At 44.3% G+C, this 115,343-nt stretch carries 116 protein-coding genes, 3 pseudogenes, 3 riboswitches and 1 other annotated feature (1 of these 123 running past the window's edge); of the genes and pseudogenes, 97 read left to right on the top strand and 22 right to left on the bottom strand.

Translation table 11 applies throughout. The features are described from left to right. Positions 1 to 47 precede the first annotated feature (47 nt). The 4 genes from MHH52_RS20405 (at position 48) to lipB (ending at position 4,330) form a co-directional block, all read left to right on the top strand. Entirely contained in the window at positions 48 to 1,079 is a 1,032-nt protein-coding gene (locus MHH52_RS20405; protein WP_313639802.1) for a thiamine pyrophosphate-dependent dehydrogenase E1 component subunit alpha, read from the top strand. A 3-nt stretch (positions 1,080 to 1,082) separates the two neighbouring features. Further along, positions 1,083 to 2,069 (top strand): alpha-ketoacid dehydrogenase subunit beta, encoded by a 987-nt coding sequence (locus MHH52_RS20400; protein ID WP_340004229.1) that lies wholly within the window; start codon positions 1,083 to 1,085, stop codon positions 2,067 to 2,069. Positions 2,070 to 2,184: 115 nt separating this feature from the next. Beyond that, positions 2,185 to 3,555, top strand: a complete 1,371-nt coding sequence (locus MHH52_RS20395) for a dihydrolipoamide acetyltransferase family protein (protein ID WP_340004228.1) — start codon at positions 2,185 to 2,187, stop codon at positions 3,553 to 3,555. Positions 3,556 to 3,610: 55 nt separating this feature from the next. Further along, positions 3,611 to 4,330 (top strand): lipoyl(octanoyl) transferase LipB, encoded by a 720-nt coding sequence (gene lipB, locus MHH52_RS20390; protein ID WP_340004227.1) that lies wholly within the window; start codon positions 3,611 to 3,613, stop codon positions 4,328 to 4,330. 72 nt (positions 4,331 to 4,402) lie between these two features. Here lipB and prli42 read toward each other — a convergent pair whose 3' ends face one another. Further along, positions 4,403 to 4,504, bottom strand: coding sequence for a stressosome-associated protein Prli42 (gene prli42, locus MHH52_RS20385; RefSeq protein WP_094872112.1), 102 nt, complete (start codon positions 4,502 to 4,504; stop codon positions 4,403 to 4,405). Positions 4,505 to 4,598: 94 nt separating this feature from the next. Between prli42 and MHH52_RS20380 the strand changes: the two genes are divergently transcribed. Further along, the gene (locus MHH52_RS20380; RefSeq protein WP_340004226.1) at positions 4,599 to 5,726 is read left to right on the top strand and encodes a tripeptidase T; all 1,128 of its coding nucleotides are present in this window, start codon (positions 4,599 to 4,601) and stop codon (positions 5,724 to 5,726) included. Positions 5,727 to 5,821: 95 nt separating this feature from the next. Here MHH52_RS20380 and MHH52_RS20375 read toward each other — a convergent pair whose 3' ends face one another. Beyond that, positions 5,822 to 5,995, bottom strand: coding sequence for a hypothetical protein (locus tag MHH52_RS20375; protein ID WP_156113162.1), 174 nt, complete (start codon positions 5,993 to 5,995; stop codon positions 5,822 to 5,824). 77 nt (positions 5,996 to 6,072) lie between these two features. Between MHH52_RS20375 and MHH52_RS20370 the strand changes: the two genes are divergently transcribed. The 9 genes from MHH52_RS20370 to MHH52_RS20330 all read left to right on the top strand — a co-directional run bounded on the left by MHH52_RS20370 (position 6,073) and on the right by MHH52_RS20330 (position 14,340). Next, the gene (locus MHH52_RS20370; RefSeq protein WP_340004225.1) at positions 6,073 to 6,645 is read left to right on the top strand and encodes an NUDIX hydrolase; all 573 of its coding nucleotides are present in this window, start codon (positions 6,073 to 6,075) and stop codon (positions 6,643 to 6,645) included. Continuing rightward, on the top strand, positions 6,636 to 7,835 hold the full coding sequence (locus MHH52_RS20365) for an endonuclease Q family protein (protein ID WP_340004224.1): 1,200 nt from the start codon (positions 6,636 to 6,638) through the stop codon (positions 7,833 to 7,835). Before MHH52_RS20370 ends, MHH52_RS20365 begins: the two co-directional genes overlap by 10 nt. An 81-nt stretch (positions 7,836 to 7,916) precedes the next feature. Beyond that, complete coding sequence (spoIIM, locus tag MHH52_RS20360) at positions 7,917 to 8,567, top strand: stage II sporulation protein M (protein WP_340004223.1); 651 nt, start codon at positions 7,917 to 7,919, stop codon at positions 8,565 to 8,567. Positions 8,568 to 8,656: 89 nt separating this feature from the next. After that, positions 8,657 to 9,121: a Fur family transcriptional regulator gene (locus MHH52_RS20355; RefSeq protein ID WP_313639811.1), complete on the top strand. Its 465-nt coding sequence runs from the start codon at positions 8,657 to 8,659 to the stop codon at positions 9,119 to 9,121. Positions 9,122 to 9,283: 162 nt separating this feature from the next. After that, positions 9,284 to 9,517, top strand: coding sequence for a DUF4227 family protein (locus tag MHH52_RS20350; protein ID WP_313639812.1), 234 nt, complete (start codon positions 9,284 to 9,286; stop codon positions 9,515 to 9,517). 159 nt (positions 9,518 to 9,676) lie between these two features. Further along, positions 9,677 to 10,570, top strand: coding sequence for a site-specific tyrosine recombinase XerD (xerD, locus tag MHH52_RS20345; protein ID WP_340004222.1), 894 nt, complete (start codon positions 9,677 to 9,679; stop codon positions 10,568 to 10,570). Between the two features lie 229 nt (positions 10,571 to 10,799). Beyond that, positions 10,800 to 11,978 carry a phosphopentomutase gene (gene deoB, locus MHH52_RS20340; protein WP_340004221.1) on the top strand — a complete coding sequence of 393 codons (1,179 nt, stop codon included), beginning with the start codon at positions 10,800 to 10,802 and terminating at the stop codon, positions 11,976 to 11,978. 44 nt (positions 11,979 to 12,022) lie between these two features. Beyond that, positions 12,023 to 12,847 (top strand): purine-nucleoside phosphorylase, encoded by an 825-nt coding sequence (locus MHH52_RS20335; protein ID WP_340004220.1) that lies wholly within the window; start codon positions 12,023 to 12,025, stop codon positions 12,845 to 12,847. Between the two features lie 161 nt (positions 12,848 to 13,008). Further along, on the top strand, positions 13,009 to 14,340 hold the full coding sequence (locus MHH52_RS20330) for a pyrimidine-nucleoside phosphorylase (protein ID WP_340004219.1): 1,332 nt from the start codon (positions 13,009 to 13,011) through the stop codon (positions 14,338 to 14,340). 104 nt (positions 14,341 to 14,444) lie between these two features. Here the strand turns inward: MHH52_RS20330 and MHH52_RS20325 are convergent, their stop codons facing one another. Further along, positions 14,445 to 15,458 (bottom strand): serine hydrolase, encoded by a 1,014-nt coding sequence (locus MHH52_RS20325; RefSeq protein WP_340004218.1) that lies wholly within the window; start codon positions 15,456 to 15,458, stop codon positions 14,445 to 14,447. 374 nt (positions 15,459 to 15,832) lie between these two features. Here MHH52_RS20325 and MHH52_RS20320 point away from each other — a divergent pair, with 374 nt between their 5' ends. The 12 genes and pseudogenes from MHH52_RS20320 (at position 15,833) to MHH52_RS20265 (ending at position 28,475) form a co-directional block, all read left to right on the top strand. Beyond that, complete coding sequence (locus MHH52_RS20320) at positions 15,833 to 16,969, top strand: D-alanyl-D-alanine carboxypeptidase family protein (RefSeq protein WP_340009751.1); 1,137 nt, start codon at positions 15,833 to 15,835, stop codon at positions 16,967 to 16,969. A 175-nt stretch (positions 16,970 to 17,144) separates the two neighbouring features. After that, positions 17,145 to 17,498 carry an anti-sigma F factor antagonist gene (spoIIAA, locus tag MHH52_RS20315; protein WP_042129729.1) on the top strand — a complete coding sequence of 118 codons (354 nt, stop codon included), beginning with the start codon at positions 17,145 to 17,147 and terminating at the stop codon, positions 17,496 to 17,498. After that, on the top strand, positions 17,495 to 17,950 hold the full coding sequence (spoIIAB, locus tag MHH52_RS20310) for an anti-sigma F factor (RefSeq protein ID WP_042129726.1): 456 nt from the start codon (positions 17,495 to 17,497) through the stop codon (positions 17,948 to 17,950). Before spoIIAA ends, spoIIAB begins: the two co-directional genes overlap by 4 nt. Before the next feature lie 11 nt (positions 17,951 to 17,961). Beyond that, entirely contained in the window at positions 17,962 to 18,717 is a 756-nt protein-coding gene (gene sigF / locus MHH52_RS20305) for an RNA polymerase sporulation sigma factor SigF (protein WP_042129724.1), read from the top strand. 97 nt (positions 18,718 to 18,814) lie between these two features. Further along, complete coding sequence (locus tag MHH52_RS20300; RefSeq protein WP_340004217.1) at positions 18,815 to 21,148, top strand: PAS domain S-box protein; 2,334 nt, start codon at positions 18,815 to 18,817, stop codon at positions 21,146 to 21,148. A gap of 40 nt (positions 21,149 to 21,188) precedes the next feature. Continuing rightward, positions 21,189 to 21,851, top strand: a complete 663-nt coding sequence (locus MHH52_RS20295) for a response regulator transcription factor (RefSeq protein WP_340004216.1) — start codon at positions 21,189 to 21,191, stop codon at positions 21,849 to 21,851. Positions 21,852 to 22,152: 301 nt separating this feature from the next. Beyond that, positions 22,153 to 23,751, top strand: a complete 1,599-nt coding sequence (locus tag MHH52_RS20290; RefSeq protein WP_340004215.1) for a methyl-accepting chemotaxis protein — start codon at positions 22,153 to 22,155, stop codon at positions 23,749 to 23,751. 41 nt (positions 23,752 to 23,792) lie between these two features. After that, complete coding sequence (cheB, locus tag MHH52_RS20285; RefSeq protein WP_340004214.1) at positions 23,793 to 24,872, top strand: chemotaxis-specific protein-glutamate methyltransferase CheB; 1,080 nt, start codon at positions 23,793 to 23,795, stop codon at positions 24,870 to 24,872. Between the two features lie 187 nt (positions 24,873 to 25,059). Continuing rightward, complete coding sequence (locus tag MHH52_RS20280; RefSeq protein ID WP_340004213.1) at positions 25,060 to 25,497, top strand: NADAR domain-containing protein; 438 nt, start codon at positions 25,060 to 25,062, stop codon at positions 25,495 to 25,497. A gap of 179 nt (positions 25,498 to 25,676) precedes the next feature. Then, positions 25,677 to 26,239: pseudogene (locus tag MHH52_RS20275) on the top strand (ATP-binding cassette domain-containing protein). Continuing rightward, positions 26,229 to 28,193, top strand: a complete 1,965-nt coding sequence (locus MHH52_RS20270; protein WP_340004212.1) for an ABC transporter permease — start codon at positions 26,229 to 26,231, stop codon at positions 28,191 to 28,193. Before MHH52_RS20275 ends, MHH52_RS20270 begins: the two are co-directional and overlap by 11 nt. Before the next feature lie 60 nt (positions 28,194 to 28,253). Further along, the gene (locus tag MHH52_RS20265; protein ID WP_340004211.1) at positions 28,254 to 28,475 is read left to right on the top strand and encodes a hypothetical protein; all 222 of its coding nucleotides are present in this window, start codon (positions 28,254 to 28,256) and stop codon (positions 28,473 to 28,475) included. A 77-nt stretch (positions 28,476 to 28,552) separates the two neighbouring features. On the opposite strand, the gene MHH52_RS20260 is transcribed toward MHH52_RS20265, so the two are convergent. Next, the gene (locus MHH52_RS20260) at positions 28,553 to 29,560 is read right to left on the bottom strand and encodes an ABC transporter substrate-binding protein (RefSeq protein WP_340004210.1); all 1,008 of its coding nucleotides are present in this window, start codon (positions 29,558 to 29,560) and stop codon (positions 28,553 to 28,555) included. A gap of 213 nt (positions 29,561 to 29,773) precedes the next feature. On the opposite strand from MHH52_RS20260, the gene MHH52_RS20255 reads away from it, so the two are divergent. The 5 genes from MHH52_RS20255 to MHH52_RS20235 all read left to right on the top strand — a co-directional run bounded on the left by MHH52_RS20255 (position 29,774) and on the right by MHH52_RS20235 (position 35,030). After that, a complete protein-coding gene (locus tag MHH52_RS20255) occupies positions 29,774 to 30,832 on the top strand; it encodes an iron ABC transporter permease (protein ID WP_340004209.1) in 1,059 nt (352 codons plus the stop codon). Beyond that, positions 30,832 to 31,869 carry an iron ABC transporter permease gene (locus tag MHH52_RS20250; protein WP_340004208.1) on the top strand — a complete coding sequence of 346 codons (1,038 nt, stop codon included), beginning with the start codon at positions 30,832 to 30,834 and terminating at the stop codon, positions 31,867 to 31,869. The genes MHH52_RS20255 and MHH52_RS20250 overlap by 1 nt, the downstream gene beginning before the upstream one ends. Positions 31,870 to 31,912: 43 nt before the next feature. After that, positions 31,913 to 33,628 carry an ABC transporter ATP-binding protein gene (locus tag MHH52_RS20245; protein WP_340004207.1) on the top strand — a complete coding sequence of 572 codons (1,716 nt, stop codon included), beginning with the start codon at positions 31,913 to 31,915 and terminating at the stop codon, positions 33,626 to 33,628. A 42-nt stretch (positions 33,629 to 33,670) separates the two neighbouring features. Continuing rightward, positions 33,671 to 34,711: an NAD(P)/FAD-dependent oxidoreductase gene (locus tag MHH52_RS20240; protein WP_340004206.1), complete on the top strand. Its 1,041-nt coding sequence runs from the start codon at positions 33,671 to 33,673 to the stop codon at positions 34,709 to 34,711. Between the two features lie 82 nt (positions 34,712 to 34,793). Then, positions 34,794 to 35,030, top strand: coding sequence for a hypothetical protein (locus tag MHH52_RS20235; protein WP_340004205.1), 237 nt, complete (start codon positions 34,794 to 34,796; stop codon positions 35,028 to 35,030). Between the two features lie 328 nt (positions 35,031 to 35,358). Here the strand turns inward: MHH52_RS20235 and MHH52_RS20230 are convergent, their stop codons facing one another. The 3 genes from MHH52_RS20230 to MHH52_RS20220 all read right to left on the bottom strand — a co-directional run bounded on the left by MHH52_RS20230 (position 35,359) and on the right by MHH52_RS20220 (position 38,279). Beyond that, a complete protein-coding gene (locus MHH52_RS20230; protein WP_340004204.1) occupies positions 35,359 to 35,472 on the bottom strand; it encodes a spore germination protein in 114 nt (37 codons plus the stop codon). Positions 35,473 to 35,692: 220 nt separating this feature from the next. Continuing rightward, positions 35,693 to 36,715, bottom strand: coding sequence for an ABC transporter substrate-binding protein (locus MHH52_RS20225; protein ID WP_340004203.1), 1,023 nt, complete (start codon positions 36,713 to 36,715; stop codon positions 35,693 to 35,695). Positions 36,716 to 36,818: 103 nt separating this feature from the next. After that, a complete protein-coding gene (locus MHH52_RS20220) occupies positions 36,819 to 38,279 on the bottom strand; it encodes an AraC family transcriptional regulator (protein WP_340004202.1) in 1,461 nt (486 codons plus the stop codon). Positions 38,280 to 38,551: 272 nt separating this feature from the next. Between MHH52_RS20220 and MHH52_RS20215 the strand changes: the two genes are divergently transcribed. The 5 genes from MHH52_RS20215 (at position 38,552) to MHH52_RS20195 (ending at position 43,096) form a co-directional block, all read left to right on the top strand. After that, on the top strand, positions 38,552 to 38,911 hold the full coding sequence (locus MHH52_RS20215; RefSeq protein ID WP_313640764.1) for a (2Fe-2S) ferredoxin domain-containing protein: 360 nt from the start codon (positions 38,552 to 38,554) through the stop codon (positions 38,909 to 38,911). 220 nt (positions 38,912 to 39,131) lie between these two features. Then, entirely contained in the window at positions 39,132 to 39,950 is an 819-nt protein-coding gene (locus MHH52_RS20210; protein WP_340004201.1) for a GNAT family N-acetyltransferase, read from the top strand. A 71-nt stretch (positions 39,951 to 40,021) separates the two neighbouring features. Next, on the top strand, positions 40,022 to 41,176 hold the full coding sequence (locus tag MHH52_RS20205) for an AI-2E family transporter (protein ID WP_340004200.1): 1,155 nt from the start codon (positions 40,022 to 40,024) through the stop codon (positions 41,174 to 41,176). 19 nt (positions 41,177 to 41,195) lie between these two features. Beyond that, the gene (locus MHH52_RS20200) at positions 41,196 to 42,668 is read left to right on the top strand and encodes a carboxylesterase/lipase family protein (protein WP_340004199.1); all 1,473 of its coding nucleotides are present in this window, start codon (positions 41,196 to 41,198) and stop codon (positions 42,666 to 42,668) included. Between the two features lie 23 nt (positions 42,669 to 42,691). Then, on the top strand, positions 42,692 to 43,096 hold the full coding sequence (locus MHH52_RS20195; protein WP_340004198.1) for a VOC family protein: 405 nt from the start codon (positions 42,692 to 42,694) through the stop codon (positions 43,094 to 43,096). Positions 43,097 to 43,148: 52 nt separating this feature from the next. Here the strand turns inward: MHH52_RS20195 and MHH52_RS20190 are convergent, their stop codons facing one another. After that, positions 43,149 to 44,651 carry an N-acetylmuramoyl-L-alanine amidase family protein gene (locus tag MHH52_RS20190; protein ID WP_340009749.1) on the bottom strand — a complete coding sequence of 501 codons (1,503 nt, stop codon included), beginning with the start codon at positions 44,649 to 44,651 and terminating at the stop codon, positions 43,149 to 43,151. Between the two features lie 218 nt (positions 44,652 to 44,869). Next, positions 44,870 to 46,060, bottom strand: coding sequence for a substrate-binding domain-containing protein (locus tag MHH52_RS20185; protein WP_340004197.1), 1,191 nt, complete (start codon positions 46,058 to 46,060; stop codon positions 44,870 to 44,872). 208 nt (positions 46,061 to 46,268) lie between these two features. Further along, positions 46,269 to 46,417, top strand: a riboswitch (FMN riboswitch). A 126-nt stretch (positions 46,418 to 46,543) separates the two neighbouring features. Between MHH52_RS20185 and MHH52_RS20180 the strand changes: the two genes are divergently transcribed. Further along, positions 46,544 to 47,503 carry a DMT family transporter gene (locus MHH52_RS20180; RefSeq protein ID WP_340004196.1) on the top strand — a complete coding sequence of 320 codons (960 nt, stop codon included), beginning with the start codon at positions 46,544 to 46,546 and terminating at the stop codon, positions 47,501 to 47,503. A gap of 37 nt (positions 47,504 to 47,540) precedes the next feature. After that, the gene (locus MHH52_RS20175; protein ID WP_340004195.1) at positions 47,541 to 48,080 is read left to right on the top strand and encodes a glycosyl hydrolase 53 family protein; all 540 of its coding nucleotides are present in this window, start codon (positions 47,541 to 47,543) and stop codon (positions 48,078 to 48,080) included. A gap of 351 nt (positions 48,081 to 48,431) precedes the next feature. Here MHH52_RS20175 and MHH52_RS20170 read toward each other — a convergent pair. Next, positions 48,432 to 48,684: pseudogene (locus MHH52_RS20170) on the bottom strand (glycosyl hydrolase 53 family protein). 236 nt (positions 48,685 to 48,920) lie between these two features. Between MHH52_RS20170 and MHH52_RS20165 the strand changes: the two are divergent. From MHH52_RS20165 to MHH52_RS20145, 5 genes are all read left to right on the top strand, one after another. After that, positions 48,921 to 49,577 (top strand): stage V sporulation protein AA, encoded by a 657-nt coding sequence (locus tag MHH52_RS20165; protein ID WP_313641687.1) that lies wholly within the window; start codon positions 48,921 to 48,923, stop codon positions 49,575 to 49,577. 2 nt (positions 49,578 to 49,579) lie between these two features. Next, positions 49,580 to 50,005 carry a stage V sporulation protein AB gene (locus tag MHH52_RS20160; RefSeq protein WP_340004194.1) on the top strand — a complete coding sequence of 142 codons (426 nt, stop codon included), beginning with the start codon at positions 49,580 to 49,582 and terminating at the stop codon, positions 50,003 to 50,005. A 16-nt stretch (positions 50,006 to 50,021) separates the two neighbouring features. Continuing rightward, on the top strand, positions 50,022 to 52,100 hold the full coding sequence (locus tag MHH52_RS20155) for a spore germination protein (RefSeq protein ID WP_340004193.1): 2,079 nt from the start codon (positions 50,022 to 50,024) through the stop codon (positions 52,098 to 52,100). Between the two features lie 126 nt (positions 52,101 to 52,226). After that, the gene (gene lysA / locus MHH52_RS20150; RefSeq protein WP_340004192.1) at positions 52,227 to 53,561 is read left to right on the top strand and encodes a diaminopimelate decarboxylase; all 1,335 of its coding nucleotides are present in this window, start codon (positions 52,227 to 52,229) and stop codon (positions 53,559 to 53,561) included. A gap of 144 nt (positions 53,562 to 53,705) precedes the next feature. Further along, positions 53,706 to 54,137 carry a peptidylprolyl isomerase gene (locus MHH52_RS20145; protein ID WP_313641683.1) on the top strand — a complete coding sequence of 144 codons (432 nt, stop codon included), beginning with the start codon at positions 53,706 to 53,708 and terminating at the stop codon, positions 54,135 to 54,137. A 157-nt stretch (positions 54,138 to 54,294) separates the two neighbouring features. Here MHH52_RS20145 and MHH52_RS20140 read toward each other — a convergent pair whose 3' ends face one another. Continuing rightward, complete coding sequence (locus tag MHH52_RS20140) at positions 54,295 to 55,053, bottom strand: TIGR02206 family membrane protein (protein WP_340004191.1); 759 nt, start codon at positions 55,051 to 55,053, stop codon at positions 54,295 to 54,297. A gap of 280 nt (positions 55,054 to 55,333) precedes the next feature. Between MHH52_RS20140 and MHH52_RS20135 the strand changes: the two genes are divergently transcribed. After that, positions 55,334 to 58,762, top strand: coding sequence for a collagen binding domain-containing protein (locus MHH52_RS20135; protein ID WP_340004190.1), 3,429 nt, complete (start codon positions 55,334 to 55,336; stop codon positions 58,760 to 58,762). 52 nt (positions 58,763 to 58,814) lie between these two features. Here the strand turns inward: MHH52_RS20135 and MHH52_RS20130 are convergent. Together MHH52_RS20130 and MHH52_RS20125 are read right to left on the bottom strand one after the other, a co-directional pair. After that, positions 58,815 to 58,968 (bottom strand): annotated as a pseudogene (locus MHH52_RS20130) (ATP-binding protein); the annotation flags it as partial. After that, positions 58,922 to 59,083 carry a hypothetical protein gene (locus MHH52_RS20125; protein WP_340004189.1) on the bottom strand — a complete coding sequence of 54 codons (162 nt, stop codon included), beginning with the start codon at positions 59,081 to 59,083 and terminating at the stop codon, positions 58,922 to 58,924. The gene MHH52_RS20125 and the pseudogene MHH52_RS20130, both read right to left, overlap by 47 nt. A 174-nt stretch (positions 59,084 to 59,257) precedes the next feature. On the opposite strand from MHH52_RS20125, the gene mscL reads away from it, so the two are divergent. The 21 genes from mscL to MHH52_RS20020 all read left to right on the top strand — a co-directional run bounded on the left by mscL (position 59,258) and on the right by MHH52_RS20020 (position 78,816). Further along, a complete protein-coding gene (gene mscL, locus MHH52_RS20120; RefSeq protein ID WP_339319809.1) occupies positions 59,258 to 59,662 on the top strand; it encodes a large-conductance mechanosensitive channel protein MscL in 405 nt (134 codons plus the stop codon). Positions 59,663 to 60,185: 523 nt separating this feature from the next. Next, positions 60,186 to 60,361: riboswitch (FMN riboswitch) on the top strand. Positions 60,362 to 60,578: 217 nt separating this feature from the next. Continuing rightward, complete coding sequence (ribD, locus tag MHH52_RS20115; RefSeq protein ID WP_340004188.1) at positions 60,579 to 61,679, top strand: bifunctional diaminohydroxyphosphoribosylaminopyrimidine deaminase/5-amino-6-(5-phosphoribosylamino)uracil reductase RibD; 1,101 nt, start codon at positions 60,579 to 60,581, stop codon at positions 61,677 to 61,679. A gap of 80 nt (positions 61,680 to 61,759) precedes the next feature. After that, positions 61,760 to 62,428: a riboflavin synthase gene (locus MHH52_RS20110; RefSeq protein WP_340004187.1), complete on the top strand. Its 669-nt coding sequence runs from the start codon at positions 61,760 to 61,762 to the stop codon at positions 62,426 to 62,428. Positions 62,429 to 62,490: 62 nt separating this feature from the next. Further along, the gene (locus tag MHH52_RS20105; RefSeq protein WP_340004186.1) at positions 62,491 to 63,744 is read left to right on the top strand and encodes a bifunctional 3,4-dihydroxy-2-butanone-4-phosphate synthase/GTP cyclohydrolase II; all 1,254 of its coding nucleotides are present in this window, start codon (positions 62,491 to 62,493) and stop codon (positions 63,742 to 63,744) included. Positions 63,745 to 63,781: 37 nt separating this feature from the next. Continuing rightward, positions 63,782 to 64,249 carry a 6,7-dimethyl-8-ribityllumazine synthase gene (gene ribE, locus MHH52_RS20100; RefSeq protein ID WP_313641614.1) on the top strand — a complete coding sequence of 156 codons (468 nt, stop codon included), beginning with the start codon at positions 63,782 to 63,784 and terminating at the stop codon, positions 64,247 to 64,249. 135 nt (positions 64,250 to 64,384) lie between these two features. After that, positions 64,385 to 65,176, top strand: coding sequence for a segregation/condensation protein A (locus tag MHH52_RS20095; RefSeq protein ID WP_313641604.1), 792 nt, complete (start codon positions 64,385 to 64,387; stop codon positions 65,174 to 65,176). Beyond that, positions 65,145 to 65,747 carry an SMC-Scp complex subunit ScpB gene (scpB, locus tag MHH52_RS20090; RefSeq protein WP_313641603.1) on the top strand — a complete coding sequence of 201 codons (603 nt, stop codon included), beginning with the start codon at positions 65,145 to 65,147 and terminating at the stop codon, positions 65,745 to 65,747. The genes MHH52_RS20095 and scpB overlap by 32 nt, the downstream gene beginning before the upstream one ends. A gap of 185 nt (positions 65,748 to 65,932) precedes the next feature. Further along, positions 65,933 to 66,646 carry a DUF2953 domain-containing protein gene (locus MHH52_RS20085; RefSeq protein ID WP_340004185.1) on the top strand — a complete coding sequence of 238 codons (714 nt, stop codon included), beginning with the start codon at positions 65,933 to 65,935 and terminating at the stop codon, positions 66,644 to 66,646. Between the two features lie 84 nt (positions 66,647 to 66,730). Beyond that, on the top strand, positions 66,731 to 67,228 hold the full coding sequence (ytfJ, locus tag MHH52_RS20080; protein WP_340004184.1) for a GerW family sporulation protein: 498 nt from the start codon (positions 66,731 to 66,733) through the stop codon (positions 67,226 to 67,228). 263 nt (positions 67,229 to 67,491) lie between these two features. Beyond that, positions 67,492 to 68,691, top strand: a complete 1,200-nt coding sequence (locus tag MHH52_RS20075; RefSeq protein ID WP_340004183.1) for a D-alanyl-D-alanine carboxypeptidase family protein — start codon at positions 67,492 to 67,494, stop codon at positions 68,689 to 68,691. A gap of 36 nt (positions 68,692 to 68,727) precedes the next feature. After that, a complete protein-coding gene (locus tag MHH52_RS20070; protein WP_313639159.1) occupies positions 68,728 to 69,393 on the top strand; it encodes a nucleoside recognition domain-containing protein in 666 nt (221 codons plus the stop codon). A gap of 7 nt (positions 69,394 to 69,400) precedes the next feature. Then, on the top strand, positions 69,401 to 69,934 hold the full coding sequence (locus MHH52_RS20065; RefSeq protein WP_340004182.1) for a spore maturation protein: 534 nt from the start codon (positions 69,401 to 69,403) through the stop codon (positions 69,932 to 69,934). A 66-nt stretch (positions 69,935 to 70,000) separates the two neighbouring features. After that, positions 70,001 to 70,345, top strand: a complete 345-nt coding sequence (locus tag MHH52_RS20060; protein ID WP_340004181.1) for an N-acetylmuramoyl-L-alanine amidase — start codon at positions 70,001 to 70,003, stop codon at positions 70,343 to 70,345. A gap of 20 nt (positions 70,346 to 70,365) precedes the next feature. Further along, complete coding sequence (locus MHH52_RS20055; protein WP_042129634.1) at positions 70,366 to 71,124, top strand: pseudouridine synthase; 759 nt, start codon at positions 70,366 to 70,368, stop codon at positions 71,122 to 71,124. Between the two features lie 120 nt (positions 71,125 to 71,244). Continuing rightward, positions 71,245 to 71,766, top strand: a complete 522-nt coding sequence (locus MHH52_RS20050; protein ID WP_313639166.1) for a redoxin domain-containing protein — start codon at positions 71,245 to 71,247, stop codon at positions 71,764 to 71,766. Further along, the gene (locus MHH52_RS20045; RefSeq protein WP_340004180.1) at positions 71,766 to 73,451 is read left to right on the top strand and encodes a cytochrome c biogenesis protein ResB; all 1,686 of its coding nucleotides are present in this window, start codon (positions 71,766 to 71,768) and stop codon (positions 73,449 to 73,451) included. Before MHH52_RS20050 ends, MHH52_RS20045 begins: the two co-directional genes overlap by 1 nt. Next, positions 73,448 to 74,710 (top strand): cytochrome c biogenesis protein CcsA, encoded by a 1,263-nt coding sequence (gene ccsA / locus MHH52_RS20040; RefSeq protein ID WP_340004179.1) that lies wholly within the window; start codon positions 73,448 to 73,450, stop codon positions 74,708 to 74,710. Before MHH52_RS20045 ends, ccsA begins: the two co-directional genes overlap by 4 nt. A gap of 77 nt (positions 74,711 to 74,787) precedes the next feature. After that, positions 74,788 to 75,504: a response regulator transcription factor gene (locus MHH52_RS20035; RefSeq protein WP_036676174.1), complete on the top strand. Its 717-nt coding sequence runs from the start codon at positions 74,788 to 74,790 to the stop codon at positions 75,502 to 75,504. Beyond that, the gene (locus tag MHH52_RS20030) at positions 75,505 to 76,941 is read left to right on the top strand and encodes an ATP-binding protein (protein WP_340004178.1); all 1,437 of its coding nucleotides are present in this window, start codon (positions 75,505 to 75,507) and stop codon (positions 76,939 to 76,941) included. Between the two features lie 118 nt (positions 76,942 to 77,059). Continuing rightward, positions 77,060 to 78,553, top strand: coding sequence for a glycerol kinase GlpK (glpK, locus tag MHH52_RS20025; RefSeq protein ID WP_340004177.1), 1,494 nt, complete (start codon positions 77,060 to 77,062; stop codon positions 78,551 to 78,553). 14 nt (positions 78,554 to 78,567) lie between these two features. Then, entirely contained in the window at positions 78,568 to 78,816 is a 249-nt protein-coding gene (locus MHH52_RS20020) for a DNA-binding protein (RefSeq protein WP_340004176.1), read from the top strand. Positions 78,817 to 78,893: 77 nt separating this feature from the next. On the opposite strand, the gene MHH52_RS20015 is transcribed toward MHH52_RS20020, so the two are convergent. The 6 genes from MHH52_RS20015 to MHH52_RS19990 form a co-directional block, all read right to left on the bottom strand. Beyond that, positions 78,894 to 79,886: a ketoacyl-ACP synthase III gene (locus tag MHH52_RS20015; RefSeq protein WP_340004175.1), complete on the bottom strand. Its 993-nt coding sequence runs from the start codon at positions 79,884 to 79,886 to the stop codon at positions 78,894 to 78,896. Between the two features lie 155 nt (positions 79,887 to 80,041). After that, positions 80,042 to 80,392, bottom strand: a complete 351-nt coding sequence (locus MHH52_RS20010) for a hypothetical protein (RefSeq protein ID WP_313639175.1) — start codon at positions 80,390 to 80,392, stop codon at positions 80,042 to 80,044. 196 nt (positions 80,393 to 80,588) lie between these two features. After that, positions 80,589 to 80,957: a carboxymuconolactone decarboxylase family protein gene (locus MHH52_RS20005; RefSeq protein WP_340004174.1), complete on the bottom strand. Its 369-nt coding sequence runs from the start codon at positions 80,955 to 80,957 to the stop codon at positions 80,589 to 80,591. Positions 80,958 to 80,966: 9 nt separating this feature from the next. Beyond that, positions 80,967 to 82,610, bottom strand: a complete 1,644-nt coding sequence (locus MHH52_RS20000; RefSeq protein WP_340009747.1) for a thiamine pyrophosphate-binding protein — start codon at positions 82,608 to 82,610, stop codon at positions 80,967 to 80,969. A 114-nt stretch (positions 82,611 to 82,724) separates the two neighbouring features. Further along, positions 82,725 to 82,819, bottom strand: a riboswitch (cyclic di-GMP riboswitch). A 189-nt stretch (positions 82,820 to 83,008) separates the two neighbouring features. After that, positions 83,009 to 84,259 (bottom strand): HAMP domain-containing methyl-accepting chemotaxis protein, encoded by a 1,251-nt coding sequence (locus MHH52_RS19995; protein WP_340004173.1) that lies wholly within the window; start codon positions 84,257 to 84,259, stop codon positions 83,009 to 83,011. Between the two features lie 123 nt (positions 84,260 to 84,382). Continuing rightward, positions 84,383 to 85,339, bottom strand: a complete 957-nt coding sequence (locus tag MHH52_RS19990; RefSeq protein ID WP_340004172.1) for a WYL domain-containing protein — start codon at positions 85,337 to 85,339, stop codon at positions 84,383 to 84,385. A gap of 174 nt (positions 85,340 to 85,513) precedes the next feature. On the opposite strand from MHH52_RS19990, the gene MHH52_RS19985 reads away from it, so the two are divergent. Then, a complete protein-coding gene (locus MHH52_RS19985; RefSeq protein ID WP_340004171.1) occupies positions 85,514 to 86,347 on the top strand; it encodes an SDR family NAD(P)-dependent oxidoreductase in 834 nt (277 codons plus the stop codon). 72 nt (positions 86,348 to 86,419) lie between these two features. Here the strand turns inward: MHH52_RS19985 and serA are convergent, their stop codons facing one another. Both serA and MHH52_RS19975 read right to left on the bottom strand, forming a co-directional pair. Further along, positions 86,420 to 88,012 carry a phosphoglycerate dehydrogenase gene (gene serA / locus MHH52_RS19980; RefSeq protein ID WP_340004170.1) on the bottom strand — a complete coding sequence of 531 codons (1,593 nt, stop codon included), beginning with the start codon at positions 88,010 to 88,012 and terminating at the stop codon, positions 86,420 to 86,422. 246 nt (positions 88,013 to 88,258) lie between these two features. Next, positions 88,259 to 88,489: a binding site (T-box leader), on the bottom strand. Positions 88,490 to 88,599: 110 nt separating this feature from the next. After that, positions 88,600 to 89,511 carry a hypothetical protein gene (locus MHH52_RS19975; protein WP_340004169.1) on the bottom strand — a complete coding sequence of 304 codons (912 nt, stop codon included), beginning with the start codon at positions 89,509 to 89,511 and terminating at the stop codon, positions 88,600 to 88,602. Between the two features lie 115 nt (positions 89,512 to 89,626). Between MHH52_RS19975 and MHH52_RS19970 the strand changes: the two genes are divergently transcribed. From MHH52_RS19970 to MHH52_RS19960, 3 genes are read left to right on the top strand one after another with little or no spacing between them, the layout of a single operon-like run. Further along, positions 89,627 to 90,220 carry a CPBP family intramembrane glutamic endopeptidase gene (locus MHH52_RS19970; RefSeq protein ID WP_340004168.1) on the top strand — a complete coding sequence of 198 codons (594 nt, stop codon included), beginning with the start codon at positions 89,627 to 89,629 and terminating at the stop codon, positions 90,218 to 90,220. Next, positions 90,217 to 90,585: a hypothetical protein gene (locus MHH52_RS19965; RefSeq protein ID WP_340004167.1), complete on the top strand. Its 369-nt coding sequence runs from the start codon at positions 90,217 to 90,219 to the stop codon at positions 90,583 to 90,585. Before MHH52_RS19970 ends, MHH52_RS19965 begins: the two co-directional genes overlap by 4 nt. Then, positions 90,579 to 91,421: a metallophosphoesterase gene (locus MHH52_RS19960; protein ID WP_340004166.1), complete on the top strand. Its 843-nt coding sequence runs from the start codon at positions 90,579 to 90,581 to the stop codon at positions 91,419 to 91,421. The genes MHH52_RS19965 and MHH52_RS19960 overlap by 7 nt, the downstream gene beginning before the upstream one ends. A gap of 95 nt (positions 91,422 to 91,516) precedes the next feature. On the opposite strand, the gene MHH52_RS19955 is transcribed toward MHH52_RS19960, so the two are convergent. Continuing rightward, positions 91,517 to 92,413: a polysaccharide deacetylase family protein gene (locus tag MHH52_RS19955; RefSeq protein ID WP_340009746.1), complete on the bottom strand. Its 897-nt coding sequence runs from the start codon at positions 92,411 to 92,413 to the stop codon at positions 91,517 to 91,519. Between the two features lie 94 nt (positions 92,414 to 92,507). Between MHH52_RS19955 and MHH52_RS19950 the strand changes: the two genes are divergently transcribed. The 28 genes from MHH52_RS19950 to MHH52_RS19815 all read left to right on the top strand — a co-directional run. Next, positions 92,508 to 92,879 carry a hypothetical protein gene (locus MHH52_RS19950; RefSeq protein WP_340004165.1) on the top strand — a complete coding sequence of 124 codons (372 nt, stop codon included), beginning with the start codon at positions 92,508 to 92,510 and terminating at the stop codon, positions 92,877 to 92,879. A gap of 264 nt (positions 92,880 to 93,143) precedes the next feature. Continuing rightward, the gene (locus MHH52_RS19945) at positions 93,144 to 93,758 is read left to right on the top strand and encodes a genetic competence negative regulator (protein WP_313639187.1); all 615 of its coding nucleotides are present in this window, start codon (positions 93,144 to 93,146) and stop codon (positions 93,756 to 93,758) included. Positions 93,759 to 93,907: 149 nt separating this feature from the next. Then, on the top strand, positions 93,908 to 94,603 hold the full coding sequence (gene prsW, locus MHH52_RS19940; RefSeq protein ID WP_313639188.1) for a glutamic-type intramembrane protease PrsW: 696 nt from the start codon (positions 93,908 to 93,910) through the stop codon (positions 94,601 to 94,603). Positions 94,604 to 94,947: 344 nt separating this feature from the next. Then, entirely contained in the window at positions 94,948 to 96,306 is a 1,359-nt protein-coding gene (ypeB, locus tag MHH52_RS19935; RefSeq protein ID WP_340004164.1) for a germination protein YpeB, read from the top strand. A 139-nt stretch (positions 96,307 to 96,445) separates the two neighbouring features. Continuing rightward, a complete protein-coding gene (locus MHH52_RS19930) occupies positions 96,446 to 97,099 on the top strand; it encodes a flagellar brake domain-containing protein (RefSeq protein ID WP_340004163.1) in 654 nt (217 codons plus the stop codon). 207 nt (positions 97,100 to 97,306) lie between these two features. Beyond that, positions 97,307 to 98,017 carry a (d)CMP kinase gene (gene cmk, locus MHH52_RS19925; RefSeq protein ID WP_340004162.1) on the top strand — a complete coding sequence of 237 codons (711 nt, stop codon included), beginning with the start codon at positions 97,307 to 97,309 and terminating at the stop codon, positions 98,015 to 98,017. Beyond that, a complete protein-coding gene (locus tag MHH52_RS19920; RefSeq protein ID WP_340004161.1) occupies positions 98,014 to 98,601 on the top strand; it encodes a lysophospholipid acyltransferase family protein in 588 nt (195 codons plus the stop codon). The genes cmk and MHH52_RS19920 overlap by 4 nt, the downstream gene beginning before the upstream one ends. Positions 98,602 to 98,776: 175 nt before the next feature. Then, the gene (gene rpsA, locus MHH52_RS19915; RefSeq protein WP_313639193.1) at positions 98,777 to 100,099 is read left to right on the top strand and encodes a 30S ribosomal protein S1; all 1,323 of its coding nucleotides are present in this window, start codon (positions 98,777 to 98,779) and stop codon (positions 100,097 to 100,099) included. Positions 100,100 to 100,267: 168 nt separating this feature from the next. Further along, complete coding sequence (der, locus tag MHH52_RS19910; RefSeq protein WP_283908310.1) at positions 100,268 to 101,593, top strand: ribosome biogenesis GTPase Der; 1,326 nt, start codon at positions 100,268 to 100,270, stop codon at positions 101,591 to 101,593. 12 nt (positions 101,594 to 101,605) lie between these two features. Beyond that, positions 101,606 to 102,223, top strand: coding sequence for a glycerol-3-phosphate 1-O-acyltransferase PlsY (gene plsY, locus MHH52_RS19905; protein WP_340004160.1), 618 nt, complete (start codon positions 101,606 to 101,608; stop codon positions 102,221 to 102,223). Then, the gene (locus MHH52_RS19900; protein ID WP_340004159.1) at positions 102,216 to 103,256 is read left to right on the top strand and encodes an NAD(P)H-dependent glycerol-3-phosphate dehydrogenase; all 1,041 of its coding nucleotides are present in this window, start codon (positions 102,216 to 102,218) and stop codon (positions 103,254 to 103,256) included. Before plsY ends, MHH52_RS19900 begins: the two co-directional genes overlap by 8 nt. A 66-nt stretch (positions 103,257 to 103,322) precedes the next feature. Further along, on the top strand, positions 103,323 to 103,598 hold the full coding sequence (locus MHH52_RS19895; protein WP_038572437.1) for a stage VI sporulation protein F: 276 nt from the start codon (positions 103,323 to 103,325) through the stop codon (positions 103,596 to 103,598). A gap of 200 nt (positions 103,599 to 103,798) precedes the next feature. Further along, positions 103,799 to 103,978: a DUF2768 family protein gene (locus tag MHH52_RS19890; protein WP_313639196.1), complete on the top strand. Its 180-nt coding sequence runs from the start codon at positions 103,799 to 103,801 to the stop codon at positions 103,976 to 103,978. Positions 103,979 to 104,012: 34 nt separating this feature from the next. Next, entirely contained in the window at positions 104,013 to 104,381 is a 369-nt protein-coding gene (locus MHH52_RS19885) for a 2Fe-2S iron-sulfur cluster-binding protein (RefSeq protein ID WP_313639197.1), read from the top strand. A 30-nt stretch (positions 104,382 to 104,411) separates the two neighbouring features. Continuing rightward, positions 104,412 to 105,158 (top strand): hypothetical protein, encoded by a 747-nt coding sequence (locus MHH52_RS19880; protein WP_340004158.1) that lies wholly within the window; start codon positions 104,412 to 104,414, stop codon positions 105,156 to 105,158. A gap of 431 nt (positions 105,159 to 105,589) precedes the next feature. Further along, a complete protein-coding gene (spoIVA, locus tag MHH52_RS19875; RefSeq protein WP_340004157.1) occupies positions 105,590 to 107,068 on the top strand; it encodes a stage IV sporulation protein A in 1,479 nt (492 codons plus the stop codon). A 377-nt stretch (positions 107,069 to 107,445) separates the two neighbouring features. Next, positions 107,446 to 107,718, top strand: a complete 273-nt coding sequence (locus MHH52_RS19870) for an HU family DNA-binding protein (RefSeq protein WP_036676223.1) — start codon at positions 107,446 to 107,448, stop codon at positions 107,716 to 107,718. Between the two features lie 117 nt (positions 107,719 to 107,835). Then, entirely contained in the window at positions 107,836 to 108,084 is a 249-nt protein-coding gene (mtrB, locus tag MHH52_RS19865; RefSeq protein ID WP_313639199.1) for a trp RNA-binding attenuation protein MtrB, read from the top strand. A 94-nt stretch (positions 108,085 to 108,178) separates the two neighbouring features. Then, a complete protein-coding gene (locus tag MHH52_RS19860; RefSeq protein ID WP_313639200.1) occupies positions 108,179 to 108,721 on the top strand; it encodes a hypothetical protein in 543 nt (180 codons plus the stop codon). Between the two features lie 69 nt (positions 108,722 to 108,790). Continuing rightward, positions 108,791 to 109,705, top strand: coding sequence for a heptaprenyl diphosphate synthase component 1 (locus tag MHH52_RS19855; protein ID WP_340004156.1), 915 nt, complete (start codon positions 108,791 to 108,793; stop codon positions 109,703 to 109,705). A gap of 3 nt (positions 109,706 to 109,708) precedes the next feature. Then, entirely contained in the window at positions 109,709 to 110,461 is a 753-nt protein-coding gene (locus tag MHH52_RS19850) for a demethylmenaquinone methyltransferase (RefSeq protein WP_340004155.1), read from the top strand. Beyond that, entirely contained in the window at positions 110,454 to 111,329 is an 876-nt protein-coding gene (locus MHH52_RS19845) for a UbiA-like polyprenyltransferase (protein ID WP_313639203.1), read from the top strand. The genes MHH52_RS19850 and MHH52_RS19845 overlap by 8 nt, the downstream gene beginning before the upstream one ends. Next, positions 111,326 to 111,928: a flavin prenyltransferase UbiX gene (locus MHH52_RS19840; protein WP_313639204.1), complete on the top strand. Its 603-nt coding sequence runs from the start codon at positions 111,326 to 111,328 to the stop codon at positions 111,926 to 111,928. Before MHH52_RS19845 ends, MHH52_RS19840 begins: the two co-directional genes overlap by 4 nt. Before the next feature lie 4 nt (positions 111,929 to 111,932). After that, a complete protein-coding gene (locus MHH52_RS19835; protein WP_340004154.1) occupies positions 111,933 to 112,793 on the top strand; it encodes a menaquinone biosynthesis protein in 861 nt (286 codons plus the stop codon). Beyond that, on the top strand, positions 112,790 to 113,758 hold the full coding sequence (locus MHH52_RS19830) for a polyprenyl synthetase family protein (protein WP_340004153.1): 969 nt from the start codon (positions 112,790 to 112,792) through the stop codon (positions 113,756 to 113,758). The genes MHH52_RS19835 and MHH52_RS19830 overlap by 4 nt, the downstream gene beginning before the upstream one ends. A 99-nt stretch (positions 113,759 to 113,857) precedes the next feature. Next, on the top strand, positions 113,858 to 114,301 hold the full coding sequence (gene ndk, locus MHH52_RS19825; RefSeq protein WP_340004152.1) for a nucleoside-diphosphate kinase: 444 nt from the start codon (positions 113,858 to 113,860) through the stop codon (positions 114,299 to 114,301). 27 nt (positions 114,302 to 114,328) lie between these two features. After that, positions 114,329 to 115,132, top strand: a complete 804-nt coding sequence (locus tag MHH52_RS19820; RefSeq protein ID WP_340004151.1) for a protein-glutamate O-methyltransferase CheR — start codon at positions 114,329 to 114,331, stop codon at positions 115,130 to 115,132. Between the two features lie 105 nt (positions 115,133 to 115,237). Further along, a protein-coding gene (locus tag MHH52_RS19815; protein WP_170880309.1) for a hypothetical protein crosses the window boundary here: on the top strand, positions 115,238 to 115,343 show its 5' portion. It continues 56 nt past the right edge of the window; the window shows 106 of its 162 coding nt (coding positions 1–106); the start codon lies at positions 115,238 to 115,240; its stop codon lies beyond the right edge, outside the window.

The following is a 115,343-nucleotide window of genomic DNA, read 5'->3' as shown; positions in this document are numbered from 1 at the left end:
TTAAATCCTGTAAGACTCAGGCTTTATGAATAAGGAGGTATCTCTTTATGGAATCCCAAGATACTGTAGAAACGATTAACAGACATAAGCAGCTTGGACTAAGTGACGGCCAAGTCATCGATATGTACAGATATATGCTGCTCGCACGTAAATACGACGAGCGCAGTCTGCTGCTTCAGCGCGCTGGCAAGATTAACTTTCATGTCTCCGGCATTGGCCAGGAGGCGGGTCAGGTGGCAGCAGCATTTGCGCTGGACCGGCAGAATGATTATTTTTTACCTTATTACCGTGATTATGCTTTCGTACTCTCCGTGGGTATGACTACTCGTGAACTGATGCTGTCCGTGTTCGCAAAGGCAGAAGATCCAAACAGTGGTGGGCGGCAAATGCCAGGCCACTTTGGTAGTAAGCGTCTGCGTATTGTGACAGGATCAAGCCCTGTAACCACACAGGTCCCACATGCGGTTGGCTTTGCTTTGGCAGCTAAAATGCAGAAGAAGAAGTTCGTCTCTTTTGTAACCTTCGGGGAAGGCTCTAGCAACCAAGGCGATTTTCATGAAGCTTGTAACTTTGCCGGAGTGAATAAGCTACCGGTTATTATTATGTGTCAGAATAATCAGTACGCTATCTCTATTCCTGCTCACAAACAGCTTGGTGGTAAGGTCAGCGACCGTGCACTGGGTTATGGATTTCCAGGTGTGCGTGTAGATGGCAATGATCCGCTGGAAGTTTATCGTGTCGTTATGGAAGCACGGGAAAGAGCCCTTGCGGGTGAAGGCCCTACGCTAATCGAAGCAATGATGTACCGTTTGTCTCCACACTCTACTTCGGATAATGATCTGGCTTATCGGACCAAAGAAGAAGTTGATGAGAACTGGAAGAAGGACGGCGTAGCAGGATTCCGTAATTACCTGATCGGTCTGGGATTGTGGAGTGACGAACAAGAACAAGATCTTGTTGCTGAGTGCAATCTTGAGCTTAAAGCGGCTATCGAATATGCCGACAACGCTCCGTTCCCGAAACCGGAAGATACACTGCTGCATGTATACAGTGATTCCGACCTCAAAGGAGGAGCATAAAAGATGGCTATAATGGAATATATCGATGCCATTCGGCTCGCGATGAAGGAAGAAATGGAACGCGATGAATCCGTGTTCGTGCTTGGAGAAGACGTTGGTCTCAAAGGCGGAGTATTTACTACAACTAAAGGTCTGCAGGAGCAATTTGGGGAAGAGCGTGTACTGGATACACCGCTTGCGGAATCAGCTATAGCAGGTGTTGCGATCGGTGCAGCCATGTATGGTATGAAGCCGATTGCGGAAATGCAGTATTCTGATTTCATGCTTCCAGCAACGAATCAAATTATTAGCGAAGCGGCTAAGATCCGCTATCGTTCAAATAATGATTGGAATTGTCCGGTGGTCATTCGTGCTCCAATTGGAGGCGGTGTATTCGGCGGTCTGTATCATTCGCAGTGTCCGGAATCGATTTTCTTCGGTACACCTGGATTGAAGATTGTCGCACCATACTCTGCTTACGATGCTAAAGGACTACTGAAAGCAGCCGTACGTGATCCTGATCCGGTTCTATTCTTCGAGAATAAGAAGTGCTACAAGCTGATTAAGGAAGAAGTACCAGAGGACGATTACACGGTTCCTATTGGCGAAGCCAATCTGCTGCGCCAGGGAACGGACATTACGGTTATTGGCTATAGTCTGCCATTGCATTTTGCGATGCAGGCAGCAGAAGAATTGGAGCGCGAGGAAGGCATTACAGCTCATATTCTGGATCTACGCACCTTGCAACCTCTTGATCGTGAAGCGATCATAGCTGCTGCTCGTCAGACAGGAAAGGTACTGATTGTGCACGAGGACAATAAGACAGGCGGGATTGGCGGCGAAGTGGCGGCGATTATTGCTGAGCATTGTCTGTTCGAGCTCGACGCACCGATCTTCCGTCTTTGTGGTCCTGATGTTCCGGCGATGCCAATTAGCCCGCCAATGGAGAAGTTCTTCATGCTAAGCAAAGAAAAAGTGAAGGCGGAAATGCTTCGACTGGCGCAATATTAAAATAGTTGAGTGGACGCGAAGCTTCGTAAAACATAAGCCATTGCTTACGATGCAAGTTTTACTGCGAAGTATTTCTAAGAAGCGAAGCTTCGTAAAACTTTTAAGGAGTGAAAAGATGTCTGACAACCAAAAGTTGACTGACGTGATCATGCCGCAGCTGGCGGAATCGCTGGTATCGGCGACGATCGGCAAATGGCTGAAGAAACCGGGTGACCCGGTAGAACAATATGAACCATTATGCGAGCTTATTACAGATAAAGTAAATGCAGAATTGCCTTCAACTGTAGATGGAGTTATGGGTGAACTATTGGCGGAAGAAGGTCAGGTTGTCAATGTCGGCGAAGTCATTTGTCGTATTGCGGTGCCTGTGACTGTATCTGATGCTGCAAATGTGACTAACACTAGCACAAATGCATCTACTTCCTCTAACGATGTTGCAGGACAAAAGGCGACTTCAACTGCTGGTGATACGATGCGTGCTCGCTATTCTCCTGCCGTACAGACTTTGGCGGCTGAGCATAACATCGACCTCACTTTAGTTCCTGGTACTGGTATGGGGGGCCGGATTACCCGTAAAGATGTGCTAACCTTCCTCGAAAGTGGTGGAGCTACATCCGCAGCTTCGACTCCTGCTAGTCAGCCTGCTTCATTTGTGTCACAACCGCCTGCTCCACAGTTCGTTCAAGAAGAAGTGAAGAAAGCGGAAGAGCCTCTTCGCCATTCTGGTCTACATCTGAGCGAATCTCCGCGTATTCCTACAATTGAAGTAGAGGGTGGTCGAGGAAGCAGTTCTGAATACTTGATTGATGTAACACCAATCCGGAATACAATTGCTACAAGAATGCGCCAAAGTGTCTCGGAGATTCCGCATGCTTGGACAATGATCGAGGTGGACGTGACTAATCTGGTTGCGCTTCGCAATAAACATAAGGATGAGTTCAAGCGCAAGGAAGGCATCAATTTGACCTATCTCGCATTCTTGATGAAAGCTGTCGTGAGTGCGATCAAAGACTATCCAATCATGAACTCTGTATGGGCGGTCGACAAGATCATCGTGAAACGGGATATCAATATTTCTTTAGCCGTAGGAACAGAGGATTCTGTAATGACACCTGTCATCAAAAAAGCGGATCAGAAGAATGTCGCTGGTCTCGCACGTGAAATTGATGAATTGGCACTTAAGACACGTGAAGGGAAGCTTCGACTAGAAGATATGCAAGGCGGTACCTTCACGGTGAATAACACAGGTTCATTTGGCTCCATTCTTTCTTATCCAATTATCAACTATCCACAGGCAGCGATTCTAACGTTTGAATCTATTGTGAAGAGGCCTGTGGTCATTAACGATATGATAGGTGTAAGATCAATGGCTAATATTTGTCTGTCACTGGATCATCGGATTCTGGACGGAGTGATTTGTGGCCGTTTCTTGCAACGCGTCAAGGATAATATTGAAGGATATACACCGGATACTAAACTCTACTAAATAATGACGAGCCAAACTGTGCAGGCATGAGACTTGAAAAAGGGGACCTGATGGTATGAATAACACGGATTTTCGTAAGCTGCAGATTTCATATGACCCCATTATGGAGTATGGAAAGGCTTGGGATCTGCAAAAGGAAAGTGTGCACGCCATTGATGCTGGTGAGCAACCGGAACGATTGATTCTTTTGCAGCATCCGCCTACCTATACGATTGGTTCACAGAATCATCCCGAACATCTTCTTCTAGATGAAGAGCAGCTCAAAGAAAAAGGAATCGCGCTGTTTGAAATCGACCGGGGAGGAGATATTACATATCACGGACCGGGTCAGCTTGTAGGTTATCCGATTCTTATGCTCGGTGAAGAAGGCAAAGTAGATTTGCATGGGTACTTGCGCAGTCTGGAAGCAGTGATTATTGATTATTTGGCATCCTACGGAATTGTAGGTGAACGGAAGCCGGAGTACACAGGGGTATGGGTTGGCGACGAGAAGATCTGTGCCATTGGCGTCAAGTTTAACAAAAGCAAATTCCGAAGAGGATTTGTTACTAGCCATGGTTTTGCTTTTAACATTTCTGAAGGGATATCTGGACACGGATTTCAAGGAATTATTCCATGCGGTATCACTGAATTTGGAGTAACTTCCCTAGAAGAGTGTGCAGGTCGTCGTTTTGAACTTCAAGATGTGGCCAAAGAATTGGTACCATATTTTCTAAGACACTTTCCATATGAAGAGCAGGATGAGTCCTTCAACAGTATGGCTAAAGCTGATTAATGAACAAACAGGCAAGCCAAATAGCGGCAAGGGAATCCCTAGCCGCTATTATCAATGTTCCTTGTGTAGATATTAACCCGCAAGGAAAGGCTCGATAACCATAAAGAGCGTAGAGGCAATCATGGCGAACAACATGACGTAGATGAAGATTTTGAACCACTTATTACGTTGCATGAGTAACTCCTTTAGATTTAGTTTAAGTTAATAGCATAAAGATGGTCTTTCTGTACAACCATTGTAACGTATTCACGAAAGAGAGGGAAGTCCAGTGATTTCACAAGACAGATTGATTCAAGAATTTATGGAACTTGTCCAAGTTGATAGTGAAACAAGAAATGAACGGCAAATTGCCGATGTGCTCAAGAGCAAATTTAACGCTCTGGGATTAGAAGTTACCGAAGATGACTCCCAGGAAAGAACTGGACATGGAGCAGGTAATCTGTTCATTACCTGGCCAGCTGAGAATGGTGGAGCTGCACCAAAACTACTGTTCACTTGCCACATGGATACGGTTGTTCCTGGACAAAATATCAAGCCTACGCTCGGGGCAGATGGATGGATTACAAGTGACGGCACTACGATTCTCGGAGCAGATGACAAAGCAGGGCTCGCTGCACTGTTCGAAGCCATCCGAGTGATTCAGGAGCAAAAGCTGCCGCATGGTCAGATTCAATTCGTAATTACTGCGGGTGAAGAATCTGGATTGCTAGGCGCACGTTCGATGGATCCGAGCAACTTGGATGCAGACTTCGGTTTCGCGCTCGATTCCAATGGTGAAGTCGGAGCAATTGCAGTTGCGGCTCCTACGCAAGCTAAGATTACGATGCAAATCTTCGGGAAATCTGCTCATGCAGGCGTTAATCCAGAAGACGGCATCAGTGCGATTCAAGTAGCCAGCAAAGCGATTGCTGCGATGAAGCTTGGTCGAATCGATAATGAAACTACTGCGAATATCGGTAAATTCGCTGGAGGCGGCCCTACGAATGTGGTGTGTGATCACGTTCAACTGGATGCAGAAGCACGTAGTATTGTGCAGGAGAAGGTGGGCGATCAGATCGCTTCGATGCGTGAAGCACTGGAGACAACTGTCCGGGAATACGGTGCAGAATGCGAATTCCGCAGTGAAATTATTTATCCAGCGTTCAGCTTTAATGAACATGATCCAGTGGTACAGCTTGCACAGCGGGCTATTACCTCTATGGGACTTACACCGCGACTGTTCCACTCTGGTGGAGGAAGCGACGCTAACGTGTTCAATGGCCTAGATGTTCCGACCATTAACCTTGCTGTAGGTTACGAGCATATCCATACCACTAAGGAACGGATTAAAGCTGAGGACATTGTTAAAGTGGCTGAGCTTGTAGTAAATATTGTAAAAGAGAGCGTAAAGGGTTAACCTAAAGCTCTTTTAATTAAATTAAGGAGCTGCTTCCAAGTTGTAAAGCTTGGGAGCAGCTCCTTATATTTATAAGGGCATGTATGAATAAGAATTTACCCTGCTTTGGTTGGGATGATCTTGGATTGATCCTTTAGGGAGAGAATGTATGTAAGAGGCATATCGCGCCCATACTGCTCTATCCACCTAGTTAAGATGGCCTTGATTTCCTCCGGTTTACCTACCATTGTGACTGCGGATGAGCTTGTACGGCTGAAGATTTCGTTCATCTGAAATTCCTTCTTTCCCTTTAAGTTTGCTATAATACACCGTATGCAGAACAGAGATAAAGGAGACCAGAAATTTTATGGGAGACCAACATTTACACAGCAAACCGGAGCTTGACGAGGTAACGCTGTCTACACAGCCTATTTTTGATGGGAAAATCATATCTTTGCAAGTGGACACTGTGAGACTGCCCGATGGTAATACCGCTACACGTGAAGTTGTGAAACATCCAGGCGCCGTAGCAGTGCTTGCTCTGAACAACAATAAAATGCTTGTTGTGGAGCAATACCGTCAGCCTATGCAACGCACAGAGGTGGAGATTCCAGCCGGTAAGCTGGATAAAGGTGAAGATCCATTAGTTGCGGCTGGTCGTGAATTACAGGAAGAGACAGGTTTTCATAGCGGAGATCTGAAGTTACTTAAATCGTTCTACACTTCTCCCGGTTTTGCCGATGAGATTATTCATTTGTATGTTACTAATAATGCCGAGCCAGGGGACATGTCGCTTGACGAGGATGAATTCTTAGAGGTCTCGGAGCTTACCTTGGAGGAAGCATATCAATATATAGCTGACGGACGCATCGCGGACGCGAAGACGATGATGGCGGTGTACGCTTGGCATTTATACACGCTGACAGGCCAATGGAATTAACATCTGAACTGAAGAACTTCTATTGCGATTTGCATGTTCATATTGGACGAACGTCGGAAGGACAAGCTGTCAAAATTAGCGGCAGCCGCGAGCTCACCTTTGCTGGAATCGCCAAAGAAGCCGCAGAGCGCAAGGGACTGGAAATGATCGGTATTATCGATAGTCATTCGCCTGGTGTACTGCGCGATATTCAAGGTTCATTGGAATCTGGAGAGATGACGTTAGCCGAAGGTGGAGGGATCGCTTACCAGGGGACCACGATCATTATGGGAGCGGAGATTGAAATCCGTGAACCTGGGCGAAAAGAATGCCACGTACTCGCCTTCTTGCCGGACGTGGAACGCATGACCGACTTCAGTAATTGGATGAGCCGCCATATGCGGAATGTGAACCTTAGTTCCCAGCGCCTCTATGCACCGGCTAGGGAGCTTCAGGATGAGATTTATGGCCGAGGGGGCATTCTAATCCCCGCACATATTTTTACGCCTCACAAGGGCTTGTACGGCTGTTCTGCTGAACGGATGGCGGACATCTTTGATCTGGATCGCATAGCTGCGGTTGAGCTTGGGCTGAGTGCAGATTCGGAAATGGCTGGTTATCTCTCTGAGCTGGATGACTTCACGTTTCTAACGAACTCAGATGCTCATTCTCTGGGCAAACTAGGGCGCGAGTATAATGTAATGGAGTTGGCACGACCTTCGTTTGCCGAACTGCGGCTCGCACTTGAACGAAAGGAAGGGCGGAAGGTAACTGCTAATTTCGGACTTAACCCCCGGCTTGGCAAATACCACCGAACTTACTGCGGAGGCTGTGGCAGTATTATTGACGAAGCTTACGTCACTTCGGAGCGCTGCCAGTATTGTGGCAGTCTTAAATTGGTGAGGGGCGTATTCGACCGGATCCTAGATATCGCTGACCGCAAGACACCTATAGTACCTGCAAACCGTCCGCCCTATCACTATCAGGTTCCGCTTGAATTTATTCCAGGGCTTGGGAAGGTCAAGATGAACGCGTTACTGCAAGCTTTTGGCACCGAGATGAACATTTTACATGGTTGCGGTGAAGCGGAAATTGCTAGCGTAGTAGGAGCAGATTTGGCGTCTGTGATTGTCCAGGCTCGCTCAGGCATATTGGAACTATCAGCAGGCGGTGGGGGGACGTACGGTAAAGTCGTACAACCCAGAAAGTAGATTCATTGCACTAAGGACAAGTCATAACGCGGGGCGTTTTCTCATATGGTGTAACATGTAACCGGAAAGGGGAACGTCCCAATGCGTAATTTAAGGCTGATGATGAAGGAACAGACGCCTCTGTATATTTTTGTCGGCGTATTATTTCTGGTAGGTGTTGTATTTGGGGCTCTTATCGTTAGTGCGCTTACGATGGATCAGCAACAGGAGCTGGGGGATTATCTAGGGAATTTCTTTGTAACAGTTGATCAGCAGGGCCTACCAGCAGCACCTGATTCGTACTGGAGTATAGCTGCCTTGAATCTGAAATGGATCGGGCTGATCTGGATCCTTGGATTGTCAGTCATTGGGTTGCCGGGAATTTTGATTCTTGATTTTCTTAAAGGGGTATTAATCGGGTTTACGGTCGGTTGTCTAGTAAGTCAATATTCATGGCACGGGATGCTGTTCGCACTAGTTTCTGTGGCTCCGCACAATCTGGTACTTATCCCTGTATTGTTAGTGAGTAGCGCGGCAGCGATCGCCTTTTCCTTGCAGATGATTCGTAGCCGAGTGTTAGGACAACGCAGGACGCCAGTGACTCGACCTTTTACTATGTACACTATATTGTCACTTGTTATGTCACTGTTGATTCTGGGCATTTCTAGTTTTGAGACCTATGTCACGCCGATCATGATGCGCTGGGTTACGCCCTCACTTGTACAAGCGGTGACGACCTTGGGCTTGCAGTAAAAGCGTTTGACTTCTCAAAGCGACACCCCCTATAATGGAAGAAGTGGTTTGAAGACCGGTGAGGTAATTTTCCAAGGGGGAGGGAGACAATGGAAGCCCGGATAGACAAGATTAAGCAACAGTTACAATCCCAAGGATACAAGCTTACACCCCAACGGGAAGCGACCTTAAGAGTGCTGCTGGAGAATGAGGAAGATCATCTTAGTGCAGAAGACGTTTTTATGCTCGTGAAAGAGAAAGCTCCCGAGATCGGTCTTGCGACTGTATATCGTACCCTGGAACTGCTTAGCGAGCTTCATGTCGTAGAAAAGATTAACTTCGGTGACGGTGTCGCCCGTTATGATCTGCGAACTGATACTGCGAAGCACCATCATCATCATTTAATTTGTGTGCAATGCGGTAGTATGGATGAGATTCGCGAAGATTGGCTAGGTCCGCTTGAAGAGCGACTGGAGAAAGAATTTAATTTCACAGTGCTTGATCATAGACTTGATTTTCATGGGATATGCTATCGGTGTAGCGATAAGAATAATACAAACGGAAATCAGTCCTAAGTAATCTTATAATGAAAATTCACATCATAAGCTCTCCCCGGTTTTTTACCGGAGGGAGCTTTTTAAATGTGTCTATTGGAGCCATACATATCAGTCCATTTTGGTGCATAAGGTGAAGGACGAGCAGATCTTAATTGTATGTTAAAGGGAGGCGCCGTCCATATGATCGTTTCTGTGCCCAGAACAGTGCGCAAGCTGTATTTTATGATCATGTTTGTGGCTCTAAGCTATTTGCTCTACTATGCTATGAGCTGGCTTGGTGAATGGATCAGTCCGATAGAGAATTACGGAATTCCTGAAGGCACCGCTGTTCGGGCATTTGATCATGCCGATCGTGGTGATGATGGTCTGGATACAAGGCAACGCTTGCGTTTCTATTACTGGTACGGAGAATGAAAGCTCCGCGGGAAGCAGGAATAAGCGAGAAGAATGTCGAAGAAAGCTAATGTGGATTCATGCAGCGTATACTAATTGTACACATCTGCAGAAACCTCATGCTGAATGTGCTGCAGGAAGTCACTATGAGTAGCTGCGCCAGGACAGGAGCGTGAATTAATGAAGTCACACTTGCAGCCGTTTTTACATTATTTGTCCGAAGATAAAGGCTTGTCCCCGAACACACTGGAATCTTACGGTAGGGATGTATCGCAGTTTCTAGAGTTTGCTGAAGAGCGGGGGGCACAGCAGCCTGACGAGATCCGAAGATCTCATGTGATGTTATATCTAGGCTCATTACGCGGAGCGGGACGAGCAACAGCGACGTTGAACAGGAACGCAGTGTCCCTCCGTGCTTTTTTCCATTATTTGATGAAGGAACGTTTGATTGAGCAGGATCCAACACTGGACATGGAGACGATGAAGCCTGATAAGAAACCTCCTATGGTGCTTACAATTTCGGAAATTGAGCAGTTGCTGGCTGCGCCGGATGTGAGTACACCACAAGGAGTACGAGATAAGGCTATGCTGGAATTGCTCTATGCAACAGGTATTAAGGTCTCTGAATTAATCTCGCTTAACGTGGACGATGTGCATACGGATATGAAATTTGCGCGCTGTACAGGAACTTCTGGCAAGGAGCGAGTGGTTCCCATTGGAACCATTGCTGCTGAGAGTGTAGCAGCTTACACTTCTCTTATGAGGGACAAGCTGCTTCGTGATCATCAGGAGGAACCAGCCATGTTCCTGAATAGTCTAGGCGGGAGATTAACCCGGCAAGGCTTTTGGAAAATCATAAAAAAATACGCGCGGGAAGCAAACATTGAACAGGATATTACACCGCATACCCTTAGGCATTCCTTCGCAGCCCATCTACTGGAAGGCGGAGCAGATTTGCGTTCCGTACAACAAATGCTGGGCCATGCCGATATTTCGACGACTCAGATTTATAACGGTATTGCCCGTAAGAATATGAAGGAAGTATATGAGAGCCACCATCCTAGGGCTCGCTAATTCTGCTTCAAAGGTGCTTTTTGTGAGTAAGATAGTTATGATGGAATCATACTGAAAGGATAGACTGGGGAATGTTCCGCAGGTTATCCTTTAGCAGAAACGGATACCTGACATGCGGTACATTGTATCGCTAGTTTCGGAAGCTTATGTCTTCTGGAAGACGGTACAGCCGTTTCTTCTTGTTGGTACGAAAGAATAAACTATATTAAAAAAAGGAGTGAAGACAACAATGTCCTCATTTAAACGAATTGGTTTTATTGTTCTAGATAGTGTAGGTATCGGTGAAGCACCAGATGCTGCAAATTTCGGTGATGCTGGGTCGCATACGCTTGGTCATATATTGGATCGTGTTCCTGGATTGAAGCTGCCTAATCTACAGCAGCTCGGGTTAGCTAATATTGCTCCGCTGCCGCCGCTTGAACCTGTAGCTTCACCAACAGGGTACTACGGCAAAATGCAGGAAGTATCTGTAGGCAAGGATACAATGACCGGACACTGGGAGCTAATGGGGCTGAAGATTGAGGTTCCCTTCAATACGTATCCTGACGGCTTTCCAGCAGAATTGATTGAGAAGTTCGAAGCGGCAACTGGGCGTAAGGTGATCGGTAATAAACCTGCTTCCGGTACGGAGATTCTAGTTGAATACGGCGAAGAGCAAATGAAAACGGGGGCTTGGATTGTCTATACCTCCGCGGACAGTGTATTCCAGCTTGCTGCACATGAAGATATCATTCCACTCGAAGAGCTGTACAGCGCTTGTAAAATAGCCCGTGAGCTGACGATGGCTCCAGAGTTCTCGGTTGGTCGCGTCATTGCTCGTCCATATGTTGGAGAACCAGGGAATTTCGTTCGAACACCAAATCGGCATGACTATGCAGTGAAGCCGCCAGAACCAACAGTAATGAACGCACTTGCTGATATCGGCAAGGATGTTATCGCGGTTGGTAAGATCAACGATATTTTTACAGGTGAAGGTGTTACGGCTTCTTACCCAACGAAGAGTAATGAACATGGAATCGAAGTCACTATTGAGCAGCTTCGTCAACCGTTTAACGGCTTCCTGTTCACCAATCTGGTGGATTTTGACTCCCTATATGGACACCGTCGTGATCCGGAGGGATACGGCCGTGCACTGGAAGTATTCGATCAGGCGCTGCCTGAAATTCTATCTACGCTTGGTGAAGATGACCTGTTGATCATTTCTGCAGACCATGGCAATGATCCGATCCATAGTGGAACTGATCATACCCGTGAATATGTGCCGCTCTTAATCTATAGCCCACGGTTTAAACATCCGGAAAGTTTGGGCATTCGTGAGACCTTCTCTGATGTAGCAGCAACCATTGCCGATAACTTTGGTGCGAAGGCGCCACAGTATGGGACAAGCTTTTTAGCGAAACTGCAATAAAGGGATGTGGGTTGCTCCACAACATCAATGAAGGAGGATCATCCATGAGCACGTTAACTCAAAAAGAAATTCAAGAAGCAGCCATTTATATAAAAGACAAATGTCCAGTGGCTCCGGAAATTGGATTGATCCTTGGTTCAGGCCTAGGTGTGCTGGCAGACCTTATTACGGATGGAGTAAGCATCCCATATGATGAGATTCCTCACTTTCCGGTGTCTACTGTAGAAGGACATGAGGGTGAGCTATTGATTGGTATGATCGAAGGCCGCCGAGTCGTGATGATGAAGGGCCGCTTTCATATGTATGAGGGCTATGGACCGGAGGTAACGGCATTCCCTGTACGAGTTATGAAAGAGCTTGGTATATCCAGTTTACTAGTAACGAATGCTGCTGGTGGAGTGAACACAGATTTCAAGCCAGGCGACCTTATGCTTCTTACGGATCATCTTAATATGACTGGACGGAACCCTTTAATAGGACCTAATGATCCTGCACTTGGTGTGCGCTTCCCAGATATGTCGACCGCCTACAGTCGCCGCCTGATCCAGGTAGCAAAGGAAACGGCAGCTCAGCAGAATTTCGAGTTCAAAGAAGGCGTATATGCAGGTCTGTTGGGACCTTGCTACGAAACGTCTGCTGAAATCGTAATGCTTCGTACTCTAGGCGCGGATGCTGTAGGCATGTCTACTGTATCGGAGACCATTGTTGCTCGTCATGCGGGTATCGAGGTATTGGGCATCTCCTGTATTACTAACATGGCCGCGGGAATCCTGGATCAACCTCTCAATCATGAAGAGGTGATGGAAAATGCTGAACGAGTGCGTGAGTGTTTCCTGAAGCTGGTCTTAGGCTTTATTCCAAAAATGTAATTTCGGGTACTGCATTTTGAATTACTGGGAGGTCATATCTATGACACAAGTGATTAAACTTAAGCCATTGACGCATGAACAGGTAGTGAAGGTAGTTAATTTGACTAAACCAAAATATATCGGATTTGCTAGCGCAAATGTCCGTGAAATGCAGGTGTAAGATGAGAGCTGTCGACATTATTCAGAAAAAAAGAGATGGTGGAGAGCTGAGTCGTGAGGAGATATCCTTCCTAATTCAGGGCTACAGTAAAGGTGAAGTCCCTGATTATCAACTTTCCGCTTGGGCTATGGCGGTTTATTTTCAAGGTATGAATGCGCGGGAGACCGGGGATCTAACGATGGAAATGGCGATGTCCGGTGATCAAGTTGATCTTAGCCCAATCGCAGGCATTAAGGTTGATAAGCACTCCACAGGTGGAGTGGGAGATAAAACAACCGTGGTGCTTGCTCCCCTGGTAGCCTCTGCTGGAGTACCTGTGGCAAAGATGTCTGGACGCGGACTTGGGCATACAGGAGGCACACTCGATAAGCTGGAGTCGATCAGTGGCTTCTCTGTTGAGATGGATCGCGAGCGTTTCTTTGATCAAGTAGGGGAAATCGGAGCTGCCGTGATCGGCCAGTCGGGCAACATTACACCCGCAGACAAAAAGCTGTATGCCCTTCGGGATGTAACAGCGACTGTGGAGTCCATTCCACTAATTGCAAGCTCTGTAATGAGCAAGAAGATTGCGGCAGGAGCAGACGCCATCGTGCTGGATGTCAAAACCGGCAGCGGGGCTTTTATGAAGACGCTTGATGATTCTATTGCGCTTGCTCAAGCTATGGTTGACATCGGCACACATCTGGGTCGCAATACAGTTGCGATCATCAGTGATATGGACCAGCCACTCGGATACGGAATTGGCAACGCGCTCGAAATCAAGGAAGGAATCGAGACCTTAAAGGGTCACGGGCCGAAGGATCTGCAGGAGGTCTGCCTTATTCTGGGCAGCCAGATGCTTGTTCTTGGTGGCAAAGCCAAGGACGAAGCAGAGGCTCGCTCGATTCTTATGACACATATTGAAGATGGCACAGCGCTGGAGAAATTCAGACAGATTGTGAAGGCGCAAGGCGGAGATGTATCACAAATTGATTCTCCGGAGAAACTCCCTGCTGCAAAGCGGTTCATTGAAGTTAAAGCGAAGACCGGTGGGTTCATTGAGGGTATTCAGGCTGAGGAAATCGGCATAGCTGCTATGCTGCTTGGTGCTGGACGTGAAACCAAGGAATCTGTGATAGATTTGGCTGTGGGTATTCAACTTTCCAAAAAGGTCGGAGATGCTGTAGAGATCGGCGATACGCTTGCAGTATTGCATATCAACGATGCCAGTGACAAGAAGGTTGAGGAAGCTGAGGGCAAGGTGCTAGAAGCTTACCGTATCACTCCTGAACCGGTTCCTCCGCTACCACTGGTATTTGCGCTTGTTACGAAGGATGGGGTAACACGGTACTAGCCAAGGTAATATAATTATTGTCATGACGAAGTCCGGAAATAGACAGTAAAACAGCGATCCTCCTATTACGGGAGGATCGCTGTTTTGCGTTTTTGGAGGAGCATCTACAAATGTTTATCGATAACATTGAAAATCTGAGAAGCCCCGTTACTTGTATTACACATTACTACTACAGTCTCACCACTAGCCGGATAGATAGCCGATCGGAAGGAAACACCGGGATCGTAGCCCATAATGTGGAACTTGAACACTTTTCCTTCTCGGAGGGTGATCCATACACCATAACCATAATATCCTTCACGATCCACATGCATGTGGGGAGTAAGCAACAATGATGTGAGTACTGGACTCAAAAGTGTATGGTTCATTAGCCCGTTCCAGAATAGCTGCATGTCGGGAGCGCTTACGAAAGCTCCACCGTCAGCGCCTCCTTTTACCGGGATTGAATAGATGTTAGTTCTCCAGCTACCGTTCTCTTCCTCTATGTATCCGAGTGCACAGTTGGCAGGTAGGGCATCTAACGTAAAGTAACCGGATTGCTCCATTCCGCAAAGCTTAAAGATGCGAAGCTCCACATAATCGGAAAAGGACATTCCGCTCAATTCCTCGACCAATAACCCCAGTACGATATATCCGGTATTATTGTAATGGAAACGTTCACCAGGGGTCCACTTCATGGGGAGGTTTCGAAACATCGGTACAAAGTCTTCAAGCTGCCGTAAAGTGTACATAGGTCGTGTCTTCCACAGTTCTTCGAAATCATCCATGATCGTTTCATCAAAATAATCTGGAATCCCAGAGCTATGCGTAAGCAGCTGATGTATGGTAATTTCAGAACTAAAGAGGGGGAACTCTACCTTCTTCAGATAGTCTGATAATCTGCTTTCGAAAGAAATCAATCCCTGTTCGACCAGTTGGCAGATGGCAATTGCTGTAAATATTTTACACCCGGAAGCAATGCCGAACCGAGTATGAATATTGTTTGCTCGCTTATCTGACTTATTGGCATAACTGTAACAGCTGCTGGTGATTTCTTTATCATGTTGTTTTACCAGCACTATACCAGAGAAATTGTTCTGTTTAGCTTCTGCTTCAATACAATCTGCAAGGTGGTTCATCTGTATATTCACTCCTCTATAAGCCAGTTAGGTTCTTAAATAGCATTCGTTAAAAACTTTCATTTTCCTTTAAAGGGGCTTAAGTGAATACGAAAAAAATGGAAATACTTTAAATTTGAAATAATTTTTAATCTCCCCTATAATAAAAATGCTCTGCAAGTGCTGATGGGCTTTTTTTAATTGATAACATCATTACTGCTTGCGATAAATTATTGTGATTATTTACTTAAAAATGGAATAATTTTCACCCTTTCTGACGAAACTGAAACACAGTACCTGTGATATGAAGGTTAACGTTCAGGAGGGGAACCATTGTGAGAAAAATGCGTTTTGCTGTGCTTGTGCTCTGCATCGCTGTGTCGGTTCTAGGGCCGATGACAGGCGCTTATGCGGAGGAAAAAACCAAGGGCTCTGGCAGTAATGCTGCCGCTGTAGACCTCGCGCCGGGAGCGCGTTCCGCGATTTTGATGGACGCAGGCACCGGCACTGTTATTTATGAGAAGAACAGCCATGATAAGCTGCCTCCCGCAAGTATTACAAAGATTATGACGATGCTACTAACAGTGGAAGCGCTGGATGAAGGAAGGCTGCAACTGACCGATAAGGTGCGGACAAGTGAATATGCCGCATCGATGGGTGGATCGCAGATTTTTCTGGAGCCTGGTGAAGAAATGACGGTGGACGAGATGCTTAAAGGCATCGCTATGGCCTCCGGAAATGATGCTTCTGTGGCGATGGCGGAGAAAATAGCCGGTTCAGAGAGCGCTTTTGTCGATCTGATGAATAAACGTGCAGAGGAGCTGGGTCTAAAAGATACCCATTTTGCCAACTGCAACGGTCTTCCAGCCGCCAATCACTATTCCTCAGCTTACGATATTGCGGTCATTAGTCGGGAACTTTTGAAGCATGAACAAATTATCAAATATACCGGTTCCTATCAGGATTACTTACGTAAGGATTCAACCAAGCCGTTCTGGTTGGTGAATACGAACAAGCTGGTGCGTTTCTACACTGGTGCCGATGGACTGAAGACAGGTTACACTGCTGAGGCTAAATTTTGTTTGTCTGCTACAGCTGCAAGAGATGGCCTACGTGCTGTCGCTGTTGTGCTAGGCGAGCCGAACACGAAGACGCGCAACAGTGAAGTGTCAGGCATGTTCGATTACCTGTTCTCGCAATATAAAGTACACACGATCCACAAAGAAGGGGATGCCATCGGAACTCTTAAGATTGAGAAGGGCGTAAAGTCCGAGCTGCCGATAACGGCGAAAGAGACGTACAGTGTTCTTTTGAAAAAAGGTGTGACCCAAGAAGGCATTCGCCACGAACTAGTGCTGCCGGAAAGCGTGAAGGCTCCAGTGGCTGAAGGTCAATCCGTGGGCAAGCTGGTTGTCTACCAAGGAACCAATGTGATTAAGGAATATGAATTAAAAGCAGGGGAAGCAGTGCCGAAAGCAGGCTGGTGGAAGCTCTTTAAGCGCACAACTGGCTCAATGTTCGGCGTGGATTAAAAACAGTTTTTTTGTAGATTGCCCCCATGTACTCTGTAGATTCATAGGGGTTTTCTTCTAGTTTTGTCGTGAGGCAGGATTCCTGATTTGCCGCGTAGAAAACCTTGTCCTTGAAGGGAATATGTACTGTCTTTCAAGGTCAGTTTTCAAAGCAACGAAGAGGAGAGTGGCAAGCATGAATTCTCATGTGGAGATGGAGCATCACAGGGGTGTGTTGATTGTCCGTTTATCAGGGGAGCTGGATCATCACGCAGCCGATTTTGTAAGAATGGATATGGATGAAGCGATTATGCGTGGTCAGGTATCGCATTTGGTTCTTAGTCTTAAGCATCTGCAGTTTATGGACAGTTCAGGTCTAGGCGTGATTCTTGGAAGGTATAAACTGATCCACAGCAAAGGTGGAAAAATGGTTGTGTGTGATGCAACGGCACCTGTGAAGCGGCTTCTGGAAATGTCAGGCCTCTTCAAAATCATGCCCCTATATGACGACGAGAGCACTGCACTCTCGGATTTGGAGGTTGCGTTATGACTAATAGTAAGGCTGGTAACTTCATGAACGTGCAGTTCGCTGCACGCTCGGAGAACGAATCGTTCGCGCGTGTAGTTGTAGCGGCGTTCGTTTCCCGGCTTGATCCTACGATGGACGAGCTGAATGATCTGAAGACAGTCGTGTCGGAAGCGGTCACCAACTGTATTATTCATGGGTATGATAGTGATCCGGAAGGTATTGTGACCATTTCGGCATCACTGGACAACGAAACGGTACATCTAACCATTGAGGATCAGGGACGGGGCATTGAGGATTTGGAGCTGGCACAACAGCCGCTGTATACCTCTAAGCCAGAGCTGGAGCGGTCGGGCATGGGTTTTACTATTATGGAGAATTTCATGGATGAATTTGAAGTCACTAGTGAACCGGGACACGGTACTTCTATCTCAATGAAGAAAACCATCGTCTCGAAAAAAGCTTTATACAATTAGGGGTTGGAGCCATGGATGCAGAGTCAAAAAAAGCTCCGCCGACCTATTTGGACGATGCGGAGGTCAAACGTCTTATCGCGCTCAGTCAGGCCGGAGATAGTCTTGCCCGCGACACGCTTGTAAGCTGTAATATTCGACTGGTCTGGTCGGTGGTGCAGCGGTTTATGAACCGCGGGTATGAGCCTGACGATTTGTTCCAGATCGGTTGCATCGGACTGCTGAAGTCCGTTGATAAATTTGACCTCAGCTATGAGGTCAAGTTCTCCACCTATGCGGTGCCGATGATTATCGGTGAGATTCAGCGTTTCCTTCGTGACGATGGCACCTTGAAAGTCAGTCGTTCCCTTAAGGAAATGGCTAACAAGGTTCGCAAGATGAAGGATGAAATGTCTAAAACGCTTGACCGTCTGCCTACGATTGGTGAAGTTGCGGAAGCACTAGGGGTTACACCCGAAGAAGTGGTATTCGCTCAGGAAGCCAATAAACCGCCGACCTCTATCCATGAGACTGTGTTTGAGAACGATGGCGATCCGATCACGTTGATTGATCAAATCGCTGACGAATCACAGGAGCGTTGGTTCGATAAGCTGGCATTAAATGAAGCTATCGGAGGTCTCAGCGAACGTGAACGTCTGATCGTCTATCTTCGCTACTATCGTGATCAAACGCAGTCGGAGGTCGCCAGTCGTCTTGGGATCTCTCAAGTGCAGGTATCCCGGCTGGAGAAGAAAATATTGCAGAATATCCGTGAGCAGATTGCTCAGTAGGATAAAGTTATTCATGTAATGACGCTTGTAAAATAGCGAATTAGAACAAAAAGCCGCCCCGAAAAGGGGGGGCTTTTTATGTGGAGGTGATCTCAATATGCATTCGCTCGGTGACGAGAATGTGATCACATGGTCTATGGATAGGGAAGAAAATCTGCTGACGATGTCGAATGTTTTAGAGGAATGGGTAGGTTGCACAAGTAAGGCTATACCGCATAGTCCTGATTTTTTGCGGGAACTTGTGTATGTAGTGGATCTTAATCGATATGATGCCTACATGGAAAGATTAAATGCTGGTCATATCAGTAGTCTTGAGTATCGGATGCAAGGACCTACTGAAGGACTAAAGTGGGTTCAAAGTATCGGCACGCCAACTCTAAATAAGGAGAACAAGGTCTGCCGAATAGATGGAGTTATGCTGGACATTACTGAACAAAAAACGGTGCAAATTCAATTAGAAAGCACATTTTCTTTGTATCAACAGATGTTCTCTAACCTTGACGTGGCGATTTGGTCTTATGATTACGTAGCAAAGAAAGTGCTGTTTATATCGGATGCCGTTCTCAATATCACCGGTTATTCCGTTGAACAGGCGAAAGAGGATGATTTTTGGTTCCGTATTGCTCATAAGGAAGAAGACCCCTTGATTCAGGAGATCCTATCAACGGCTCGGCAGGGGATTCCAAAGCTTAGTGAATATCAAATCATCCACGCAAGTGGTGAGCCTCGATGGATACAGGTCAGAATCATACCCAGTCTGGATGAATCCCAAGCGGTGGTTCGGCTTGACGGAATCTTGGCAGATATCACGGAAAGAAAGTTGATGGATATTACATCAACAGTAGATGTAGAGAACAAGCTGGTGCAGCGTGAAGCAGAGTACAAACTTATTATTAATAACATGAAGGATATGATGGGTGTACTGGATCAGAAAGGGAATTTCATTGTAGCATCCCCCTCCTGTGAGACCCTAATCGGTATTCCTGTAGGCTTAATCAAGGACACTACCATACTAGAGTATATCGATCCAGATGAGCAAGAAATCTTGCGTGAACAGATATCAAATATTTTTCGGACAAAAGCAAGCAAGATGTTTTACAATCGTTTTATTCATTCAAAAGGTTATATCCTAAATTTAGAATGTCTTGCTACTCCCGTTCTAAGTGAGGATGGAGAAGTAGTGAGCATTGTGATTGTAGCAAGAGACATTACTAAGAGAGTCCAAATGGAAAGAGAATTAAGAGAAAGCGAAGAGTTCAATCAGCAGCTGATCGAGGTAACTGCTAGCTCAATTTTGTACAAAGGAAAAGTCGCATGCATCTCTATATTTAGAGATATAAGTGATCGGAAAAAAGCAGATGAGGACAGACAACATGCAGAGCAGATTATTCGTGAGAGTGAGGAAAGGTATTTTCGTTTGCAGATGAGTCTGGACCAGTTCTCACATGATCTTTTTGGTGTGATGAAGATTAGCCATATGGAACAGCGGTTAATTAGAGAAGTCAGAGATATACTGCAGGTAACCAATATTAATCTAATCGAAGTTGAATCTAACTATGATAAATTATGCGAAATTATTGAAACTGAGCAAGGGTATTCACTCAAGATCGGGGAGTTCCGAGGAAAAAGCTATTTACTATCGATTAACGAGAAGACCAGTTCATTGGAAATCAGTTCTATTCGTGTATGGCTTGAGACGATTACCCGTTATGTCAGTGTTCTCTTTGATCATTTTTTGCTTATCGAAGATTTAATTAAGGATCTTGAGCTAGCGGCTTCCAAGCAAGTGGCTCCTACATGGCTTCTCCGCTTTATGTTTAATTTATCAGAGAATGAGCGAAAACGGCTTGCTCAGGATTTACACGACTCAGCGCTTCAAGAACAGATTATCTGGTATCGTAAGCTGGATCTTCTTTTAGGTAATAAGTCTATCAATGAGGAACTTAGGGAACAGCTAGAACAGGTGGCAGAAGGTTTACTCGATGTTATCTATCAACTGCGGATTATTTGTAACGAGCTCAGACCCCCTGCACTAGTTAATGAGGGACTTATCTCTTCGCTGGAGACGTTATTTGAATTTACGCAACTACGTACCAACTATCAGATTTATTTCGAGTCAGAAGCATTCACACATAAGTTAGATGATGAAGTGCTTATAGGACTGTACCGTATTGTGCAAGAGCTTTTAGCTAATGCAGCGAAGCACTCTTTTGCGACAGAAGTCTACATCACCTTAGCTAGTGAAGGCAAACAGATTCATTTGAATTATGAAGATAACGGAATTGGAATGAGTCTTCTAGGAGAGAATTCGCTTGAAAGTATGGGTATTTATGGTATGAAGGAAAGGGTTCGAAGTATGGATGGGACGATAGCATTCCACTCGCCAGAGAAAAAGGGACTAGCGGTCAATATATCTATACCTGCAGATTAATCATGCGGCATAACAATTGGATAGAGGTGTAGTAGTAGGCATGATTCAAATATTGTTAGTGGATGACCATCCATCTGTTATGGAAGGGACTAGAATGATATTAGAACAAGAAGGAGATATGAAGGTTACTCTAGCCAATTCAGCCCACGAGGTGCTTGAAATGGTGAGTAGTCATTCTTTTGACGTAATGTTATTTGATCTTCATATCGCTGATGTGAATGGGATTGATTTGGCAAAACAAGTATTAACAATGAACGCGGATGCGATTATCTTAATCTATACCGGATACGAATTTACTAACAAATTTAACTTGATGATCGAATCGGGGATATTTGGGTTTATCTCAAAAACGACCAATAGAGAGCAGTTGATTACTGCGGTACGCTGTGCATTAAGAGGGGAAGTCATTTTACCGCAGACCTTAGTCAAGCAGTTGAGAAAAGTATCGTCTAAAGGATTAGAAATCAATGATGAACAAACAACCTCTATGATTAGCAAAAGGGAACATGAAATGCTGACAGAAATTGCAAAAGGAAAAAGTAACAAGGAAATAGCGGAGATTGTGCTTATGAGTCAGCGTTCTCTCGAATATAGCTTAACGAATTTATTCCAAAAGCTAAATGTGAAATCTAGAATTGAAGCGGCTATAACAGCTAAACGGTTGGGAATATTAAAGGAATCAGATTTTACTAATTCATTGTGAAAATACGTAACAATCCTATAGATCGAAATCCCGTTCACTGGATGGTGAGACGGGATTTTTTGTTTAAATATAAGAAAGTGTAAGTTTTACCAATACTTTATATCTTATATTTCTCGCATAAACGCTTACCGTCCTTATAGGGACGGTAAGCGTTTATGCTTGTGCGCTTTTTTGCGGGGGTACGCAATAATTTTGCGTGAGTACGCCATTTTTTTTCGGTTACCATATTCTGCTTACAGTTTATGATGAAATAGTTCCTAAGAATTACTAAAAATTGACTAGCGTAATGAGGTGCAGAAGGATGAAATGGTTTTATAATTTAAGAACAGCAGTGAAGTTAATCTCCGCATTTGTGTTGGTATCGGCCATATTATGCTTCGTAGGATTCTATGGAATAAGCAATTTGAGTAAGATGGATGAGTCCATCGTGGATATGTATAACAATCGCTTAACACCGATTGCATATCTCGGTGAAGCGAATGAACTCTTTTTAACGAATAGAATAAATATCCGAGATATAAACACGATGGCCAAAAACGAGGAAAAGAAAAAGGAGTACCGAGATAAAATACATAAGAATGTCCAAAGTATTGAAGACATCATGATTAAATATAACAAGACAGAGTTGAGAGAAGAAGAATTAGAGAAGATGAAGGATTATCCTGAGATCTGGCAACGCTATATCACAAGTGTGGATCATGCGATTGAAATAGATAAGATGAACATCAGTAATGAAGAATATACGAATTATTTGCTAACAGGAGATTTACAGCTGGCTACTTCAGAGATGACGAATTTCCTGCAAGGTCTAATTGACATCAACATGAAGCAGGCACAGGGATCCAGTGATTACGCAAATAAACTATATCAATCCTCTCGTTTGATTACCTTTAGTGTTACTATCATTGCACTTCTTATCAGTGTGGGTTTTGGTTATCTAATCTCGCAAATTATCGCCCGGCCTCTTAATCAAGTGATGCGCTTACTAGGCAAAGTAGCTAATGGAGACTTAAGCGAAACTTCGAATCTGGATTCCAAGGACGAGATCGGAAAACTCGCGAATTCCGTTAATGAAATGGTTCTGAACTTAAGGCGCACCGTTGGAGGCATTTTATCCTCTGCGGAAAGTGTCTCGGCTGCTGCGCAGCAAATCTCTGCAAGTACTGAGGAAGTAGCTAGTGGTAGTATGAGTCAAGCCACTGCAGCACAAACGATGAATGAGTTATTCCGTGAATTATCTGAAGCGATTAATTCAGTAGCTCAAAGTGCAGAGCATGCCTCAGAGCTGTCAGATCAGACTATGCGTATTGCTCAGGATGGAGGTGCAGTAGTTACCGACTCCATACAAGGAATGAGGCTGCTAAACAATCAAATGTCTAGTCTAGAAGAAGGCTCTGATAAAATTGGGCAGATTATTGCGGTCATTGATGATATTGCAAAACAGACAAATCTGCTGGCCCTAAATGCAGCAATAGAAGCTGCTCGTGCAGGTGAACAGGGCCGAGGTTTTGCCGTGGTTGCGGATGAAGTAAGGAAGTTAGCAGAGCGGAGCAGTGAGGCTACGAAACAAGTCACGAATATTATTAAAGAAATGCAGAAGAATACGCAGCATAGCGTGAAGGCTGTTGTAGAAGGTGTAGCTTTTTCACAAAAAAATGGGGACGCCTTTGATCATATTCTCTCTATGGTGAACGAAACCGCACATAAAGTAACAGAAATAGCTGCTGCGAGTGAAGAACAGGCCGCACAATCATCAGAGGTGATGTACTCGATCGAGAGCATATCGGCAGCGACGGAAGAAATGGCGGCAAGCAGTAGTGAAACAGCAACGACGGCTAATGCATTAGCACAGCTAGCGGAGGAACTGAATGCTCTCGTATCTATTTTTAAAGTTAAATAAACACTGGCGTGGGTATCATCATTGATTGGAGAGGAGAAGTAGTGCAAAAGTTAAAAGTGCTCGTTGTAGCTACTTCAGTAATGATGCGTAAACAGATCTCGAACCTTATTTCGGAGGATTCAACTATCGAGGTCATTGGAGCTGCTCGAAATGCATCCGAAGCGGTTAGTATGGTTCAAGAACTTAGGCCTGATGTTGTGACTATAGATATAGAAGTGCCGGAATTGAATAGTTTAGTAGCACTCTCAAGCATTATGTCACAGCGCCCAACACCCATCCTTATTCTGAGCTCAGGGACAAAAGATGGAATAACAGCAACCATCACAGGTCTACAGAATGGTGCAGTGGACTTCATATCCAAGCCAATCCAGTCCTATGGACCTGATTTATCCAAAATAAAAGACGAGCTAATATTCAAAATTAAACAAGCTGCCCAAATCCCATTGAGAACCCTCATCCTTAATAATATAACTGTCTCCAAAGTGGTTACAGGACAACAGGATGAAGAAAATTCTAAGACCGGATGTATGGAAGAATTGGATCAAATCGTGACAATAGGATGTGGAGTAGGTGGCCCGAAGGCGCTTGAGATCGTAATTAGCTCGCTCCCGGCGAACTTCCCATACCCCTTGCTAATCGTTCAGCATATGCCGGCCAAGTACACGGAAGTATTGGCAGAACGATTGAATCGGTTCTCAAGTGTACGGGTGGTTGAGGCGAAGGATGATCAGTTGGTACTCGGCGGAACGGCATATATCGCACCTGGTAATTGTCATATGACCGTAGTTCAGCAAGGGCAAGAATGTAGAATCAAACTTCACAAGAAAGCTCCAGTGAACGGGCAACGTCCATCCATTGATGTATTGTTCGATTCCATCTCTGGATTAAAGAGCCTGAAGCAGCATTTGATCCTGATGACCGGAGTGGGAAACGATGGCGCGAGAGGAATGCTCTCTGCTAAACAAGTAGGCGCCCAATCAACTATCGTAGAATCGCAAGAGACTTCTATTGTAAATGAAATGCCTGAAGCGGCGCTGGCGTTTGGGTGTGTGGATTATGAAGTGTCGTCACATTTGTTAGCCACGAAGATTATGGAGGTTACGGGGGAGTTGCGGCGGTAGGTGGGGGAAGAGTTTTTAGAGCCTTTTTTATAAAGGCTCTTTTTTTGTAGCTAAAATTACTGCTCCGATTATTACCAGTATACTTATGATAATCAGTTGTGACTTTACTATTATTGGAAGTCAGCTTATGATCCTTATAGAAGTTATTATTTTAAGGTTACATAATCTCTGAAAGGTATGATTAACTATGGCAATTAGATTTTATAAAGTTAATGATGAGTATGGATGTTTTTCGAATTTCTCAAAGCACGGATTTGAGTTAGATGGGAAGTATTGGCATACGAGCGAGCACTATTTTCAAGCTCAGAAGTTTGTTGGTAGTATCTATGAAGAAGAGATACGAGTAGTGGAATCACCTATGGATGCGGCAAACATGGGACGTGATCGGAATAAACCTTTAAGAGTAGATTGGGAACAGGTAAAGGATGAAGTGATGAAAAAAGCTGTCTTACAAAAATTTCTGACCCATCTTGATATTCGGGAGATTCTAATCTCTACATCACCTGAGGAAATCATTGAAGAAACAACCAACGATTATTATTGGGGGTGTGGTTCAAAAGGCACAGGGAAGAACATGCTTGGGAAAATTTTAATGGAGGTCCGTTCGACTCTTGAACTAGAATAGACTTGAACCCAAACACATGCGATCACATAGCCATGTGTTTTTTACTTCGTTCCCTCCAAACAACTTCTGTGAGCAATCTAACAAACGAACTCTCCACTTGCCTTTATAGTGTTTACAGGAATACCATAATTCCATTTAATGTTAATTCACTCCGAGCTATGAAGGGGGAAGGTGCGAGCATGCCCATTCTAGAAGTAGAGAATCTCTCTAAAGAATATAAAGGCAAGGGAAAAACGAATGTTTTTCAGGCGTTAAACGGGATAAGCCTGAGTGTGGACAGCGGGGAGTTTGTGGCGATTATGGGGCCTTCAGGGAGCGGAAAAACAACGCTTCTGAATATCCTTAGCGGAATCGACACGGATTATAGTGGGGTTGTGCGAATTGCAGAGACTAGTATAAGCGAGATGTCCAAGAACGAGCTTGCGTTTTTTCGCCGGCAGCGAATGGGGTTCGTTTTTCAGGATTACAATCTGCTGGATAGTCTGACCCTACGGGGAATTTGGATTCCAAATCCTCGAGTACGGTGATGAAAACCTTTGCCAAGCTGAACACTCTGAAAGGAGCGACGATTGTGATGGTCACGCATGATCCTTTTGCGGCCAGCTATTGTAATCGCGTGCTTTTTATCAAGGATGGGAAGGCTCTATTAGAGATTGCTAGAGAAAATAAAGAGCGCAGAGCATTTTTAGATATGATTCTGAAGAACCTGGCCTTTATTGGAGGGGGAGAAGATGACCTTTAGAAGAATGGCTTATCAGATCTTTAAGGCGAATCTTAGAAGATATTTGTTATTTTTTCTATGCAGCAGCTTTACGATCATGATCTTCTTCATCTTTTATTCGCTCTATACGAACCCTGATTTTAATGACCCTTATCAAGTGAATGGGATGGTATCAGGTAATTTATATGCTCCTTTTCTTGTTATGCGAGTGTTTGCTGTTCTGTTTATTCTGTATGCTCAAATGGCCTTTGTGAAATTCAGAAAAAGCGACTACGGGCTGTTAATGGTCCTGGGGATGACGAGTCACAATATCCGTAAAATAATTATTTTCGAAAATAGCATGATCGCTATAGCTTCGATTCTTATCGGTTTAGGTGCAGGAACGGTCTTCTCAGGTATTTTTTTCTTCTTCGTTTCGAAGTTTGTTGATATTGGGGACAGTGCTTTTACACTGACGATAGATAGTTATTTGCATACAATTATATTCTTCGCAGTCATATATATAGTAGTGATTGTAGTCAATCTATTGTTAACCTTGAGATACAACATGGTGCGTCTATTAAAAGAATCCAAAACCGCAGAACGCAGCCTGATTCATGGGAAAATCGCTGGGTTCATCGGAGTCGTACTTTTAGGAATCGCTGTTTATGATATGCTTAGTCATTACAGTTATACTAACGGCAATGCTATGTTAAGAAGTATCGGAATTAGTATAGTGGGAGTCTATTTCTTGATGTCTGGACTTGGGGGTTGGATGCAACTAATCCTATCGCGATCGACCGGATCTTATCATAAGCACCTACTGTTCACCTCCGATTTGAACTATACCCTTGGACGGTCTCGAATCGTGCTTTCTCTCATCACCTTCCTCGTCTTCATCACGATTTCTCTAAGTAGTATTATATTTTTTATAACCTGGGATTCTCAAAAGATTGCGGTTAAGAATAACCCGTATCATATCGCCTATACCGAAGTATTTGGGAAAAATAGCATTACACCAGAGGCACTCAACGAGATCACGTATCATGGAGCCACACCTCTGATTTCACACCAAGAACTGGAATATATCGATTTGTTTGATTTCAAAATATTCTCGGACCAGGGCATAAACTCTTTAACCGCCAGCGATTATCATGTAGAGAAAGGTCACTTTCTTAATCTTGCTTTAGTTGCTCAAGGAGAGGAGCTTAAGAATCAAAGACCAGAAATGCCAACTTTTGAAATGCAGCTTTCCTCCGGCAACCAAACGCTGCACTCACAAGGTTTCGTATTAAAAATGGTATTCAATCCTGTGCCGATTCTCATGAATGGACTTCATATCATTGTGAATAAAGATGATTATGCGGCTCTGAAAGCGGAGCATATGAATGCGATCGGGAATCTTCAGCTCCTTAATTTCAAGGATTGGAAGAAGACAGGAGAAATAGATGCTAAGTTAAATGCGGCTTTAGCCAAATATAACAAGGACAATACGGAGTCCTGGTATGGGGATGATCGGCATGATGCCAGTGCATTCTCCACCAAGTCTAGAATAAATGAATATTCACAGCTACAGGAGTCTGGCCGATTTGGAATTATCATATTTACGTTTGTAGGTCTACTATTTTTTATTGCTTCCGGTGTAGTGTTGCATTTCAGTATCTTGACGGATCTAGAGCGAGCGAAGATCAAATTCAGGAAGCTGAACAAGATTGGGATTACTTCTAAGGAAGCTGCCCAAATCATAGGTAAACCCTTTAAAGTACTGTTTTTTCTCCCTTATGTATTAGGTACAGCGCTAGCTACTTTTTATGTAGTTAGTTCTTCTAGGATTGAAATGTCTACAGCCCTGGCTCCCTTTGCTTTCTGTCTGTTAGTAGGCGGGGCGTATCTTGTGTTTCAAGTACTCTTTTATAATGTATATACCAAAATATACACTCGTAACATGCTGACTCATATCCAATTACTCGAAATTCCCTTACCAGAAGAAAAGTGATACCAATTTAATTCCAAATATGATAATCTAAACAAACGAAAAAACGTGGGGGGATTCCGTTTGAAGAGGGTTTTATCCAGAATTGCAGCGGCATTGTTGATCTTGACCCTAATTGCTATAGTCACTTGCTTCTATATTGGTGAATTCACCTATGCGTATTTATTGATTTTAGTACTATTTTTCGTATTTGCGGGTATGGGGCAGCTCTACAAGCTTAAGAATGATGAGTATATGTACAAAAAGTTAAATAAAACCGATCAGTATGAGGATTATACTAGATGATAACATTCATTACATTACCAAAACACCCCACTTTAGGCGATGCCTAATCAGTGGGGTGTTTCTTTGTGTACCTATTCTTATTTCTTACCGTTACGCTCAAGAATCATATCTACGAACAGATCGATTTGCGCAGTAATGGCAATAGGATCATAGCGGTAGAAGGTATCAAAATCGTTGTAAAACAGATGATCGTTCTTCGCGGCAGCAAGTCCGTTCCAGACTGGTGATTCTTTTAATTCCTTCAGCTTATCGCCTTTTTTATCAGGATCATAAGTAGTTAGGAACATGTAGTCAGCAGCATATTCTGGCAATAGCTCCATGGATAGCTGCAGTGTTTGGTTGTCATTGCTGTTCTTAGTAGGCATTTTCAGCTTAAGTGCATTATAAAGGGCTTGTCCACCACGGCCCGCATTGTTACCGAAGGTCCATAGCTCACCTTTGTCTGTCAGCTCATAGATTCCGAATGTATCATTTTCATTCACGACACCTTTAAGCTTTTCGCGGCCTTCAGCAGCCTTTTTCTCAAAGTCAGCAATGAATTGCTCGGCTTTGTCAGGCGCTCCTACAATATCTCCGAACAGTTTTACGGTTTCATAGATATTCGTAGCGGTTCCGTACGGAATGTGAATGGTTGGAGCAATTTTGGATAAAGCATCGTAGTTGTCATCGTACATAACGACTATTAGATCAGGTGTAAGTTCTAGAGCTTTCTCTGCGTTGACTGGAGCACCGACATCTTGTGTGTTTTTGAGTAGGTCTTTCAAGAAGGGATTGTCAAAAGTACTAGGTTCGACACCTACAATGTTAGCTCCAACGGATAGCAATTCGCCGCCATAATAATCTGTAACGATTCGCTGAGGTTTAACTGGAATTTGCACAGTACCTTTAGTAGTTTCATAGTTACGCGTTTCAGTAGCGGAAGCATCAGGAGCAGCCGTTGCTTCTGCAGTCGGGGCTGTTGTTGCTTCGGTTGTAGCTGTTGGTGTATTAGATGAAGCGTTGTTATTTCCCCCGCAGGCGGCCACAAATACGGACAATAACATTGTGAGTGCCAGGATGGGGAAGAGGGTCTTTCTTTTAAACATGGTAAACCTCCCTATGTATACGTGTTAACTAATAATAATGAGAATCATTATCAACATTATTTTCAATTTGAACTTTATCAAATCTAAGAATGCCTGTCAATGCAATAAATTAAATAGCACCAATTAAATCTATCTATTGCCAAACCTAAGAAATGTAATTTACAATAGTCTAATGATAATGAGAATCAATTTCATAGAAATAGGGTGGCATTCATGAATCAACAGATAACTACCAGGATAGGAGCCGATAAAGGAGTAGTTAAACGAGAATTTCGTTCACGTCCTTGGGCGGCAACATTAATCTTGGTTGGCGGTCTGGCGCTATTATTATTAGGTATAGCTGTTTCCGTCTCCTTCGGCGCAGCAGATATTAAGCTGTCTGTGGTGTGGTCAGCTGTGTTTCACTTCGATCCGGAGATCATGGATCATCAGATTATTAGAGAATTAAGATTACCTCGTGTACTTGGAGGGGCAATGATAGGGGCTAGCTTTGCAGTTGCAGGCGCCATTATGCAGGGGATGACGCGAAATCCATTGGCTGATTCAGGTCTGATGGGTATCAACTCAGGTGCAGGATTTGCGCTCGCACTGTGTTTTGCCTTTTTTCCAAATTTATCGTTTATGTATTTGATTCTATATTCTTTCGTGGGTGCCGGCGTAGGCGCGGGCGTCGTATACGGAATTGGATCACTTGCTAAGGGAGGATTAACTCCTGCTCGTTTAGTACTGGCGGGTGCTGCTTTTAGTGCACTTTTGTCGGCGCTGAGTGAAGGGGTAGCTTTATATTTTCACATCGGTCAAGATTTGGCTTTCTGGTACGCCGGAGGCTTGGCTGGGACGAAATGGATTCAACTCAAAATTATGTTCCCTTGGATAGGAGCTGCTTTAATTGGTGCAATGGTAATCTCTCGATCGATCACGATGCTCAGTTTAGGTGACGATGTTGCGAAAGGTCTAGGTCAGCGTATAGGGCTTGTGAAGTTGGCAGGCGCATTAATCGTATTGATTTTGGCCGGATCATCGGTTGCCGTAGTTGGTGCAGTTGGTTTCATTGGACTTATTATTCCGCATTTGACACGTTTTTTTGTGGGTGTAGATTACAGATGGATCATTCCTTGTTCAGCGATTCTTGGCAGTCTACTTGCTGTATTTGCAGATTTAACTGCGCGGATGATTAATCCACCTAATGAAACGCCACTTGGCGCTATTATTGCACTGATCGGTGTACCTTTCTTCCTTTATCTTGCACGTAAAGAAAGGAGGGAGCTGTAATGATGGAAAAGACTACATTCGGTTCCTTCGAAGCCGCCAAGAATAAACGGGGCTTAATTATAATGATTTCGTTAGTTGTACTGATAGTTATTGCTTTTATTATTAGTATGAATACAGGATACATACGTTTAACTCCTATGGAGTTGATTAATACATTGTTCGGTAAAGGAACCGATAAGCAGGAGTTAATCTTGTTTCAGTTTCGGTTACCACGTATTGTGATCTCCGTTCTAATTGGAGCAGGTCTGGCTGTATCCGGTGCTGTGATGCAGGGCGTCTTTCGCAATGCTTTGGCGGACCCTGGTATCTTAGGGATTAATGCTGGTGCAGGAATCATGGTTATGCTGTTAATTTCTTTTTACCCGACGGCAACCGCGGCTCCAGTGTATCTGCTGCCGATGGTAGCGTTCGTAGGTGCGGGGGTAACAGCTGCCTTAATCTATGCTCTAGCTTATAAGCGGCACCAAGGAATATCGCCTATGCGCCTACTGTTGACTGGTGTAGCTGTCGCAGCTGGGATGAGTGCAGCTATGATCGTGCTTACGCTAAGGCTTGATCCAGAAAAATACCAATTCGTCGCTACCTGGCTGGCAGGTAGCATTTGGGGAACAAGCTGGAAGTTTGTACTTTCTCTTCTACCGTGGATTCTTATTCTGGTGCCTTATGTCATCTATAAGGCAAGGGTGATGAACGTACTGAATCTAGGGGAGCAGACCGCTGTGGGACTTGGTGCCGCAGTAACGAAGGAACAATTTCGGCTTCTTGCGGCTGCAGTAGGGTTAGCAGCGGCGAGTGTCGCTGTCAGCGGCGGCATTGGTTTTGTGGGATTGGTCGGACCCCATTTGGCGAGACGGCTAGTTGGACCGAAGCATCAACTCATGCTTCCAACTTCGGCACTGCTTGGGTCACTGCTCGTTATTACAGCGGATACCATTGGACGATGGATCCTTCAGCCGTCTGAGATTCCTACGGGTATCGTTGTTGCTGTGATTGGAGCACCATACTTTTTGTATTTGTTAGCCCGTACGAAATCTTGATGAAAGTAGGCTGATCTCTCACCAGAAGGAGCGAATTCTTACCATGTTGCGTCGTTTTTTTGCTTACTATAGGCCCTATAAGGGATTGTTTATTCTTGATTTTTCCTGTGCTATTGCTGCTGCACTACTTGAACTGGTCTTTCCGCTGGCTGTTAACCGGGTAGTAGATGATCTTCTACCAACAGGCAATTGGAAATGGATACTATATTCTTGCCTTGGCTTGCTAGGAATTTATATCGTCAGTTCCTTTATGCATTTTGTCGTCACTTATTGGGGGCATAAGCTAGGGATCAATATCGAGTCGGATATGAGAAAAAAGCTGTTTGATCGAGTGCAGAAGCTTTCGTTCAATTTCTTTGATAATAACAAGACAGGCCATTTGGTCTCACGGATGACAAATGATCTGATGGACATCGGTGAGATTGCCCACCATGGACCGGAGGATCTTTTTATAGCAGTAATGACGCTGCTCGGTGTATTCGGCATCATGCTCAGTATCAATTGGCAATTAGCTATTCTGACGTTTGTTATCGTTCCGCTGATGATTTATTTATCCATGTACTTCAGCCGGAAAATGTCTAAAGCCTTCCACATCATGTTCGCGGACATTGCCGACTATAACGCACGCGTGGAGAATAATGTGAGTGGGATCCGCGTTGTGCAAGCTTTTGCTAACGAGAATCATGAAATTTCCCGCTTTGCGGTGAATAATGAGCGCTTCCGTATTACGAAGCTATTGACCTATCGGATTATGGCATGGAACTCATCCTTTAGCTTTATTTTAATGAAACTTGTCTCTCTATTCGTTCTACTCTGTGGAACATATTTTGTAATTCAGAAGCAAATGACTTACGGTGAATTCATTGCCTTTGTGATGTTGTCCAATGTCTTCTTAGGACCGTTGCAACAGATTAACTCGGTCATTGAGACATATCCAAAAGGTATTGCTGGTTTCAAGCGTTATCTCGAATTGCTGGAGACGGAACCGGATGTCGCTGATGCTAAAGACGCCAAGCCAGTTCATGAACTTACGGGGAATATTATCTTCAATGATGTGGCTTTCGCTTACAGCGATAAAGAAAAGGTTCTCCGCAATGTGAATCTATCGATTCCAGCAGGAGAAACCGTTGCTCTAGTCGGTCCATCCGGTGCGGGGAAAACAACGCTATGTAGTCTATTGCCTCGTTTCTATGATGTAAGTGGAGGTAACATTACCATTGATGGAATGGATATTCGCTCCATGACGCTTGAATCTCTTCGTTCCCATATCGGGATTGTACAACAAGATGTATTCCTGTTCGACGGAACCATCCGTGAGAATATCGCTTACGGGCGGTTGGGAGCCTCCGATGAAGAAATCTGGGAGGCAGCACGGCGCGCTCAACTGGAAGATCTGATCAAGTCCCCACCTGCTGGACTCGACACTATGATCGGGGAACGGGGCGTCAAGCTCTCCGGAGGTCAGAAGCAGCGGCTATCCATTGCCCGGATGTTCTTGAAGAATCCAACGATTCTTATTCTGGATGAAGCCACATCGGCCCTGGATACCGAGACGGAGTCTGCTATTCAGGAGGCACTTGCGGAGTTGTCACAAGGTCGTACGACGCTGGTTATTGCTCATCGGCTGGCAACGATCAAGAATGCCGATCGTATTGTTGTCGTTGCGGAAGGCGGTATCGCAGAACAAGGCAGACATGAAGAACTGTTACAGACTACCGGATTTTACAGTCGACTACATGAGGCTCAATTTGGGGCGTAAGCAGCTCAGGTCATCAATAGAATATACTTTTGGAGGGACATAATGAACAATCAACTGGAATTATACGATGTAACTATTATTGGCGGCGGACCTGCTGGGATGTATACAGCTTTTTATAGTGGAATGAGAGACCTCAAGACGAAGTTGATTGAAGCGAAGGATGAGCTCGGAGGAAGAATGCTTATTTATCCTGAAAAAATGATCTGGGACGTAGGTGGCGTAACGCCGACTCTCTGTCATCAGCTGATCGGGCAGCTCAAGGAGCAGGCTCAGACCTTTGAACCAACCATTGTGCTGGGGCAGCTAATCATGAAACAGGAGAGACAAGAAGACGGGACGTATATCTTAACCTCATCAACTGGCGAACAACACTGGACACGAACCGTCATTTTAGCAATTGGCTACGGAATTTTACAAATGGCTAAGCTCGAAATTGAAGGTGCAGACCGCTATGAAGTGACGAATCTTCATTATACCGTTCAGGAGCTAGAGCCATTCCGTGGCAAAAGAGTGCTGATCTCCGGTGGAGGTGACTCCGCAGTTGACTGGGCGAATGAACTGGAGTCCATCGCAGCAAGTGTAACGATTGTGCACCGTCGTGAACAGTTTGGTGGTCATGAGAAAAATATTGTACGGATGAAGGAATCTTCAGTCAATGTCCGCGTGCCCTATACAGTAAGCCAATTACACAGCAGTAATGGGGAAACGATAGATCAGGTGACGATCAACCACATAGAGACAGGTGAAACAGAGCAATTTGAAGTGGATGCAGTTATCGTAAACCATGGTCTTAAGAGCGATTTTGGACCGTTAAAAGAGTGGGGCCTTGATATGGGCGAATGGTGTGCGAATGTATCTGATAAGCTGGAGACCAATCTCCCAGGCATATTTGCAGCTGGTGACTTTGTCGATTATACGAGTAAGGTACGTTTAATTGCAGGTGCTTTCACGGATGCGGTTCTGGCGCTTAATAGTGCCAAGCTGTACATAGATCCAAATGCAGCTAAAGTTGCTTATGTGTCTTCTCACAATGAGCGGTTCAAGGAGAAGAATAAGGCGCTTGGTGTCGTTGACGACCATTAATAGCGGTAAATTCTCAAGGAATAGGTTTGATTTTAGTGTAGAGCGTATAGGGTTTCTTATCCATTTCGGGAAAATATAACGATTGAACGAGATCGGGAAAATCTTGAACAAGGAGCAGCAGGCTGTAAAGTGGGTGGCGGATTTCAATCAGAAGCTGGAAGCGAAGAAAGCGGAATTGGCCGATCTGATCACAGCTCACAAAAAGGTGGCCATAATCGAAATAGCTGGTAAAGAGCTATACCTTTATGGATCCTCTTATGGGCGAGGAGGGGAGATCCTATATAATGGATTAGGGCTACATGCTCCTGATCTTGTATAAGATGTAGCTTTTAAGGAAGGCTGGGCTTCCCTTTCTCTCGAAGCGCTGCCCGAGTATCAAGGAGAAGCTGATTATATATTCCAGGGCTTCAGCCGTGGTGTGGAGCAGGATAAGCTGGATATTCTGGACAGCGTCTTCTGGCAAAGCCTACCTGCTGTTAAGGCAGGTCAAATGCGCTGGACAAGCAGCTGGATGAGATTGTAGCGGTGCTGAAGTCTTTTCAATAAGTTAAACAATAAAGGGATGTCCGTTAAGCCGCTGTGGCTTCGGACATCCCTTTTTGGGCTGCACTTGCAAGCTAAGGAACACTAGAAGTTCCATTACTTGCTTAAAAAAGAATGATGAACAAAAAAATAGCGACGCACCCTTCTAGAAGATTTCCAGAAACATCGTCAGGACGCTCAATATTATATACTATCGGAAAAGGAGAAAAAGGGTTCATTATTTAGTTCGTCTAACAACACGGTACATTTGGATGAAGGAAAAGTATTTCTGATATATATATTACCTTATTTCTGTTTGTGTAATTTCGTAGTTATTAGAAGAACATGCTGAAGATGATGAGCCTTCAATCAGCAAAATGACAAATACCCCACTGCTCCAACATTGCTGAAGGCAGTAGGGTACTATAGTTAATAGATTTGGAGAACTCTCATCCCCGTTTATTTTGTAAGCCAATCGGCCAGCTCTTCGGTCTGGGTTAATACTGCGATAGGGTCATAGTACCAGGAACGTTCTTCTTTCCAAACATAGAGGTGTCCATTTTTGACAGCAGGAAGGTTGCCCCAGAATGAATCAGCCTTGTAATCAGCTTCTGTAAGGTTATTTGAGGTTAAGATAATATAATCTCCTGCATACTTAGCGAGTGCTTCTTTAGATATTTCCGCCCATTGTTTCTCCATAATCTCAGCGGCTACAGCTGTAGGAGGCTTACGACCTAGCGCCTGATAGATGGGCTGTTCACCTCTGCCAAAGTTATCGCCATAGACCCAGATGGATTTTCCACCGTCTTCCATGATGGAGAAGGTTGCATCTGCTGGGAGGACCTTGTCCACTTTTGCTTTAGCTTCGGCTATCCGTTTGTCATAATCTGCAAGCCAATTTTTTGCTTCTTGTTCCTTTCCAAGGAGTTCTCCGAAATAGGTTAATTCTGCATGAGCATCTTTTAGATCCCCGTAAGGCACAATGATGGTAGGAGCAATTTTGCTAAGCGTTTCATAGCTTTCTGCTTGTCCCGAAATAATCAAGTCAGGATTTAGTGCGATGATTTTTTCAGGTGACATTTTACCGTACGCTCCTGTGTCTGTAACACCGGTAAGAGCCTCCTTATAATACATATTTTCTAGGGTCAAGCCTGGAGCTCCGATAGGGATGGTATCAAGTGCTATTAGACTTCCCAAGTATTCCTCAGCGACAATTCGTTTAGGATGAACAGGGATTTCAACATCACCTTTTATGGTACTTACTGTCTTGACAGTAGGGGTTTCAACACTTTCTGCTTCTTGATTAGTTTCGGTTGGTGCTTGTGTTGCTGCTGTTGTATTGCTGGTGTTACTGGTACCACCTGTATTCTCCACCGTAGTATTGAAATTTCCACAAGCTGATATGACTAGAATTAACGTCAGCATGAGGGGAAATAGAAGCCAGTGATTCTGTTTCGTAGTATTCTTTTGTAGATTATGCAATTTGTTGTTCCTCCTATGGTAATTGATTATCATTCTCAATAAGAACTTTACAATCTTCACTGGTTATTTACTATGGACGAATATGATCTTTGCTTGTGCATATTTATGATGTCATCACACGTAGTAATTCTTGAAGTTGTGCTTGAGAAGACAGTGGATGAAATCCATAGAACATGTCACCCTTGTTCAGGATGTATACCCGATTTTTACGGACTGCATCTAACTGTTTCCAATCACGAGAACGCAGAAGGCGAGAGAGGCGTTTTCTTCCCTCAGAAGATGATGGGATGCTAGTGATAATAATATAGTCTGCAGGATAGGATCCGATTTCCTCAATAGATGATACTAGATACCCCGAATCCATTATTCCGTTCTCCATAATGATGGATGGTGGCTTGAATCCAAGATCTCCGTACAAAATCTGACAACCCCTACCGTAACTGCTACTGAAACAATACGCTGCTCGGGAACTAAGTTCCCAAACGATAGCCATCCCTCTTTCCGAACCTATCGAATGGTTCAGTTTCTTGTTGGCAGCATGGCAGAGCCCATCGTAATGACCTAACCATTCTTCTGCTCGCTGTCGCCGATTGACCACATCAGCGATCAAACCAAATTGCTCTCGCCAGCTCATTTGCATAAAGGGTAATTCAATGACCGGAGCAACTGGAGTCAGGATCTTATTCTCTGGAATATTGTAGCTGATAATGATATCTGGCTCTGCTGAAGCTATCGAATCAAATATGAGGGAAGAGCTACTTTCGTTCATCGTTAGTTGTTTGGAGGCTGGCACTTGCTCCAAGCTCCGATGCCAATCCGAATAAACACCGAGTTGAGGTATGATTTCTAGTACCCGTAGGATAGCTGTGTGATTGTAGTTCAAAGCTACAATTTTTTTGTTCTTGTTCTGATAGGCCGTAGGTGAAAGACCCACAAGCTGCTTGAATTTACGGCTCAGATAAGTCCCTTCTTCATAACCAACCTCATGCGCCAGAGTTGTTAGATTTGGGGAACTGGTGAGGATTCGTTGCTGTGCTCTGCGGATTCTTAACAGTGTAATATAAGCGCTGAAAGTTTGACCCATAATTTTACGAAAGGTACGTGAGAAGTGTTCAGGGCTTACCCCAGCTAACGTAGCCATCTGCTCCCGAGTGATATCTTCGTTGTAATGAGCTTCTATGTAATCAAACACATGTTCAAGCCAGCTTCCTGATGTCTCCTTTTTTGCAGCCAGTTCATGATGAAGATCCACGATGAATTGAGTGAATAATTGCTGGACCTTAAACGGTTTTCGATCATCGGGTTCTATCCAAGCACTGTAAAGCTCACCTGATAGTGCGATCAATTGTGTGGAGGCGTGGTGTAAGGAGGAGCGGCCATTTAGAAAATAATCCTCTTGACTACGGTTGGCCATTCTGGTGTACTCTATCCACTTCCCCTGTAACTGTTGCTCAGTCTCTAGCTTCAAATTTGAAGATGCTGCAAAGGTGATGATGCTTCCGGGTTTGAGGCTATGAGGTTCGCCATCTATCTCAAGCTGCCCCTTACCTTCCCAGACAATCATAATACAGGAATTCGTAGCTGGGCTGTTATCGGTTACGTAGTGGGAAAGACTTTTGGCTACTAATCTTAACAGGCATATAAAAAGGATGGGAATGATGTGGCATCCCGCCGGATTGGATGGGCATGGTAGAAATCGCTCCCTTTTTTCAGTGATAATCATTCTCAATTATAGTATACCAGTCTTTCTTTCTATTGACTATAATGGCTCTTATGATAGTGTTTAGAATAATCCGTTAACGGAATATTATTAGGCATGAAAGGAATGGGGATTTCATGACAACTTGGAATTTACAAGGAACCGTAAGTCATTTGTTGATATGTAATGGTAGCAGCTGCAAGAAACACAAAGGTGAAGAGGTAGCTGAAGCGATAGAAGATGAGATTGAAAAGCAAGGTGCACAGAGTCTTATACATACGACGGTAACCCGTTGTAATGGTAGATGTTCAGATTCCTGCGTCGTGATCGCATACCCTGAAGGCGTGTGGTATAAAGAGATCACACCTAAATCAGCGAAATCGCTAGTACGGAAGCATTTACAGGGCGAGAGACTTGAAGATCATCTACTGTACACATATGATGGGCAGCTGATTGCAGCAGATGACAAGGGAGCTAAAGGGAAGAAGAAGAAATAGCTGTTCGCTAATGAAGCTTCGCAGCAAGGGGAATTCATAGTAGAAATGATTGAAATACCGTCAAAGTGCTGGCGGTATTTTTTTATAATTCATACGTCACACTATACATCATCCGTATATTTCTAGGAGAACCGATTGTCTTTTAAGGATGACAACGTCATTTCTTTTTATGCAGGAGAGGATTATCATTGAATGAAAGGAAGATCTAGTGGGAATAGACTTGTTTAAGAGGTTTTCTGTTAATGATAGTGTTCTGGATCAGACGGATTTTGCAAAAGATGAGGTACAATATAATTTGATATATCGAATTAGTGAATATGAAGACGCTGTTAAGATTAAATCTGATGATGAGAAGCTGATTTTCACGCAATCTGCAGGGCACAACCCTTGGCTATGGATTTCACAGGAAATAGATCTGGAGCAAAGAAGAGAACTGATACAGAAGCTTGTCGAGTACGTGAAGGATCAAGAATTTCCAGGAGTGTCAGCAGAACCAGAAACGGCGCAATTGTTTGCGGAATCTTTTTGTGAATTTCATGAGCAACTTTTTCATACATATATGATGCTTGAGGCTTATCACTGCCTAGTGGTAAAGAAGTCCGCAAATGTAGGAGGATACTTACGGCTTGCGACTGAAGAATACAGTACTACGATCGCAGGATTCATGGCAGGCTTCTCAGAGGATGCTTTTGGCAGACCTGTTCAGCCTGTAACGATGTTGCCAATGGCCAAAGAGGCCGCTAGCTCAGGTAGGTTGTACCTATGGATCGATGATGATATCCCAGTCTCCATGGCTAACATCGCTCACCAGACTTCGAGACATGCTCGAATAAATGATGTGTATACTCCACGCACTCACCGAAAAAAAGGGTACGCCAGCGCAATCGTAGCAGAATTATGTTCACAATTGCTTCATGAAGAGGTAACACCAATGCTTTATGCCGATGCCAAAAACCGGGATTCCAACAAAGTATATCAATCGATTGGTTTTGTGGAGGCGGGCAGAATTGCAGATATCAAATTTGACTTGCGCCCCTAACGTTGACTATGCTATTAAAAAGTGAATATAATAACACTTCATATAAGGTGGCGCATGGGGGAGAGGGTACGATGGAGAGGCTGCAGGTTTGGCCGGAGAAGTTTAAAAAGTTTTTTCTGAACAATAAATTTGTGGTAACCTTACTCATTTTATTGTTAATTGGGATAACTGTTCTGGTGTTCTCAAAGATACCGTTTATTTTCACTCCTATATCTGTATTGCTACATACGGTAGCTGCACCATTGTTACTATCGGGTATCGCGTATTACTTGCTGAATCCGCTAGTAGACCGAATGGAAAAAAGATTCAGGATGAAACGTGTGTATGCAATCATCATTCTTTATCTGTTAATTGCGGGTATCATCACGCTGATTCTGGTAATGGTGATTCCAATTCTTCGTACGCAATTATCTGGTTTGATCGACGAATTTCCAAGGTATAGTGACTTGATCCAGGAACGATTTATGAATCTGACGGGTACTGAATTCTTTGGCCAAATTCAAGATAGTATAGGAACCAACCTAAGTGAGATAACCACTAAGATTACGGCTTGGGGCACTTCTTTTCTGAATAATGCTCTGACAGGCGTAGGCAGCTTCGTAGGAGCAGTTACGGAGATTGTGCTGGCGGTGGTAACGACGCCGTTTATTCTATTCTACTTGCTTCGTGATGGAAAAAGATTGCCGGATTACATTCTGAAATTCGTTCCTACCGCGATGCAGCCGCAGACTCGGATGGTGATGTCGGAAATGAACGCTCAGGTGTCCTCTTATATTCGAGGGCAAATTATAGTAAGCTGCTGCATTGGTGCGCTGCTTTATATTGGCTATTTGATTATTGGTCTGGAGTATTCACTTGTCCTTGCCATTGCTGCTGCTTGTACAGCAGTTGTTCCATATTTGGGCCCGGCAATTGCTATTACACCAGCCTTAGTTGTGGCCATGGTCACTTCCCCATTTATGCTGCTGAAGATGATCATCGTCTGGACGGCTGTACAGTTGATTGAAGGGAAGTTTATCTCTCCACAGATTATGGGCAAGTCGCTGAAGATTCATCCGATCACTATCATTTTTGTTATTATTTTCGCTGGTAAAATGTTCGGCGTTCTTGGCATCATCATTGCAGTTCCTGGTTATGCGGTACTCAAGGTGGTATTTACACATATCTTTCAATGGTTCCGGTTCCAGTCCGGATTGTATAAGCAGATTGAAGAGAATAAGGAATAATGTGGAAGGGTGAAATGTAATGGTAGGACCGATAGCAGTAACCTCTTACGGTGAGCTTCAAGGACGAGAGGAGGGTGGTGTGAACGTTTGGCGTGGAATCCCTTTTGCCGCTCCGCCAGTTGGAGAGCTTCGATTTCGTGCGCCGCAGCCACCAGAAGCTTGGAGCGGAATTAGAGATGCTTCTGAATTTGGTCCAGTTAGCCATCAGCCAGCGGATACGAGGGGTACGCGTTTCGGTGGCCTAACACCTCGTCATTCTGAGGATTGTTTATACTTAAATGTATGGTCACCTGCGTCCCTAGGCGAGTCACTTCCTGTAATGGTCTGGATTCACGGGGGTACATTTGTGACTGGTGCTGGAAGTCAGCCACAGTTTGATGGCACAAGCTTCGCGGAGCACGGTGATGTAGTCTTGGTGACGATTAATTATCGACTGGGACCGTTTGGATTCATGCATTTGTGTTCGCTTGGTGATGGATTTGCGTCTAATCAAGGCTTACTGGATCAAATTGCCGCGCTGGAATGGATAAAGCTCAATATTGCCGCCTTTGGAGGCGACCCGCAGCGAGTCACGGTATTCGGAGAATCAGCTGGCAGCATGAGTATCGCTGCACTTCTGGCTATGCCTGCTGCGAAGGGATTATTTGCTGGAGCAATCATGCAAAGTGGAGCTGCTCAAACGCTACCAAATCAGCAAGGAAAAGATATTGCAGTTGCATTACTTACTGAACTAGGTATTTCTCCTGATGGGGATACTAGCCTACTTATTACATTATCAGCAGAACAAATGATTGAAGCAGCCACAAGAATGACCATTAAATTAACAGGTGGATCAATTGGTATGTTATTTCAGCCTGTCATTGATGGGGATACGCTTCCTGTAGATCCTGCACAGGCTGTGGCAGCAGGATCGGCCCAGGGTATCCCATTGTTGATTGGAACCAATCGGGATGAGGGTAACTTGTTTTTTAGAGGAGAAATGCCTGGTGCAGACTTTGAGGAATCGCTCAAGGCGCTAGAGCAAATGATGGGAACTGGAAGTCTGGCGGAGATTTCCAGCCACTATTCTTCTACATGGGAGGGACAGGCGGAGATTCTAACGGATCTTTATTTCTGGGGTACCTCTATATCCTTAGCAGAGAGTCAATTGGCTTATGCACCTGTCTGGATGTATCGTTTTGATGGAACAGTCCCTGGCCATCCATTGTTAAACAAAGCTGTGCATGGTGCAGAAATTGTCTATGCCTTTAATAATCTGTTTCATGTATCTCGCCTGGGTGCGGAAATTACACCGGCGATGCAGAAATTGGCTGAAGGTATGCATGAGGCTTGGATTACCTTCGCTCATCGAGGAAACCCGGCTACATCTGAGCTGCAATGGCCGAAATATAATCTGGAAGAACGTGCTACGCTGATCTTTGATGAAGAGATGCATGTAACTCATGATCCCGATTCAGAGAAACGCAAGAGAATTGTCTCTATTCTAGTTTGAGAATGCTGAGGAGATGAACATACATGAAGGTCCAAGGATTTAATCATGTAACGGTAAATGTAAGTGATTTCTCGCGCTCATTGAATTTCTATACAGGAATTTTGGGCCTTCAGCTAATCCACAAAGGGAATACAGATGCCTATCTGGAATGGGGGAACGCTTGGATTTGCCTCATTGAAAAGCCAGAATATACTGAATCAACGGGTAGTGTTATTGGTATAGACCACATTGCCTTTAGTATAGCGGAAGAACATTTCGAGGAAGCTGTACAGGTACTCCATGCCCACGAAGTACGAATCATTAGGGGACCTGTTAAACGGGGAGTAGGCTGGACGGTCAACTTTCTCGACCCAGACGGGATACAGCTAGAGCTGCATACATCTAATCTAAGAGAACGAATGAGCGTTTGGAATAACAAACTTGAATAAAACAGGAAAGGGGAGCTTCTCAGCCAATATGGCTAATGAGCTCCCCTTTTTTCTATCGACCTAAATATTCCTTAATCCCTAAAACAACGGAATTAGCTACTTTATCCTGAAAGTCTGCGGTAAAGAGTAGTGCTTCATCCTTGGTATTACTTAAATAACCACACTCTAGTAAAATAGCAGGCATCTTGGTCTCTCTTGTGACATGGAGACTACTTTGACGAACCCCTCGGTCTGAAAGACCCGTAGCGGCTACGAGATATTTATGAACGGTTTGAGCAAACTGTAAACTCTCTTTTCGGGTGTAATAGGTCTCTGTGCCACTTGGGTTACTCTTGCTGCCCTCCGCAATACTATTCGCATGAATCGAGATGAACAGATCGGCTTTAACGTTGTTAGCTAGTTTAGATCTATCCTGTAGAGTGGGATATGTATCATCACTTCGGGTCAGCACGACCTCAAAATTAGGATCGTTCTTTAATAATTCAGCAATTTTCAGTGCAGTTGGCAACGTAAAATCCTTCTCAATGAGCTTATTCACACTTATGCTCCCCGGGTCTTTCCCGCCGTGCCCAGCATCAATGACGATCAGCTTCTTGCCAGTATTGCTAGTTGCAGGTGGCGGTGTTGTGACCGGTACTTCAGGTGAAGTGGTTGCAGGAGGCGTGGTGCTTGTCCCATTTAGATCGACTATAATAAGTCCATCGTTAGCATTTGTCACACTGTAGTTATTCGCGCTGTTCAGATCAATAACGATCCGGATCGTAGATGGGGTACTACTGAATAATGAATACCGAACTGCTGAGACATTAGGATATTCAGTAACGGTCAACTGTCCACTTTGGTTCTTTCCAATAGAGAGGTTCTGATGAAAGCTGTCTCCAAAGCTGGTGTTTGGTAAATCTACGACAATCCGGTCTTTGTCTGTCATAGTGAATACATTAGGTGTCAAACTGCCGTTCACTGCAATGATCAGTTTGTTATCGACGAAGCTAAGATTTGTGACTGCAGCCGTCGAGGTATTTCCGTCGGTTGCTGTGTTACCGTTTGATCCGTTATCAGAGGGTGCGGTTACAGATGTATCTGGAACTGTAATTTCTGGATCGCTTCCGCCAATCTCTGGTGCTGGAGAAGTTAAGTATACCGTTTTGGTTACATTATCCCAACCGACAGTAGTTCCTGTCTGTTCTCCAACAAATCTTAAAGGGACGAGGGTCGTGTTGCCACTGAGAAACGGAGGATTGTCCAGTTTTACCTGTTTCCCCGAAGCCTCTGCCATCGCATTATTCACGATAAGCTTTAATGTCGTTCCCTTTTGCTCAATGGTTGCAGTCTTGGTCACATTATCCCATTTCACGGTATAACCAAGCTGCTCCGTAACGAGGCGAAGTGGAACCATCACGCTTCCATTTACAATTTGAACCTGTGCTTCTTTTGAAATTTTAAGATCGTTGCCGTCTAGATTGATGTGTGTTTCTGCAGAGCCGGCATAACCAGTTCCTGGGTGAACCAGCACCAACAAAAGCAGCAGTAACGCCAAAAAACCAAACTTCTTCATCTGCAATCCCTACCATCCCCGTTTCTTGGTCTCTAGCAATTCTTACTTTTTCTTCCTTTGATGCAGTTTCAGCTTATATAAATCTTAAACGACAATAGTTTCCAAAAGTTGCGCTTTACTAGAGAGAAAAAAGGGGGGATTTCTCTAGATAAAATGAAAAGGAGCAGCTACACTCATAGATTCTAGGAGTGCTGCTGACCCTTTTAGATAAGACGATTTTATTTCAAAGAAGTATAACCGGTTTTCTCAACCAATTCCTGCCCCTGTGAAGATTGAAGCCAATCTAGGAATGGCTGGATATTAGGATTGTTATTTTGAGCGGTTACAGCATAAAATTCTGTGGCTAAAGGGTACTGTCCACTGCGAATACTCTCTTTGTCGGGCTTTACACCATCGATGGCTAGTAGTGCGATTTCCCCACTTTGATTCATTTCTGAGGCATAAAATAAGAAGCTGTAACCGAGTGCATTTTTATAATTGCGATAGCTGGAGGTTTGTTGAATGATTCCGCTCATAATATCCGCAATATCTTCTTGAGGCGGTGTCATGAGTGGAGTATCTCCCATAAACTTTTGAAGCATGGTCTGACTTCCGCTATCTTCTGGCCGTTGAAAAGCGCGAATTCGGTTATTAGGACCACCAACATCCTTCCAATTTGTGATCTTACCTGCGTAGATATCTTTAAGCTGAGCAGTAGATAGTCCGGTTACAGCATTTCGTTTATTCACAAAAAATACGAAAGCCTCGCGGCCGATGGGTGTGAGTTTCAGTTCGACACCTTTTCGCTTCGCATGTTTCTGCTGTGCAAGAGAAGGAGCAGCGACAAAAATAATATCGGTTTCACCTTCAATTAGTCTTTTGTAAGCTTCGGGTGTGCTACTGCAAATCACTTGACTCGTTTGAAAATTATACGGATTATAATTGCCCACAGGATAAGCAGATTGCACAAAAGCTGAATACAGTGGGTAGAGTGCGGTTGCACCATCTAATCTAGGCGGATCACTGTCGATATGAAAAGTAGTAGGTTCATCCAAATTAACTACTTTGGAATTCTCTGCAAAAGGCTCATACTGCTTCAGATTGACCTCCCGATCATCAACTGTGGCAATACTGCTGATGTAAGCTTCCTTAATCTCATGTCCAGCGGTAGCCAGCAGGCTAAGACCGACGATGGATAACAATACAACGTATCTTATTTTTCGGGATAAAACATTAAAAATTAGGAGTACAACATAGATGGCTATTACAATAGATAGAACCACTACAAGTGGTGTATAAAAAATAAGTCCTCCAGAAAGTGCAGTAAAGATAAACCCTATAAATCCTAAAAAAGCTATTCCTCCTACAGCAAAAAAGGAGAACAATAACTTTGTCCAGAATGACTCCTTCATCCAAAATGATTCTTTCATAACAGCCTCCTTGTATTTATTGTTAAAGTATGGAAAAATAACATAATTTCATTATACAGTAGCTTTTTGGATGAATCAGTAGAATAATGTCGAAAGAATATGTAATAAAAAGCTGTAATACATGAAAAATTTATGTATATTTTCATAAAGTACTGGACGAATGGCAAGAAGAGGTTTATTCTGAGGTTGTGAAAAAAACAACGGAATACAAGATTCTCGGGGTAGGGTGAAATTCCCAACCGGCGGTAATGTTCAAAGCGAACTGAGCCCGCGACTCACTTGTTCTGCTTGCAGAGAAGTGACTGATCTGGTGTGAATCCAGAGCCGACGGTAAAGTCCGGATGGGAGAGGATCATAAGATAAAGGCGCTAGGAGTCTATCCTGTACGTCTTTATTGATAATGCCCCCGAGTCGACCTTTTATGGTGATTCGGGGGTTTTTGGTCTCTTATCGAGGGTTTGTATCGACAAGGAGAATGGGATTATGAGTAATGTAAGTGCTTCATCATCAGCAAATAAGGTCAGCAGCACGTCCCCGATACGCAGTGGGTTTTGGCTCGTTGTGTTCGGTGCAGCACTATGGGGCGTTGATCCGCTCTTTCGTATTATCCTCTTGAAGTCGTTGACTTCGTCGCAAATTGTCCTTTTGGAGCATGTTGTGCTCTTCTTGGCAGCTTCACCGGTTCTATGGCGTCACCGTGCCGAGCTTAAAGGTGTCGGTCTACGCCAAATAGGCGCCCTGTTAATTGTATCATGGGGAGGTTCTGCTGGGGCAACCATCCTATTTACAATGGCTCTTTCCAGTGGAGATTTGAATGCAGTGCTATTGCTACAGAAGCTTCAGCCATTATTCGCTATCGGTCTCGCAGCCTTAATTCTTAAAGAACGTCTGCCCAAAAATTTTGGACTCCTCATTGGTGTGGCGCTGGTAGGAACTTATCTGTTGACCTTTGGCTGGAGTATTCCATTCGGACATGTGAACAACTTTATCGGCGTTAGCAGTCTGATGGCTTTAGGAGCTGCCGCATTGTGGGGTGGATCGACAGTAATGGGGCGTTATCTACTTGGGTCTATGAAATATGAGACAGTGACTTCCCTGCGATTTATATTAGCGCTACCTTTGCTCTTCGTTATCACCACACTAGAAGGAGCTCCTTGGCAGATTAATGGTGGATTTGGTGCATCTGCTGCCATAGCTATTAATTTGTTGCTGCAGGCTTTGCTACCAGGCCTACTCAGTATGCTAATGTATTACAAAGGGCTCAGCACTACCAAAGCTTCCTTCGCTACTTTGGCTGAACTAAGCTTCCCTATGACGGGAGTAATTATTAACTGGATCGTATTCCATCAGCTCGTCACCCTACCGCAAATTATCGGGTTCGCGTTGATCTGGACCGCTTTATTCTTTATATCGAGTCAACAATCCAAACCACAAACGCTCTGAACCGACTCTAATTGAATGAAACTAACTATATAAAGGGATGACTGGAATGCAGGTTCTTGGGGCTTTACAGTCCCAAAGCACGCAGCCCGATATGGTGCAGATCGGTAACGAGATTACGCCAGGCATGTTATGGGGAGAGGGCAAGGTGGATGGAGATTGTGATACTCCGGAGCAGTGGGAGCAGTTCACTATGCTAGTTAAAGCAGGTATATCGGGTGCAAAATCCGTCAATTCTGACTTGTCCATCATGATCCACATTGACCGCGGGGCTGATCATCCAGCAAGCCGTAACTTTTATGATCGGTTCTTAGAACATGGTGTCCATTTTGATGTTATCGGATTATCTTTCTACTCTTGGTGGCATGGTACTTTGGACGACTTGCAGCATAACCTGAACGAATTAGCGCTGCGTTATAACAAGGAAATCGTTGTGGTGGAAACAGTCTATCCGTGGACGTTGAATGCACCTGAGGGCTTTTCCGTAATTGTTAATGAGGAAACTCAGCTGCATGAAGGTTATCCAGCCACAGTAGAGGGTCAGGCTAAGTATATGAAGGATTTCATAAGCTTATATTGAGAATACACCTAACGGAAAAGGTATCGGCTTTTATTACTGGGAGCCCGATTGGATTCCTTCGCAAAAGGAATGGTCCGTTGGCCATGAGAACGCCAGGTCCAATTTAGCCTTGTTAAATTTTGAAGGTAAGAAACTGGATTCGCTCCATTTTTAAGAATCTCTGGGATAGAACAAGAAGACAGCCTATGGTTTAGCGCCATGGCTGTCTTCTTTTTTTAATTCAAAAAGGCATCCAATGCTATCGTTGGTTTTCCAGAAGAATCCCGAATTGATCAACGCGGCAAAATTACTCATGCTCACAGAAGCTTTTCCATCCTCCCACAGCATTCCATTATTCGTCTCATTCCCTACCTAAACCCATTCTGGAGTAACGCCATTCGATTTGAGTGTGTTCATTACATCATAGGTATGGTCATATACCGCTGTCTTTAGAGCTGTAAAGTACTTGCTGGTCCAGGCAGGTTTCTTCTGATTGCCAGGGTCTGCCCATGTATCACTGTAATGAAAGTCAATCATGATTCGAAAGCCCATGTTCTTTGAGAATTTGCAGTAGATCTTGCTTCACACCAGTATCATTATAAAAAGACCAATTATAGTATTCCATCTCCGATAGCCAGCCTACATCCGCCCCTTTTGCAAAAGTCGCAGCAGCCTCCGCGGGTTTGTTATTCACAAAGTTGAAACACATACTAAACACGAGAGACAGGCAAACGAACAACTTGCATTTCAGCATCTTTGGAAATTGATTCAGAGCTTCAAGAGTAAAATTAAGGCTTTACTCCCATACTACCGTTATCTTGCACCGGAGCTACTTCACCACAACCTTTAGGAGGACTGCGGATGAAACAACATTCTGCTCCCGCCATCTATATACAGCTTAAGAACCGTGTGTCGGTGCCCAAAGGTAAAGATATCACGCTGGGTGATATTGCTTTCTTGATTGCTGAGCCAGAGCTTAAGGAGTCATTGGAATCTATTCTGCTAAAAGAGCCGAAGCAAAGTGATGGTAACCTAATTTTGATCGATCTGCTTATGGTTATTCCTCTCATCCATGAGCTTCTTCCGGATGCAGTGATTGAGCCGATCGGTGAAGGTAGGACGATTGTGCAGATTGAGGGCCCGATGGAGAGAAAGAAGCCTTCAGTAGCGATGTTTGTATTAGTGTGGCTGCTGTTATTCTTTGGATCTGCGCTTACAATCATGAATTTCCATGCAGATGTAAACATGCTGGAGGTACAAATCCGAATTGTGGAGATGATAACCGGACATCGTGATGAGCATCCGATTGTTTTTCAGATTGCTTATTCAGTTGGAATCGGTTTTGGAATGGTCATTTTTTTCAACCATTTATTTAAGAAGAAGTGGAATGAGGAGCCTACACCGCTAGAAGTGGAAATGTACCTGTATCAGAAAAATATCGATCATTACGTCGTCAATGAGGAGTACAGCAAAATGAGGCGTCGTGGAGAAAAACAACCGGAGAACATGGAGGACTGAAGATGACAGCACCTTTATCTTTGGGACTTAATTTACTGCTGGGTATTGCGGGTGGGATCGCAGTTGGTGGCGGGGTGATCGCATTAATTGTTGTGCTCGATATGGTGCCCCGTCTGGCTCAATTAACCTCTTCCTACGATAAAGTACACTGGTACGAAGGTGCAATGGTAGGCGGATCATTGTTAGGTACGGTAAGTGATTTTTGGAATTGGAAAATATCCTCAGGTCCTTTGGTTGAACTTGGTATAGGACTTTTTGACGGGATTTTTGTCGGGATGCTCGCTGCAGCTTTGACCGAAGTATTAAATGTGCTGCCGATACTCGCGAAACGTTTGAATATGACACATTATCTATTCGGGCTGTTAATGGCGATGGTAAGCGGGAAGGTCGCGGGTTCTTTGTTCGACTGGTTTGTATACCGACAGTAAACGGGGGGTTATGTATATGAGCAAATATATTCACAGCGGTGATTCTGCGCCGGAGGAGGACCATCAGGAAGAAAATGCTGCGGCTGCCGCAGCAATGAAGAATACTGCAGCGGATCTAGTGGCAGATCACACAGAAGCTGATGGAGCTTCTATGACCAGTGTAAGTGCAGATTCTGCGGAAAATGCTCCTACAGATGAAACGAGTCAAGGGCAGCAGGATGCTGAAGCATCTGCGGAGCTAGGGACAGAAGTAGAGGGTGCAGAGACCTCGGCTCAGCCGGATTCAGGTCAACAGGATGCAGAAGCATCAGATGAGCTTGGTAATCAGGAGCAGGACGCGCCGAGTAAAGGATTTTTTGCCAGATTATTCGGCTTAGATTCTGACTCGGAATCCGAAGGTGAGGCGCAAGATCAGAATGCCCAACTAGCAGGCGGATCAGAGGCGGCAACAGAGACCGGGGAAGAATCTCAAGTCCAAGTGACACCAAAGTCCAAACCATCCAAGAAGCAAGCCCAGCAAGAGTCACAGGATAACACCAGCAAAAAGGGAACCAGTAAGCTGCAAAAGAAACGTGATAGCGAGCACTCCAACTCGTTAAAGGAATCCGTCATTTACTGGCAAGGAAATGATGAAATCTCAACTTCCCTGCAAGATACGAAACAAACACTGACTGAGGTAATGGGGCTGGGAACAAGCTTTGATGTAACGTTTAGACAGATGTCCTTTGGCGGACATAAGACAGCTCTACTCTGTTTAAGTGGATTTACTAATACAGATGTAACTGATGACATACTAAAACGTCTGACTTATCTCACATCTGAGAATCTGTCTACGGGTGTGCTATCAAGCTTCATGAATGAATACGTCCCTCACATACAGGTGGAAGAGGGTAATTCATTAAGTGAAAGTATCGAAAAGGTACTAGAAGGTTTGAGCGTGCTATTCATCGAAGGTGAGAACAAAGTTATCATCATGGATACTCGTTCTTACCCTAGTCGCAGTCCCGCCGAGCCTTCGATTGATCGGGTGGTGCGCGGTGCGCGCGACGGTTTTACAGAGACTCTACTGAGCAATATATCGCTTGTCAGAAGACGGGTTCGTGATCCAGGGTTGAAATATGAGTTATTTCGGGTTGGACGACGGACACAAACGGATGTCTGCGTGGCTTACATTGATGATATCGTTGATAAAACACAGGTTACGTCTATTATCGATAAAATCAATAGCATTGATATCGATGGCATTCCTCTGGCAGATAAACAATTGGAGGAGGCGATTGTCGGCGGTGGGTGGAATCCATATCCTATGGTGCGTTATTCTGAACGCCCTGACGTTGTTGCCTCCAATTTATTAGAAGGACGGGTAATACTGTTTGTAGATACCTCGCCTATTGTTATTGTTCTTCCGACTACATTTTTTGATCTATGTCAGCATGCAGAGGAGAATCGCCAGACTCCTTTTATGGGTACGTATTTGCGGTGGGTCCGATTCATCGGTATATTTGCGTCTATGTTCCTGCTGCCGCTATGGATGTTGCTTGTCATTCATCCTGAACTAAAGCCAGCTGTGCTGGATTTTATTGGCCCTCAGAAGACTGCCAGAATTCCATTACTCGCCCAATTTCTTATTGTGGAGCTTGGGGTTGATCTGCTGCGAATGGCCGCAGTACACACGCCAACCCCTTTAGGCTCAGCGATGGGTCTGATTGCAGCCATTTTGATTGGTGATATAGCGGTACAGAGCGGTTTGTTTGTAAACGAGGTAGTTCTGTATATGGCTGTAGCCTCCATCGGTATGTTTGCAACCCCGAGTTATGAGCTGGGTCTGGCGAATCGAATAGTCAGGCTTGTGTTATTAGTAGCCGTTGCGGCATTCCAAGTGCCAGGTTTCATGATTGGCACGACGCTACTTACGATTTTCCTGACGACTCATCGCTCCTATAACTCGTCATATATGTGGCCGTTTATACCTTTTAATGCAAAGGCTATGAGTGAAATTCTATTGCGCAAGCCAGTCTTAAGCTCGAAGACAAGGCCGTCTTTCAACAAAACTAGAGACAATACAAGAGTGCCGCCTTCTCAAAAGAATGATTAACAATCGTAGGAAAATACAAAACTACTGCAAATTAGTCCATTCAATGGAGTTCCCACTGTCTGTTATACTGAATACACTAAGACAGGGTGGAACCTTGATATTCCACAGAAATTGGAGGACTAAAGAATGTTTCTACACGGTACTACCCGAATTAACGATGCGGGGCATCTGGAGATCGGCGGATGTGATGTAACTGAATTGAAAGCGGAATATGGAACCCCGCTATATATATTGGACGAGCAATTGGTTAGACAACGTTGCCGGGAATATATGGATGCTTTTAAAGCCTCCGGCCTTGGTTTCCAAGTAGCTTACGCAAGCAAGGCGTTTTCAGTAATGGCAATGGTACGTTTGGCTGATGAGGAAGGTTTGTCACTTGATGTTGTATCTGATGGCGAACTTTATACAGCTTTGCAGGCTGGCTTTCCGGCAGAACGCATTCATTTTCATGGCAACAATAAGACGTCTGAAGAGATCGAAATGGCGATTGATGCCGGGATCGGCTGCTTTGTAGTCGATAATCTGGTAGAGCTTAATCTTTTGCAGTCGATTGCAGCACGTAAGGAAGTTAAGGTTAAAATCTTACTGCGTGTTACGCCTGGCGTTGAAGCACATACGCATGAATACACCGCAACTGGTCAGACGGATTCTAAATTTGGATTCGATATTGGTAATGGATCGGCCTATGAGGCAGTTAAAGCGGCAGTCAGCAAAAAGAATCTAATACTGCTTGGTGTGCATTCCCATATTGGTTCACAAATTTTTGAAACGGATGGGTTCCAGCTGGCTGTTGAGCGTGTAGCGACTTTTGCACGTAGTGTTAAAGAAGGTCTAGAAGTGGATTTCAGCGTAGTGAATTTGGGTGGAGGGTTCGGTATTCGTTATGTTGAGGGGGATACCCCGTTACATGTTTCTGAATATGTGGCTGCGATTACGGATGCAGTGAAGACTCACTTTGCTGGAATCTATAGTGCATTGCCTGAAATTTGGGTAGAGCCGGGCCGCAGTATTGTTGGAGATGCAGGAACTACACTTTACACTGTAGGATCTAACAAGGATATCCCTGGCGTGCGCAAGTACGTTGCGGTAGATGGCGGAATGACTGATAATCCACGTCCTGCGTTGTACCAGTCTAAATACGAGGCATTACTAGCAAATCGAGCTAATGATGAAGCTACAGAGACCGTCTCCATAGCTGGTAAATGCTGCGAGAGCGGAGATATGCTGATCTGGGATGTAGAGCTGCCGCAGGCTGAAAGCGGCGATCTGTTGGCTGTAGCCTGCACAGGCGCTTACAATTACTCCATGGCGAGCAACTATAACCGGCTTCGTCGTCCAGCTTTAGTGTTCGTTCAGAACGGACAAAGCGATCTTGTAGTGCGTCGTGAAAGCTATAATGATCTTATTGCCAACGATATTGTTCCTGAGCGTATCGCTAAACAAGCCGCTGTTGCCAAGTAACAACCGCTACTGTAAGTAGGGAATATTGGAGAGGCATAAAGAGCAAGTAGGAATTACTCCTGCTTGCTTTGCTTTGTGCGTGGTTTCATAGTAATATAATTGAGGTATTCTAATTTTGTTTATTTTGAAAGGGGTCATTTACATATGGCAAAGCAAGCGAAAATTACTCTTGAAAATGGCGGCGTTGTGCTGATTGACTTGTTCGATCAAGACGCACCTAACACTGTAGCTAACTTTGAAAAGCTAGTAAAAGAAGGTTTCTACAATGGATTGACATTCCACCGCGTTATTCCTGGTTTTGTAGCTCAAGGCGGATGTCCTAACGGAACTGGATCTGGCGGTCCAGGATACACAATCAACTGCGAGATCAACCCAAACAAACACGAGCGCGGAACACTTGCTATGGCACATGCGGGTAAGAACACAGGCGGAAGCCAGTTCTACATCTGCTACGCTCCGCAACCTCACTTGGATGGAGTACACACTGTATTCGGTAAAGTGGTAGAAGGTATGGATCTTGTTGATACTTTCAAAGGACGCGATAAAATGACTTCGGTAGAAATCATCGAAGCTTAAGATTAGGAATTTAAAAAGGCTAGTCTCCGGATTATCGGAGGCTGGCCTTTTTTGCAAATATAAGAAAGTATAAGTTTTACACAATACTTTATGTCTTATATTTCTCGCTTAAACGCTTCCCGTCCTTATAAGGACGCCAAAGGCGTTTATACTTGATTTAATAAGGAATACGGCTTATTCGTTTACGCCTCGATTTACGCCGCCCTGGCACCGAGAAGAATACCAAATACATGAGCAGAAACACAATGAAGGCAAACAACTCTTCAAAAAGTAGGTAGTAAGGATAAGGCCCAAAATAATCCAATACGGAATAAGTACTGGGCTTGTGAGATAGGAACATGTAGTTAGATCCTAGGATGTAATTGGCGATCCAGATACAAGCAGCCACAATGTTTAGGCCTAGCATGGTGAACAAGAGAGATTTCCAAGTCGGCTTATAGCCCTCAATCCAGGTCATATAAAGAGAAGCGAGAATAATACCACCATGAGCTATAAAAAACAGAAGAAATCGGAAATGAGGGAATGGATAGACCAGATTAGGTGTGAATAACGCAATGAATGCTCCACCAATTCCAGCAAAATAGAGAAAAGAATAAAGTGTTCGGCTGCGTGTAATCAGCATGATAACGGATAAAAGTAAAGTGATTCCGCATAGTTCGAGCGGTAGTGAGGTGCTGGATTGCCATACGTTCTGAGAGGTGTACCATATTTGAAGTCCCGCTTCTGAGAACACAAGAATAATAATCAGCAGCAAGCGAACACTTTGCCGAGTTCTCACATCAGTACGAATTTCGAATCTGAAACCGTAAAGCAGTAGACACACCAATGCGATGATAGACAGAGCAATCCAATGTGAAGGGGAGAACATAATGAAATCCTCGGTGCGCTGTCGATCAAAAAAAGATGAAAGATGCATGAACGAACCTCCTTCGTACATAAAAACATACCCCAAAAATAAATTTGTAAAAATTTGATATTTTATGTTTCTAGACATCCATAAAATGGTTATATATGTATGTGTTCTGTCAACTGCGCCATAAAAGGAAGGCTTTTCATTATATTAACATAAGATGGGGCGATGGGCGCGAAATTACATAAGAAGCATTCAAGCATGAACAGTGGCAGAAATTACGCTTCAAGAGGGGATTCAAACACAAAAAAAACAAATTGGAAAAGGAATTGGAGGCTTTTGGACCATGTTAAAGAAAAGAATAAGTGTGATGATCGTAATTCTGATGCTTGTATCGCAATATGCTTATGGCATCGGGTTTGCTCCACAAGTAAAAGCAGCAGCGATCGATAATGAGCGGAATATCATCACTAGTGTCTCAATGGCTGTATACGGTGCAGACGGGTTGACCGTCACGGATAGCGTCTATGAACAAGATGCTAATGTAACATTAGACTATACGTGGTCTCTTCCGAATGATCATCAGTACAAGCAAGGTGACACCTTTACCTTTCAGCTTCCAGAGCAGTTTCAGCTGTTTAATGATATTAACGGCTCGTTGGTCTCAGAGGATGGAGATGTAGGAACTTTTGCAGTTGAGCAGTTATCACACCAAGTAACTATGACCTTTAATGACTACATAGAAACGCATGATGACGTACAAGGAACGCTTCGGATCAATACTAAGTTTGATAAACAAAAAATCTCAGGAAGTACTGTTCAGCAAATTTTATTCCCGGTGAGCGGTGGCGTTCAGACAGTATCGGTAAATTTTAAACCGAGTGTCGGATCGACCATTGAGAAGAGGGGGATCCCTCAAGGCTTCAATGCAGATCGTATTTTGTGGTCTGTTGACGTTAACAAATCATTAAATGCCGTTGGGAATGCAGTCGTAACAGACCTTATACCAGCAGGCTTATCACTTAGTACTCCGGTCACTGTGAGTGTGTATCAACTGAGTATCCAGTTGGACGGTTCGGTGACGCAAGGTGCACTACTTGATACCAGTAAATATTCTACAGAGTTCAATGGAGGATCCTTAATTGTTCGGTTTAATGATCCTGCGATTACGAGTGCCTATCGTATTGAATACGCCACAGTTATTACTAACGAGCATCAGCTAAGCTTTACAAATACAGCGACTTTTACAGGAGATGGGCAAGTTCCTGTTAGTTCCTCTGCTACTGTTCAAGTAGAACGAGGAGGAAGCTTGAGCAAGTATTCCAGCGGGTATGACTGGAGCAAACAAATCATTTCCTGGGCAATCGAATATAACTATAATGAAAAAACGATTCCGCAAGGAAATGCTAAACTAACGGATTTATTTGATGATTCTCAAGCGTTAGTAGCGGATTCGTTAAAAGTGTACACGGTACAACTGGATTCAGCGGGTACGGCAACGATAGGCAATCTTATGACAAAGGATATTGATTACACTGTAGTTGCAGCGTCAGACGTGAATAAGACTGGGTTTATTTTGCAATTTAAACATGATGTATCCTCCCCCTATCGGATCGAATATAAGACCAAAGCTGTAAAGCGTGTGTTTGAAGATACAACTATTACTAATACAGTTACGGATAGTACCTACACCGAACAGGCTACTCGCTTAATACGGTCAGCCATTCTGTATAAGAACTTAACAGGTGTAGATTATCAGAATAACACGGTTGGATGGAAAGTCACACTGAACAGTGACAACTATCCGATGGGCCATGTTGAGATTACGGAATCGTTCCCATTTGGAGGACTAAGGTTCATCCCGGAATCGCTTGTAATTAGAAATTCGAACGGAAGTATATTAAAACCTGCAGATTATAGTTTAGAATACAATAGCCCTGTTCAGTCTAATAAAGGGTTCAAGGTGGTCTTTCATTCGCAGATTTTGGGTCTTTATACGATTAGTTATGCAACTGAGTTTAATAAGGATTGGATTTGGTCTAATACAGAAAATTTCAATAACAAGGTTCGGATGGATTGGATAGACACGTCCGAAGTTCCACGCACAACAGAAGCAGAAGGGCTATTCATTCCAAGAACTGAAGCAAAAAGTAATGGTTTGAAATTTGGTTCCTATAATGCTTCGACTAAAGAATTAGCATGGACGATAGGGGTCAACTATAATGGAAAAACGGTTGCAGAACCAGAGGTCGTGGATATTTTGAAATCTGGTCAAACGCTGGTTCCTAGTTCGCTGAAAGTGTACACCATGAATGTTGCACGAAATGGTGACCCAACGAAAGGTGTTGAGGTGAACAGTAGTAAATACACTTATAGTGTCAGTGGTAATAATGAGTTGAAGGTCTCTTTTACAGACGCCATTCGTTCCGCATATTTTATAGAATTTCATATAAGTCTTGATGGCCAAGTTATTGGCGCTACTATTGATAATAAAGCCAATCTCTATGATGGGACAAAAAAGGTTTCCAAGGATTTGAACGCTACTGTAAAGATGCCTTATGGAGACGAATATCTCTTGAAAAATGGTGCTCAGAATGGCGATAAAATCGATTGGAGCATTCAAATTAATCGTGGTCAGTCTACTGTGAAGAACGCTTTAATCAAGGATACTCCTAGTGCTAATCAAATTTTGCTGCAGGATTCATTCCATCTGTATCCTACAATCGTAGCTGAGAACGGGGATGTAACAAAAAGCGGACCTGAATTGATTCAGGGTATCGATTACAGCCTAGAAATAAAAACAGATGTAGACGGCAAGCAGTCGTTTGATTTAAGCTTCGCCAAGGAGATTAGTAAACCTTATATTCTCGACTATCAATCCCTGATTATGGCGAATACAGGAGACAAAGTTATTAATGCTGTTCGTTTCAGTGGTTATAATGTTATCGAAATAAATAAAGATTTTTCTAAAGAAATTATTGTCGGTGTGTCAAGTGGATCGGGATCAGGTAGCGGGGTTAGAGGCTCCTTGACGATCAAGAAGCTGGATGCAGAGGACAACTTGAAAACGCTGGAAGATGCGACATTTTCACTTTATCGTCTAAACGGCTCAGACCGGATATTTATTACCAGCGTAACCACAGATACCGCAGGTACAGCCACATTCAACAAATTATGGCTGGGGAACTACGTATTGATTGAGACGACAGCTCCAAGTGGCTATGTACTTGATTCTACTGAACATCCAGTGTCCATTCATTCTTCGTCAGCGAATCAACTAGTGATTACGAATCAAAAAGTAGTCAAGCCTACGCCTACTGCAACGTCAGAGCCAACTGTAACCCCAACAGCAACACCATCAGCATCGTTGGAACCAACTGTTACTCCGTCATCAGCTCCGACAGCCACAACCACACCAGAATCGACGGTAGCACCTACGCCTACGAGTTCGTTGGTGCCGGGAATAATCATCAATGATCCGCCTGTACCTGCTGGCCCTGGGAATACGACCGGTCTGGAGTCCGCGACATCAGTAGAGGAGGAAACGCCAGATCTAGTGATTACAGATGAAGATGTTCCTTTGGGAGACGTCGACATCGCTGATGAGGAAGTACCGAAAGGTACAGTGAACAACAGCACCTCAGGGGCTGCTCATCCTCAGCTTCCGAAGACGGGAGAGAGTAGCCCTGCGCCGCTCTACATGACAGGCATAGGATTAATAGCAATAGGCTTTATTCTGAACCGTGTGTTCAGACGGAAGGGAAACATAGAGTAAGTGAACTGACTAAGTTTGCTTCGGAATTGTAATGAGAAAGCACCCGGCGTGATTAATGTCGGGTGCTTTTGGCTGTAATGGTTCCACCGTGAAGCTCAGTTATGCTCTTCGTTATGGGCGAGCCCTAAACCACTACCGCCAGTTTCTCTGGATCGGGACTTATCTACTCGGCAAAAGCGTTTGAAAAGGTGGAGAAGATCTTCTTGATCCTGTCATCTGAATAGTCGCATATGAGGTGGCATGAACGGTGATTACAGCTATAATACATAGAGCACGGACGAGCTGCAGTTCTGGAATCCTTTCTTTTTTAAGAGTTGTCATGATAGAAATCTTCCTTTTTTGTAGTCTTTAATCCTTATTTAACAGGAGAGTTCTTAACAACGGTGACTGGTAAAAGTAAAGGTAAACTTAATAGTTTCTTAACATGTCTTAAGATTTGGGAGGCTACTATGCTATAATAATTTCAAATTCAATATGTTGGAGGAGAATTGAAAGATGTGGAAAGAGTTTAAAGCCTTTGCCCTGAAAGGTAATGTACTTGATTTAGCGATTGCTGTTGTTATTGGAGCAGCTTTTGGTAAGATTGTGACATCATTAGTAGCTGACATTATAATGCCGATCGTCGGTTTGTTAACAGGTGGTATAGATCTCAAGGAACGGGCTCTGAATGTCATGGTTATGGATAATAAATTATCTATCCCGTACGGTCTATTTTTACAGTCGGTAGTTGATTTCTTTATTATTTCCTTCTCAATCTTTATGGTGATCAAGCTTGCAAACAAATTTCAACGTAAAGAAGCAGTTAAAGTTGAAGTGGTCGAGACTCCTGCACCATCAGAGGATATCGTGCTGCTTACTGAAATTCGTGATTTGTTGAAACAACAAGAACGTGGTTTGTAATCCTGAAAAAACCCAAGAAGCGCCGGGAGATACTAGTCCTGGCGGTTCTTGGGTTCTTTTTTTTACGTAAGTGTAAGGATTGATCAAGGGTATAAGCTACAAGGTGTAGCTCAAAGATGCTGATGGTTGACTAACCAGTAACTATAACCGTTGAATAAACCTGCAAAAGTACATTTTTAAATGACACGAGGAAGGCTTAAGCATTAATTCCTGCAAATCAGCAGTTATTCTTGCTCCTGAAGAAGCCTTCGAGCCATAAGTGAGGATATACCTGAACTTTTGCAGTTTTTGGAACTAATGGAGAAGTTATCTGTACAAAAAGATGATCATTTGCAGGCTTTCTCTAGTCTAGCGAAAGGTATGGATGAATAAGAGATAATAACTTTGTTTCATCTTGTAATCACCATACATCTTAGAATTAAGTTACAAATTTTAAGTAAATATATTAAACGCACTTGCATTTCGATGGTGTAAGTGATAATTTTGTTAGTAAGGAAAACTTGAACCTCAATTAAATAAAGGATCAATCCTTCAGGGCAGGGTGTAATTCCCTACCGGCGGTGATGCTGTTGTAGAGTGCTTATTTATTAAGTTTATCTACTACACTTAGTCCGCTACCCGGCTCGCGTTGTTGACGCGAACGGTGGACCCGGTGAAATTCCGGGACCGACAGTATAGTCTGGATGGAAGAAGGAGAGGTTAACCGCTTGTCTGTAATAGACAGGTGGACTGCAGTGCTTTCATTTATTATGTGCGATATTTCACAAGTGCCGTCGTCTGACGGTTATTTACGCACACTTTTATTTGGACTGCCGATAAACTCTCGCATAACCCATCTTGAACTCCTCCTGGAGAATGAGATGGGTTTTTCTGTTTTTAAGCATCAGATAGACAGTAAGTGGATAAGGAGGACGAGATGGACAACATGAATGACGAGTTTTATATGTCGTTAGCGCTGGATATGGCAGAACGGGCCCAAGGACAGACAGGAATTAACCCTGTTGTTGGCTGCGTTGTTGTAAAGAATGGAGCTATGATTGGACTTGGAACTCATTTGCAGCGCGGAACAGGTCATGCTGAGGTGCATGCCTTGAATATGGCGGCCGGTCAGGCTCAGGGCAGCACTGCCTATGTCACGCTGGAACCATGCAGCCATTATGGTAAGACTCCGCCTTGCAGCCAAAGGCTGATCGACGAGGGTGTAGCCAGAGTTGTAGTTGCTTGTGAAGACCCTAACCCTCAAGTGGCGGGTCGCGGGGTTCAAATGCTGCGTGAGCATGGCATTGAAGTCGAGGTAGGGCTGCTGCGTGACCGTGCACTGCGGCTGAATGAGCGGTTTATCAAGTATATTTTGACAAAACAGCCTTTCGTTACGTTGAAGAGTGCTAGTACGCTTGATGGCAACTTAGCTACCAAATCTGGTGACAGTAAATGGATTTCGAATGGAGAAGCGCGGGAGATCGTACATACGCTGCGGCATCGGCATCAGGGAATTATGGTCGGTGTGAATACAGTGATTGCAGATAATCCTTCACTAACAACAAGAACGGAAGTGCCGGGTATTAATCCGGTACGGATTGTGATTGATTCTGGACTACGTATTCCTTTGGATTCGGCAGTTGTAAGTGACGGCCTAGCGCCTACTATTATCGTGACAACAGAAGCCGCAGACGCTACAAAAAAAGCAGCACTGCTAGAGGCAGGTGTCCAAATCGTTGTTAGCGGAGCAGGACCACGAGTGGAATTAAAGGCTGCTATGGTAACGCTCGGCGAGATGGAAATTGGATCAATTTTACTTGAAGGCGGAGGTACGCTAAATGGCGCGATGCTGGAGAGTGGGCTGGTTGATCGAGTGATTCTCTTCTTCGCTCCAAAGATTGTCGGCGGCGGTGCTGAAGCGAAAGGGACCTTCGTATTTCCTGGTGTAGAGCTGATGAAGGATGCGATTTCTCTGGAGGGATTGGAAGTAAAAGTGCTCGGAGATAATGTATGTATCAGCGGCACTCCGGTGCGCTAAAGCTTATGCTTCCGGAGCAAGTTTTGTTCGGAGAGATTGCGGAGATGTGTTACTCACACAAAACTCCTAGGAGGGAAAGCATGTTCACTGGATTAGTTGAGGAAGTTGGCACTTTGAGAAGTGTCTCCACCGGTGGAGAAATGATGGTGCTGAACATTGCCGCTTCGGTCATCATGGATGACCTGAAAATTGGTGATAGCGTGTCGGTTAACGGTGTCTGTCTTACAGCGACAACTTTAGGCGAGAACTATTTTTCAGTGGATGTCATGCCTCAGACCTATCGAAACAGTAACCTGAAGGAGCTACGTCCTGGCAGTCGGATGAATCTGGAGCGAGCAATGGCAGCCGGTGGTCGATTTGGAGGACATATTGTTCAGGGACATGTAGACGGAACAGGCGTCATCAAAAGCGTAAAGCGTGATCAGAATGCAGTCGTATATGAGATTGCGCCAGATCGCAAATCGCTGTTCAAATACATCATTCCTAAAGGATCGGTCACGATCGATGGCATTAGCTTAACGGTAGTAAAGACGACGGCTTCATCGATTGCTGTATCCATCATTCCGCATACGTTAGGGGAAACCGTGCTAACTTACAAGCGGGCAGGGGATAGTGTAAATATAGAGTGTGATGTCCTTGGCAAATATGTCGATCATCTTCTGCATTATGGCTCAGCTGCACAGGATGAAGAAAGTGATAGCAGTTCAGGGATTAGTCGTGATTTCTTGGCGGCGAACGGATTTGTTTAAATAAAGAGTAAGCTTACGAAGAAGGAAACAACGCTTCGTAAAGCTATTAGGAGGATAGAATCATGAGCGAACAATCGAAGAAGGAAAGTGTCTTGGACCCGATTGAAGAAGCTATATATGATTTAATGCGCGGCAAAGTCATCATCGTGGTGGATGATGAAGATCGTGAGAATGAAGGGGATTTTATAGCACTTGCCGAACGGGCAACACCAGAAGTCATAAATTTTATGATCACTGAGGGACGTGGTTTGGTCTGTCTACCAATTACCGCAGAGCGAGCGGAAGAGCTTGAACTTCAGGCCATGGTCAGCCACAATACGGATAATCATGGGACTGCTTTTACTGTGTCCGTTGACCATAAAGATACAACTACTGGTATATCTGCAGGGGAAAGATCCTTGACTGTAAAGGCTATGATTGACCCGAAAGCTAAGCCATCTGATTTCCGTAGACCTGGCCATATGTTCCCGCTGATCGCGAAAAAAGGCGGCGTACTGCGCCGTTCCGGACATACCGAGGCTGCTGTTGATTTAGCCCGTATGTGTGGTGCTTATCCAGCCAGTGTAATCTGCGAAATTATCAAGGAAGATGGCACGATGGCCCGGCTGCCTGATCTGGTTGAGATTGCAAAGAAGCATGATCTTAAGTTGATCAGTATCAAGGATCTAATTCACTACCGGAACGAAAAGGAACAACTCGTTAATCGCGAGGTGTCCGTGCGTCTGCCTACCGATTTCGGTGAGTTTCAGACGATTGCTTATACGAATGAAGTGGATGATAAAGAACATGTAGCTTTGGTGAAGGGCGATATTTCTGGTGATGAACCAGTGTTAGTACGTGTACATTCCGAATGCTTGACGGGAGACGTATTCCACTCCCATCGCTGCGATTGCGGCCCGCAATTTGAAGCGGCTCTTCGGCAGATCGAAGCTACCGGTAGAGGCGTGTTACTCTATATGCGTCAAGAAGGTAGAGGTATTGGTCTTATTAATAAGCTCCGAGCCTACAAGCTTCAAGAGGAAGGACTCGATACTGTAGATGCGAATCTAAAGCTCGGTTTTCCAGCAGATTTGCGTGATTACGGGATCGGTGCACAGATTCTGAAGGATTTAGGTGTACGCCAAATTCTCCTCCTAACAAACAACCCTCGGAAGATCAAAGGGTTGGAAGGTTATGGATTGGAAGTTGTTGAACGCGTACCGATACAAATGCCGGAGAATAAGGATAATACCAATTATCTCCATACAAAGCAGGCGAAGCTTGGGCATTTGTTGTCTTTTGATGACATCGAACAAAATGAGGATTCGAAAGTATAACCACACACAATAAAAAAACGAAGGGTAGATGATTGATATGCCGAAATATTTAGAAGGACATTTAGTTTCTGAGGGGTTAAAATACGGGGTCGTAGTAGGACGTTTTAATGAATTTATTACTAGCAAGCTTTTGACCGGTGCACTGGATGCATTTAAACGCCACGGTGTTGGCGATGAAGAGGTAGATGTAGCTTGGGTTCCAGGCGTGTTTGAAATTCCGTTGATCGCTCAAAAAATGGCTGAAAGCGGCAAATACGACGCGGTAGTTACTTTAGGAACAGTTATCCGTGGATCCACAACGCACTATGATTATGTATGTAATGAAGTCGCTAAAGGGGTAGCTGCGATCAATCTTAAAACCGGTGTGCCGACGATTTTTGGGGTAGTTACTACTGAGAATATTGAACAAGCCATTGAACGCTCAGGAACCAAAGCCGGAAATAAAGGCTGGGATGCTGCGACTGCTGCGATTGAAATGGCAAATCTTAACAAACTGTTTAAGTAAGACAGCTATTGACGAATCAGTCGAATTCGTGCTTATTTATAATATAAGAAGAAAGCATGGATTATAAGAGCCCTTTCTACTTGTGTAGCGTCCAATGGACGCTGCACTTTACTTTTTTTGGCGGGAGGATGCTTCGTGACTGTATTGTACAAGCTGGAAACGTTTGAAGGTCCGCTGGATCTGCTCTTGCATTTAATTGATAAGGCGGAAATCGACATCCAGGACATTCCGGTCGCCGAGATCACCGAACAGTATATGGAATACCTGCGAAGCATGCAGGAGCTTGAACTGGATATTACGAGTGAATTTCTCGTGATGGCCGCAACCCTATTATCTATAAAGAGCAAGCTATTGCTGCCCAAACCACCGGTCATTGAGATCGATGATTTTGAATATTACGAAGATGATGAATTTGATCCACGAGCTGAACTCGTTCAGCGACTGATTGAGTATCGTAAATTCAAGAGTATTGCTGTTCATTTAATGGATATGGAGAGCGAACGGAGCTTGATTTTTACGAAGGAGCCGGAGGATCTGGGTCCATTCGTGCCAGAAGAGATTGACCATACGCTAAAAGGACTACATACTTCCGACCTTATAGCTGCTTTCCGTAAAGCGCTAAGTAAGGCGGCAAGAAGGTCTTCTTACCAGCGGATCACCCGGGACGAAATATCGGTAAAAGATCGTATACGTGATGTATCGGATGCGCTGCAACGCAGAGGAAAGGGCGGAAAGCTCCACTTCTCAGCACTGCTTCACGATGAAATGGCGCGACACGAAATCGTAGTTACTTTTCTTGCGATTCTGGAACTAATGAAAATGAAGGCGATTTTTTGCTATCAAGAGAAATTGTTTGATGACATCGTAATGGAGTGGAGAGGAGGAGAACACTTCAATGGATTACAAAACGCTGAAATCGATTATTGAGGGCCTGTTGTTTCTATCAGGTGATGAAGGGATCTCCGTTCGGCAAGTCGCCGAGATTACGGAGCAGCGGCCAGAGCTTGCGGCTGGAGCATTAGAAGAACTGAAAGAGGATTATGTAACACAGGAGCGGGGATTGCAGGTAGTTCAAATTGCCGGGAATTATCGGCTGGCTACATTGCCTGATCATGCCCATTATTTTGAGCGCTTGGCTTACTCCCCATCCAGATCAACCTTGTCTCAGGCCGCATTAGAGACATTGGCGATCGTGGCATACCGTCAGCCAATTACACGGGTGGAGATCGAAGAGATTCGAGGCGTGAAATCCGAACGTGCAATTCATACGCTGAATAACAAGGACTTGATCCACGAGGTAGGTCGTGCGGAGGCCGTTGGGCGTCCAATCTTATACGGGACGACTAAATCATTCTTGGAGAGCTTTGGTCTCGCAAGTCTGAATGAGCTGCCTGAACCATCAAACTTCGAATCCACTGATAATTTGGAAGAGGAGACGCAGCTACTGTTCAACAAGCTGGATACTCAAATGACGTTCGAGGATATTGAGCAACCTTAGTTTTTTTGTTATTCCGCAATTATTTTTATTGATGGGACTGCCCTTAATCCATTCATATGGTTTAAGGGCAGTCCCTGTTTTTTTTGAAAAACTACATTTTTTAACCAAACCCCGAATTTTTTCCAGCTTAAATTGCCATACTAAACCAAAGGTTCCCATTATTAAGGTTTCTTGGAGGTAAATACGTGACTTTATGGCTTGGAATTCCCCTCGGTTTGTTGGTACTGGCAATGATCCTGGTTCTGTCTTCATCTATCGATTTCCGCTTCCGATGCTATAAACATGGAAAAAATGACCTGCTCGAGTTAGATGTTATCACTCTTTTTGGACTGATCAAACTCCACTATGAACTGCCCCGATTGGTCTTTAAGGGATTGGAGCGAGGCGTGTTGGGGAAGTTTAAAGAGACAGGTACAGCGACAACAGGTGTCGATACGGTAAAAGAAGAGCAATTCGATAAAGAAAGATTCGAGCACTGGCGGGAAAATATACAGCTAGCAGCGAAATCCACACGTGGATTGAAGGAATGGTTCAGGGACACCTTATCTCATGTCAAAATATCAAAGTTCGACTGGTCCACTGATTTCTCGCTTGGTGATGCAGCAGATACGGCCATAGCATCAGGAGCCGTCTGGGGACTGAAATGGAGTATCGTTGGATTTATTTCGCAGTGGGTCAAATTGAAACACAATCCACGAGTGTTTGTTAAGCCTGTTTTTCAGGATGAGCATTGTTTTTCAATGGAGTTGGTGTGTAAGGGTAAATTGTCCGTCTCCTATGCCATATACGCATTATTTCAGCTTCTTCTACGTGTCTTGAGAGAGACAGGGGGGATCGGTCAGTGGAGAAAGTTACTAAAACAGATGCGACGAGAGCATCGCGGGCAAAGTTTAGAATGAAAGTTACATACAAATGTGTGAATGTGGGGATGCTAAACGCTGTAAATGCAAGAGAAATCGTACTCAATCAAAGGAGGAAACAATATGAGCGACCATCCAATTCAGGGCTTAATGCAAACAGCGATGGAAAATATCAAGGGCATGGTAGATGTTAATACGATTGTCGGAGATCCAGTACAAACACCTGACGGTAGTATTATTCTGCCGATAAGTAAAGTTGCCTTTGGATTTGCTGCAGGGGGTAGTGATTATCAGGTAGAGGATTCTATAAGTGGATCAAGCTCCCAAGGCGGTGTCAAAATGCTTCCTTTTGGTGGCGGTAGCGGGGGAGGCGTCTCCATCCGACCGATTGCTTTTTTAGTGGTTGGTAAGGATGGGGTGAACATTGTGCCACTCGACAATCAAACTCATTTGTTCGAGAAAATCATTGATGCCACACCTGGGCTCATCGACAAAATCCAGACCATGTTCCAAAGCAGTAGTTCTTCAGGTCAAGCTGGGTCATCTGCTACACCAGCACCACCAGCACCACCAGCACCTGCTAAACCCGATCCAAGTACATCTCAAACTTCAACACATTAGGTACACATAATCCTACAAATAGCCTCGGGGATATCGCCTTTCATCAGGCGGTGTCCCTTTTTTGACGTATCAGAAAGTATATTTGGGGCCCCCACAAAGTACCTGAGTACGCAGCGAAGCAAAGCCTCACTTTGTGGGGATATTTTGTGTGGAACATCGCGAAGGAGAGGACATACCCTAAGGCTGGTCCGCATACACTTGTACAACATAAGCATGAAATTAAACACTTTACTTAAGAACCGATAAGAATCCGGAGGATAAATATGAAGACAAAAACCCGTAAATTTCCAATCGCCTTATTACTGTGCATTTTGCTGCTGCTTCTGACACCGCTAACTTCGATCCACGCGGAGAACAGCTCTATATCTACGCATGCAAGGGCAGCGGCGTTGATTGATGTGGAATCCGGGCGTATTTTGTATAGCAGTCGGGGAGATGAGCCTATGCTTATTGCCAGCCTGACTAAAATAATGACCGCCCTCGTCGCGATTGAGAATGGCGATTTAACATCCAAAGTCAAAGTCGGAAAGAATGCCTTCGCCAAAGAAGGTTCCTCTATTTATTTACAGCAGGGTGAAGAGATGACGCTGGAAAATATGCTGTATGGCCTAATGCTCCGCTCAGGAAATGATGCAGCAACAGCGATCGCTGAGCATATCGGCGGATCTGAAGAAGGTTTTGTATACCTGATGAACGCTAAAGTAGAGGAGCTGGGGTTGAAGAATACTCATTTTGCTAATCCGCATGGATTAGATGCTGAAGGTCATTATTCAAGTGCTAACGACTTGGCTGTTCTGACGGCTTATGCTCTTCATAATCCTGTATTTAAGCAAATTGTGAAGACTCAGGAGAAAACTGCGGACAATCCAAATGAGAAATGGGATTACAAGTGGAGAAACAAGAATAAAATGCTGTACCTATATGAGGGCGCGGACGGTGTGAAGACAGGGTATACCAAAAAAGCTCTGCGCTGCCTTGTCAGCTCGGCTACCAGAAACGGTCAGCAGCTTGTCGCAGTGACCATAAATGATGGCGATGACTGGAATGATCATGCTTCGCTGCTAAACTTCGGGTTTAACCACTATCCGCTAAAAACATTGATCGAACGTGGGGACCCAGTGAGCGGTTATAACTTCGTGACAGCCAAAAAATTTGCCTATCCTCTAGGTCAAGGCGAGCAAAATAGAGTGACTACCAAACTTGTCTTAAATCCGAAGACTGCGGCGTCAGCTCAAGATACAAGATCCAACTTTGGACTTCAAGGGGTCCTAGTTCTAGATCTAGGGGGCAAAGAGATAGGCCGGGTTCCAGTGTATACACGAGAGTCCTTACCGCCTGAGGAATCCGCTTATACTAAAAAATATAGTACAACGCAAGCACACACTTATCCTGCGGATAATTGGTTTCAGGCATTAGGCAGTGCACTGAGGGCATTATTTAAATTGGGAGAAAGTTCAAAGTAAGTAGATAGGCTGAATAATGAAGCGGGAGGCGTATCCATGATTAACGGGATTTGGCTAGGGATGATCATCATCGGTTTTCTATTCGCTGCCGTTAACGGCAGAATGGACGAATTTACAGCCGCCGTATTCGACGGAGCCAAAAGTGGGGTTACAGTAAGTTTTGGTTTAATAAGTGTGCTTGTGTTCTGGCTTGGAATCATGCGGATCGCGGAAGATGCTGGTTTGCTTAAGAAAATAGCCAAGATACTTGGCCCTATCGTATCCTTTCTTTTTCCAGATGTGCCGAAAGGGCATCCTGCGATCGGATATATTCTCTCCAACATGAGCGCTAATTTGCTTGGACTCGGTAATGCGGCTACTCCTATGGGCATCAAGGCGATGCAGGAGCTGCAGAAGCTCAACCCGGATAAAGAAACGGCTACGCCAGCCATGTGTACCTTGCTTGCGCTTAACACAGCAAGCATTACGCTTATCCCTGCCACACTAATTGCGATCCGATTAAATTACAATTCGACAGATCCTGCGGGTATAGTAGGCACAACTCTTGCCGCAACGGCTGTTGCGACCCTTGCGGCGATTGCGGCTGATCGATTTTTCCGAAGGATGTCTTTGCTTCGCAAACCTCCAAAGCCGCCATCAGCAAAGTCTGGTTCTGCCCCATTGGTGAAGACATCGCTGACTAATTCTTCTTTGAAAGGGTGAGCATGACTTGTACCAGTTAATCAGTCTCATATCGGCATGGGCGATTCCAGTCATGATTACGTTCATCCCGCTCTATGCTTTTACGCGTAAAGTCCCAGTATATGAGTCATTTGTTGAAGGGGCAAAGGACGGATTTGGTACGGCAATCGCGATTATTCCTCATCTTGTGGGGATGCTTGTAGCGATCAGCGTCTTTCGCGCATCGGGTGCACTCGACTTCCTAATGGGATTCATATCCCCTGCCTTGCAGGGGCTTGGTGTACCTCCAGAAGTACTGCCACTCGGCCTTCTACGGCCTCTTACAGGCACTGGATCGCTTGCCTATACCACGGATCTGATTCGCGTTCATGGCCCGGATTCTCTAATCGGCATGATTGCCTCCACTATACAGGGCAGCACGGATACAACACTCTATGTATTAACGGTTTATTTTGGAGCGGTAGGTGTACGTAACGGCCGTTATGCACTTAAAGTAGGTCTCTTCTCCGATGTTATTGGCTTCGTCGCCGCGATCGCGGTCTGCCTGCTGCTTTTTGGGTAGGAGGCGTCACCCCCTTTCCTTCCTCGACATATGCTATTGCAGCAATGTGGAGGGAGGCAATCCGCTATGAACTATAAAGGTTTCATTCTGCATCAGTCTCGCTGTACTTCCATTAACGGCAAAGGTTTTGATTTCTGGGTTGGAGTAGATGGAGCCATTTATGCAGCGCCGCTGCTGACCGATCCGGAGTATATTCACATTTGCTTGGAAGGTGATTTCAGCAGGGAAGATGGCATTACTCCATTATCTGGAAGGAAAGGACAGCTATTTGCTACGGGTAAACTCATTCTAGAACTGGTAGAGCGTTACCAAATCTCCCCTTTAATCATCGAACCCCACAATAATTACTGCCCAGGAACATTTTTTCCATGGAATGAACTTGTGATTTATCCCTCTGATGGTTATCATTAATCTGAGGTGACTAGTCGAAAATGGAAAGATTACAGAAAATTTTGGCGCAGGCCGGTGTGGCGTCCAGACGTAAGTGTGAAGAAATGATTTTGGCCGGTAAAGTGGAAGTCAACGGGGAACTCGTAACTACGCTTGGCACGAAGGTGGACCCCGCAACAGATATTATTAAAGTGTCCGGTAGACTGATCCGGGGCGAGAACAAAATCTACATTATGTTCAACAAACCTAAAGGAGTGATTACAAGTGCTTCCGATCCAAAGGGTCGTAAGGTTGTAACAGACTACCTTAAAGGAATTACAGAACGGGTTTACCCTGTAGGCCGTCTGGATTACGATACTGAAGGATTGCTGCTCTTAACAAATGATGGAGATTTTGCTAACTTGCTTACCCATCCTAAGCATCATGTGCCTAAGACGTATCATGCTACGGTTAAGGGTATACCGCACGGTACAGCACTGGACAAGCTAAAGGCCGGGATCAAGCTGGAAGATGGCATGACAGCGCCTGCGGAAGTTGAGTACAAAGATATTGATGAAGTGAATAAAGAAGCGGTAATCAGCATTACGATTCACGAGGGACGTAACCGTCAGGTACGACGCATGTTTGATGCGATTTCACACCCCGTCATCCGTCTGAAGCGGATTTCATTCGGGGATATTATGCTGCAAAATCTTAAACGTGGATCCTACCGTCATTTGACCAAAGATGAAATTAACCATCTACAACAAATAGCTAAAGCAGGATTGCTCAAAGAAAGAACTCCACGTAAAGAGTCATAAAGACACAGAATATTCACAATTAAACCCCCTAATGCTGTGACGAAATTCGCTATAATGTTCATAGGATGTTCACACCTCACAACATAAGTATGAGTTGCGTCACAGAAGGGGGCTTTACATGTGGGTAAAGCGAGAAAACCAATTCAAATCGTAATTCTGTTTCTAATCGTTCTAGTGGGTGGTTATGCAATCGGCTCCTCTGTATTTGGAGGAAGCGGAAAACCAGAAGAAGGTAGTAAAGCGCCTTCCATTGATTTGCTAGGTCTAGATGGCGTCGGGCATACGTTAGACGAGTATAAGGGCAAGGCTATTGTGCTGAATTTCTGGGGCTCATGGTGCACACCTTGTGTAAAAGAAATGCCGGCTCTCCAAGCTCAATGGGAGAAATGGAAGGACAAGGATGTAGTTGTTATTGGAATCAATGTAGGTGAAGATCAGATGACTGTCGAGAATTTCGTGAAACAAGTCGACATTGATTTTCCGATTTTGATGGACACGGGACGAGACGCCGTGCGAAGTTATGGTATTTCTCCGCTGCCAACTACCTTCTTTATTAATGCAAAGGGTAAAATTGACAACATTCATATTGGCCAGCTTGATTTAGATTCACTAGATGATCAAATTGGGAAGCTGGTGGATTGATGAGTGAACGCGAGGCTTTTATAACCAATACCAAATGTGAATGCGGCCACCAGAACCCTGTAGGGACTGTTCTATGTGAAGCATGCGGAAAGCCGCTTGGCAAAGAATCGGACTGGGGCGATAATCTGGAAATGCGTTATGATGGTGTAGCCCGCCGTTCTCAGCGCGTTAATCCGAGCATTATTGATCGAGTTTGGAACTTTTTTTCTTCCGTCAAAATAGCGATCTATCTGATCGTATTGACACTGTTAGGCTCTATGCTGGGGACAATTTTCCCTCAGGAGAGTACTTTTCTTAATATTGATGCATCGAGTTATTACAAGCAGGAGTATGGAACAGCTGGAGACATTTACTATAAACTTGGACTTTCACATACATACGAATCCTGGTGGTTTGTGACTCTACTCGTAATGATTGGCGCTTCACTTGTCATTTGTAGTTTGGACCGAGTACTTCCCCTATATAAAGCATTAACTAGGCAGAAGATTCGAAAACATCGTCAGTTCTTAACCCGGCAAAAGGCCGTGCTAGTCACTGAAGTGCAAGAAGAACCAGAAGCTTGGGTTGCTCGGGTGGTGCAGCCTATGCGTAAAAAAGGCTACCGAGTCAAGACAGAAGGAGGAGCTCTGCTAGCAGAGAAACACCGCTTCAGCCGCTGGGGGCCTTACGTAATACATATTGGTTTGATTATTTTTTTACTTGCTGTACTGGCAAGAGGATTGCCGGGACTCAACATGGATCAGCATCTTGCCTTCCCGCAAGGGGAGATTACACAGATTCCGGATACTACCTACTATTTAAAAAATGAGAAATTCACCGTAGAGTTTTATACAGATGATGAGATGCCTGAGGAGTTTCGTGGTAAAAAAATCCTTCCGAAATTATTCCAAACTAAAGCAGTGCTATATAAATGTACCGCGGATTGCGGAGATCCTACTAAGGAACCGCAGCTTACCGAGGTGACAACGCATGATATCCAAGTAAACTCACCTTTGGATTATAAAGGATTGAAAGCGTATCAGTTTGATTATGATTTAACGCCTGTGCTGCGTTCAGTACAGCCTGCACTTAAGAATTCCACCACCGGGGAGACGTACGGTAAATTCAAACTGGACATGAAGAATCCGCAGCGTACAATTACAGCGGGGCCTTATACATTGACTTTAAAAGAGAAGTATATGGATTTTGGACTAAATGAGGATGGGCAGCCGATATCCAAGTCGCCTTATCCAAATGCACCTGCATTTTTGTTCTTGATTCAAGGTCCAGATTTGCCAGCGGAAGGTCAGCAGTATTTCTATTTTCCTAAGCAGGTAGATAAGACTCAGTTTCAGCAGGTAGCGATTAACGATAAGCTTGGTGGCAGCAGCAGATTTCTTGAGCTTGAAGTGGACAACATGAGCGATGTTGATTTTTCGGAGTCGACTACATACTTGAATATACGTATTGATCGTGCAATGCCTTTTGTATGGTTAGGTGCAGCAATCGTGATGCTGGGTTTAGTCCTTGGATTTTACTGGCAGCATAGACGCATCTGGCTTACCGTTACTAACGGAGAGCTAATACTCGGAGGACATACGAACAAGAACTGGTTCGGTTTTCGCCGTGAGATCGTTTCTATTTTAGAAAAAGTAGATATGGTAGTCGATGAAAAATCATTAGATAATGGAGGAGGCCTTACATGAGCTTGCTCGATATCAGCAGCGCTGTCTTTATTGCCGCATTCTTATTATACAGCGGTTCGTTTATGTTATTCACTATCGCTATCATGGGTCGCAAGTGGTCGGGCCGCAAGCCAGAGGAACATACTGCTCGCTGGGGTAAAATAGCTTTTATTGTTTCTTCTATAGGTCTTATCTTTCATCTCATCTATTTCTTTACGCGCTGGTCTGGTTCAGGACATATTCCAGTCAGCAACATGTATGAGTTCATGACTTTCTTATCCATGATGGTTATGGTAGCCTTTACAGTGATGTTTGCCATCTATCGCAAGGTTATTCTCGGTCTTTTTGCAGTTCCAATTAGTATTATTGTGATGGCATACGCCGCTGTATTTCCACAAGAGATTCAGCCGTTGATTCCATCCCTTCAATCGAACTATCTTAAGATTCACGTAACATTGGCTGCACTAGGTGAATCCTTCTTCGCAGTAGGATTTGCGGCAGGGCTGATGTATCTGCTGCGGACCGTGAATTTTTCCAGTAAAGAGAAGGCGGATCGTAAGCAACAGAAGCTGATTGAATTTACTCTCTTTTCAATCATTGTTATAATTGGTTTTCTGGGTTCAGTTTTTGCTTTCCGCGGAGCAGGTTATGAGACTGTTTTTGTACGTCCCAACGTTACGATTGACAGCGCAGGGCAGGAAAATAGTACAATAGAGAAAGTGAGTTATCGAATGCCGCCGATTGTGGCCCCTCACAATAGCGAAATTGAAAGCTTCCAGTCGTTTCTTGGCATGAAAGAACCTCTCTTTGAAGCTCCTTCTTGGATGAATGGTGTGAATGCTGGACGGAAGTTTAATACTGTAATCTGGTCGATTCTTTCCGGATTACTCCTTTACGGAGTTCTTCGCTTGATCGTACGCAAGCCATTGGGCACAGCGATTCACCCAGTGATGGACGGAATTGATGAGGGCGATCTAGATGAGATTACGTATAGGGCGATAGCCATTGGCTTTCCTATTTTCACATTAGGCGCTTTGATTTTTGCAATGATATGGGCTCAAATAGCCTGGGGAAGATTTTGGGGATGGGACCCCAAAGAAGTCTGGGCACTCGTCACTTGGCTCTTCTACAGTGCTTATCTTCATTTGCGATTAGCTCGTGGATGGCAAGGACGAAAATCTGCCTGGCTTGCTGTTCTAGGCTTTTTGGTCGTAATGTTTACCTTGGTTGGCGTTAATCTAGTCATCGCCGGACTTCATTCTTATGCGGGGACGGACTGAGCATAGTTAACCTGCTAACACAGCACAATGGATTTAAGGTTACGTTCTACTGTATTTGATGAAGGGGTTGTTGTGAAATGGCAGATCATTTAAACAGAATTCTGGTAGTGGATGATGAAGAACGCATTCGCCGCCTGCTTAAGATGTATCTTGAAAAAGAAGGTTATGAAATCGACGAAGCAGAAGATGGCGAAATCGCTCTTCGTAAAGCAACGGCAAATGACTACGGTCTAATTTTGCTGGATGTTATGTTGCCTGGCATTGATGGAATGGAAGTGCTGACCAGACTCAGAGGGGTCAAGTCAACACCAGTCTTAATGCTTACAGCTAAAGGCGAAGAGATTAATCGTGTACAGGGCTTTGAGATGGGTGCTGATGATTATGTCGTGAAGCCGTTTAGCCCTCGCGAAGTGATTTATCGCGTGAAGGCCATTATGCGCCGTTCTTCGGCAACAGCATTTTTGTCCAAAGAGAGCAACTCCAGCAATAACATTGTATTTACTCATCTTATTATTGAACATGACGCGCACCGTGTGACTGCTGGTGGTGAAGAAGTGAGTCTGACACCGAAAGAATACGAACTGCTGCATTATTTGGCGATTTCGCCGGATAAAGTGTTCTCTCGTGAAGAACTGCTTAAGGATGTTTGGAATTATGAGTTTTTTGGAGATTTGCGTACAGTCGATACTCATGTTAAGCGTCTTCGTGAAAAACTGAATAAGGTATCGCCGGAATCCGCGGCGATGATTACAACCGTATGGGGTGTAGGCTACAAACTTGAGGTACCTAAATAGGTGAACTTCTGGAGAAGTCTTGTCGGCAAGCTGTGGGTCACAATCATCTGCCTGGTCGCTGTCGTGCTTATTTCACTTGGGTTGTTCCTACTTCCCTATATCGACAGCAACTTTGCCAATTCCGGAGATATCAAACGTTTATTTATGTATACGTGCATGATCGGATTTTCTTTGACGACATTCTTCGCGTTGTTCTTGTTTACCAAGATCACTCAACCGATGCAACGTGTCATTGAGGCTGCAAACAACATTCGACGTGGTGAATACGGAACTAGGCTGACGCTTGTCACAAGCGACGAAATCGGCCAATTGGCGACTTCCTTCAACCATATGGCTGAGGAGCTGGAAGAGAATATTCGCAGTCTGCACCATGAGAAAGGTCATCTATCCAGTGTACTCCGTAGCATGAGTGATGCTGTAATCACTTTTGACATCGAGGGCCAGATTATTCTGACCAATCCGCATGGTCAATCTTTGCTTGAGAGCTGGAGCGATTTGCAATGGGAGCAGGAGAGTGATATAGAGCCTCATTCGAAAACGGCTGAGAGTAATGTTCCACCTCCCCTGCGTCCTTTATTTTTAAGCACATTGAAGGAAGGCGGCGATGAGCGTTCTAATGTGCATGTCCGGCAGGGTGTGTGGTCAGTTCACATGGCACCTTTATATTCTGAGGGTAACATTCGTGGAGTGGTTGCTGTTCTGCGTGATGTGACAGAAGAGGTACGACTCGAAAAAATGCGCCGTGACTTCGTAGCTAACGTCTCCCATGAGATCCGGACCCCGTTATCGATGATGCAAGGTTATAGTGAAGCTCTAATAGATGGAATGGCTTCTTCACCCGAGGAAAGTAGTGAACTGATTCAGGTCATTCATGACGAATCACTACGCATGGGACGTCTCGTTAAGGATTTGCTTGACCTTGCGCGAATGGAAGCTGGGCATACGGATATGCTGAAGGCACAGGTAGATGTGAATGAACTGCTGGAACGAGTTTACCGCAAATTTTCCGTACGTGCTAAAGAGCGTGATATACATCTGCAGCTAAACAAACAGAGTGATGTCCTTATTCTTAAGGCGGCGGATGAAGATAAGCTGGAGCAGGTCTTAACCAATTTGCTCGATAATGCTTTTCGTCATACTCAAGATGGCAAGGAAATTACCGTTCAAACAGGAACTTGTGTATTAGAAGGATGTCGCTATCTTGAAATTAAAATTCAGGATGAAGGGGTCGGAATTCCACAGGAAGATCTGCCGTATATATTTGACCGTTTCTACAAAGCCGATAAGGCGCGTGTGCGGGGAGAATCAGGTGGAACTGGATTGGGGCTTGCAATTGTTAAAAATATTGTTGAGTCGCATCACGGAACCATTTCAGCTTCCAGTAAGTTGGGCGAAAGTACAACCTTTACCCTAAGACTTCCTGTCGAAAAACAGTAATTCCAAACACAATGTGTGATAGCGCCTCTGACAGCAGAGGTGCTTTTTGTTGAAACGAACACATTAATCTTGTTCATCGTGGAACATATCTCATAGTTTTTGCTTGGGAGGCCATAAAATGATTTTATCTTTAGACCAAGGTACTACCAGTTCACGAGCCATATTGTTCGATACGGACGCTAGATTGGTCTCGCAAGGACATTATGAGGTTAAACAATCTTTCCCCCACCCTGGCTGGGTGGAGCACGACCCAGAGCAAATCTGGGAGTCACAGCTTGCAGCCGCAAGAGATGCGATCGCTCAGGGCGGGATAGTGGCCCAGGAAATCTCCGCCATCGGAATTACGAATCAGAGGGAAACGGCTCTGGTCTGGGATAAAAGAACAGGTAAGCCGATTTACCCTGCGATTGTGTGGCAGGACAGACGTACCGCGGAGCAGTGTGAAGAGCTCAAGGGTAAAGGGTTGGAGCAAGAAATTGCGAGCAAGACGGGCCTCGTTGTTGATGCTTATTTTTCTGCAACCAAAATCTCTTGGATTCTTGATCATGTAGATGGCGCACGAGAGCAGGCGAATAATGGCGAACTACTAGCTGGAACAGTAGATAGCTGGCTGATCTGGAAGCTAACTGGCGGAGCTGTGCATGCCACTGATGTAACCAATGCATCGCGTACGATGTTATTTAATCTCCATAAGCGCTGCTGGGACGACGAGCTAATGGAAGAGCTCCGTGTTCCACGCTCGATCCTGCCAGAAGTGAGGATGTCTGGCGGTGAATTTGGTGCAGCAGACTCACAGTGGTTCGGGGCAGAAATCCCTATTCGCTCTGTACTGGGAGATCAACAGGCTGCTTTGTTTGGACATACTTGTCTTGAACCCGGCAGTGCCAAAAACACTTATGGAACTGGATGCTTTATTCTAATGAATACAGGCAAGGAAGCTGTAGTCTCCAGTCATGGGTTGTTGACCACTGTGGCTTGGGGAATGGGTGATGAACTCTACTATGCGCTCGAGGGCAGTGTGTTTGTAGCTGGAGCGGCTGTACAATGGCTTCAGGAGGGTCTTGGCCTCATTGAGGAGCCAGCAGGCTCAGAAGACAAAGCGCGGGAAGTTGAGGACAGTGAAGGGGTTGTCGTTGTACCGGCTTTTACCGGACTGGGTGCACCTTATTGGGATATGTACGCTCGTGGTGCAGTATTCGGTCTGACTAGAGGTACGACCTCGGGACATTTGGTACGAGCAACGTTAGAGTCATTAGCATTTCAGTCTAGAGACGTAATAGGGGCTATGGAAAAAGACGCAGGCATGCCGTTGACCGGATTGCGTGTGGATGGTGGAGCTGTGCGTAATGATTTGCTGATGCAGTTCCAGTCTGATATCCTCGGTAGTGAAGTTACTCGAACTACATATGCGGAGACGACTGCGCTGGGAGCAGCACTTCTGGCTGGATTAACCTCAGGGATCTGGACAAGAGAACAGCTAGAAAGCTTCAACAAAGCGGAGAGGGTCTTTTCACCACTAATGGGTATGGATGAACGTGAACGTCGTTACAACGCCTGGAAAGACGCTGTAGCGCGTACCATGGGTTGGGAGAAACATGAAGGATATCAGTGATCAGGGGGATGCACATGTCCAAGGATAGAAATAGAGAAACCGATACAATAGGTATGCTTGGCGGATCGGAATCAGATCTTCCCTTTGGATTGGCCAAGCCTGCACTTCGAGCACTCCATGGTGCTGGGTATACACAGATTCACCAAATAAGTAAGCTTACTGAGACAGAGCTTCTACAGCTACATGGAATGGGACCAAAGGCGCTTGATCAATTACGGCGTGCACTCGCCGAGAACGGTTTGTCCTTTGTCAGTGAGTCCTAAAGAACCATTCACAGATCATAACAAAAAGGGGCAGGCTAAGGATTATCCTTGGCCTGCCCCTTTTTGTGTTGTAACTCTTAATATTCAATAACAAATGCTACATTTTGCCATCCGGCACCCACTGTCCAGAACAGAACTTTATCACCGCGTTCGATCTTTCCAGTAGTTATAGCTTTGTGTAGAGCAATAAACGGGCTGCTGGTTGAGGTATATCCGAATTCATCCCCTATGTATACTGCTGCATCACGATCGATACCAACTTTCTCACAAACACCAATGATATTAGGCAGTGAAAGCTGTGAGAAACAAGCGGCCTTAATGGACTCCGGCGCTATATTGTTGTCGGATAGCAGGGTGCGAATCGATTCAGAGGCAGCATCCACACAAATGGAATCATCAAATGGAATGAACTTCACATTGAAATTTCCAGCTGCTACGCCTTTTCTACCCAGATTGGCCAAGCCTTCAGCCGGGAACATGGAGTTGCCGTAAACACATGTGTTTGTTTGATAGATAGAATCAATGAAGCCTACCGCATTCTCATCACGCTCAAGAATGACAGCCGCAGCTGCATCACCGAAGTTAGCATAATAGATCGGATCATTCTTATCTGCATGAGGTGCTACATGATCGGACCCGATGACCAAAGCGCGTTTAATTCTAGGATTCGCTTGCATTTGACGGCTAACCTGTTCAACCGAAGCAGTCATACCCGCACAGTTAGCATTGCTGTCAATACAGATTGTATGGGATGCGCCGTTGATTAAACGGTGAATCATTAAAGAGTTGGTAGGAAAGATATATTCAGGAGTTTGACTCGCATAGGCAATAAGATCGATATCGGCTCCAGTGAGACCGTTTTTCTCCAACACATTACTGGCAGCCTCGAAAGCCATTGTAAGGGAATTTTCTTCCTCATTCTTAATACTGTAGCGTGTATCACGACCTAATGCGGTCAGCAGACCACGGATATCAATACCCTTTTCGTCAAAATGCTTAATGAAAAAGTCATTACCAACTTTATTGCTAGGATGATAGATATCAATGTCTTGAATACGAATTCCGGTCATATGACTCCTCCTGAAAGACTCGATAGTATACTTTTAAAAATATAAGGATTTATATGTTCCATGCTATAAATTATCCTTATATTTCTCGCTTAAACGCTTACCGTCCTTGTAAGGACGCCGAAGGCGTTTATGCTTGTTTTAAGATAAGTGAAGTACTAAACTGTAACGATAGAAATGATCTCGATGTTATCGAGTCCGGCTTTACGGCCTAGACGAGCTAGTTGCATTTTAAGGATTGGGTTATTCTCAAGCGTTAGATTTACTTTTACAAATCCATCATTCTTAAACATTACAAAGCAACCTTCCAAAAGAGGTACAACATCAGGTGCTGTTACGTTAAGCTTTCTGCAGTCGATTTGCAATTCATAGTCTACTGGATTGATAGGATTGATAGTTTGTTGATAAGCTTGGATGGATTTCAGGCCATCTTCTTCAGAAAATGTTCCTTCCAGCTCAATATTGATTACTTTTTTAGTAGTGTCTGTCTTCAAAATAAATTGTCCCATGTCTAAATCTCTCCCATAATTTGAATTTTTCTAGAAATAGTTTGACTGTAATTTACAGTCATGTGAATATCCATATAAACTGTTTTTAACGTCAAGTTTCGACAATACACAGCATATATTGGAATATTTTAACTCTATTATAGGCATATAAATCTTTGATATGCAATAATAAAGTCGAAATGTGTCGAACCAATAATTACTGAATTTCTTCAATCGTTTCGAGAAGGATATTAAAAGCCGTGATGATTCTAGGTGCCCCTATAGCGGGTACTAAGTGTAATAGAATACCTTTGAGTTGTTCTACAGTAACTCCTACACGAAGAGCCATGACATAATGAACACCCAATTGATCGAACTGACCCATCGCAATCAGAGAAGAGATAACTGCGATTTCCTTCCAGTCAGCTTCAATGGTGTTACGTTGAAAAATATCGCCGTAAGCATTTCCCATAATAAATTCAGCCAAGTCAGGGAAATGTTCTTTAATCGGAGCCAGTGCTTTAGCACCGTAGTCTCCTGAGAGATTCGTGAAGTGGTTAAGACCACTGTTTACATTGTCTTTCATAGTGACCTCCTAATTTAGGTTCAAAGTACGGTGAGCAGTCGGAGGGACCTCATCACGGTTTGTTAACAGTTCAATGACGGCAACACGGTTGATTGCAACAGCGTCCTTGATAGCTGTTTCGAATTCTTCCGATGTCTCACATTTGTAGCCCGTAGCGCCTAATGATTCTGCGAACTTCACAGCGTCCATAGGGACTTCGTAGATAGTTCCGTCAATACGCCCTGTAGTTTTTTCCATACCTTTAAGAGCCATATCTAGCTGTTTATTATTTACAACAATGAATATGACAGGAATATCCTTGCAGACAGCAGCATTAATCTCCGCGCCTAGCATCATAAAGCAGCCATCTCCTGTAATGCAGAAGATCGTTTCTTCTGGAGCAGCTACTTTTGCACCAATCGCCATTCCGATGGAATTACCCATACAAGCAAAGTAAGCATCGAAAACAAAACTGCCCGGTTTCTTAACCTTGAACCACTTCGCAGCATGGAAACCGTGGCTTCCATCATCAACAAAGACTGTACTGTTATAGGGGATCAAATCACTCATCGTACTCATGACCGATGCAAGCGAAAGGCTTGGTAAAATCGGAAGCTCTTCGGAATAATCGGCATTTGTGGGTGCTTCGCGTTTCGTGATGTTGTTCGTGTCTATATGATTGAGATAGCAAACTAGATTGTCGCGTAGATCTCCAGTCACTGGAATCGTTTTAGAGAACAATATTTTTCCGACAAAGGTCGGATCGCTATCAAACTGAATTAATGTTGTGGGATGATTTTCCCGCTTAAGATTACAAATAGTCATGTCACTTAAACGTGAGCCGAGAACGATAAATAGATCACTTTTATTCAGTAAGTCATCCCCATGGGTACAACCGCCTACTCCAATTGGACCGTGATAGAGTGGATGATCCCAAGCTATAGCCCCTTTACCACCTGGAGATGTAACAACAGGAATATTAAATGTTTCCGCTAATTGAATTAGCTCATGATGTGCTCCTGAGCGGTTAACTCCTTTACCAGCGATAATTATTGGATTCTTTGAGTTATTAATAGTATCAAGTACGCGGTCGATATTAGCGTGGCTAACCAGTGATTCGCGTTCAGGGATTACAATATTACATTCCTCCAGCAATTCCGTTTGTACATCAAAGGGGATACAAAGGTGAACTGGACCGCGATTACCGCTTAAAGCAATGGATATGGCATGATTAAAGATCGTGCTAAAGTGATCACCACGTTCAATAAGTTTGCTATATAAGGTGGCTGGTCTAAACATATCAGCTAAATCAGCTAGAAAAGAGGAAGAGTCCTGACATTGGGGAATTCCTAGCTCTTTAATAGATTGATGGCCGGTAATAAATAGGACAGGTAAGTTGTTGGCCTTAGCATGTGCTGCTGCAGTTAATAGGTTTGTTCCACCAGGACCAGAAGTACCAAAAGCCACACCTAGTTTTCCAGTTTTCAGCGCATACCCAGCTGCTTCGAAGCCGGAACTGCTTTCATGTCTCCCAGGAATAAATTCAATACCGTAATCTACCATTTTAAGAACGATAGGACAAATGGATTTGCCAATAATACCAAAGGAATGGGTAACACCAAGGTTCCGTAGTGCTTCCGACATGTAATCTGCGACTGTCTTCAAAAAATACACCTCACAAGTTGTTATTTTGAAATCAAACATTAGAAAACCTGTGCTCTGAAATAGGGCACAGGTTGGTAGCATAAATCGCCATAGAGACTGAACAATAGTTCAGTCGTCTTGGTTTTCAGCAACCTGGCTGTCATGGCCTCGGATTAAAATGAGGCTGTAGATCCATGGTTTTGCGTCATCCTCTTTCGAAGATTTTGCCAATATTAATTTAAAATTTATAAGAAGAATTTTCCTTTACAATATATTCCTAGAGATCCTTTGTCAATATATTCTCGCAAATTAACTCGAATTTTGACGAAAATCTTGTCCAACCTATGAAATAATAGATATAAAAAAACTGCCCCTAAGTCAAAACTTAGGAGCGGTTTTTGGATTTGTTTACACAATTTTAAAGTTATTTAAAACTTGAAAATATGGATCGTCTTCTGTAGATTAAACACAGCCTGAGTCATTTTCTCAGTTTCTTCTGCGACGGATTGCAGGGCATTGATTTGTTCATTCATAGCGGCTGATACTTCTTCGGTGCCGGCAGCAGTTTGCTGCGTGATCGCAGAGATATTCTCTATTGCGCTTGAGATTTTCAAGGCACTTTCCAACATAAGATCACTTTCAGCAGAGAAGGAAGAAATCTGTTCGGTAATATACTGCACACTTTGCACAATTTGAGCAAAGATATGAGCAGATTGAGTGATCATCTCATTCTGTACCTGTACGACTTCTTCGTTGATAGCGATATTGTCAATCGCTTGTTTAATATCAGTTTCGATGCTCCGAACTAAGCCAAAGACTTCCTTCGTTGAAGCCGTTGATTCCTCAGCGAGCTTACGAACCTCCTGTGCGACAACAGCAAATCCTCGACCATGTTCTCCGGCACGAGCAGCTTCGATGGAAGCATTAAGCGATAAGAGGTTGGTCTGCTCAGCGATCTCTGTGATGGTCTTTGTGATCATCGTAATTCCGCGAGCATTTTGAGAAAGGGCTTCGATGGTGTCAGCGACTTTTTGAGTAGCCTGTATGTTTTTACGCATGCCTTCAGCTTGAGTATCAACGGATTGGCGTCCTTGTTCAACAAGTTCTAAGGTATGTATCGAACGTCTGTTCATTTCTTTCGTTGAGTTCGTATAATTGGATACTTTATTCTCAATATCTTTAATAGATTCTGTCATTTCAGCGATATCCGTAGATATCTCATTTGCACCAAGAGCTAGTTCATTGGACGAAGAGGCTACCTGTGCCATGACAATTTTCAAGTTCTGATTCTTATCTTCGATTCCACGGCTTGCATCCATAACTTGTCGAGTGATTTGTGATGCTTCTGTCAAAATCTTCTTGAGTTTGTCAATCATAGTATTAAAAGAACGACTCACGTCGCCCATAGAACCATTCTCATCGGCTCTACTAGTAAAATCACCCTTTGAAATACTATGAGATACATTCGCGATATCATCAAAAGAAGATGTAAGCGTTCCCTCGATAAAGCGGGCAACGGGTAAAGTTAAGGCAGCAAGAACAACGATTAGAACAATACCTAAAATAATGTTGCCTAAGATCATAAAAGTAACTAAAACAGGAATGGCAAATAGTGCGGCAACGAGGTAACATCCGGCAACAATTCTTTGTTTTAACGGAAGTTTATGCATCCAGTTCATTGGTATAAATGTCCTCCTTATTAATAATATGTATTGGTGTTATTATATGGGATTTAAAGGTGATTGGTCTATAGTAAGAACTGACATAAATCTTCTTTTAGGAGTAGATCTTTAGATTTCATGTCAAAAATCCTCATAAATAGCGGAAATTATCGCGATAGCAGACTTTACCATCTCTAAAAGTTCTTGTGGAGCAATAACAATAACTGAGGGAGAAAAGGAGAGTATTATACGGCAGGCGGACTCAATCGTATTAAATTCAGCATCTACGTTCATCCACTCATCGTTGCTAGATGGTTCTATCAAATGGATGGTAACGAATCTCTCACGCTGCAACTCTTTTAGGACAGATGATCTAACCCTTAGTTTTACCGGATACTTGGGCAGCGCTGCTTTAAAGGCAGTGGTGGACTCTTCCCAGTAACGCTTTAAATCAAAATCGTCAGGCCTGTTAAACCACTCATGGGTCTCCTCAACGTTAACTAATCTGGACACACGAAAGGTTCGCAGTTCATCCTCGCTTTTGGCTACGACATACCATACTCCTCGTTTTGCAACTAGCCCCAGAGGTTCAATGAAACGGACCTTTGTCTCGTCGTTCCGGAGATAAGTGATTTTTACTTTACGGTCCTCCCAAAGAGCTCCCTGCAGTACAGAAAGGAACGGATAAGTCTCATCCGAAGGATGCCAACTGGCACCGTCAATATGGATACGCTGGCTTAGGTAATTTGCTGGGTTACTAGTTCGATGTGAGGAAGCAGCCTCCAGTTTGAGAACAGCTGAAGAGTAATCGTCTTCTATCCCTAGATCCTTCATTAAAGATGAGTCTGCGGACAGAAGCAGCGAACCAATCTCTTGTGGCTTCATACCCGTTAAGGAGGTTCGGTACCCTTCTGTAAGCATCCAACCTCCCTCACGCCCCCGTTCAGCTACAATAGGGATTCCTGAAGCACTCAATGCTTCCATATCTCTAAAAACAGTTCGTTCTGATACTTCGAGTGTTTGGGCCAGTTCGCGAGAAGTCATTTTTCCACGCTTTTGCAACAGAAGCAGTATAGATAACAAGCGGTCGGCTCTCATTTGTTTACTATTCCTCCTCGTATGAATCCTAGGACGATACCCAGTAATCATTTCTTAAAACATGATTATATTATATATGTCAGTTGATGTCATATATAAGGGCTATACTTATAAAACGTAAGGAATAATCACAAAATACTGAAATCTGAAATCATGTTGAAAGGGTTGAGGGCTATGATATTGAAAGGGAAAGTCGCACTGGTTACCGGGAGCAGCAGAGGTGCTGGTAGAGGGATCGCTTTAGAGTTAGCAAGAAGAGGCGCTTTTGTCTATATTACAGGGAGAACCACAGATGTATCCGCCACAGAACATCGTAAGGGGAGCATAGATAGCGTACTTAGGGAAATAAAAGAGAGCGGAGGATCTGGTGTGGTAATACGATGTGACCATACGAAAGATCAGGAAACAGAAGCGGTGATCCGTCAGATCACTGAAGAGCAGGGCCGACTCGATATTCTAGTTAATAATGTATGGGGCGGCAATGACTTAGCTATCGAGCAGAAGCCTTTTTGGGAGTTACCTACAGCACATTGGAATAATATGTTTAATGCGGGTGTGAGAGCACAGTTGATCACAAATTATTACACAATTCCCTTAATGCGCAAGGCAAAAACTGGCGGTCTAATTATCCATACAACATTTTGGGATGATTATAAATATTTAGGTAACTTTTATTATGATCTTTCTAAAAATACACTTATACGTATGGCCTTCGGTCTGTCGAAGGAGTTAAAAGATGACGGTATTGCGGTTATTCCACTTTCACCTGGATGGATGAGAACAGAAGCGGTTCTAGAAGCCATGAATACAGATGAGGAACATTGGCAAGAAGTCGAGGAGCTAAAAATGAGTGAATCGACGACATATATTGGTCGAGCTGTGGCTTCACTGGCCGCTGATCCGGAGGTTATGTCCATGTCCGGTGAGCCGCAGCTGGTTGGAAGGCTAGCTGAAAAGTATGGATTTACCGATATCGATGGAAGGACCATCCCCGCATTCATAATATAGGAAGAACAAGGTTCGTAAATAAAAGAAAGGCCACTCCAGTACATTCTGGAATGGCCTCTTTATCATTATAGATTAAAGAAGGATGATTTCTTCAGCAGTGTTAATCTCTGGTAAACCAGCAAGTTTCACAAGTACATGCTTAGGAACAGCTTTGTCAACGGTCAGCAGCATGATTGCAGCGCCACCAACAATTTTACGTCCCACTTGCATGGAGGCGATATTAACATCGTTCTCGCCAAGCAATGTACCCACGAGTCCGATAATCCCTACTTTGTCGTTATGGGATACAAAGATTTGATGACCTTCAGGAGCAATATCAACTGGGAACTTATTCACTTGAACAATCCGTTCTCCATAACCTTGCAGCAGGGTGCCGGCAACAAGATACTCTTGGTCATGATCGGCTTTTAGAGTAACGGTAATCAGATTGGTAAAGCCCTTAGTTTTGGAAGCTTTAGTTATCACTACGTTAACGTCGCGTGTTTTCGCCAAATGCATGGAGTTTACAATATTCACGTCCTCTGCAAAGTGGCGGGAGAGCACACCTTTTACAATGTAGCGGGTTAGGGGCTGGGTATCTACATCTGAAAGATCCCCAGCGTACTCAACATGGATTTCACGGATAGCAGCAGCTGTAATTTGGGTAACAAAGCTGCCCAGTTTCTCACCAAGCGTGAAGTAAGGTTGAAGCTTATTCATTACACTTGGAGCCACTGGAGGAATGTTGACAGCGTTAATGAACGGTTCATTACGCAGAATGTGCAACACTTGCTCCGAAACATCGATCGCCACATTCTCTTGAGCTTCAACCGTAGAAGCGCCAAGGTGAGGAGTCACGATGATTTTTGGGTGAGACAGGAAAGGATGATCTGCTTGTGGCGGTTCTTTCTCGAATACGTCGAATGCAGCGCCAGCAACAATACCATTATCTATAGCTTCTACTAATGCCATTTCATCAATAATACCACCACGGGCACAGTTGATGATGCGCATTCCTTTTTTCATCACTTCGAATTGTGGACGGGAAATCATATGACGTGTTTCAGGAGTAAGTGGGGTATGCACAGTAATGAAGTCTGCGCCACGAACAACATCGTCAACGGAAGCCTGTTTTACTTCGAGTTTCTCAGCACGTTCTGCAGTCAGGAAAGGGTCGTAAGCAAGAATCTCCATACCAAAAGCTTTGGCACGTTTAGCCACTTCGCTACCGATTCTGCCCATTCCGAGTACACCCAAAGTTTTGCCGCGTAACTCTACGCCCAGGAAAGTCTTTCTATCCCATGTACCCCCGATGGTCTTCGCGTAAGCTTGTGGAATGTGACGAGCCAGTGCCATCATCATTGCGAAAGCATGCTCACAAGTCGTAATTGTATTTCCATCAGGAGCATTGATTACAACAACACCACACTTTGTTGCAGCATCCAGTTTGATATTATCTACACCAACACCTGCACGACCAATTACTTTTAGATTTTTTCCTGCTTCGATGATTTTGTCTGTTACAGTAGTTTGACTGCGGACAAGTAAGCCATCGTATTCACCGATAATTGCAATGAGTTCGTCTTCGCTGAGGCCTGTTTTTTTGTCTACAACTACATCTTCTGCGTCCATCAATTGCTGAATGCCCAAATCACTGATTGGATCCGATACTAATACTTTAAACATGGTTTCTTATCCCCCTTAAAGTTGAAAAGCTTTATATGTCGAGGACGCCCTTTAGGGTAATCCACAATACCTGAAGATTCACGAACTAGTAGAGAAAAAACATGTGATAATAGTAGATCAACGCGGTGTCGCATAAAAGAAGATGCGTGCAGGAGTGCCGCGAAATCGGTAACTTTGGGCAAATGGATAGTATTAATAAGGTATTTAGGAAATAAAAAAACTCCCGACCCCCATACTACTGCCGTAGTAAGGGACGAGAGTTATCTTCGTGGTACCACCCTAATTCACTGCAACTTGGAAGAAGCAGCCTCATTGGCCTGCAAAGGCCACACTGGTAACGGAGTTGATCCGATTGCACCTACTTTAAGGTTCGATACAATATCTCAGGAGCGCTAAAGACATCTGTTCGTCACCGGTTTGCACCAACCACCAGCTCTCTGAAGACTTCCAGTATCTTTGTTCCATCATCGTTTTTAATTGATTAATTTTTTCATAATGTAACACGGTAAGCTAGTTGTGTCAATAGGCTTTGAAAGTAGGTTTTCTTGAAGTGAACTTCATTTTTCGTTATGATTCAATGACTGGTTCTATTCATAAAAAAACGGGAGCTGTGGAATCGTCTCCTTGCTATAGTACTGCTCTCGACACTTCATAAAATCCTCTACCTGTATAGCACCTGTGGAAATAAGCAGGGTTACTGAGGACTGAACATCCGTAAGATTCAATGAACTGGCAGTACCAGAATGTATCAAATCGTCTATTTTTGCGGTAATGTCCTGAGGATCGTAGGCTGCAAAAATTCCACGATTTAACATCATATCAGCAACGGATGCGTTCTTTTGAAGAAGAGGCATTTTTTTCCACTGTATAAAGGACATGGTCTTTAGCTCACCGGCATCAGAAGGGATTTTCTGGTTTGTCTTAGAGCCCCACTTTAGCATAGAATCATAAAAGTTCTTTTGTGCCAACAATCCGAATTTAACCGCACCGGCAGTGTAAGGATCATTTTTTAGCAATTTAGCCGTCTCTGCACCAGATGCACTTGCCCCTATTTCACCAGAAGCTTTTGAAAATAAAGTTAAGCTTTTGAGTATATTTAGCTGTGATTGTTGTAATAAAGGAGAGTTGGAAAAGATAGAGTCCTGGTTAACTCTTTCATATTGTTTATCTGCTAGAAGGCTAAGATTCTTCATAGCTGCTACGTTCACACGGGCATCTGTACTGCGTGCCAACTTGTCCAGTTGTGTGTTCCAAATTTGCTTGAATTCCCGATAAGGCAAAAATACGTTATGATAGAAAGTAACAAGATCCTTCTGTTGGTAAGCGCCCGTGAATTCTTCTAATCCATATCCATTGCTGCTCTTTTGTTTTTCATATTTAGCTTCCGTTTTGTCTGCGCCAACCTTGACGCCTGTAAAAAATGCGGTAAAGGCGCAAATAAGGAAAAACAAAAAAAATAGGGTGTATAACATTTGAGTACGGGAGTTACGTTGGCTCATAATAAATGCTCCTTTTTCTGGGGGAATTATCCTATGTATTATGTATTGATAGTAACATTATGGACGGTTTCTCTTTCGGAGCTGCCCGAAAAAATCAAAGAACAGGCAGGTCACGATGAAAAAATTCAAATTTGGCGAGATTAAGATAAAAAAAGTAGAGCCAGGCCAGTTAACAGACCGTCTTCTGCTCCTCAATCTCTACATTACTCAGGGGCTTACATTAATTATCGGTTTGATATGGATATTATTTCAGAAAAGAAATCCTTTTGAGCTATTAATTTTTCCAGAAAGCGTACATTTTGTGGCGTGGGGTCTTGGACTAGCCGCTGTAATGCTGGTTGTAGATTATTTACTGACTCATATTGTACCTGAAGAAAGTATGGATGACGGGGGGATAAACGACCTTTTATTCCGAAATCGGCCCGTGTGGCATATTGTCTTGATTGCAGCAATTGTATCGGTTTGTGAAGAACTTCTGTTTCGGGGAGCTATTCAATATTCTATTGGTCCTTATTGGACGAGTATTCTGTTTGCCCTTATTCATGTTCGTTATTTACGCCACTTCGTACCTACGGGATGGGTATTCTTAAGCAGCTATGGTCTTGGATATATATACATTCAATCAGGAAGCCTTTGGGCACCTATACTATGTCATTTCTTCATCGACCTATTCTCTGGTCTGGTGATCCGCTACAGGAGGGAATCATGAGTGAGGAATTGAGCCGGTTGAAGTCTCGTCAGAAAAAGCGTGATGGCGAAGGCAAACCTTCTGCCAAAAGTAAAAAAACGAATCCGCGATCGGAGGGGGCTTCAAGGAAGACCAGTCATTCACGGACAACGACGGCAACTTTATCAAGGAAAGCGCGCCGTCCGGCAACTTCTGCAAAGGGATCTAACAGTGGAAACAAAGAGCAAGAAGAATCTGTTCCGTCACGTTCGAATACGTATTCTTCAGAACGTGTTCGTCTTAGTAAAATGTTCGTTAACTCTCTGATCTTCATCTTTGTAATATTGCTGGTAGCGCTCCTCTGGTGGGGAATTGAAGGAGCGCCGCCTTTGAGAACATTATGGTGATCGTTTGGATATGGGGATTGGTCGTATCCGCTCTTTTGATCGCGGTGATTATTGCAGTGATTATGGTGAGTAACGCCTTTAGAAACAGAATTATTACCGAGGAAATAATTTTGAATTCGCTCCCTGATGCGTTTGATGGATTTCGTATCTTATTTATAACCGATATCCATCGACGTCGCCTTCCATCAGCGCTTTTGACTCCGTTAAAGGGGGAAATAGATGCTGTTTTTTTAGGCGGTGATCTAACGGAAAGAAATAGCCCTCTAAATCGACTGGTTGATAATATGACTCTGGTGACATCTATTGCTCCTACCTATGTAGTGCATGGAAATCATGATTATCGAGCCAATATTTCATTGGTTGATCAAATTATTCGCGGCAGTGGTGCAAAGCTATTATTAGATGAGAATGTAAGTTTTGAACGCGAGGGAGTTTCTCTTTGGTTAACTGGAGTGGATTTTCCGAAAAAAGGTGGTAATACTTCTTATCGTCCATTACCACGATTAACGACGCATACTTCTATAGATGACACTTGCCGTATCATTCTTGTTCATGATCCGCTTTGGCTGTCCAAACGCCAGAGTGTGCCGGCTGATCTGATATTGGCAGGCCATACGCATGGAGGACAGGTCATTCTTCCTTTTGTGGGTCAAAGGCATGTGGAAACCTTCTATCATAAATATGATGCGGGAATGTTTCAATGGCCCAGAAGGGATGGTGCTGGAAGGAATTCAAAGCTGTTGATCAGCAGAGGGTTTGGAACCTCTCACTTGCCGATCCGCTGGGGAAGTCCTGCTGAGATGCATGTGCTAACGCTTCGTAAAGAGCAACATTAGAAAACTGTCATTGTACAGTTAAATTGGTGGACAAAAAAACAGGTAATCGCCTTTACATTAAGGTGATTACCTGTTTTTATTGTCTTATTTAGGAATTAGCGCATCTTAAGCTCAATGCTGCGAGGATCTACGAAGCTATAACCCTTACCTTCAAGAGTAGTGAGCAGTTTATCCAATGCTTCGACTGTCCAAGGCAGCTCATGCATCAGAATATTACTGCCTGAATGCAACTGGTCCGTTACATTTTTAATTAATTTATCCGTTTTTCCGGTTTCTTTCTCTTTCATCTCCCAGTCCAGAGATCCGTTGGACCAGGTCATATATAACATACCATTCTCAGCGGCAATCTTTTTGCCGACATCACCGCCAGCACCATGTGGGGGACGGAAAAAGAGCGGGGCTTCCCCGATGATCTCCTTAACGGCATTTTGAACGTCTTCGATTTGTTTTTTTACCTCAGTATAAGACTTGTCCTTGAGAATAATATGATCCCAACTATGGTTGCCAATAATTCCACCACGGTTATGAATTAACTCTAGAAGCTCAGGATGCTGTTTAACACGATAACCGTTCACGAAGAAGATGGCTTTGGCTTGATGCTTGTCCAGAATATCCATTAATGGGTTAATCATCGCAGCATCTTTGGGACCATCGTCAAACGTAAGTAAGACGACTTTTTTATTTGTAGTTTCTTCATTGGGGACGATATCATAATTTTTGTTCATATGGTACAGAAGTGGAACTTCAGCGGATGCTTCATCCCCAGTGGCAGAATTACTACCTTCAGCTTCTCCTTCTGCTGTCGCTTGAGGTGTAGGGGTGGCCATAATTTCAGTTGTTGGCGCCTCAGTTTCTACGCTCTGTGTAGCTGCCGCTGTGGGCTGATTATTTGTTGTGTTTGATTCCTTAGCTGTGTTACCGTTTCCTCCGCTGTTGCTACAGGAAGTCAGCAATAAGGTAGCCAGTAGCAGCACTGATGTCATTTTACCCACTTTTTTCAACTCGCTTTCTTGTTATTAGGTTGTATGAGCCGGAATCTTTCCGCGAACACTAAACATGATTTTACCATACAAGGAGGCTGGGAATATGAATACTTCGTCATTTTTATGTGGGGTGCTGATGGGCGCCGCAGCCAGTATGATTATGTCCAAAAAGCGGAAGTCTTTAATGTCTTCGCTGGGGCAATCGGGTGGTTCCATGAGCGGAGCCGCAGATAAAGCAAAAGAAAAAATAATAGGTATGGCTACGACAGGGTTTGGAAACACTGCTGCCTCCAGCAGCAATGCTCAAAGTAATGGTTCGAACACCGGAACCTCTGAGCATAAGACGGAATCACCGGCAAAATCGAAAGAATCCAATCTCAAATTACTGAAGGATTTCATCCGCAACAATCCTGAAGTGAAGAGTGAAGTGGAGCAGATTCTTAAAGAAACGCACACAGCCATACCGGGATTGTAACCGTAAAGGATTCCTTCAGAATCATTTTGGGGATGAAATATTCCACAGAATGATTCTTTTTTATTATTCAAGGTCTTGAAAATTGTTTATTAAATAGAATAAGCTCTTCAGTAGTGGCACCGCTTTAAGAGGGTTTTATATATTTATTTACGTGCATTTATCTCTGTAAAATGATAACATACATACATAGTAACCATTTTTGGCTCATTACTCGGGACTCATCATACATTATAATAAATGAGCTTGCAAAAGGAGGATCCTGTCATGAGAATAGAGCGATTAAGTCAAGATAAGATACGGATTTTCCTCACTTTTGACGACCTGAGCGAGCGGGGCATCCAGAAGGAAGACATGTGGCAGGAAGTTCCCAAGGTTCATGACCTGTTTACGGAGATGATGGATCAAGCATATAGTGAACTAGGTTTTGATGCTACCGGTCCGCTTGCCGTAGAAGTTTTCGCATTGCCCGCGCAAGGCATGGTCGTTATAGTGACCCGAGGAAAATATGATCACCATCAGTACGGTGCGTCTGGGGAAGAAGAATTGCCAGAAGAGATTTACGAAATGGAAGTTACTCTTGAACAAAGCGACTCCATTGTATATGCATTCCGCGATTTTGAGGTTCTTGTTGAAGCGGCTCATGTGCTCATCGGTAATATTACTTCCCAGGGGAAACTGTATTCTTATAACAATAAATGGTATCTGTACTTCGATCCTAAGGAATTTGAAGAAACGGCATTGTCAGGTCTTGTTGGCGTATTAGCTGAGTTTGGAGAATCCTCACCGGTTACAGAAGCTGTTCTCGATGAATATGGGAAGACAGTAATGCCGGAGAATGCTGTCCAGTTATTGTGCACTCATTTTAAGCGTCAGGATTAATTAGCATGATGGGGCTGATAAGCATCGTTTAGGCTGATTAGCCCTGGTCTTGTTGTTGGTAGTATGGCGGTCATTCTTGTATTAAAGCTGTTATCAGCCTTGCTGTGAATCAGCAGAAATAGGCGCTAGAGGTATAGGGAGGTTATTCGGTGCTCGTGTTATCGGTTATTTCGTCGGCAGTAGCGCCGGGACTTGCTCTGCTGACCTTTTTTTATCTAAAAGACAAGTATGATCAAGAACCGCTTCATATCGTCATTAAGGTGTTCCTACTCGGCCTCTTGATTGTATTTCCTGTTATGATCATTCAAAGAGGGCTGATGCTAGGACTGAATGGCGGTCCTTATGTGGAGTCGTTTCTCATATCCGCTGGCGTGGAAGAATGTCTGAAATGGTTTGTGCTTTACCATATGATTTACAATCACACCGAATTTGACGAGCCATATGATGGGATACTATACGCTGTAGCGATTTCGCTCGGCTTCGCAACAATAGAAAATGTAATGTACGCTTGGTATAGCAATGCTTCAATCGGTTCCATGTTTCTGAGAGCACTACTTCCGGTTTCTGGACACGCTATGTTTGGTGTGATCATGGGCTATCACTTGGGGAGAGCCAAGTTCTCAAAAGGTGCTAAAACAAAAGGAATTCTGTTGATATCTATTTTGTTGCCATGGATGTGGCATGGAATTTATGACTTTGTTCTGACTACGACTTCTAACTATTGGATTTGGTTTATTGTACCTTTGATGGCTATTCTATGGTATGGAGGTATGGGGAAGGTGGATAGGGCTAATAGCCGATCCCCTTTCCGCTTTCTGAAACGAGAAGAAGAGGTTAACCTATAATCGAGATGGACACACTTGTATTCAAAGGATAGTTCCTTAGCGGGGAATTCCAGAGAGGAGAGAGGTGTCTTTTTTTGCGTATAAAAGTCCGTATACTTTGCAAACGGTGCGGTGAGACCTACATATTAAGAGGGATAAAAGAGCAGGGTGTGATTCAAACCGGCTTTAAGCAATGCCTTTGCAGTAATAGCAGTGGGTTTGAGATCGAAGAGAGGGCGTAAGCGCCTTGCTATGGCCTCTCTTCAAAAAGTTTTAGTCACATTGTGTTACAGACAGGTGCATAAGACTCCTAGTTTATTGTCAAACTAACGCCAATAAGCTATCGAAAGGAGTCTTGCAGCCCTATGTACAAAAGATTAAGTGCTGTAATGTTCCCGCTGACTGCGCTGCTGTTAATTGGAGCGCTCGTGTGGGGTTATCAGGAGAACCAGGAGAAGAATGCGATTCTAATTAAGGCGGAGAACCAATATCAGCGTGCCTTTCATGATTTGTCTTACCACGTAGAGCGTCTTCATGGAGAGCTAGGGAACACACTAGCTGTTAACTCTGCTTCTAACGGGATGCACCGCAAAGGACTTGTTAATGTGTGGCGGATGACAAGTGAGGCACAAAATGAGATTAACCAGCTGCCACTAACATTACTGCCATTTAGCAAAACTGAAGAGTTTCTGTCCAAAATCTCAAACTTTTCTTATAAAGCTGGGATTCGCGATTTCGCTAAGAAACCTTTGACAGAGGGTGAATTGAATAATTTAAAAGCATTGTACAAGAACTCTGGAGAAATCTCTAAAGAGTTGCAAGATGTTCAGAATAAAGCGATTGCCAGTCGGCTGCGCTGGATGGATGTTGAAACCGCACTGGCTACAGAGAATAAGGCAGAGGACAATTCGATTATTGACGGCTTCAAGTCTGTGGACAAACGTGTCGAGGGTTACCCTGAACTGGATTGGGGACCTTCTGTAGCAAGCATCTACGATAAACGCTCTGTTAAAATGCTCGGGGGTACCCCTGTTTCAGTCGAAGATATCAAACGTAAGGCCATTAAATTCGCTAATGCAGGCTCTAATGCTAAGGTGGATGTCAAAGAAAACGGAAAAAATACGAAATGGCCTTCCTATACGGCTACGGTCAGTGGTTCGAATAACAAGCAGACTATCAGTATGGATTTCACCAAAAATGGTGGGTTGCTGATCTCTTATTATGATAACCGTGAGGTTGGTCCTGCTAAGGTATCTATAGAAGAAGCAGTTACTAAGGCGGAGCAGTTTCTTAAGAAAAAGGGATATCCTCATATGACTGCGGTCAGTGCTGACCGTTACGATAATATTGGGAATTTAACCTTTGTAACCAACCAGAATGATGTGTTGATTTATCCTGAGAAAATGACGATTCGTATGGGACTTGATACTGGATCAACGATTGGATTTGAGGCCAGCGAATATGTTAATGAACATAAGGACAATCGTAAGATTCCTAAGCCGAAGCTTACCCTTGCGGAAGCAAAAAAGTTTTTGAATTCGGATTTTAAAGAGCGATACCATCGCATGGCTTGGATTAAAAATGAGGACTCAGTAGAAGTCTTGACTTACGAGTTTGGCGGAGAGGTAAATGGTACACAGTATCGTATTTATCTTAATGCGGATGATGGAATCGAAGAGTCTGTGGAAGAAATCAGGGCTTCTTCGGGATCGGAAAAAAAATGAAGGAACAGGGCGCATCCATTTATTTGGGTGCGCTCTCCTTTATTTTTAAAATTCAAATAATATTTATCTCATTGGGTGATATTCCCATGCTATAATCATTGTTAGTATTTATTACTAAACTGATTTGGCGGTGACATCTTTGTATCCTAAAATTAATGAATATCTATACATACAGGTTGCTTCCAGTGACGCTGCTGAAGCAGAAGTTGAATATAGATCGAGAATTGCAGAGACAGAAGACGACGCGTTCCTGATTGAAATTCCTATGCAGGAGAGTAATGGTCATCTGAAAAGACTTTTTATGGGGGACGAGCTTTCGGTTTATTTTATAACTGAGGGCGGCATTAAAAATTACTTTAATACTCATGTTCTCGGTTTTAAAGAAGATGTAATCCGTATGGTTCGGATACAAAAGCCAGCGACGGATTCAATTTTTAAAATTCAGAGACGAAGCTTTTTTCGAGTGAATGCAGATCTTGAGTTAGCTGTAAAGGATAGTTGTGGTAAAAGGTTTCTTGTGCGTACAGATGATATCGGTGGCGGAGGAACCTCTTTCTTGGTGGATAACCAGGTCAAGCTCGAAGTAGGAGGTAAATTGTCCTGTTGGGTTCTAGTGCCTTATCGAAACGGTAGTATTGAGCATGTGGAATTTGTAGGTGAAGTGGTTCGGATTAAAACGCTTGAGAATGGGCGCCAATTGGCCATGCTGAAATTTGTGGCTATTTCGGATACTGAGCGCCAGAAAATAATACGTTACTGCTTCGAACGTCAGTTTGATTTCCGCAACCGATAGGCATTTTTCTTAGCTCTAATAAGCGGTCTGATTTTACACTGACGTATAAACTGTGGTATAATTTTATAAGTCGCAGGCAATGCCTGCTTTTTTCTTGATAATATCATCAAGCATATCAATTTGTATGTGCTCCTTGATATTGAAAGAACGAACTTGACATCGCTAGATGCTTTTCTTATGAAAGAGTGTTTGAGGAGGAATGCCCCGTTGGATAGGCAGGGTACACATACTAACGACAGAATTAACGTCGCCATCGACGGACCTGCCGGGGCAGGCAAGAGCACTGTAGCCCGATTGGTAGCCCAGAATTTGTCTTATATTTATGTCGATACAGGTGCAATGTACCGGGCAATCACCTGGTATATGATCCGAGAAGGCATAGAACCGGAAGATCAGAATCAAGTGAACCAGAAGGTTCGCGACATGGTTATTGAGCTTATTCCAGAAAAAGACATCCAGAAGGTGCTGATTAATGGGGAAGACGTAACGCCGAATATTCGGAGTCTTCAGGTCAGCGGCCTTGTGTCGCAGTATTCGAAGATCGAAGGTGTAAGATCCAGACTTAGTCATTTGCAGCGTCAGATGGCGCTTCGCAAAGGCGTTGTTATGGATGGCCGCGATATCGGTACGACCGTGCTGCCCGATGCCGAAGTAAAGATTTTTATGACGGCAAGTGTGGAAGAAAGAGCTCTCCGTCGTTATAAGGAATTGAGAGACGCGGAATCGGTGACTCTTCAGCAGCTTGAACATGATATTGCACAGCGAGATCGTCTGGATGAAGGACGGGAGATTTCACCGCTGCGCCGTGCGGAAGATGCAATTCTTCTGGACACGACCTTTATGGATATCGATCAAGCTGTGGAGGCCATTGTATCCCATTGTAGATCTCATATTGACGGGGAGAGAAATCATTTATGATTTATGTATTTTGCCGAGGATTGCTTCGCTTGATTTACGCAATTGTTTTCCCGCTTAAGATTGTGGGGGAAGAGAATGTGCCAAAGGAGGGCGGGGTGCTGCTATGCGCGAACCATATTAGTCTGTTAGATCCTATGACTATTGGGATTAAGCTAGACCGTCAGGTAAAGTATATGGCTAAGGCGGAACTTTTTGAGGTTCCTGTGCTTGGTTGGCTCATTAACAAATTGGGTGCTTTTCCGGTCAAACGTGGTGGCGTAAGCAAAGAATCCATTAAAACGGCCCTTAACACACTTCGTAGTGGTAATGTCATGGGTATCTTCCCAGAGGGTACGCGTAACTCTGATGCCGGAGTTGCCAAGAAAGGCGCTGCAAGCTTCGCACTTCGAAGTGGTGCGGCAGTTGTTCCGGCCGCTATTGTCGGTCAGTACAAACTCTTTCGACGGATGGTTGTTGTCTATGGGGCACCTATAGATCTCAGTCAATTTGCCGGTGCAGGAAGTGAATCTCTCGAGGCTGTTACCGATGTCATTATGGAACGCATCAATGAGATGAAGAAGTCGGGTAAACCAAGCGCTAGTTAATGGATATGCGAAATAACAAATTTCGTTCAGTGCTAAGATTAAATAACGGCATAGTCGCTATTTTTTGGAACATACTATCTTCAAGTGTAAATTGTAATACCAAGCAGTGCTTGTTTTGAACTCTGCTATACGCAGGTTTAAATAAATGGGGTTTTGAATCGAGGAGGCTAATCACATGTCTGAAGAAATTAAAAATCAGGAAGCTACGGAGAATAATGAAACCGTAGAAGCGGTGGAATCCGCTGTGACAGAAAATAACGGAGCTGTAGAAGAAGTTGCTGCCGTTAACGAAGAAGAAGTGACTAACCAAGCTGACTTGGAAATCATTTCTTTGAAAAAAGGCGATACCGTGAAAGGAACAATCGTCAAAATCGAAGATAACCAAGCTTATGTAAGCATTGGATATAAATACGACGGTGTGATTCCGATTCGCGAATTGTCCGCAGTACAACTGGACAACGCCGCTGCTGCGGTAGAAGTTGGACAAGAAGTAGAATGTAAAGTTGTTAGCATTAACGACAACAAGGAAAGCCTTGTTCTTTCCAAACGTGCTGTTGATAGCGAAAAATCATGGGAAGATCTTGAGAAGTACTTTGCTTCCCAAGAAGCTTTCGAAGTTACTGTGGCTGACGTTGTTAAAGGCGGTCTAGTAGCTGATGTTGGAGCTCGTGGATTTATCCCAGCTTCCATGGTTGAGCGTCACTTCGTTGAAGATTTCAACGATTACAAAGGCCGTACCCTGCGCGTTAAAGTGAAAGAACTTGACCGTGAGAACAGCAAAGTAATCTTGTCTGCTAAAGAAGTTCTTGAAGAAGAATTCGAAGCTAACAAGCTCAAAATCATGGCTGAGCTGTCTGAAGGCCAAATCATCGAAGGTACAGTACAACGTCTGACTCAATTCGGCGCATTTGTTGATGTTGGCGGAGTTGACGGTCTTGTACACGTATCCGAAATCGCTTGGAATCACGTAGAGAAACCTTCTGATGTAGTATCCGAAGGTGATAAAGTACGTGTTAAAGTACTTAAGGTTGATCCTGAAAAAGGAAAAATCAGCCTGAGCATCAAAGCTGCTGCTCCAGGTCCTTGGGACTCTGCTGCCGGCGAAATCAACATCGGTGATGTTGTAACAGGCGTTGTAAAACGTCTTGTGAACTTCGGAGCATTCGTTGAATTGCTTCCAGGTGTGGAAGGTCTTGTGCACATTTCGCAAATCTCCCACAAACACATTGCTACTCCACACGAAGTATTGAAAGAAGGACAAGAAGTTCAAGTGAAAGTACTGGACTTCAATCCATCCGAGAAACGTGTTAGCCTGAGCATCAAAGAAACAGAAGAAGCTCCAGCACCTACTGCTAGACCTGAACGCAGCAACAGCAGAGACAGAGCTCCTAAAGAAGTATTGAACAACCCTAACGTTTCCCTTAGCAACGAAGGCCTTAGCTTCACGCTTGCTGAACGTTTTGGTGACAAGTTGGACAAATTCAAAGGTAATAACTAATCCTGCTTTTGAATATACGGGTAAAGTAATCGGCGAGCCCTCGATACGGGGGTTCGCCGATTCTCTTTTTCCGGCAACAGAAAGATTTATCGGAGTTAACTTGAGTGTTAGCCAATTTTAATGTTTTTTGCTATGATGAGTATCGTAAGGATGACAGGAGGAATGAATATGGCAAGACCCGTTGTGGCAATCGTTGGGAGGCCTAACGTCGGGAAATCGACGATTTTTAATCGGCTGATTGGCGATAGATTGGCCATTGTAGAAGATAAGCCGGGGATTACACGTGACCGGATTTATGGTATTTCAGATTGGAACGGTAAGTCGTTCAGTGTGATTGATACCGGAGGTATTGAAATTGATGGTGATGACACGATTCTGAAATCAATCCGCGTTCAGGCGGAACTAGCGATTGAAGAAGCGGATGTTATTGTATTTATGTGTGAAGCGAAGAGTGGAGTGACGAATTCAGATGAAGAGGTAGCTCAGATTCTGTTCCGTTCAGGTAAACCGATCGTTCTTGCCATCAATAAAGTGGATAACATGAAGCGTGCGGATGATATTTATGAGTTCTATAGCCTGGGCTTTGGAGATCCGATCGGAATTTCCGGTAGTCATGGTACTGGGCTCGGCGATTTGCTGGACGCTGTAGTAGAACGTCTGCCAGAGAAAATAGATGACGAATACGATGACGATGTTATTCGTGTAGCTTTGATTGGCCGTCCGAATGTAGGTAAATCCTCTCTGGTTAACGCGATTCTGGGTGAAGAACGCGTTATCGTTAGTGATATTGCAGGTACTACTCGAGATGCTATTGATACGCCTTTTGAACGCGATGGACAACGTTATGTGCTTATCGATACTGCAGGTATGCGCAAAAAAGGTAAGGTTTATGAGAACATTGAGAAATACAGTGTTATGCGTGCTATGCGTGCTATTGAACGGGCTGATGTGGTTCTCGTTGTAATTAACGGCGAAGAGGGCATCATCGATCAGGACAAGCATATTGCTGGTTATGCACATGAAGCAGGTAAGGCATCTATTTTTGTTGTGAACAAATGGGATGCCATTGAGAAGGACGACAAGACTATGCAGAACTTCGAGACTAAGATTCGTGACCATTTCTTATTTATGAGTTACGCACCGGTTGTCTTTTTGTCGGCTTTAACCAAACAGCGCCTGCAAAAACTGCTGCCTGTGGTACAGCATGTATCACAACAGCACGCACTACGCATTACTACGCATCTGGTGAACGATGTTGTATCTGATGCTATTGCGATTAACCCTCCTCCTACTGACAAAGGCCGTCGCTTACGTATTAACTACGTAACGCAGGTTGCGGTGAAGCCTCCGACGATCGTGGTGTTCGTGAATGATCCATCGCTGATGCACTTCTCCTATGAACGTTACCTGGAGAATAAAATCCGCGCGGCGTTTAATTTCGAGGGAACGCCAATCCGTCTCTTTACACGGCGCAAATCCGAAAACGAAGGTTAGGGGAGAAGAAGTGTGGCGCTTGAACTTCTGGTTATCGTTGTAAGCTATTTGCTTGGTTCTGTCAGCTTTAGTGTGCTGTTCGCCAAGCTACTAAAGGGAATTGATATCCGTCAATACGGAAGCGGCAATGCGGGGGCTACCAATACACTGCGTGTACTGGGGAAAGGTCCTGCGATATTAGTGCTAGTGCTGGATGTACTGAAGGGTGTTACCGCAGTTTGGTTAGGAACTTGGGTAGGTGGCTGGGGAACCTGGGTTCCTGCTCTTTGCGGAATCGCTGCCATTGTCGGACATAATTGGCCACTCTACTTTCGTTTCCGTGGGGGAAAAGGCATCGCTACTACGATCGGCGTTATGGCCACACTGTGTTTATGGCCAGCGCTGCTCGCCGGTATCATCGCCATAGGATCTATCTTTATCACTCGTTACGTGTCACTTGGCTCGTTAATTTTTGTTGCGCTGACACCAGTGTTTCTATTGTTGACAGGATTTACACAGCCTGTGCTTTGGACCAGTATTATCATCGCGGTCTTTGCCTTCTGGCGGCACCGGACGAATATAGTGAAGATTCTAGAGGGCCGTGAGAACAAGATCGGCTCTAAAGTTAAAGGAGGGAATCGTGTTGTCTGATAAAGTTACCGTACTAGTAGCGGGGAGCTGGGGAACTGCGCTGGCAAGTGTGCTAGCTGCTAACCACTCGGAAGTTTATCTGTGGACACGTAACTCTGATCAAGCTGCCGAGATCAATGGCTTTCATATGAATAATAAGTATTTGCCCGGGATATCCCTCCCCGTAAACATAATTGCAACCACCGATATGGAGACCGCAGTTTCCGGTTCTAAAGCGGTTGTTATTGTGGCCCCGTCTTCAGGTATGCGGCAGGTTGCTCGCAGTCTGAAGCCGTTCTGGAAGGATGATATGCTTTGCGTTCATGCTACGAAGGGCTTTGAGACTGAAAGCAAGAAGCGGATGTCAATTGTAATTGCTGAGGAACTCGGCTGTGACGAAGGGCAGATTGTCGTTCTCTCCGGACCGAGTCATGCAGAGGAAGTAGTGCGCTTGTGTCCTACTACAGTTGTTGTGGCTTCACCTGATGATAAGCGTACCGCTGAAGCACAGGAATTGTTCATTAACAACGATTTTCGTGTATATACGAACCGCGATCAGGTAGGGGTAGAGCTTGCTGGTGCACTAAAGAATATTATTGCACTCGGTGCAGGTCTATCCGATGGTCTTGGATTTGGGGATAACGCTAAGGCTGCGCTTCTGACACGTGGACTGGCCGAGATTTCTCGGGTGGGTGTCGAGCTCGGAGCGAATCCTTTGACCTTTGCAGGGCTTGCAGGAATTGGTGATCTTGTAGTGACTGCTACAAGCCAGCACAGCCGTAACTGGCGCGCAGGCTTCATGCTCGGGCAAGGGAAACCACTGGATGAGGTGCTGGAGTCGATGGGAATGGTTGTCGAAGGCATACGTACAACGGAAGCAGCTTATGCTATTTCCCTCAAGCTTGGTGTCCAGATGCCCATTACGGATCAAATTTATCATGTGCTCTTTCAAGGTCGAAGCCCACGCAGTGCAGTTGAAGCCTTGATGGGTCGCGATCGTAAACCTGAGCTTGAGTCAATCTCTCAGGAAACTTGGGAGCAGTGGCATTCCTGATCCTGTTCACCTTTTTCCGCAAATTCTCATATGTTGTATTGGGGATTGACGGAGGAGGGATGAAAAGTGAGCAGAGATTTTTCCAAGGATGCATTGAACGCCATTAACAAAAAGGCGGGCAAGAACATTACGGAAAGTGCCGTCAAAAAGCTAGCCAGTACGGTCAAGCCAGGAACTACGCAGAATGAAGCCCAGCTCCGCCAGTTAATTAAGCAGGTGTCATCAATGGCGAAAGTGCCAGTCAGTGAAGCTACTGTGCAGGAGATTATCAATGCCGTCAAAAAAGGCGGCGCAGGTTCCAGCACAATGGAGTCTTTAATGAAAATGATGCTTAAAAAATAGCTTTAAGTTGGGTGAGCAAAAGAATCGGAATCCATATAGATTCCGTTATCTTTTGCTCTTTTTTTTATTTTATTGGAAAACTCTTACTAAGCCGAATTATCTAAATAATAATATATAAAAAATGATGTTTTTTTACAGAATAGGATAAGGCCATGATATAATAGTCCCTAATATATTACAGGCGAATGGGGGCTTTGACCTTGGATCCGATGACAAAAATGTGGTTATCCCTGATTGCGATGCTAGTTATGGGACTGTCTGTTTTTCTAATAACTTTTGCCCGGAGCAAAACAAAGGGACTGCTTAAAGCACTGCTATCTATCCTAGCGTTTGTCATCATGTTAGTTGGCCTATTGGGCGGAGTTGTTTCGATTATGTAAGCAGTTACACAGCATTAAGGAAGGAAGTAACATCATGAAATCGCAAAATGGAGTCACCGTTATGTTTCAACCTGAAGGTCGTAAAGCTGTGGTGAATCGCGGTATCTCGTTACTGGAGGCAGCTCGTAAAGCCGGAGTGACGATAACCACTCGCTGTGGAGGCAAAGCAGGCTGTCTGATGTGCAAGGTTAAAATTGCGAATGAAGAAGCCACAGCGGTGAGACCTCCAGGGGATATAGAACGGCGTAAGCTTGGAACTGCGTTAGAAGAAGGAATGCGTCTGGCCTGTCAGGCTGCCGTATGGAGCGATGTGACCGTTCAGGTACCTGAAGATCCACTTAAGGCTGCTGTACGCCGTAAGCTTGAAGCTGCGCGGCGTGGGGAAGAAGATGAGCTGTGGTAGAGTAAGATTGTCACCGTGGGAGGGACTCGGTTGGAGTTTTTTAGAAGAAAGAAGAAACTGAAGGCAGGAGCAAGACTTTGTCTGGTAGTGGTGTCGATCGCTCTTACTCTTTCGGGTTGTCTGTATCCTGGAGAAGAGAAGCGGGCTAGTGTTAATTATCGAGAAAGTGTTAAGAGGATACAAGCAGCCGTTGATGATTATCAACAGGAGGAAGGTGTGCTGCCGATTCTTAATGCGGATGAAACTACTCCAAGATATGAGAAGTTCCGTATAGACCTGGGCAAGCTGAACAATAAGGGATATTTGGATGATATTCCTGCTACGGCTTTTGAACAGGGGGGAAGTGCTTATTTTCTTATTTTGAATGAGGAAAGTGATCCAGTTGTTAAGGTAATGGACCTTGTTACAGTTCAAAAGGTGAATGATGTGCAGCGTCAGATCAACCGTTATAAATCAGCTCATGACGGCTCTCTGCCGGTGCTTGATGAGTTATACCCTGGACTGTACACCATTGATCATAAGAAGGCGGGAACTAGCTCTATAACATTAACTAGCGTCTATTCCGGTCAGATTCTTGATTTCATCATGGATAAGGCTGGAACTGTCTACGTAGATTATGTCTTTGATATTATAGCTGCCATCGATAAGAATGGTGGAGAACATGACGAGAAAAAGGATTTGCGACTGGATCTGGAGGAAGCTTCCTATTACGTGCCCGTGAAGTCTTTGCCGTATCTATGGATTAACAATCAGCCGGTTCCGCAGCCTCCTAGTTAAGAGTACATAAAGAAGTGGTCATACAAAAGAAGGACTGCCCCAAACATCGGTTTCAAACCGATTCGGGCAGTTCTTTTTTGTTTATATCATGTTCTATCAATGAATCCTACTTCATATGATGGATGAGAAAGCTTCCGGGCGTCAGACGCCTTGCGGCGCGCACACTTAATTTTTAGAAATTACATTGCAAAATGCGCGAATACGGGTCATAAATTCGTTCCGGATACATATGATGATACTAGTCCAAATGCATGTCCGAGCATTCGGAGTTTAGCGCGGGGCAAGTACGTCCCGGTCGAAAGCAGCTAGGCTTCGGGCGGGCATACGATAAGTCCGGTTGATGTCCTGCAAGGGTCAGATTACCGGCGGAACGCGAAGTCGATGCTCTTCAGGCATTTTTTCTTCGGAGTAATATGAGGAGGGGATCTCTTTTGGAAAAAGTGGATATTTTCAAGGACATTGCCGAGCGTACCGGCGGAGACATTTATCTTGGCGTCGTCGGCGCGGTTCGCACGGGGAAATCGACATTTATTAAACGCTTCATGGAAACAATTGTCCTGCCTAACATCACGAATGAGGCAGATCGGGTAAGAGCTGTGGATGAGCTTCCGCAAAGCGCAGCAGGCAAAACAATTATGACCACTGAACCTAAGTTCGTGCCTAACAACGCAGTCCAAATCAAGGTTGCGGAAGGGCTTGAGGTTAATGTTCGACTGGTAGACTGTGTGGGTTACGCTGTAGAAGGTGCTAAAGGCTACGAGGATGAGAATGGACCACGAATGATCTCTACACCTTGGTTTGAGGAGCCAATCCCTTTTCAGGAAGCGGCAGAGATCGGAACACGTAAGGTCATCCAGGAGCATTCAACGCTTGGTGTTGTGGTAACAACAGATGGTACGATTGCAGAAATTCCGCGGAACTCGTACGTGGACTCTGAAGAGCGTGTCATTGCGGAGCTGAAGGAAGTGGGTAAGCCATTTGTGTTGGTCATTAACTCCACTCGGCCACGCAGTGAGGAAGCGCAGCAGCTCCGCAACGAGCTAGCCGTCAAATACGATATCCCTGTTATGACGCTTAGCGCGGCAAGCATGACTGAAGAAGATGTTACTGGTGTACTACGTGAGGTATTGTACGAATTCCCTGTACATGAAGTGAATGTGAACTTGCCAAGCTGGGTCATGGTGCTTGGAGAGAATCACTGGTTGCGTAGTAGTTATGAGAACTCCGTTCGCGATACGGTAAAAGACATTCGCCGCTTACGGGATGTTGACCGACTCGTATCCCAGTTCACAGAGTATGATTTTATCGATAAAGCTGGCCTAAGTGGTATGAACATGGGTCAGGGAGTAGCAGAGATCGATCTGTATGCCCCAGAAGAGCTGTATGATCAGGTTCTGATGGAGGTAGTGGGGGTTGAGATCCGCGGCAAGGATCATTTGCTCCAGCTGATGCAGGAATTCTCACATGCGAAAAGGGAGTACGACCGTTTCTCGGAAGCTTTAGAAATGGTCAAGACAACCGGTTATGGTATTGCGGCACCTTCGTTAGCCGAAATGGCTCTAGATGAACCAGAACTGATTCGTCAAGGCTCTCGCTTCGGGGTTCGCTTAAAGGCTACCGCACCATCTATTCATATGATTCGTGTTGATGTTGAATCTGAATTCTCGCCAATCATTGGTACGGAGAAGCAAAGTGAAGAATTGGTTCGTTATCTGATGCAGGACTTCGAGAATGACCCTATCAAGATTTGGGAATCCGATATTTTTGGGCGCTCCTTGCATTCCATTGTGAGGGAAGGTATTCAAGGCAAGATAGCGATGATGCCGGATAATGCCCGCTACAAATTGCAAGAAACGCTTGGTCGCATCATCAATGAAGGCTCAGGCGGACTTATTGCAATAATTCTCTAAGCTAAATTTAAGTGGATTCGAAGAGTGGGAGAGATCCCACTCTTTTTATGTGCAAAAATAATGAAACTTGATTCTTATTTCCTATAATAACGGTGAATCTGACTCAATTTTTCTTCTGAAATGAAAGAGTTATACTGGACTAATAGGTCTAACAAATTAGAGGGGAATTAGATGATTATGCAAGTATAGATGATAATTTCTGCTCCTTTTTTGTCTAACAGCTTGAATTTATGGATGGGCTGTATTACTATAAGTTTGTTGCGCTTTAAGGTCTATGGGCGCCAGTGTTCAGCAATAAACGGGATTATCACGTATATTTTACGTTTAAACGGAAACAGTGTATGATACCGGAAATTTACCCAGGGAGGTGAGAAAACATGAATAAATCTGATTTGATCAATGTAGTTACAGAAGCAACTGAACTTCCCAAGAAGGATGCTACTAAAGCTGTAGATGCGGTTTTCGAAGCAATTACAGAAGCGCTGCAAAGCGGTGACAAAGTACAACTGGTTGGATTCGGAAACTTTGAAGTGCGCGAACGTTCCGCACGTAAAGGCCGTAACCCACAAACTGGTGAAGAAATCGAAATTCCTGCAAGCAAGGTACCGGCATTCAAACCCGGTAAGGCGCTGAAAGACGGAATCAAATAAAGATTTCTACATATCAATCCCATAGTCTTTTTAAGTAACAACTATGCCGCCCTCCAAGGCGGCATTTGTTTTTTGGAATAGCATGGGCTGTACATTAGGTTTAGAGGAGGATCAGCGATGACGGATAAAAATACGAGCGAGAATCCGCTTCCGACAGGTAGCGACTATATTGTGGTTAAGGCCAAAGAGAATGGAGTTCAAGTCATTGGTCTAACCAGAGGTACGGATACACGCTTTCATCATACAGAGAAGCTAGATAAGGGTGAGGTGTTGATTGCACAATTTACCGATCATACCTCAGCTATGAAGATCCGCGGTAAGGCTGAAATATTTACGAAACACGGACAATTGGAAAGTGAAAGCTGAAAAGCAGGCATAGCCTGCTTTTTTTCAAAATATAGTAAGGGTGAATGATCGCATCCACAAAAAAAGTGGGTACTATGGATAAGGGGGTGTGTCCATGAACAAAGCCTGGTTGATCGGAGCCGTATTACTCTTGACCGCAACCTCTGCTGTTATTTTGCCGAAACTTGCAGACTTAGACTCATCTGTACAGCAGAGAAATGGGGCCGTGGAGACTTTAACGGGCAGCCATAACACAGTGCTTGACAATGACAATCTTGTTGATGTTCTGGGCGTCCTTCCGTTGACCTTATCCATAGATAGCGTAGGCTGGGAAGATCATGTTCTGTCACTGGATCTTAAAGTGAGTGGGAACGATCATGAACCTGAGGAACTCTATCAAAATATGGCTCAGGCCATTTCCTTTGCTATTCAAGAAACTTCGAATGTGGATCAGCTTCTATTGCGCATTGTGGTAGAAGATAAATGGCTTGGTAGCCGACGACTGCTGTTAGCTGGGGATATCAGACGTTCTGAGTGGTCTTATTCGCTGCAAAATGAACTTCAGTCTGCGGGTAATCTTCCTATATCGGATCGTCTCAAAACGGGCTTCCGCATTAGTGAAACCGAGCTCTGGAAGAAACAGTTCATTTATCCTTGAAAGGATTAAAAGAAACTCAGACGTACCACAGTGCGTGACAAAAAAACATGTGATATAATAGACAAGATTGTGAACAAACGAATTATTATAATGTCAATGGCTTCGGAGGCTGAAATGAAACCGTACTGCATACCGCAACTGGCTAAACCCTACACCGACTACGACATGATTCAGAAGCATACGGATTTGCCGCCGTTTTCTGATGGCCGGGGTCATTTGTTATATATTTTTCTAAACCACGCTTCTTCTGCAAAAGGAAGTGCTGGAGAGTTGTACACGCTTGTGACAGCGCTTGTTCAACTGGGTCTGGACACTCATGAGGTAATCGATCGTTCGAATGATAGACAGGGTGGAGACCCCATGCGTTCCCGTCAATTGAAGGTACTTGCTGGCGATTACTTCAGTAGCTGGTTTTATCATTTGCTTGCAAAGAGTGATCAAATTGAGATGGTTGGAATCTTGAGTAAGGCAATTGCAGATTTCAATGTCTTGAAAGCGAATCTCTACGTGAAGATGAGGGGAATACGCCTCTCGGCTGAACAATACTTGCGGCACATGGTACAGCTGAATATGCGGCTGTTCCTTTCTTTTACTCCTATGATTGAGAACTCCTTAGTGGAGCTGTGGGAGAAGCTGCTGGCTGAATTCAGTCAGTGTGAGACCGTAGCTCTAGAGCTTCTCCGTAGTGATGATCCCGCGAATGCAGGAAATGGCTATTGCTATTGGAAGATGATGGAGACTGCGACAGAGGAAGAACGCAAGCAGCTTCAAGACCAGAACCTTGATCAGAAGGACTGGAAGATGCTGAAAATGAAATATAAATGCGATTCTCAACTGACGGACAAGCTTCATCAATCGCTTCAGTCTATTGAGGGACTATTGCAAAGCGTTAAAGACGAGAGTTTGCTTAGAGAGCTAGAGATCGCGCTGGATCGTTTTCTCCTGCAGATGAAGATCTCAGGACAAGCAGCCGTGGAGGGTTAATGGATGACTATGGAAAAGACGACAACTGCTGTGGGTGACAACAGCAAACCGAAAGAGCAGTTTGTACATTCCGTGTTTGAGAGTATTGCTGGAAAATATGATTTGATGAATGACATTCTTAGCTTTCGCCGCCACAAGGCTTGGCGTAAATTCACGATGAAGAAGATGGGTATGAAGCGGGGGGACTCAGCCGTAGACTTATGCTGTGGGACCTGTGATTGGAGCATCGCCTTGGCGGAAGCAACACAGACTGGTAATGTGATCGGACTGGATTTCAGTGCAGGTATGCTCGAAGTAGGACGCCGCAAGGTTGAAGAGCGCAAGCTTCAGAACCGTATTTCGCTCGTACAAGGCAATGCTATGGAGCTGCCTTTTGAAGACAATGCGTTCGATTATGCAACGATTGGATTCGGACTACGCAACGTGCCAGATCTTGTTCAAGTGCTTAACGAAATGAAACGGGTAGTAAAACCTGGTGGAATGGTTGTATGTTTGGAGCTTTCCAAGCCGATGAAACAGCCGTTCAAAGGCGTATATTTCTTTTATTTCCAGCGTGTACTTCCTCTGCTTGGCAAGCTATTCGCAAAAAGGTATGAGCAATATAAATGGCTGCCAGAATCACTGGCATTGTTCCCTGACCGGGAGCAGCTAGCCACTATTTTCCGTGAAACCGGACTTCAAAAAGTGGAATCCTTCCCCTTGACCGGAGGCATCGCGGCATTACATATTGGGCTCAAGGAGAACGGGAATGTTTAAGAAAATCGGTATCTTTTTGCAAATGATTAAGTTTGAACATACGGTATTTGCTTTACCCTTTGCCTTTATGGGTGCTTTACTCGGATCAGTTGTCATGAATGATAGTCTTCCATCCTGGAGCCAAATTGGCTGGATTGTAATCGCCATGTTTGGAGCACGCAGTGCAGCTATGGGGCTGAATCGATTGATAGACCGGATTAGTGATGCTAAGAATCCACGCACAGCCGGAAGAGCGATTCCTGCAGGATTACTCAAGATCGGTGAAGTTGTCATTTTTATCGGTATTTCGTTTTTCTTACTCTTTTGGGCAGCCTTTAAACTGAATCCTTTATCAGCTAAACTTTTACCTATCGCTGTATTCCTTCTTGTTATTTATTCATTTACTAAGCGCTTTACATGGGCATGCCATCTTATCCTCGGCCTCACCATTGCGCTTGCACCTCTGGGCGGCTGGGTGGCTGTGACCGGAAGTGTAAATTGGACTTCAATGGTATTTTACTTCACAATTGTGTTTTGGACTGCTGGTTTTGATGTTATATACTCTTGTCAGGATGTTGAGTTTGATCTAAAAGAGGGCTTGAAATCCATTCCGGTGCGGTTTGGGGTTCAAGGAGCGCTCGTTATTGCCCGCGTATTTCACATTCTCACGGCGATTGGATTCGTGTCGCTGCTGTTTTTGACGGATTTAAGCTGGTGGTATGTAGCAGGTATGATCCTCGCTTATATTATTCTTTTTTATGAGCATTATATTGTATCTCCGAGTGACCTCAGTCGTTTGCAAACAGCTTTTTTCACTATGAACGGCGTGCTGAGCATCGTAGTGTTCTCTTTCACTTTGATTGACTTGGTGGTGCATTTCAACAAATGACGCTTACTAAACCGAAAAACTTCGTGGTTGGCATTACAGGAGCAAGTGGTGCTATTTATGGTATCCGACTGATCGAAACTTTACTATCTATGGGTTACTCCGTGCATTTGGTAGTAAGCAATGCAGGCTGGCGCGTTTTTAAAGAAGAATTGGGCTATATCGCATCAGACCGGGAAGGCTTTTTGAACGAAAAGTTCAAGGGCTATCCCGGTTCTCTGCTTTATCATCCTGTTGCTGATATCGGCGCATCTATCGCAAGTGGTTCCTTTCGAGTGGAAGGGATGATTATTATGCCTTGTTCCATGGGAACATTGTCTGCGGTTGCTAATGGAACCTCCGATAATCTGATGACTCGTGCTGCTGATGTTATGCTTAAGGAAGGACGTCCACTGGTGCTTGTGCCTCGTGAGACACCTCTGCATGCTATTCATCTTGAGAATATGTTGAAGCTGTCCCGTTTGGGGGTTCGGATCATTCCCGCAATGCCGGCTTTTTACTTTGGGCCGCAAAGTATGGATGATCTGATTAATTTCATGGTGGGCAAAGTGCTCGACAGCTTTAATATTGAACATCAATTATTTCGCAGATGGGGGGATTGAAAGGATGGACAATAACAGCCACACCATCATTGGCAAAATCAGTTATACCAACTCATGGCCGGTATTTCACAATTTTCATCCCTCTGCACTGAAATATTCTGCAGAGATGGTGAGTGAAGTACCTGCCATTCTTAATCAGGGGATGAGTCGTGGAAGTATTCATGTGGGTGCGTTATCCTCTTTTGCGTATGCTGAAGCCAGTGACAAGTTAATGCTGTTACCTGATTTATCGGTTAGTGCGGACGGTCCCGTGAGGTCAATATTTCTTTTTTCTCGGGTGCCTCTTGCACAGATAGGTAGAGGTACGATAGCCGTTACGAATACTTCTGCAACATCGGTAAACTTGCTGAAAATTTTAATGGAAAAAGCTTTTGGCAATAAACCAGAGTATATTAGCGCTAATCCTGATTTGGATGCCATGATGCATCAAGCGGATGCCTGCTTACTCATTGGTGATAATGCTATTAAGGCCTCTTGGCAGGATCAAGGTTATATCGTTACCGATCTGGCGGAGCTTTGGAAGGAATGGACGGGCTTAGGGATGACCTTTGCGGTCTGGGCTGTGAATCGTAAGGCTGCGAAGGACAAGCCGGAAGCCATTGCGGAAATTGCAGAAGCTTTTGCTGAGAGTAAACTACGGGGATTAAGTGATTTAGATCCTATAGTACTTGCAGCCTGTACTACCATTGGAGGAACTAAGTCTTATTGGGAAGGGTACTTCCGCAATTTATGCTATGATTTTGGAGAAAGGCAGCAGGAAGGTCTGAACCTCTATTTCCGCTATGCCTATGAGATGGGCCTGCTGCCGCAGGAAGTGAAAATGGAGATTTGGAGTCATAAACTGTTGACACGGGTGAAGGAATGAAACGACTGCAAATATTCGGATTACTGAACAGAGACATGGATCAGATTGAAAAAGAGTTGTACCGTAGCGTACAGGGTGACGACGATCTGCTAACGGAGACCTCACTGCATTTATTAAAAGCAGGCGGTAAAAGATTACGTCCCGTATTTGTCTTGATGGGTGGGAAATTTGGTAAGTATGATCTAGAGAAGCTGAAGCGTGTTGCGATACCGCTGGAACTGATTCATAGCGCTTCACTAGTCCACGACGATGTCATCGATGATGCAGAACTGCGCCGAGGTGAACTCACCGTTAAAGCCAAATGGGGCGATAAAATTGCTATGTACACTGGTGACTACATATATGCGAAAGCGCTGGTGATGACGACGGAGCTGAAGAATCCGCGAATTCATCAGATTTTGTCCAAGGCAATGATTGAAATGTCGATCGGTGAGATGGAGCAGATTCGTGACTTCTTCAATAGTGATCAGAGTGTGCGCCACTATCTGCGGCGTATCCGCCGCAAAACAGCGCTTTTGATTGCTGTTAGTTGCCAACTTGGTGCGCTTGCTGCTGAAGCTGAACCAGAGGTGGCTCGTCTACTTTATAATTATGGTTATAACGTCGGCATGGCCTTCCAGATTCGTGATGATTTACTCGATCTTTCAGGTACTGAGAAACAAATTGGTAAACCTCCGGGCAGTGATATGAGGCAAGGGAATATCACACTCCCTGTCATTTATAGCCTGGAAGATGAAAGATTGCGTGCTCAACTCCTAGAGGAGTTAAAGTCTATTCGCGACGGCCACAGCACAGTAGGACGTGCTATTGATCTTATTCTTTCTGGAGATGGAATCGCCCGTTCCGAGGAGCTGGCTTCACGTTATATCGCGAAGGCACTAGCGGCACTAGATCAGTTGCCTAACAACAAGACTAAGCGTAATTTGCGCGATATTGCCTTTTTTGTAACAGGAAGAGCCTATTAATGATTTGGTGATCATGAAATTAAACGTTTCCAGAAAGCGCAGTTTCTGTTAAGATAGCGTCAAAACAACCCAACTAATGGGAAATTGGAGAGTGCCTCTATGGAAAAGACGTATCTGATGGTCAAACCTGATGGAGTACAACGTGGATTAATTGGACGTATTGTTGCACGCTTTGAAGATAAGGGCTTTAAGTTGGTAGCTGCAAAGCTGATTACAGTAAGTGAAGACCAAGCCAAAAGACATTATGCGGAGCATGCTGGCAAGGACTTTTTTTCAGAGTTGGTCTCGTTCATAACTTCAGGTCCAGTGTTTGCAATGGTATGGGAAGGTGATGATGTTGTAGCATTATCCCGTACGCTCATTGGTAAGACGAAGGTAGGAGAAGCCCTGCCGGGAACGATTCGAGGCGACTTTGCCAGCCATACACCGCTTAATTTAATTCATGGATCAGACTCGCCTGAAAGTGCAGAACGAGAAATTGCTAATTTCTTTACTCCAGATGAACTGAATCTGTATAACAAAGACATCGCAGTCTGGATGTAGGATCCAGGCGGGAGGCAGGGGAGTAACATGTCTGATCGTAATGTTGCAGCATTAACAGCAGATCCAGATTACATCGGGTTTATTCATCATGTTAAGCAAAGCACCGGAATTGATCTGGCTCAGTATAAAGAAGCGCAGATGAAGCGGCGTTTAACGACTCTTCGTGTGAAGAATGGATATCATACCTTTAGTGAATTTTTTGCCGCAATGATGAAGGACAAGGACTTATTTTATGAATTTTTGGACCGAATGACGATTAATGTCTCCGAGTTCTGGCGGAATCCGAATCGGTGGGAAGTATTGCGAGATGTAATTCTTCCTGACTTACAACAATCTGGCCGTAGATTGAAACTGTGGAGTGCTGCATGTTCCACCGGAGAAGAGCCCTACACGCTGGCTATGATTTTATCCGACAAGAATATATTAGGACAGACAGGTATTCTGGCTACGGACATTGACGATGGTGCACTTTCCAAAGCAAAGGAAGGCCTTTATCTGGAACGTTCTTTAAAGGATGTGCCTAAGGATGTTGCTGCTCGCTATTTTAAACCCGAGGGTCCTTTATTCAAAGTCAGTGACTCGCTTAAGAAAAACATAGATTTCCGCAAACAGAACCTACTGCTGGACAAGTTCGACGATGGCTTTGATCTTATAATTTGTCGCAATGTAATGATCTATTTTACTGAAGAGGCGAAGAATAAGCTCTACCATAAGTTCTCGGATAGTCTACGTCCGGGTGGATATTTGTTTGTGGGCAGCACAGAGCAAATATTTACGCCAGCGCAGTATGGCTTTGAATCGACGGAAACCTTTTTCTATCGTAAAAAATAAATACTTCTTGCTCCTTCATAGTGTTCTTTATACGTATACTTTCGCTTTAGTTCAGTGATACTGGGTAGTAGAATCTGTAAGCTAAGCGAAAGGATCGTTAAACCGATGGACAAAAGCAAGGTCATTGCCGCGTACAAACGAGGCTTTATCACCGTTCGTGAGTGCGGGCAAATTCTCGGTGTGGAAGAAATGCAATTGAAGCGCCTTCTGC

Source organism: Paenibacillus sp. FSL K6-0276 (genome assembly GCF_037977235.1).
Classification (GTDB): domain Bacteria; phylum Bacillota; class Bacilli; order Paenibacillales; family Paenibacillaceae; genus Paenibacillus_AQ.
The sequence above is the reverse complement of the archived record's forward strand: the minus strand, read 5'-3'. Positions and strand labels throughout refer to the sequence as shown.

Excerpts from the sequence above, each read along its gene's own strand:
- MHH52_RS20405 (WP_313639802.1), top strand. The coding sequence starts at position 48 with ATGGAATCCCAAGATACTGTAGAAACGATTAACAGACATAAGCAGCTT.
- MHH52_RS20400 (WP_340004229.1), top strand. The coding sequence starts at position 1,083 with ATGGCTATAATGGAATATATCGATGCCATTCGGCTCGCGATGAAGGAA.
- MHH52_RS20395 (WP_340004228.1), top strand. The coding sequence starts at position 2,185 with ATGTCTGACAACCAAAAGTTGACTGACGTGATCATGCCGCAGCTGGCG.
- lipB (WP_340004227.1), top strand. The coding sequence starts at position 3,611 with ATGAATAACACGGATTTTCGTAAGCTGCAGATTTCATATGACCCCATT.
- prli42 (WP_094872112.1), bottom strand. The coding sequence starts at position 4,504 with ATGCAACGTAATAAGTGGTTCAAAATCTTCATCTACGTCATGTTGTTC.
- MHH52_RS20375 (WP_156113162.1), bottom strand. The coding sequence starts at position 5,995 with ATGAACGAAATCTTCAGCCGTACAAGCTCATCCGCAGTCACAATGGTA.
- MHH52_RS20370 (WP_340004225.1), top strand. The coding sequence starts at position 6,073 with ATGGGAGACCAACATTTACACAGCAAACCGGAGCTTGACGAGGTAACG.
- MHH52_RS20365 (WP_340004224.1), top strand. The coding sequence starts at position 6,636 with ATGGAATTAACATCTGAACTGAAGAACTTCTATTGCGATTTGCATGTT.
- spoIIM (WP_340004223.1), top strand. The coding sequence starts at position 7,917 with ATGCGTAATTTAAGGCTGATGATGAAGGAACAGACGCCTCTGTATATT.
- MHH52_RS20355 (WP_313639811.1), top strand. The coding sequence starts at position 8,657 with ATGGAAGCCCGGATAGACAAGATTAAGCAACAGTTACAATCCCAAGGA.
- MHH52_RS20350 (WP_313639812.1), top strand. The coding sequence starts at position 9,284 with ATGATCGTTTCTGTGCCCAGAACAGTGCGCAAGCTGTATTTTATGATC.
- xerD (WP_340004222.1), top strand. The coding sequence starts at position 9,677 with ATGAAGTCACACTTGCAGCCGTTTTTACATTATTTGTCCGAAGATAAA.
- deoB (WP_340004221.1), top strand. The coding sequence starts at position 10,800 with ATGTCCTCATTTAAACGAATTGGTTTTATTGTTCTAGATAGTGTAGGT.
- MHH52_RS20335 (WP_340004220.1), top strand. The coding sequence starts at position 12,023 with ATGAGCACGTTAACTCAAAAAGAAATTCAAGAAGCAGCCATTTATATA.
- MHH52_RS20330 (WP_340004219.1), top strand. The coding sequence starts at position 13,009 with ATGAGAGCTGTCGACATTATTCAGAAAAAAAGAGATGGTGGAGAGCTG.
- MHH52_RS20325 (WP_340004218.1), bottom strand. The coding sequence starts at position 15,458 with ATGAACCACCTTGCAGATTGTATTGAAGCAGAAGCTAAACAGAACAAT.
- MHH52_RS20320 (WP_340009751.1), top strand. The coding sequence starts at position 15,833 with ATGACAGGCGCTTATGCGGAGGAAAAAACCAAGGGCTCTGGCAGTAAT.
- spoIIAA (WP_042129729.1), top strand. The coding sequence starts at position 17,145 with ATGAATTCTCATGTGGAGATGGAGCATCACAGGGGTGTGTTGATTGTC.
- spoIIAB (WP_042129726.1), top strand. The coding sequence starts at position 17,495 with ATGACTAATAGTAAGGCTGGTAACTTCATGAACGTGCAGTTCGCTGCA.
- sigF (WP_042129724.1), top strand. The coding sequence starts at position 17,962 with ATGGATGCAGAGTCAAAAAAAGCTCCGCCGACCTATTTGGACGATGCG.
- MHH52_RS20300 (WP_340004217.1), top strand. The coding sequence starts at position 18,815 with ATGCATTCGCTCGGTGACGAGAATGTGATCACATGGTCTATGGATAGG.
- MHH52_RS20295 (WP_340004216.1), top strand. The coding sequence starts at position 21,189 with ATGATTCAAATATTGTTAGTGGATGACCATCCATCTGTTATGGAAGGG.
- MHH52_RS20290 (WP_340004215.1), top strand. The coding sequence starts at position 22,153 with ATGAAATGGTTTTATAATTTAAGAACAGCAGTGAAGTTAATCTCCGCA.
- MHH52_RS20280 (WP_340004213.1), top strand. The coding sequence starts at position 25,060 with ATGGCAATTAGATTTTATAAAGTTAATGATGAGTATGGATGTTTTTCG.
- MHH52_RS20270 (WP_340004212.1), top strand. The coding sequence starts at position 26,229 with ATGACCTTTAGAAGAATGGCTTATCAGATCTTTAAGGCGAATCTTAGA.
- MHH52_RS20260 (WP_340004210.1), bottom strand. The coding sequence starts at position 29,560 with ATGTTTAAAAGAAAGACCCTCTTCCCCATCCTGGCACTCACAATGTTA.
- MHH52_RS20255 (WP_340004209.1), top strand. The coding sequence starts at position 29,774 with ATGAATCAACAGATAACTACCAGGATAGGAGCCGATAAAGGAGTAGTT.
- MHH52_RS20250 (WP_340004208.1), top strand. The coding sequence starts at position 30,832 with ATGATGGAAAAGACTACATTCGGTTCCTTCGAAGCCGCCAAGAATAAA.
- MHH52_RS20245 (WP_340004207.1), top strand. The coding sequence starts at position 31,913 with ATGTTGCGTCGTTTTTTTGCTTACTATAGGCCCTATAAGGGATTGTTT.
- MHH52_RS20240 (WP_340004206.1), top strand. The coding sequence starts at position 33,671 with ATGAACAATCAACTGGAATTATACGATGTAACTATTATTGGCGGCGGA.
- MHH52_RS20230 (WP_340004204.1), bottom strand. The coding sequence starts at position 35,472 with ATGAACCCTTTTTCTCCTTTTCCGATAGTATATAATATTGAGCGTCCT.
- MHH52_RS20220 (WP_340004202.1), bottom strand. The coding sequence starts at position 38,279 with ATGATTGTCTGGGAAGGTAAGGGGCAGCTTGAGATAGATGGCGAACCT.
- MHH52_RS20215 (WP_313640764.1), top strand. The coding sequence starts at position 38,552 with ATGACAACTTGGAATTTACAAGGAACCGTAAGTCATTTGTTGATATGT.
- MHH52_RS20205 (WP_340004200.1), top strand. The coding sequence starts at position 40,022 with ATGGAGAGGCTGCAGGTTTGGCCGGAGAAGTTTAAAAAGTTTTTTCTG.
- MHH52_RS20200 (WP_340004199.1), top strand. The coding sequence starts at position 41,196 with ATGGTAGGACCGATAGCAGTAACCTCTTACGGTGAGCTTCAAGGACGA.
- MHH52_RS20195 (WP_340004198.1), top strand. The coding sequence starts at position 42,692 with ATGAAGGTCCAAGGATTTAATCATGTAACGGTAAATGTAAGTGATTTC.
- MHH52_RS20190 (WP_340009749.1), bottom strand. The coding sequence starts at position 44,651 with ATGAAGAAGTTTGGTTTTTTGGCGTTACTGCTGCTTTTGTTGGTGCTG.
- MHH52_RS20185 (WP_340004197.1), bottom strand. The coding sequence starts at position 46,060 with ATGAAAGAATCATTTTGGATGAAGGAGTCATTCTGGACAAAGTTATTG.
- MHH52_RS20180 (WP_340004196.1), top strand. The coding sequence starts at position 46,544 with ATGAGTAATGTAAGTGCTTCATCATCAGCAAATAAGGTCAGCAGCACG.
- MHH52_RS20175 (WP_340004195.1), top strand. The coding sequence starts at position 47,541 with ATGACTGGAATGCAGGTTCTTGGGGCTTTACAGTCCCAAAGCACGCAG.
- MHH52_RS20165 (WP_313641687.1), top strand. The coding sequence starts at position 48,921 with ATGAAACAACATTCTGCTCCCGCCATCTATATACAGCTTAAGAACCGT.
- MHH52_RS20160 (WP_340004194.1), top strand. The coding sequence starts at position 49,580 with ATGACAGCACCTTTATCTTTGGGACTTAATTTACTGCTGGGTATTGCG.
- MHH52_RS20155 (WP_340004193.1), top strand. The coding sequence starts at position 50,022 with ATGAGCAAATATATTCACAGCGGTGATTCTGCGCCGGAGGAGGACCAT.
- lysA (WP_340004192.1), top strand. The coding sequence starts at position 52,227 with ATGTTTCTACACGGTACTACCCGAATTAACGATGCGGGGCATCTGGAG.
- MHH52_RS20145 (WP_313641683.1), top strand. The coding sequence starts at position 53,706 with ATGGCAAAGCAAGCGAAAATTACTCTTGAAAATGGCGGCGTTGTGCTG.
- MHH52_RS20140 (WP_340004191.1), bottom strand. The coding sequence starts at position 55,053 with ATGCATCTTTCATCTTTTTTTGATCGACAGCGCACCGAGGATTTCATT.
- MHH52_RS20135 (WP_340004190.1), top strand. The coding sequence starts at position 55,334 with ATGTTAAAGAAAAGAATAAGTGTGATGATCGTAATTCTGATGCTTGTA.
- MHH52_RS20125 (WP_340004189.1), bottom strand. The coding sequence starts at position 59,083 with ATGACAACTCTTAAAAAAGAAAGGATTCCAGAACTGCAGCTCGTCCGT.
- mscL (WP_339319809.1), top strand. The coding sequence starts at position 59,258 with ATGTGGAAAGAGTTTAAAGCCTTTGCCCTGAAAGGTAATGTACTTGAT.
- ribD (WP_340004188.1), top strand. The coding sequence starts at position 60,579 with ATGGACAACATGAATGACGAGTTTTATATGTCGTTAGCGCTGGATATG.
- MHH52_RS20110 (WP_340004187.1), top strand. The coding sequence starts at position 61,760 with ATGTTCACTGGATTAGTTGAGGAAGTTGGCACTTTGAGAAGTGTCTCC.
- MHH52_RS20105 (WP_340004186.1), top strand. The coding sequence starts at position 62,491 with ATGAGCGAACAATCGAAGAAGGAAAGTGTCTTGGACCCGATTGAAGAA.
- ribE (WP_313641614.1), top strand. The coding sequence starts at position 63,782 with ATGCCGAAATATTTAGAAGGACATTTAGTTTCTGAGGGGTTAAAATAC.
- scpB (WP_313641603.1), top strand. The coding sequence starts at position 65,145 with ATGGATTACAAAACGCTGAAATCGATTATTGAGGGCCTGTTGTTTCTA.
- ytfJ (WP_340004184.1), top strand. The coding sequence starts at position 66,731 with ATGAGCGACCATCCAATTCAGGGCTTAATGCAAACAGCGATGGAAAAT.
- MHH52_RS20075 (WP_340004183.1), top strand. The coding sequence starts at position 67,492 with ATGAAGACAAAAACCCGTAAATTTCCAATCGCCTTATTACTGTGCATT.
- MHH52_RS20070 (WP_313639159.1), top strand. The coding sequence starts at position 68,728 with ATGATTAACGGGATTTGGCTAGGGATGATCATCATCGGTTTTCTATTC.
- MHH52_RS20060 (WP_340004181.1), top strand. The coding sequence starts at position 70,001 with ATGAACTATAAAGGTTTCATTCTGCATCAGTCTCGCTGTACTTCCATT.
- MHH52_RS20055 (WP_042129634.1), top strand. The coding sequence starts at position 70,366 with ATGGAAAGATTACAGAAAATTTTGGCGCAGGCCGGTGTGGCGTCCAGA.
- MHH52_RS20045 (WP_340004180.1), top strand. The coding sequence starts at position 71,766 with ATGAGTGAACGCGAGGCTTTTATAACCAATACCAAATGTGAATGCGGC.
- ccsA (WP_340004179.1), top strand. The coding sequence starts at position 73,448 with ATGAGCTTGCTCGATATCAGCAGCGCTGTCTTTATTGCCGCATTCTTA.
- MHH52_RS20035 (WP_036676174.1), top strand. The coding sequence starts at position 74,788 with ATGGCAGATCATTTAAACAGAATTCTGGTAGTGGATGATGAAGAACGC.
- glpK (WP_340004177.1), top strand. The coding sequence starts at position 77,060 with ATGATTTTATCTTTAGACCAAGGTACTACCAGTTCACGAGCCATATTG.
- MHH52_RS20020 (WP_340004176.1), top strand. The coding sequence starts at position 78,568 with ATGTCCAAGGATAGAAATAGAGAAACCGATACAATAGGTATGCTTGGC.
- MHH52_RS20015 (WP_340004175.1), bottom strand. The coding sequence starts at position 79,886 with ATGACCGGAATTCGTATTCAAGACATTGATATCTATCATCCTAGCAAT.
- MHH52_RS20010 (WP_313639175.1), bottom strand. The coding sequence starts at position 80,392 with ATGGGACAATTTATTTTGAAGACAGACACTACTAAAAAAGTAATCAAT.
- MHH52_RS20005 (WP_340004174.1), bottom strand. The coding sequence starts at position 80,957 with ATGAAAGACAATGTAAACAGTGGTCTTAACCACTTCACGAATCTCTCA.
- MHH52_RS19995 (WP_340004173.1), bottom strand. The coding sequence starts at position 84,259 with ATGAACTGGATGCATAAACTTCCGTTAAAACAAAGAATTGTTGCCGGA.
- MHH52_RS19990 (WP_340004172.1), bottom strand. The coding sequence starts at position 85,339 with ATGAGAGCCGACCGCTTGTTATCTATACTGCTTCTGTTGCAAAAGCGT.
- MHH52_RS19985 (WP_340004171.1), top strand. The coding sequence starts at position 85,514 with ATGATATTGAAAGGGAAAGTCGCACTGGTTACCGGGAGCAGCAGAGGT.
- serA (WP_340004170.1), bottom strand. The coding sequence starts at position 88,012 with ATGTTTAAAGTATTAGTATCGGATCCAATCAGTGATTTGGGCATTCAG.
- MHH52_RS19975 (WP_340004169.1), bottom strand. The coding sequence starts at position 89,511 with ATGAGCCAACGTAACTCCCGTACTCAAATGTTATACACCCTATTTTTT.
- MHH52_RS19970 (WP_340004168.1), top strand. The coding sequence starts at position 89,627 with ATGAAAAAATTCAAATTTGGCGAGATTAAGATAAAAAAAGTAGAGCCA.
- MHH52_RS19965 (WP_340004167.1), top strand. The coding sequence starts at position 90,217 with ATGAGTGAGGAATTGAGCCGGTTGAAGTCTCGTCAGAAAAAGCGTGAT.
- MHH52_RS19960 (WP_340004166.1), top strand. The coding sequence starts at position 90,579 with ATGGTGATCGTTTGGATATGGGGATTGGTCGTATCCGCTCTTTTGATC.
- MHH52_RS19950 (WP_340004165.1), top strand. The coding sequence starts at position 92,508 with ATGAATACTTCGTCATTTTTATGTGGGGTGCTGATGGGCGCCGCAGCC.
- MHH52_RS19945 (WP_313639187.1), top strand. The coding sequence starts at position 93,144 with ATGAGAATAGAGCGATTAAGTCAAGATAAGATACGGATTTTCCTCACT.
- ypeB (WP_340004164.1), top strand. The coding sequence starts at position 94,948 with ATGTACAAAAGATTAAGTGCTGTAATGTTCCCGCTGACTGCGCTGCTG.
- MHH52_RS19920 (WP_340004161.1), top strand. The coding sequence starts at position 98,014 with ATGATTTATGTATTTTGCCGAGGATTGCTTCGCTTGATTTACGCAATT.
- rpsA (WP_313639193.1), top strand. The coding sequence starts at position 98,777 with ATGTCTGAAGAAATTAAAAATCAGGAAGCTACGGAGAATAATGAAACC.
- der (WP_283908310.1), top strand. The coding sequence starts at position 100,268 with ATGGCAAGACCCGTTGTGGCAATCGTTGGGAGGCCTAACGTCGGGAAA.
- MHH52_RS19885 (WP_313639197.1), top strand. The coding sequence starts at position 104,013 with ATGAAATCGCAAAATGGAGTCACCGTTATGTTTCAACCTGAAGGTCGT.
- MHH52_RS19870 (WP_036676223.1), top strand. The coding sequence starts at position 107,446 with ATGAATAAATCTGATTTGATCAATGTAGTTACAGAAGCAACTGAACTT.
- mtrB (WP_313639199.1), top strand. The coding sequence starts at position 107,836 with ATGACGGATAAAAATACGAGCGAGAATCCGCTTCCGACAGGTAGCGAC.
- MHH52_RS19860 (WP_313639200.1), top strand. The coding sequence starts at position 108,179 with ATGAACAAAGCCTGGTTGATCGGAGCCGTATTACTCTTGACCGCAACC.
- MHH52_RS19850 (WP_340004155.1), top strand. The coding sequence starts at position 109,709 with ATGACTATGGAAAAGACGACAACTGCTGTGGGTGACAACAGCAAACCG.
- MHH52_RS19845 (WP_313639203.1), top strand. The coding sequence starts at position 110,454 with ATGTTTAAGAAAATCGGTATCTTTTTGCAAATGATTAAGTTTGAACAT.
- MHH52_RS19840 (WP_313639204.1), top strand. The coding sequence starts at position 111,326 with ATGACGCTTACTAAACCGAAAAACTTCGTGGTTGGCATTACAGGAGCA.
- MHH52_RS19835 (WP_340004154.1), top strand. The coding sequence starts at position 111,933 with ATGGACAATAACAGCCACACCATCATTGGCAAAATCAGTTATACCAAC.
- MHH52_RS19830 (WP_340004153.1), top strand. The coding sequence starts at position 112,790 with ATGAAACGACTGCAAATATTCGGATTACTGAACAGAGACATGGATCAG.
- ndk (WP_340004152.1), top strand. The coding sequence starts at position 113,858 with ATGGAAAAGACGTATCTGATGGTCAAACCTGATGGAGTACAACGTGGA.
- MHH52_RS19820 (WP_340004151.1), top strand. The coding sequence starts at position 114,329 with ATGTCTGATCGTAATGTTGCAGCATTAACAGCAGATCCAGATTACATC.